Here is a 112,504-nt window from a genome sequence, read left to right as displayed (position 1 = left end):
TGGGCGACGGCCGCCTCAATGCCCCCGAGCCCGTCGGCGAAGTCGGCTGGGGGAGTGTCGGGCAGAACCCGCCAGTGATACAGCAGCGGGAAACCGGCGTACTCGTCCTTCAGTACCCAGCCTGTGGTCATGGTGTGCGCGGCCAGTTCACGCCAGGCACCGAATCCCGCCGACCCCACCCCGTACTGGTAGAAGAGAGGAAGCTCGAAGAGGTTGGCGGTCGACCGTACGCACTCCGGCCGCAACTCGATGTCGGTCAGCGGGACCCGCTTGACGAAGACGCGTATCCCCTCGACTTCCATCTCCGCCGACCTGCCGCCGATACCGGAGCCGAGACCCGGCGCGGCGGCCACCGCCTCCTCGAGCCGACGGTCACTGAACAGGGACAGCCGGGCTCCCACGGTCGCGTATGCGGACACCCGCGCGGCATGCGCTGACTCGGTCCCGTCCATCGGCAGCTCCACCCTCACATCGACACTGACTTCTGTTGATCATGTCAGCTGAGGAACTGCCCCGGGACGGGGCAGTCAGCGGAAGGCCGACGGTGTCCGCGTGAACCACACGCGATCGTCAAGGCAGGGGCCGCCAGGCGAACACCGGTTCCGGGGTTATTGGGGCTGGAGGTCGGGCAGTCCTCGAACGAACCCGATGACCAGCGCAGCCACCGTTTCCGGGGTCTCCACGTGCATGAGGTGGGTGGCGTCGATCCGGTTGACGCTGATCGTCGGCCGGGTGCGGACGAGTGCGGCCAACTCGTCGGAGACCCCTCGTGCGAACCTGGTGCTGAACTCGCCGAACCATTCCATGCCAGGCGCGGGGGGTAGCCGTCGGCCGGCCTGCACCAGGAGCAGCGGGGGATCGACGCCGTCCAGCCATGTGGTGACACCGAGCGCGCCGAGCTTGTGGAGTTCGTCGAGGATTCCCAACGCCTGTGTCCGTTCCGGCATCGTCTGCCACCTCCCGTCGGGCAACGGACGTGCGGCCGCGCGGGTGGCGGCCTCCGCGCGGTCGGCGGGAATCCCGAGCCGGGCGGAGTTGCTGACCTGCGTCTCGATGTACTCGGGTGGCGCGATGGCCCCGGCCGACGACAGCAGCACCTCACTCACCCGTTCAGCGCCGGGGTACTCGCGTCCCCACCAGAAGCCGTCGAGATTCACGGCGGCACGGGCACGGTCCGGGTTCGCCCGGGCGTACTCGACCGCGACCAGTCCGCCGAGGGAATGGCCCACGACAACGGCCTCCGGCACGCCGTGCGCGTCGAGCGTGTCCGCGATGTGCCGCACCACCGTGGGGATGGTCCAGGGTGAGATACCGGGAGAGCGGCCGTGCCCGGGAAGGTCCACGGCGAGGACACGGTGTCCGGCGGTGAGCAGGGCGGCCGAGGCGTCCCAGTCGGTGAGTGACCGTCCGTAACCGTGCAGGAGAACCAGTTGCGGGCCTTCGCCCCCATAGTCATGAACTTGTAGGAGTGTCATTGGGCTTCACAGTAGGTGGCACCCCGGCATTTCGAACACCGGATTAAAGGTCCCCGTCGAACGCCAAGTGCGCACGTGCGTGAAGTGAACCTCGCTCTCTCCCTCGACTACTGCGGCTTGGTCGCGATCTGGATCAGGTTGCCGCAGGTGTCGTCGAAGACGGCGGTGGTGACGGGACCCATCTCCAGGGGCTCCTGGGTGAAGCGGACATCAAGGCCGCGCAGGCGCTGGTACTCCGCCTTCACGTCGTCGACGGCGAACTGGGCGAGCGGGATGCCGTCCTCGACGAGCGTGTCGCGGTAGGTCTTGACGGCGGGGTGGCCGGCGGGCTCGAGGAGGAGTTCGGTGCCGTCGGGCTCGTCGGGCGAGACGACGGTCAGCCAGCGGTCCTTCTCGCCCACCGGGACGTCGTGCTTCTTCATAAAGCCGAGGATCTCGACGTAGAAGTGCTCGGCCTTGGCCTGGTCGTCGACGAAGACGCTGGTCAGATGGATCCTCATGGGGTGCTCTCCTCTGGTCCGGAGGTGTCGCGAACGAGCCATCGCTCGGCGATCTGCCGGAGCGGGGCTGTGTTCAGGTCGTGGAACTTGTAGCGGCCCTCCCGTCTGGTCTCGACGAGCTCGGCGGCCTCCAGCACGGCGAGGTGCTGGGAGACCGCCTGGCGCGAGATGCCGAGCTGGTGCTTCATGCTCAGTCGGGAGCAGATCTCGAACAGTGTCTGTCCGGACTTCTGCGTGAGCTCGTCGAGGATGGTGCGGCGGGTGGGGTCGGCCAAGGCTTTGAAAACGTCGTCGGCCACGACCACAGGATAGGCAACTATTCACTTGCCTATCAAGCCCCGGGTTCGGTGTGCCGGTGCGCTGTACGTCGGACGACAGCGAAGACAGGGCCTCCGGCGCAGCGGTTGGTTTCGCAACCTCGAGCTGCCGGAAGGCCCTGTCTTTGTCAGTGCGGCGGATCAGGTGTTGGGACCGCAGTCAGTGACCCACTTGTGGGACGCGGCGTTGTCGTGGACGCCCGCGTTCCAGCCCGAGTACCTCACGTTCTCGGGCACCTGGTTGCTCACCCAGCTGAAGATCTTCGAACCGTCGCGCAGGTTCCAGGTCTCCCCGCGCGGCAGGCAGGCGTAGGCGCTGCTGTACGACTCGTTGTAGTAGATGTTGACGTCGTCCCGGCCACCCGAGGTGCCGCTGTTCTGGACCTCGTCCACCTTGTTCTGCACGTTGTCCGGCCAGTCGGCGGTGTTGCCCTGGGCGTGCAGCTCGCCCTCGCCGTCGGCCCAGGCGCAGAACTCACCCGTGGTGCAGGGCGCTGCCTGGGCGAAGCCGGGGGCGGCCAGGACCGCGGTGGCGGCGATGACGGTCCCCGCGAGCAGGGTGCGGATCTTGGACATTCTCTCGTTCACCTCTCGGTTGTCGGTAGCTGTACTCACCGCGACGTCAGCCCTCACGGACGATGTCGCGAGCCTTGGGGACGGCGGCCTTCTGGAGGCGCCGCACCATGTCGAAAGCCTTTGAGTGCTCGTCGTAGAGCTCGTCGGCGTACTTCTGGTCCAGCCGTGCCGCGGTGGCCGCGAGGCCGGACGTGTGCGCGCAGCGGGCTTCCGCGGTGGCGACGCGGATGTCCTCGGACAGGGCGTCGGGGTCCTTGTCCGCGAGCCGTTCGCCGCGCAGCGCCGCGGGCGTCCGGGCGCTGATCGCGTGCCCGCCCATGCAGTCGCTCCAGGAACGGACGGCCTTCCTGAACGCGGGGTCCTCGCTCACCCGCCCGATGCGGAAGCCGGGCAGGTTGTCGACCATCCTGGTCGACCGGTACCAGGCGCGGATGTCGCCGTAGAGGGTGCGCCAGGCGTCCGCCACGCATCCCTGGTCACTGCGGCTGAAGGTGCCGCCCATGGGTACCTCGGCCCGCAGCGCCCGGCGGTCCGAGGACGGGCCGTCGAGGGCGACGCCCCAGGCCTGGTAGCGCTCCTTGGCCAGGCCGCGGAGGTAGCGCGCCGAGGGGGAGTCGCGGTCCTGCTCGTCGAGCCGTGCCTGGATGTCCCGCCCGTACCCGTGCCGGGCGGCCCACTTCTCGTCGTCGACCACATAGGGGAAGGTGCGGTAGTCGGGCGCCGGGATCCGTGGAACGGGCCAGTACTCGAAGCCCCGCTGCGCCATGCAGCGTTGCACCAGGAGCTGTTCGGCCCGGTGCAGGACGTCCAGTTCCGCGCCCGTGGCCGCGCGGAGCCGGTCGTGAACCGCCGCCGGCTGGGCGGCTGAGCGGTCGCCACCGCCGGTCAGGACGGCCGCGACCACCAGACCCGTGCACACCGCCGTGGCGCACAGCCACCTCAACACTCTCAGCTTCATCTCGACTCCCCGTGCCCGCCTCGGTCAGGCGCACTGACGGCTGACGCCGCCCGTCTCGTCGCCCTTGAGGAAGATCGCGCTCACATAGCCCACGCCGCCCGAGCGCAGGGACAGTTGCACCCACTTGTCGTTGGAGATGCCCTCGGCGTTCACGAGCTGGCCCGTCACCCAGCAGTTCGCCGGATAGCTCTCGTTCGGGTACACCTTGCTGACCGCGTCGCACGAAGTCGACGCGCAGCTGCGTACGTTGGCCTCCGTCCACGCGGTCACCGTGGTCTGGCCGCCACCGCCCCCCGGAGTGCAGGGCAGGTTCACGCCCCGGTCGCGCAGATACGGGACGGGGTCGATGCCGCGGATGGTCGTGGAGGTGCCGATCCTGACCCGCAGGTGCAGATGCGGGCCGCTGGACTCGCCCTCGCTGCCCATGAGGGCGATGCGCTGGCCGGCTTGCACCTGCTGGCCGACGGAGACGTCCCGCTGGTACATGTGGCCGTACTCCGTCACCGTGCCGTCGGAGTGCAGGATGCGGATCCACTGGCCGTAGCCGCTTGCCGGACCGGAGGCGATGACCTCGCCGGCGCCGACCGCGTAGATGGGTGTGCCGAGGACGTTGGCGATGTCGACGCCGTCGTGGGTGCTGCTGTAGCCCTGGCTGACGGAGCCGGCGGCGGGGCACGAGGCGGCGAAGGCGGCGGCTCCGGTGGACTGGGCGGGTGCTTCGGCCGCGGCGGGTGCCGCCGCCAGGAGCGGCAGGAGCAGGGTTGCTGCCGCCGTGAGACCGGCACGCAGATTGAAGCCGGGCAGACCAAGACGCACGAGTGGTTCCCTCCCAGAGGTTCCCGGACAGTTGCTGTGCGGTTCCTGTGTGTCGCTGAACCGAACGGCTCGGAACGTATCCGGGGGACACCGGGGGAGGGCATCCGGAACGTTACGGAATGACAGCGCACGGCGACCCCCGATAGGGCTCTGGGGGCTCGCTGAATTCCAGCGAGCCGGAGACCAGTTGGGGGAAGAACCCACGTGAAACCGATATCCCGCAGGTTGCTTCGGGGCCTGTGCGCCCTGCTTGTCCTCGCCGGCCTGCCACCGGCCACCGCCGTCGCCGAGACCGCGGCCGACAAGAACCCGAGAAGCAGCTGGCAGGTGGACCTGACCAGTACCACCGCCGACCAGCGCAACATCGGACACCGCCCGGACGACAGCATCACCGTCAAGAGCGCCCGGGTGCGCACGCCGTCCGAGCCCGAGGCGTCCTTCGCCGTCTACACAGCGCCCGCACAGAGCCTCGGCCGCCAGGCCAGCGCCTTCACCCTCCGCCGCCAGGCCGAAGTACCCTCCGGTACGCGGCTGTTGACCGAGGTGCGAGGCAGCGCTCACCCCGGTTCCTGGACGGAGTGGCGCACGCCGGACCGGGCCGGGAAGTTCAGGCTCGCCGAAGCCGTCTCCGTGCTCCAGGTCCGGCTGACGTTCCTCGGCAGCCGGGACGCCGGCCCCTCGGTCTCGGACGTCACCGTCCACGCGGACCGCGAACAGCCCCGGTTCTCGGCCGGTGCGCGCGGCGCGGTGGGCGCCACCGCCACCACGTACCGCCTCTTCGCGACCCGCGAGGGACTGGAGGGCCATACCACCGCGAACGGCCATGTCATCCAGCCCCGCGACCACTTCGTGGCCCTGCCCTCACGCCGGATGCTGGCGAGCAACGGCGGCCACGAGTACCAGGTGCGGCTCTGCTATCCGCGTACCGGCCGCTGCGAGACCGCACCCGTGTGGGACGTCGGCCCCTGGAACACCAGGGACGACTACTGGAACGCGCCCTCCGTCCGTGAGATGTGGGGCGACCTGCCGCAGGGCAGGCCCGAGGCCCAGGCGGCGTACCAGAACGGCTACAACGGCGGCCGGGACGAGTTCGGCCGCACGGTCGCCAACCCCGCCGGGATCGATCTCGCCGACGGCACCTTCTGGGACGGCCTCGGCATGACGGACAACGACTGGGTGGACGTCACCTTCCAGCCCACGGACGGCGGAGGCGGTCCGACCACCGTCACGGCGTGGACGCAGGCCAATGTGCGCGGCTGCGCGTCGACGTCATGCGACGTGGTCAGCACGGTGCAGGCGAACGAGAGCTATCCCGCGAACTGCTGGAAGGTCGGCCAGACCGTCACGGCCGAGGGCTACACCAACGACAAGTGGGTCGAACTGCCGCTGCGTGCCGGCGGCGTGGGCTACGTCAGCGCGATCTTCCTCACGGGCGACGACAAGGGCGGTGTGACCACCCGGTGTTCCAGCTGACTCCGTAACGTGCGGGAGTCCGCTCTCGGCCCTCGTACGGCACTGTCCTGGGAAGGACAGGACATCGAACAGGGGTGAGGTTCCATGCGGCTCCCACGGGGGACACGTTCGGGTTGGGCGGCGGCGGTGCTCGCACTGCTGATGACGTTCGGGCTCTGTGCCACGGCGGCACCCGCGACAGCGGCCGCGGTGCCCGCCGCCCGGCCCGACTTCAAACTGCCGTTCGCCTGCGGCCAGACCTGGCAGTTGCAGACGTACCGGGGGCACACTCCGGAGGACAAGAAACTCGACATGTACCGCGTCGGCGGCGAGACCCTCGGGGCCCCGGTCGCCGCATCCGCCGCCGGCACGGTCACCGAGTTCTTCGAGCCCGGCGGCCTGGAGATCAACCACGGTGGCGGCTGGTTCACGGTCTACCTGCACATGGACCGCATCGACGTGCGCCTCGGTCAGCAGGTCGCCTCCGGGGCGACGCTCGGACGACTCGGGCTGGTCGGGACCAGCTCGGCACATCTGCACTACGAGCAGCTCTACGACACCAACGGGGACAACGACGGCGAGACGGACGAGATGGTCCACCCGGTGCTCCAGGGCACCGAGTACCGGCTCTCGCCCGACGGGCCCTTCCCCCGGGTGACCAGTACCAACGCCTGCGGAGGAAGCGGCGACCCGGACAGGTACTGGGTGGACACCCTCGCCGACGCCACCGGTTACGCCGCCGTGGACTGTGTCGGCGACAGCAGGCCCGAGTGCGCCGCGCAGGGAACCCTGCTCAAGGGCACCAACTACGTCCTGTGCAAGAAGTGGGGCGACGAGGTGCGGGTCGGCGGCTCGTACAACCATTGGTGGCTGCTGACCGACCTCGACACCGTGACTCCCGGGGGCCAGGGGCGCGCCTACGTCTCCGCGTACTACCTGGAGCGCTGGGGGAACGACGAGGCGAAGGACAACGACGGACGCGAGATCCGTCAGTGCTGAGTCACGCGCACTCCGGGACGGTGGGAAGGTCCCGTGTCCGTACGGCGGGAAGCCAGGCGGTCCCGCTCTGGGGAGTCGGGAGACGGACCCGGAACCACTCGGTGGACCGGTTTCCGGCCTCGTCCATGACCGGCAGGCCCTGGGGCATGCGGCAGTCGACGGACAGCACGTCTCCGTGCCACACCCGGGTCGCCACGACGTTGTCGATGGTGTAAGCGGCGAGAGGGTCGACAGCGAGACCGAGACTGCACTGCTGGTCGCGTTCCTCGGCGCGGTCGCGGCACACCTTCTCCACGTTGAACACCTCGACCCGGTTGGCCGGTCCCGCGCCGGCCGAAGTGACGGTGCGGTCCGGTCGGGCTCCCGAGGAGCGGTCGTCACCGCCGGCGGCCACATAGGACCAGGCGGCGGCGGTCGCTCCGCACACGGTGGCCGCCACGGCGGCGGCGAGCAGCGCCCTCCGGCGCATCCGGACGCGGCCACCGGGAACGGCCGCCGCCCCGCCCGCCTCGATACGGGCCAGCAGGCTCGCGGCGGTGTGCTCGGCGCGGGCCGCGTGCGTCGGGGCGAGACAGTCGCCGATCAGCTCGCGCCAGAAGGGCGGTACGGCGTTGTCCATGAGAAGCGGCGTTCGCCCCGTGGCGTACTCCTGCACGGCGGCCCTGCGCGCCATGGGCGTGGCGCCGGGAAAAGGGGAGGCACCTCCCGCGAACACCTGATGGACCACGATGCCCAGAGCCCAGATGTCGGCGCTCGGCCGCACCTGGACACCACGCTCGCCGAGCGGTGCCTTCCAGCGCTCCGGGGGCAGATAGTCGGGGGTGCCGAAGGGCGGAATGTAGCCGTGTGTGCCGTGGGTGCCCTCGAGCTCCGCGGCGAGCCCGAAGTCGGAGAGTTTGACCGAACCGTCCGCCATGAGAAGCACGTTGTCGGGCTTGAGGTCGCCGTGCACCCATCCGAGACCGTGCAGATGGGCCAGCCCTTCGAAGATCCCGGTGAGCAGCCGGCCCTTCTCGCCGTCTGCCAGGTCCTTCTCGGCCTCGATGAGTTGGCGCAGGCTCCGCTCGGCTCGTTCCATGACCAGGACGACGGCCCCGTCGAGGGCGGGATCCCCGGGTTCGCTCAGTACGACGGAGTCCAGCAGCCGGATCAGCCGGGGATGCCGGGCCCGGCGGCCCAGCTCTATCTCGCGCCGCGCGGTTTCCACGAGCCCGCGCACCTGGCGCGGCGCGAGACCTGCGGTGGGCAGGAACTTGAGCGCGACGACCTGCCCTTCGCCGGGCAGGTCCTTCGGACCTTCCACCCCACCGAATCGGTCGGTGTCGTCCGGACCGCCCGTGTCGTCCGCGCCGCCCTCGGCGTCAACAACGCGACCGTCAGCGGCGAACACGCCACCGGGGCTCGCCGCCGCGGCTCCAACAGGCCCGGGGCCGCCAGGTCCTGTGCCGTCGCGGACAGCCCCGGGGTCGCCCTCGGGGCCGTCGGCCGACGCCGAGTCCCGTCCCACGAACCGACCCTCGTAGACCGTCCCCCAGCCCCCGGCCGCTATCACTTCGGTGACTTCGAACGCGCCGACCCGGTAGCCGCGCGGAACCCGCTCCAGGGGTACGCTCACTGACTCGCTCATCTGGACCACACCGGATCTGACGTTCCCGCCGCTCCAGCCGTTCCCACCCGCCCCGCCGAACGGGACGGAAGCAGCGTCAGATGTTCCTCACGGACCAGCCCGAACCGCAGTGCGAGTCCGACGACCGCCTCGCGCTTGCCGTTGCGGCGTGCGCCCTGCCCCGGCTCCGGTGCGGCCGGTGCCTCGATCCGGAGTTTCTCGTCGGCGAGGTAGTCGATGTGGGAGCTGACCGCGCGAGCCGTCAACTGGCCGTACTCCGGGTGGTTCCGCAGTCGTTCGACGAGTTGGGGCGTGGTCGGGACGGCGACCGCCGACTCGTCGCGCAGCCGGGGCTCGCACAGGGCGACCAGCACCAGGAAGTAGGCGGCGGTCTCGTCGAGTGAGTACGCGGTCAGGGTCTGTGTCCCCCACCGGCCGCTCATACTGTCCGGGTCGAGGTAGACGTGGTCCGGCGCGAACACCTGGAAGCCGATCGTCGAGCCCCTGGTCGGCAGGAGAACACGGGCGAACTCGAAGGGGATGGGCGCGCCGACGCGGCGCGGCGGGACCCTCAGGTATTCCCCCGCCCCTTCCGGGTTCTCCACCAGATAGCTGTGTGTGGAGCTGTAGTTGCTCAGCTGCCAGTGGTCATCGGTCACCCGGATCTCCCCTGCCAGCCTGGAGACCGCCGGGTCGCTGAGCCGCAGCTCGACGGGTGTCGAATGGGAGCCACGTCCGAATCGGGCCACGTCCCCCGGACCGAGCCTCAGAGTAACCGGGCCCTCGTCGCCCTCCGGCGGAAGATGGATCAGTACGCCGCTCATCGGCCCCCCCAGCTCTGCCAGTTCCGGATCATCGCCGCCGTACGCGGTGAAGCCGGACTCCCGCGCTCCGGTCAGTGCGACGCCGAAGGGAAGGGGGTTCACACGTCTTCCCGTCTCCTGGACTGCCCGCCATTGACCGTATCGGATCATACGAACGCTCACATGAAATAACTTGCGTTGTCAGCAGTCACAGACATGCGGGATTCCAGTCGATCCATAAGATCATCCTTATGACCGCAGGGGGAGAGACCGTGGACACGGCCCGTGTTGGTGCCGCGCCGGCGGCGGACCCGAGCATTCGCCAGTTACGCCTGTTCCTGGCGCTGAGCGAAGAACTCCACTTCGGGCGCGCCGCCGCACGTCTTTTCATCACTCAGCCCGCTCTGAGTCAGCAGATCCGGGACCTGGAAGTTCGCCTGGGCGTACGGCTGTTCACCCGCTCCAGCAGGGCGGTCGACCTGACCACGGCCGGACGGGCGCTGCTTCCCGATGTCCGGGCGGCGGTCGAAGCCGCCGACCGTATACGGCGGACAGCCGACGCGCAGACCCGCCGGCTCTCGGGCCGGCTCGTCGTGGGGAGCATCGGAGCCGAGGCCGCCATGCCCCACACCCGCGCCGTTCTGCAGGCGCTGCACGACAGCCACCCCGACATCGCGGTGCAGTTGCTCAGTCTCAACTTCGTCGAGCACATCGCCGCCCTGGTCCGTCAGGAAGTCGACGTGGTCTTCCTGCGTCCCCCGGTACCGGACGGCATAGAGCTGCATCACCTCGCCACCGAACCCCGTGTGGCCTGTCTACCGGCAGACGACCCGCTGGCCGACCTGCCCCACGTCACGCTGGCCCAGCTCGCCGACCACCCCGTGGTCGCCATGCCCGAGGAGGTACCGCGGGTCTGGTGGGACTTCTGGGCGGTAGACCCGCGTCCCGACGGCAGCCCCGTGCGCTACGGTCCGGTCGCCACCGACATGGAGTCGTTGTTCCACATCGTGGCTGGCGGAGAAGCCATCTGCTTTCTCCCCGTAGCCGCCCGCGAGTTGTTCCCCCGCCCCAGCGTCCGCTACATCGACGTCACCGACCTCACGCCCTCCACCTCGGCCCTGGCCTGGCTCTCCACGAGACAGTCGGAACCCGCCATCGCCGCCATCAGGCAAGCAGCCGACCGCGGGGTCTTCTGATTGCTCCGCGTCGCCATCACAGACAGCCTGACGAGCGACTGTCTCAGCAGGGTTTGCGCCACACCCCGAGTTCCGGCTCCTTCACCATCGACGACAGGTTCAGCCGTCGGGACTCGGCGCAGAAGCTGCTCCGCGGTTGCGTGTACTCCACGTGGAACACCGCCTTGCCGGCCGCGATGAACGGAGTGAGCTCCGCGCACTCGTCGTACTGGGCGCACTCCTCGTTGACCGCGAAGTCGAAGTGGGCCAGGAGTTGGGGGATCTGCGGAAGGTCGTTCTTCAGCCCCACCGACAGTCCGCGTTCGTGGGCGATGGCCGCGATCATGCGGTTGTACCTGAGCTGGTCGCGCGCGGTGAGCGGGAAGCCGGTGTCGTTGCCGTAGCCCTCCACCAGGTCGGGCTCGACGGCGTCGAAGCCCTTGTCACGGCACATGTCGAAGCGTCGCTCCATGATCGGCCGCAGGACGGAGACCTTCCGGATGTCCAGCCACCGTTCGCCTGACCAGCCGTTGGGCTCGCCGAGCACCGAACGAGGGAAGGCGCCCTGGTCGGACCGGAAGTCCTCCCAGGCGCCGACGTTGATGTAGCAGATGACCTTGCGGCCGTCCCGGTGCAGACGGGCCACGTCCGCCGCCGAGTTCTCGAAGCCGTCGATGTCGTACACGGGCACGTCGGCGGAGGGGTCGGCTTTTCCGTCCAGTTGCCATTGCCAGGCCAGCCCGGGGCGGGGTCTCCACAGAGCCTTGGAGGGGCTTACCGAAGTCTCGCGCCCGGCAGGGGACTTGGAGGGCGGGGAAGCGGACGAAGACGGGGAAGGGGAGGAACTCCGCGGTGCGGGCGGCTCCCCGGTGTCGGGGGTCGCTGCCCCGGTGGTGGCGCGTGGGGGAGCGGACGTCGTGCCGTGCGCGTCGGCAGGCCGCTCCGGGCCGCCGGAGCAGCCCGTCAGTGCCGAAGCCGACAGGACCGCCAGAGCCGTCAGTAGTGTCGCGAAGGCCGGCCGCGTGTTCCTCATCGCTCCGTCCCGGTCAGGGCGGGCGTCAACCCGGCCCAGGGATTGGGGGGTTCTCCGGTCACGGGCCCGCAGACCCCCGCACCGCGTTCGTGTGCCGTGCGCACGGCGAGCGGTACGAGCGCCTCGGGCACGCCGTAGACGAGGTGGCACAGTTCCTCGGGTGGATGCCGCGCGGTCCACGCGGGTCTGCTGAACGCCGACACGTACGTCGACCAGTGGCCCTCGAAGGTGACGGTCAGGTCGGCGAGGCGGGCGTACCCGGGCGCCGGATGGACCCCGGGGTTGATGACGACCGTCCCGGCACCGAGTCGGCGTACGGTCCGCACCATCCGGCGACACGCCGACAGTCCCTCCGGCGTCGCCGTCACCTGGTCGAGGAAGCAGCCGTCGGCCGCGTACCACTCCTGGTGTCGGCGCACGTCGGCGGCGATCTCGGCGCTGTCGCGCATCCCGTAGTCGGTGTCGACGTAACCGAGCAGCCGGGCTCCGGCCGCGCGCAGCGCCTCGGCCGCCGCGGTGAACGCGGGATCGGGGCCGTCACCGGGACCGTTCGCGGGGTTGAGGACGACGCCGTACGTGCGGGTCGCGGCCGTGATCAGACGGTGCCAGGCGCCCGGGTCCTCGGCGGGGTGGACATACAGCGGAATCAGCAGGTTCACGGAGTCGGGTCGCCTTCCCACAGCGCCGCCAGCGCGTCGTCGAGGGTGTGGGCCGGGCGCCAGCCCAGGGCCTTGTCGGCGGCGGTGATGTCGGAACACTGCCACGACACGTCGGCCGAGCGGGCCGAGCCGGTGGTGGTCTCCTCGATCCGCCCCCGGAAGCCGGCCTTGTCGGCCAGCCCCCGCACCAGGTCGCGCACCGGAACGGCCCGGCCGCCACTGATGTTGAGCACGGGCGGCAGCGGAGCGGGCGCCGTGACCGCGTACGCCGCCGCCCGCGCCACATCGCGTACGTCGATGAAGTCGCGGTACGCGGACAGGTCACCGAGCCGCAGCACCGCGTCCGGATCGAGGCCGGCCGCGCGCAGCAGTCCGGCGATCCGGCCGGGCAGCCCGGTGGGCGGCGCCCCGGGTCCCACCGGGTTGCCGACCCGCAGCACCACCGCGTCCAGGCCCGAGGCGGTCACGGCGGCGGTGCCCGCCAGCTTGGTCGCTCCGTAGGGGCCGACCGGGTGGGTGGCCGCCGTCTCCGTCACCCGGACGTCGGGGACTCCGGGGCCGTACTCGGCGGCCGAGCCCAGATGGACCAGACGCGCCGTCGGGGCCGCGGCCCGCAGCGCGGCGCACAGCACCGCGGGGCCGCGGGCGTTGACCTCCGCGAGGGTCACGGCGTCGCCGCCGGTCGCGCCCGCACAGTTGATCACGGTGTCGGGTGCGGCCGCCTCGACGATCGTCGCCAGCCGCTCCGTGCGGACGGTGGCGAGGTCGACGGGGAACTCGGCGGCGGGCGAGCGCCCGCCGCCGAGGATCAGCGCGCCCGGCAGGGTGCGCAGCCGCTCGACGACATGGCTGCCCAGGTAGCCGGTGTGGCCCAGGACGAGAATGCGCATGCGGTGCTCAGGCTCCCTTGAGCAGAAGCGACTTGCGGGTGGTGAACTCCGCGTTGGCCCGGTCGTAGTCGTCCGGGCGCCCGATGTCCAGCCAGTACCCGTCGAAGTCATAGGCGTGCGGGGGGCTCTGAGCGGCCAGCAGGTCGAGCACCAACTCGTCGAAACCGAGCGGCAGTCCGGGCGTGTAGCCGTCGAGCGTCGAGCGGGACAGGCCGTAGACGCCCATGGAGACGCGGTAGTCGATGCTCGGCTTCTCGGTGAAGGCGACGACCTTGCCCGAGTCGGTGGTCAGCACCCCGAAGTCGATGTGCACCTTGCGGGCGTACGTGGCGATGGTCAGCGGGGCGCCCGACTCCCCGTGCCGCCGCAGGACGTCGGCGTAGTCGAGGTCGGTCAGGATGTCGCCGTTCATCACCAGGAACGTCTCGGGCAGCCGGTCGCGCAGGGTCAGCAGCGGGCCCATGGTGCCCAGAGGGCTTTCCTCGGTGGCGTAGTCGATGTTCATGCCCCACTGGGAGCCGTCGCCGACGTACGCGCGGATGATCTCGCCCAGGTGGCCGATGGCGATGGTGCAGCGGGTGAAGCCGGCCGTGGAGAGCTGTCTCAACACGATCTCCAGGATGGCGTGTTGATCGCCTATGGGCACGAGCGGCTTGGGCAGCGCCGTGGTGTACGGCCGCAGCCGGACGCCCTTGCCTCCCGCCAGGATCACAACGTGCATGGGGGCTCCTCCTTCATAGACGTGCGGGGCGGTACGGGAACGTGCCGGGCAGGTCAGATGTTGTAGATGCCGGTCTTGTAGCGGGCGAGGTTGGCCGGGTCGCGGAAGAACTCCACGGTGTGGGCGAGGCCCTCCTCCAGGGTGTGGGCGGGCTGCCAGCCGGTGGCGGCGGTGAGCCGGGTCGCGTCCGCGACCAGCCGCATCACCTCGGAGTTCGCCGGGCGGATGCGCGCGGTGTCCTCACGGACGTCGAGGGCGGTGTCCATCACCTTGCCGATCAGCGCGACGAGGTCGCCGACGGAGATCTCCCCGCCGGTCCCGGCGTTGAAGGTGCGGCCCACCACCTGTTCGGCGGGCGCGGTGCCCACGGTCAGAAACGCCTGGGCGGTGTCCTTGACGAAGGTGAAGTCGCGGGTGGGACGCAGGTCGCCGAGGGTGATGGTGCGTTCCCCGGCCGCCACCTGGCCGATGACGGTGGGGATGACCGCGCGCATCGACTGGCGCGGCCCGAAGGTGTTGAACGGGCGCAGCGTCACCACCGGGGTGTCGAAGCTCGCGTGGTAGCTGTCGGCCAGCCGGTCCCCGCCCGCCTTCGAAGCGGCGTACGGCGACTGGGTGTTGATGGGGTGGTCCTCGGTGATCGGCACGGTCTGCGCGGTGCCGTACGTCTCACTGGTGGAGGTGTGCACCAGGCGGGGTGTGCCGAGGGCACGCACCGCCTCCAGCACGTTGAGCGTGCCGGTGACGTTGGTGTCCACGTAGCTGTGCGGCGCCTGGTAGGAGTACGGGATCGCGATCAGGGCGGCCAGGTGGTAGGCGGTGTCGGCGCCTTCGAGCAGGCCGCGGACCGAGCCGGGGTCGCGCACGTCGCCGAGGACGATCTCCACCTGGTCGAGGACGTCCGGATGCAGGGTCTCCAGCCAGCCGTAGGAGGAGAAGGAGTTGTACTGGGCCATGGCCCTGACCCGGTGTCCGGAGGCGACCAGCGCCTCGGTGAGGTGGGAGCCGATGAAGCCCTCGGCTCCGGTGACTGCGGCGAGCGGTGCGGAGGTCAACTCAGGGGTCCTTCCGGTTGGTTGGGCAGGCGGGGAGTACGCGGGGTCGCCCGGTGGGGTCAGGCGTGCGGCCCGGGCCGTCCGAGCGACCACAGCGTGCAGGCCGACAGACACACGGCGGCCGCGCCGCACAACAGGGGCAGTGCGGCCGAGCCCGGTGGCAGGTGCAGCAGGGTCACCGCCCCGGCGCCGCCCGCGGCCGCGAGGCAGATCGCGGCCGACGGCCAGGCGGCTCCGAACGCCTGGAGCAGCAGGGCGGTCCACAGGGTGGCCGCGAGCAGTAGCAGGGCGGCCGGATCGGCGCCGGTGAGCAGGGCCGCGGGCAGCAGGGGCGCGAGATAGGCGAGCAGACAGAGGCCGAGGATGCCGGCCGAGCGGAGCAGGAATCCGGCAGGCGTGGCGGTGGCGCGCAGCGCGGCGACCGACAGCCCGCGGTAGCGGTACAGCAGCCACTCCGCGGGCCCCATGCTCACCGTCAGCACGATCACCGCGTACGGCTCCTGCCGTCCCTCCACCAGTACCAGCACGCCCGCGGCCAGCCCGAACAGTCCGTACGGCAGGGACCACAGCAGGCGCGGCCGGGCGGCGCCGGACGCGGCCGGGACCGCTCGCACGGCCCACAGGGTCCGGCCGGTGACGGCGAGCGTTGCGAGCAGTGCCAGCAGGGGCAGCGTGATCCGCAGCTGGGAGCCGGGCTCCCACCACGGCAGGACGGCGGCACCGGCGATCAGTGGGCTGAGCGCGGCCAGCAGCAGCCGTTCCCGGCCCAGCACCAGCAGGATGCCCGCCGCCGCCAGATACGCCGACTGTCCGGCCGCCACCAGGGTCACCGACCCGCCCCCGGCGGGCAGTGCCGCGATCGCCGTGGCCACCGCCGCCCCCATCGGCGCACCGACCAGGAGCGTACGACCCGCCTCGCGCCGCCCGGTCGCCAGTCTCAGGTGGGCGCGGTGGCCGAGCGCCTGCCCCCAGGCCCAGGAGACGAGTCCGGCCACGATCAGGGCCGAGGCGTTGGCTGAGGTGTTCCACAGCGGTGCGGTCAGCAGGTAGGCGAGTCCCGGCAGCGCGAACAGCACGCCCCGCAGGAGACAGCGCACGGTGTCCGGGCGCCAGGGATCGGCCGGCGGTACGGGCTCGGGGAAGGTCCGCGGCACCCGCTCGTACAGCGCGGAGGCGAGCGAGAACAGGTTCGGGTGGCCGTACCGCTCCTTGATCAGGGATGCGGACAGGCCCTCCGCCTCCAGCAGTGCGGCCACCTCGTAGGGGTGGACGGCGGGGCCGACACGGTCGGCGAGTTCGGCGGCGAGCTCGCTGACCGCCTCCTCGTCCGGGCCGCGCCGGGGTAACCGGATGGCGAGGGTGGCGCTGTCGTCGAGCGCCCAGCGCGGGCGGCGGCGCGGCGGGCGCGTCTCGGCCAGCCGGAGTGTCAGCGTTTCCTGTTCGGCGCCGCCGGGTTCGAGTGATATCGGCCCGCTCATCCGGTCAGGCTCCCCGTGGCCAGGGGCGTGAGCGGTTGCGTGGCGGGGGCCGGTGCCGGGGCCGAGCGCCTTCCGAGCGTGGGCAGTTCCCGGTAGATGGACCGGAAAGTGTCGATGGTCTGGCGCAGTGTGAACTGCTCGATCACCCGCAGCCGCGCCGCCTCGCCCATCGCCCTGCGCCGCCCGGGATCCCCCAGCAGCTTTAGCGCGGCCGCGGCCATCGCCGCCGGATCGCGCGGCGGCACCACGAGCCCGGTGTCGCCGACGGCCTCCCTCACCCCTCCCACGTCGGTGGAGACGGTCGCCCGCCCGCACGACATGGCCTCGATCAGGGTGAAGGGGAAGCCCTCGCTGATGCTGGACAGCATCACGACGTTGCCGGCCGCGTACGCGTCCTTGATGTCGTCGACGCGCCCTTCGAAGGTGACGGCGTCGGCGTGCCCGAGCTCGGCGGCCAGCGCCTCGCAGCGTTCCCGGTAGGCTTCCCCGCCGCGTGGGGTGCCGCCGAACATCCGCAGCCGCGTGTCCGGGAGCCGGTCCCTGACGAGGGCGAAGGCCCGTATGAGGGTCTCCAGGTCCTTGATGGGGTCGACACGGCCCGCCCAGCTCAGGGTGAGCTGCTCCGGTTCGGGGCCGGCCGGCGGGAACGCGGCGGGGTCCACGCCGTTGTAGACCGTGCGGATCGATTCCGGGTCGGCACCGCCCTGTTCCTCCCACAGCCGGTTGTAGCGGTTGCCCGGGGTGATGAGGGCGGCCCGGCGGTAGGTCTCCTCCGCCAGCAGCCGGAAGAAGCCGAGGACGACGGCCTTCACCGGCCAGCGGTAGGGCGCGGTGCGGTAGCCGAGGTAGCGCTCGCGCAGATAGACACCGTGCTCCGTCAACAGCAGGGGTACGCCGTGCTGTTCGAGGGCGGCGAGGCCCGGCAGTGCGGCGACGCCGCCGCTGACCGCGTGCGCGACCCCGCTCTCGGGCAGCGGCGCGGCCAGGGGGCGCAGGGCGTGTTCCAGCAGCGCGGTCGCGGTGAGCGCGTCGTGGAGGGTCGGGCCGGCCTCGCGCACGGCCAGACCCGGACGGTTCCACACGGCCGTCAGCAGGGCGATCGCACGGTCGCCGCGCAGGAACGGGCTCAGCGTCCCGTCCGCGGCGGCCCGGGCCATCGCGTACAGGGCGGGTGCGAACCCGTCCTCGGCGCGGGGATCGAGCAGGGCGGTCAGGAACCGCTCGTAGGAGGCGGCGAGTTGGTTGCGGGCGCGGCCCCGGGGCGGGCGGCCCTCGGGCGGGTCGCCCCACATCGGGACGGACAGGACGCGCGAGACATGCGCGGGCAGGTCCCACACGACGGGTTCGCGTCCGGTGCCGGTGACGGCGATGACGTCGAAGTCGAGGTCGGGCATGCCCTGGACGAGCTGGTCGCACCAGACGCTCACGCCGCCGTGACTGTGTGGGTAGGTGCCTTCGGTGAGCAGGGTGACGCGCGTTGCGCTGGGGCGTCGCGCGCCGTGGGGAACGTGCATGGAGGTGCTCCACGGGCCGAGGTGTGGGGTCTTCCTGCCGGTCCCGGCCGCAGAGGGCGGCCGGGACCTCGGTCGGTCCTTGGGTCGGTGCCCCGGTCAGTCGCCCACGGTGTACGGGACCTGCTCGGTCACGCCTTCGGGGACGCGGGTGTCCGGTGCGGGAGCCGTGGCCGTGGCCGGCGGCTCGGAGGACCCGACGGCCGGTGCGGGTGCGGACGTCGGCAGGGTGAGCTCGAGCGGGGTGCCCGCGGAGGACGCCCAGCCGGACACCTGGCCCGCGTACGCCGTACCGAAGGCGGAGCCGGCGAGCGTGGTGCCGGTGGGCAGGGTCGCCGTCACGGCCACTGCGTTCGGCGCCTCGACGCTCACCGTGTCGCCGATGCGGTAGGCGGTCACCTGGCCGGCCTGCAGGGCGGCCTGCCAGGCGGCCCTGCGCCGCAGTTCGGTGCCGATGTCCTTCATCCGCAGGTTCACCACGGGGGTGTTGTCGGCGAACAGGGCGTTGTAGTCGTCGAGGACGCCGTTCAGCACGGGGTAGGCGATGCGCTCCTCGGCCAGGTTCGACTGGTGGATGAAGTGCGGCTTCGGATCGTTGGACAGCACGTGTCCGAGAGCGATGCGCTTCTCCACCGGCACGATCTGGTCGGCGTAGCCGGTGGTGGTGTCCAGCGGCGCCGCGAGGCAGGTGGTGGTGGCCGGGTTGTCCTCGCAGATGCCGCTGCCGCCCTGGGCGCGGCTGGTGTAGATCCAGTTGTACTCGTCGACCTGCTCGGCTGCCTTGCCCGCGTTGTAGAAGACGTTCATCGGGTAGCGGGGGACCGTCGTGGCCGGGCCGACCTGACGCTGGCCGGGCTCACGGGAGTTGTCCGAGCCGAGCCAGGTGATGTCGTTGTCGTCGAGGGCGAGCGCCAGGTTGGGGTTGTCCTCGGTCTGCTGCGGAAGCACCTTCATTCCGGAGTGCTCGCCGGTGACCAACTCGTCGTTCTCCAGCGGGAGTCCGGCGGTCTGACCCCACACGCGGTTGGTGGCGATCTCGTCGGAGATCTCCGTGCGGCTGACCCACCGGGTGCTGCCGTTGGCGTTCGTGGCGCATTTCCAGGGCACCGTCGTGGTGTCCTGCACGCAGCCGAGGAAGGGGTGCGAGTAGGTGTGGTTGATCCAGCGGAACTCGTTCCGGTCCGCGATCAGCTTGTCGGCGAGCGCGTCGACTCCGTTGTTGGCCTCGCGCTGGTCGACGCTGCCGGCGCCGTTGTAGGCGAAGTCGAGGGTGAAGCCGCGGCTGTCCTGCCAGGCGGTGGCGTGGTCGACGTCCGCGGCCCTCATGCGGATCGGGTCGGCCGTGGCGTTGGGGTCGGTGCAGTCGACGTCGCCCGGCGTGCAGTTGAGCGTGGTACTCCAGCGGTCGTCGGCGGCGAACACGTCGTCCACGTGGACGGCGAAGTAGTTGCGGGAGGCGCCGAGGTGGATGCCGCCGGTCATCCACTCCACGATGCCGCGGGCCAGCAGCCGGAACTGCTGCTGGTACTGGTTGTAGACGAAGGTGACGACGAGCTCGCGCCGCCCGTCGTGCCGGTACTCGCCCACCAGCGAGCCCCGACTCGACTGCCCGGGGATCGCCGCGTCGACGTAGGGGGTGAAGTCGGCGCCTGCCGTGGGCGTCGACAGGTAGGCGTAACTCTCGCCCACGGCAGGGTCGTTGTCCTCGAAGGGCACCGTGCCGTCCAGGTAGGCGAAGGGGCCCGACTTTCCGGCGGCGGTCACCTCCGCCTGCACGCCGTCGACGCTCCCGGAGTAGCCGCCGTAGACCGGATACTGCAGACCGGCTTCCGGACGCGCGTAGGTGTAGGCGTCGACCTGGGGAACGTCGTAGGTCTGCTCGTACGCCGCCAGCGCCGCCATCTCCGTGGAACCGGCTGCGAACGGGTTGTCGTTGGGCAGGACGACGGCCTGGAACTTGGCGCGCGGCCGGCCGTCGACGGTGTCCGCGAGGAAGCCGGCGTCGATCACGGGCCGGCCGGACTGCGTGAGGTCGATCTCGGTGTACGGCGTTCCGGCCGCGGTCAGTTCGGCCGCGATCGCGTCGGTGGACGGCCCTCCGTCGCTCACCACCAGCACCCGCAGGTCGACGCGGGGTGTGCTCGTGTCGGCCTGGGCCGCGCCGGCCGGCAGGCCCAGCGCGGTGATCAGCGCACACGCCGTGAGCACGGCGGTGCGTATGGTCCGCTTCATGCGGTGAAGTCCCCTCCCCGGGCAGGGGTGAGCACAACTCCCATGGAGCGGAGCGGACTGACCCCCTTGCGCGACGCCGGCATCCCCCTCAGAAACCAGTCGTCGACGCATCCGTCCCGCCAATAGTGAGGTCTGTGTGTAGCTTTAGTGGTCATGTTGCGAAACCTGACGGAAAAATGCAGGTGACCAACAGGACAGAGGCGAAGGCGTGTTGAGCCGTTCCGAGTCGTTTTGGGGTCGCCCGGACGCCAGGACGCGGCGGTTCCGACGCCCCGGCGTGCTGGTCCGGGCCCTGGACGCCGCACCGGCGGGCCGTCGGGCCCGCCGGTGCGGAATGCCAGTGGTCCAGACCGCTGTGCGTGCCTGGTCGAAGAACGTTTCAGGTCACCCTCGTCGTGGCCGGTGACGTCCTCGTCGGGCCGTCAGGAACACAGCACTCGCGTCTCGGGCGTGTAGACCGGCCCACCGCTGGTGTTCGTGCTGTCGCTGAACTCGGCGTAGAAGTACGAGTAGAAGCCGATGTTGCCGTTGCAGCCGGAGTCGGCGGCGACCTGGAGCGTCAGCGTGACGGTACGGCTCTGGCCGGGCGGGACGGTGGTGCCGTAGTTGCCGCCGAGGTTGGCGGGGCCGGTCCCGGAGCAGGGGGTGGGACTGGCGGCCGTGGCGAGGCTGCACGCGGTGAAGCCGTACTTCAGGTCGGGGCGCTGAGTGGTCAGCCACGTCGGTTCGATCGTCTGGTACATGAACCAGATGTCGTAGGTCTTGCTGTTGGTGATCGTCATCGACAGATTCACCGTGCCGCCGGGCGTGGTGGTCGCGCTGTCGGTGGCGAACGTCAGCTCGGCCGGTGCCGGGTCGGCCGCGCTCGCGCTGGAGGCCAGACCGAACACGGCGAGGGCGAGGGCGAGGACGGCGCCGAGGCCGAGGCGTCTCATCAGGGGTGATCGCATGGCCGGGAGGCTAGGCATGGGGGGAAGGCGCCGTCTGCCCCGGCAGGGGCGCGCTCGGCGTCACCCGGCCGAAAGTGCGTGTTGCGTGAAGATCGCGTGACGAAGACGTGTTGGTCTCGATGTGTCCGCATAAGCCCACGTAGGGCGAGTGCGACAGGGGCGGTTCGACGGGCCGGTGGGGCCGGACGGTTCTTCGGTGCCCGCAGATGATATTGGCGCGTACCGGATTCGTCGGCCGTCTCTACGGCTGCAGCGCAGTGTGGAGATTCTCGGCCATCCGCCACTATTCCGGCCGGTTCCTGCAGGCGAGGCAGCTGCCGGCCGGCCGCCGTGACGTCCGGCGGTGGAAGCACCACGAGCCGAAATCGAGCCAGCCGAGCGGCACTTGACGGCCGAGTCCGCGATGAGACTGTTGTCGCCTCGCCAAGAACGACAGGCACGGGCAGCGAGACCGCGGCGATCCGTGACGATCGGGCATTTGGCCGCTTGAGTGCCTGCGGCCGCGGGTGAGGGGTACACGGTGTGCGTACGCATGAGTGTGGACGGCAAGGACAGGAGCGAGTGGGTGGCGGTCAAGGCGATGGGTTGGGCACATTCGTTTCCCATGTCTGGTGGCGTCCGTGCCGGGCGGCAGTGGACGCGAACGCAGTTGGCCTCCCTGCCGTGGACCGCTGCTGAGCCGGAGACGGTGGATGCTGTCGTCCTGACCGTGTCCGAGCTGATCACCAACGCTCACGTTCACGCGCACAGCGACGCGCATTTGGTCCTTACCTGGGATGGCGACTGCCTTCACGTGAGCGTCCATGACGAGGACCCGACACTGCCGCAGCAGCGTCACCCGCAGGCGGGGGAGGTGTCCGGTCGCGGAGTGGGGATCGTGCGGATGCTCGCTGACGAGTACGAGATGAAGTGCCAGCGGCACGGCAAGACGGTGACGGCGTGCTTCCGCCCGGCGGGCGCCCACCGGCCGGACGGCAGCTGAGCCGGCTCAGGTCTTGCCGCAGGACTGCCGTCCGGCCGCCGCGCGGTGCGCGGCCATGGCGGCGGATGTCAGTCCGCGGGCCCTTCGGCCTGGGACTCCCAAGGCGTCGGACCGACGCCGGCGTTCCATGCCCACAGCGCCTGCCCGTCCCAGCACACGATCCCGCACTGCTCGGCGTACTCGGCCGCCGGAGCGGTGAAGCCGCTCGTGGTGACGACGACGGCGACGTCGGCCTCATGGATGGTGAAGCACGTGCCGCCGAAGCGCTGCAGGTCCTGGGAGCCGACGCGATGCGTGTCGCCGTAGCGCTTGCACTGGATGACGACGCGGCGTCCGTCCGGCGCGACGGCCACGATGTCCGCGCCGAGATCGCCTGCCCCGCCCACGCGTTCGACGTCGGAGCAGCCGTCCCGTTCACACAGGGCGGCTATCGCCTCCTCGAATTCCTCCGGGTCAAGGGCGTCATGGTTGGCCGCGACACCGGGTGGGAGGACGACCGTCTCGTCACCATCGAAGTCGACGGCAGTGGACTGCGCGCCCGTTCCCCTGGACGAGGGTGCCTCCAGCACGGCGACCGCCATGCCTGCCCCCTCGTCGAGCGCTGCGGCGGCCTGCCGAGCCGCCCTTGAGACGGAGAGGCGTCGTCGCCGGCGCCAAAGGGACATGGCGACCGCGATACCCACGACGCCCAACACGAGCGCCCAGGCGGGGCGTCGCTCGACGGCACCTGCCGCCGCACGCGCCGAGAGGCCCACAGCGATCACCACGAGGGCGAGAAGACCGAAGAAGGCTGCTGTCCGACGGAGATCGAACGGGCGGCGGCGGTTCCCGGACCGGAACGGACGTATGGACGTGGCCACGGCAGTGCATCCCCCCACAGAGATCGACATGAAGATCACTCCCGCCGTCTTCCCAAGATCACGCACTTCATCACTCCTCTCGTCGGCTTCGCCCTCGCAGCCAGTGGGGGCAGGCGGTGAGGGCATACGGTCGAGGAGGCTCCGCGCCTGTGTGAGGTCGTGGCGCGGTCCGGCCGGGCGGGTGTGACAGCGCTCGATGAGCCGGCGGCGCCCTTCCGGGGTGACCGCGCCCTGCGGCGAGTCAGGCGGCCCGGACGTCTTCGGCCGGCGCGGCAGGCTCAGGGGCGGACAGATGGATCCGCTTGGGCAGCAGGAGCGGGGTGGCGAGCAGGAGAACGCCGGACATGGTGATCGCGGCGAGCGGGCTGGTGAGGGTGGCGAGCAGGCCCCAGATCACCATCAGGGCAGCCTGGAGGAGTTTGCTCAGGGCACTCCACGTACTGAGGATGCGGGCGGTGTGATCCGCGGGAGTCCGTTGCAGGCGTTCTGTCGCGTAGATCGGATTGAAGACGCCCATGCAGGTGATCAGCAGGCCCTCGACGATGATCACGGTGAGGAGTCCGGGGATGCCGGGACGGACGAACGCGAGACCGAGTGGGAAGAGCGAGCGCAGCCAGCCGGAGACGATCATGACCCGGTGCCGTCCGTGGCGGGTCACGAGGCGTGCGGACAGGCGGGCGCCCACGAAGCCGCCGAGTGCCGGGATGCCGAAGGCAAGACCGTATTGCCAGGCCGGGAAGTGGTACTGGCCCAGCAGGAGGACGGACAGGAGCGGGGCGGTGGCCATGATGAGGCCGCCGACCAGGATCGAGTTGAGGAACAGGCACCTCAGTGCGCGGTCGCGGAGGATGAACCGCCAGCCGTCGAGAAGATCGGCTCCACGCAACCTGGTGGTCGGGTCGCGGGGTGCCGCGGTGTCGCCTCCGCGGATGCGGAGGACTGCGAGCGCGGACAGCAGATAGCTGAGGGCGTCGGCCATGACAGTGATGACCGGGCCGAGCAACCCGGTGAGTGCACCACCAAGGGGCGGGCCCGCCGCGGTCGCCACCCAGCTCGTGCCCTCGAACCTCCCGTTCGCCACCAGGAGGTGATCGCTGGGGACGAGATACTTCAGATACGCGCCGGATGCGGCAGTGAAGGCGATGCTCGCCGTCCCGGAGATGACCGAGACCACCAGTAGTTGGCCGTAGGAAAGCAATCCGAGGACGTACGCGATCGGGACGCTTGCCAACGCGACGAACCGGATCAGGTCCATCGCGATCATCACCGGACGCTTGGCCCGGTGCTCGACCCACGGCCCGAGCGACAACGCGACACTCGCCGCGACGGCAAGCCCGGCCGCCTCCAGGAGCGACACGGCCAATGCCGACGAGTGCAGCACTCGCACCGCGATCAGCGGGAACGCGCCGAAGGCGATCCACGTGCCGTATGTACTCACGGCGTAGGCCGACCACAACCAACCGAAACCGTGCCCCAACTGCACGCGCATGTGACTCCTCAGCGACAACCGATGTTTGGGTCTCCGCATCACATCGGCCGCACTGCCGCAGGAGCAAACAACCACTCTCGGGCGAGTCACAACCATCGGTTGGGCATGCTTATGCTGGATCTATGGATACCGAGGCGGTGCGGTCGTTCGTCCGCGCGGCCGAGCTCGGACAGCTGCAACACGCGGCCGACGAGCTCGGCGTGACGCAACAGGCCGTGTCGAAGCGGATCGCGACCCTTGAGCGCGAACTCGACGTCCGGCTGTTCACCCGCACCGCCCGAGGGGTCGAGCTGACTCTCGACGGCCAAGCCTTCCTCCCGCACGCCCGGAGCATTGTCACGGGTGTCGATCGGGCCGTCACCGCGATCAGACCGGGTTCGCGAGCGCTGCGGATCGACGTTCTTGGCCTGCGATCCGCGCAGGCCGTCGTCCTGCACGACTATTGGCGGTCGCATCCCGAAACCGACCTCGACGTGGTGACCCTCAGGGTCAACGACCCGCGCGTGGCGGTCGCGGCCGTCCAGGCGGGCGACATCGACGCCTCGTTCCGCTCGGTCACCGACCCGTCCTCCCTGCCGCGCGACGTGCACATGATCCACGCGTTCGACTCCCCGCTGGAACTGCTCGTCGGCCCCAGGCACCCGCTCGCCCCCGCACGAACTCTGACACCGTCCCAGCTGCGCCGGCACCGGATCTGGGTGCCGGGTATCGCGCCGCGAAGCGAATGGGCCGAGTTCTACGATCAGCTCGCCACCGACTTCGACCTCCGCATCGACGCCGCGGGCCCGAACTTCGGCAACGAGGTACTCCTCGACATCCTCGCGGACTCCGCAGACGTGGCAACCTTCGTAGGCTCGCGCGACCGGTACATCTGGCCGACGAACCACGACCTGCGTCGCATCCCGATCGTGGATCCGACGCTCGCGTACCCGCTGTCGCTCATCCTCCCCCGAGCGAATCCACACCCAGGGCTCCAGGCAGTCATCAACCACTTCGCAAGCCTGGCACCACTCCCCGAGTCGGTCTGGCTCCCGTCCTGGGCGACGTCACCACGCCGCAGCGACGGAAGCATCAGACACACCTGACGCTCGTGCAGCCGTTGCCAGGACCTGTGGATTGCCAGGCCGTCGAGTCAGCCGTCGGCCCTGCGTTCCAGCAGTGTGACCGTGACACCGGGCGCGATCTCGCGTTCGCCGGTGGGGGTGAATCCGCGGCTTTGGTAGAGGGCGCGTGCGGGTCGGTTGGCGGTTCCGGTGGAGACCAGGGTCACGTCTGTGGGTTCCCAGACGTCCAGCCTGTTGAGCAGCGCGGTGGCGATGCCGCGGCGATGCGCTCGCGGATGGACCACGAGTCGGCAGATGTCCAGGCGGCCGTCGTGCGGTCGGGTCCAGGACACTGCTCCGGCCAGTCCGATCTCGTCGGACACCCCGAGGAAGGACTCGCTGCAGCCGCGCAACTCCTGAAGGGTCTCGTGCAGAGGCGGGATGCCGTCGAATCCGATGAGTTCGGCCTCCACGGCGTAGGCAGCGCGCTGCAGTTCCCACAGCTGCCGCAGGGTGGCTGAATCAGCCAGGTCCAGGCGGTGGGGTTCACCCTGCGGTCGGCGGGGCGTCGCGTTGATATCGGGTCGGCTCGTCACGCTGCGATCGTCTCAGAGCGCTCTGTCAGTCACGCCACGTTCGCAACCCAAGCGGCTCACCCTGCCGGCCCAGGCGCTTGGCCCAGGCCGGCGAGGTGGAGAGCCACTCGGCGAGCTGGGCTCGGCCCACCACCGCCGGACGGTCTGCTAGGGGCGGACGTAGGGCCGGGTCATGATCTCCATGTTGTGGCGGTCCGGGTCCTCGAAGTACGCGCCGCGACCGCCGAAAAGACGGTTGATCCGGCCGGGCTCGGTGTGGCTGGGGTCGGCGTAGTAAGTGACCCCGACCGCCTCCAGACGGGCGATCATGACGTCGAACTGCCCGTCGGGCACGAGGAACGCGTAGTGCTGCGACTGGATCGGCTCGTCCCGCTTCTCGTAGTAGTCGAGCGTCACGCCGTTGCCGAGGTCGACGGGCAGGAACGGCCCGAACGGAGCACCGACCTCCAACCCCAGGATCGTGGCGACGAACTCGGCCGACAGGTGCCGGTCGCTGGCGTAGACGGCGGTGTGGTTCAGCTGGACGGAGGTCGCCGACAGCTCTGATTCGTGCGGGTACTGCTGGTCGTGTGACATCAGTGGTGTGTCTCCGGGTCTTTGGATCTGCTGGGATGGGGCGCCGCACGCGGGCGCCGGAGCAAAGACGCGGAGAAGGGGGCGGGCCTCTTGCCCGCCTCGCGCTCACGCCGAGGCCGGGAACCTCACTGGTGAATGGCCCATGGCCGACCCGGCAGTCACCCGACCGACCCTAGTGGCCGATCACGGGCTACGGCAACGCCATTGTGGTCTCGGCGACTTCACTCAGGCCCGGCGGCAAGCGAGCCGCCGGTGGACGCCGTCGCTTCGGTCATGAACGAAGCCGGATGAGGCTGCCACGGACAAACTGCCTCCGCACGTGTGGTGGGCCGGACTTGTTCGCCGGGCTTGTCTTCCGACAGAGGGCAAGGCACTGCGTCCGGCGCAGCCTCTACGGAGCTGATCCCATGTCGTGGCCTCTACCCCGACGCGCCAGTACGTCGTATCCGACGAACGTGAACATGCGCTTGCCCGGAGTCAGCGGCTGAGGCCGGCCCGTGAAACGGTAAACTCCGACGCCGAACCCGGCGTCCGGCTCGGACAGCCACTCCCTGGAGAAGTCCCGTTCCTCCAGCCAGCGACAGATCTGCGGGAACAGGTCCGGCTGTTTGCGGTGGCGGGTCCACACCAGCACCCCGCCCGTCGCGCACAGTTGGGTACAGAAGCCCACGACGCGCTCGATGTCGTCGTCGGAGATGTTGCCGAACACTCCGCACACCAGCACGAGATTCGCCGGCGCCATCCCTTCATAGTGATCGGTCACCGCGGCGTCCCCGACCACGACCTCGACCTGATCCAGGCCGAGACTCGTGGCGACTCGCCTGCACTCCGCCACGTTGCGCGGATCCAGCTCCACCAGACGCGCAACCACATCCCCACGACGCGGATGGTCGGGCAGCACACCGAGCAGGTCGCGCCCCTGGCCGGCGCAGATGCTCACCACCCGGAGTGGACCCGGAGGGCTCGCCTCCAGTGCCAGGGCGATCCGTTCCCGGACAACATGAAGTCGGCGACCGAGGTAGGAGTCCGGGAGGTCGTAGTCGCCATGCCACACATGCCAGTCCATGCGCGGACCCTAGAGGTCTCAGCCCGACCACGCAGTCGAATTTCTCGGCGCGGCCGAGGGGCGCTCACTCGGCGGACGGGTGTGTCGGCCGTCAGACCTCGTGCGGGGCGAAGAGCTCCAGGTGGCCGCAGGACGGGCATCGGTAGGCGTCGATCTGGAACCGAGGGCGTCCCCAGCGCTTGGCGCCTCCGAAGAGCCCTCGCTCCAGCGGTCCGGGTATCCAGCGTGTGTACCCGTTCGAGTGGTCGCCGCCGTCTTCGACGAAGCCGGCCTGAAGGTCGACACCCTGGCATTGCGTGCACTTGATCTCCATGGCCGCACTGTAGTAGCCGGTGACCTGGTGCTACCCGAGGGGAGTCGTCCGCGCAGTCCGTCCGGTGCTACCTCTGTGGGGCGGCGGAAGCGCCTCCCGCGTAGGTGATGTTCGGCCGGGGCGGCTTGGCCATTCCGGCGCCGAGGAAGTAGTCGAGGTGGTGGGACTGCATGTATCCCTTGAACGTCATGGCGTTTCGGTAGGCGGGGTTGTGCGCCAGTGTGTAAAGCCGGGTGCTCGTCGGCTGGTTCGTGGTGAAGATGATCAACTCGTTGTAGGAGGCGTTGGTGTACACGGCCTCCTCGCGCCAGTCGCCGAGGATGTCGCCGACGTGGGTGGGCCCGCCCTGGGCGGCCGTGACAGCGCTGTAGTTCCAGGTGCTGACCAGCCGGGGCAGGTTGCCGCTCGGCGTCGGGTTCGCCGGGTCCCACTTCTCGATCTTGCCGTCGTTGAGCAGTTCCATGGTGAGGTCGCCGTCCCACCACAAGCCCAGCTGGGGCCATGGGCGCAGTGACGTGTTCGGTTCGGTGAGCCTGTTGCCGGGCGCGTTGTACAGGCCCGAGAAGGACCACACCTCCATGCCGGGATGGCGAGCGTCGACGTCGCCGGCCATGCCGCGTCCGACGTCGGCGGGGCCACCGTTGTGCTTCCAGATGACGGAGCCGGTCGAGGCGTCGTAGTAGTACTCGAGCAGCCCGCTCGGGTTGTCCTGCTGCACGCCGTAACCCTCCAGGCCCGGACGGCTGGGATCCATGTCCGCGAGGTGGTAGCGGTCGCCGTGGACGATGCCCTGCGGCCCCATCGAGTAGCGCAACGAGCCGTCGCCGTTGAGGACGAACCCGATCTCGGCGACCTCGTCCGTCCCGTCGCCGTTGACGTCGATGGCACGGGAGTTGTGCCCGTCGGGTGCGTTCTGGCTGCCGCGCAGCCACGTCCACTCCTGCTTCAGCGCACTGCCGGTGAACCGCCAGGCGGCCATCATCAGGTTGAAGGCGCCGTCGTCGCGCCGGTTCTTCATGTAGGCGACGAGGCTCGGCGTCGTGCCGTTGAGATAGGCCACGCCGAGACGCGCGCCCATCGGGCCGTCGCCCAGGTAAGTGGTCGGCACCGCGGACCAGTTGCGGAGCGCTCCGGTCCTGCCGTCGAGGATGGCCATGAACTGCCGTGCGTCGTTCTCGTGCGTCCAGGTCGTCCCGTCGCCGAACCTGACGCCGTCGGCGATCTTCAGAGCGACCTCCGCGCGGCCGTCGCTGTCGAAGTCGTAGACCGTGACGCCGTCCCAGTGACCCAGGTCGATCGCCGACGATCCCGGTTCGATGTTGTCCTGGTTCTGACTGTTCGGGCCCATGTCGACTTCCCAGAGGAAGTCGCCGTCACTGCTGTACGCCTCAAGCTTCTGGGGGGAGGTCTGCCGGTCCAGTACGTAGTCGTACTCGCCGTCCCCGTCGAGGTCGCCGACCCAGACGAACTTGACCGGACCGCCGGAGCGCAACGGCACGCGGACGACGGGTTCCGTGGCGTGGTTGGCCGTCAGGGTGAAGGCACCGCTGGGCGCCTGCTCCTGCCCGTTCACGACCGGGGTCACGCGGTAGCTGTTGGACCGGGACAGATCGGCCGTGGAATCCACGTAGTTGGTCCCGCCCGTCAGGACGCCGGCGTTGAGCCTGGCGTAGGCGCCGCCGCCGGTGGACCGGTAGACGTTGAAGCCGATGCCCTCCGGGTCGAGTCCCAGCAGCCGCCAGGAGACCAGGACTTGGGCGCTGCCGGAACGCACGGCCACGACCCCACGCCCGAGGTTCTCCATCACGCGCGCGGCCTGAATCGTCGGGGCGCCGGCTGCGGCTGTGGTCGCACCGGGCGAGGCGAGGCTCGCTGAGCCGGTGGTCAGCGCGGCGCAGACGGCCAGGATCGCCGAGATGGTGGCGGGCGCTCGATGGGCAGCCCACCTTCGTAATTGCAGGTGCATGACAACCTCCGGGGGCTCACGGTTGCTGTTTGCGGTGCGTATGGGCCGGGCCTGGGGTTCCGCCCTCGGCCTGGGCGGCCGGAAATCCTGACGAATTGAAGCGCTTACACACCCGTGATGGAAGCATCGTGATGGGCGCGCGTCAAGAAGACTGACACGGCAACGTTCATTGAGGTCAAGGGCGTTGCTGCATCTGATCGCATACGGAACTCCCGATCGGAAACGCTTTCAGTCAATGGCTCGGTACGGCCACCCCGCATGAGGAACCCAGGGTGAGACCTGGTGCCCCGGACACTACGATCGAGGAGTGACGATCACGTACGAGTGGCGGGGCGACTTCGACAATGCCGCCCTCAACGCGCTCCACGCTGACGGCTTCGGCTCCCCGGTCGCTCAGACGGACTGGCGAGAACGACTGCGGCGCCACAGCCTCGGCTGGGTCTGTGCGTGGGAAGGCGACTCTCTGATCGGCTTCGTCAACGTCGCCTGGGACGGGGGCGTCCACGCCTTCATCCTTGACACGGTGGTCGCCCAGCATCGCCAGGGGAAAGGCGTCGGCGCCACGCTTGTCGCGACGGCAGCCCGAGAAGCCCGTGCCGCACAGTGCGAATGGCTTCACGTCGACTTCGAAGAACCCTTGCGTTCCTTCTATTTCGATGCCTGCGGCTTCAGGGAGACGACAGCGGGCCTGATCGCTTTGTGACGCGGGCGGCCGTGGCGCACATGGCCAGGAGCCGTGTCAGTCGATCAACTCGGCACTCTGGCAGTGCCGTTGTGCCAGGTGCCGACCGGTGACCGGTCGGACGACTCGTGAACCGCCGCGGGACGCCGAACCGGCCGGGGCGGAAAACAGGGCTCCGCATACCTGGGATAGCGTCCCCTCTTACTCGGACAGGTGAGAGGGACATGGTGCAGGTTGTCGAGGTGCGTGGACGCGGTGGTGCCCGCCGGTGGATCACGTTCGGGGGGATCGCGTTCGGGGTGCTGTTCTTGATCATCGGGGTGACCCTGGCGGGGGTGTCGGTGTCGTTCCTGGCGGATGCGGAGCATGCCCGGGGCACGGTGGTGGCGCTGGAGTGGCGGAACGACCACGACGGCGTATCGCGCAAAAAGCGGGAGAACGACAAGCCGGTGGCGTACCCGGTGGTCGAGTTCACGTCGGCGGACGGCACGCCGAGGACGTTTCGGAGTTCGACGGGTTCCAATCCACCGTCGTACGAGGAGGGCGAGCCGGTCGAGGTGCTGTACCGCGCGGACTCCCCCGAGGACGCGCGGATCAAGGGATTCGCCTCGCTGTGGCTGCTGCCGTTGATCTTCGGTGGGGTCGGGCTGGTGATCGCGGGGGTCGGGACGGGCGTTGCGATGGCGGGGCGAGGGCGTTCCTAGGGCGTGTGCCCGGTACGGGTGACGTTTCCGGCACAGCAGCGCCGAGGCCCTGCAGGTCTACATCGGCCCGGCGCCGGACGCGCCCGTCGAGATGCCGGTTCCCGTTGGTTGACAGCCGCCGTCGCGCGCGTCGGTGCACGGCCAGGACGATGGGCGGGATGCCGGAGCGTGCGAGCACGTCGCCGGGGTCGGAGAGTTGAAGGGACCTGGGGTGTGGCAGGTTGATGTGATGGGCGGTTGAGCTGCCGATGACGCCTTCCGTGTGGTGTGAGGCCGGTCCCGCAACCGGTCCGGGTGGAGACCGAGTCTTGGCATGCAGATTCGGTACCTCTCACACGAGGAGATCCTCTTGACCGCCACAGTCTTCGAGTCAGGCGCTTTCGAGTCCGCAGCGGCACAGGCCTTCTTCGACCCCTACGCCTGTGACCAGCCCGGTACCCCGTGCTGGGAGACGGCTCTGCAGCCGCGGGAGGATGACTACCTGCTGCCGCCCCCCAATCCCGCCCAGCGTCTGGTTATCGCGGTCGGCCCGCGCGACCGAAGGCGCCTGGACCTGCATGCCGCCCTCACCACGGCCGGTGTCCCGCCCCAGCTTGCGGACCGGGAAGCCATCGACCAGCTCAGCGCCCTGCCCGACAGCATCAACGCCACCATCCAGCGCTGGATCCACCACACCACACAAGCCTGGTCCGCCACCGATTAGGCCAACGGCCGCGCACGGCATGGCACCGTCAGCCCTCGGCCTCGAAGTCGCTTGCACGGCATGGGGGCGGGCGGCACCCGGCGACGATGTTGTCCGATAAGCCCATGGCCCCGTTTGGGGGCGCGGCCTCATGCGATGGGGTCATTGCGCAGTGAGGGCGCATCACCCGCGTGCGCGGGCGCGTTGCAAAGGCATGGATTGCACCGTCACCTTTGGGCGTCTCCTCATGGCGGACATGACGCTCCAGACTCCACACCGCCAAGGCGCCACGGCGTCCCAGGGAGATCCGCCCATCTACGCCGCTCTCGTCAGGGAATGGCGGTCCAGCGGGCGGATGCTTCCCGGTGCGCAGGACGCACAGTGGACCATCCTGGTGTGCGGCAGCCCTGAAGCGACCGGACAGCGACAGCACTCGGCCGCCGCGCCGCGGCCGGGCCGGTGGGAACGCCTTGCCGAAACGCCTGTAGTGCACGAGGCCAGGCTGCTACCCACCCGCTGAGGCCCCCCCGCAGAGGCCCCCCGCACGGGTGGGCTGGGCCGTGCACCGCAACACCCGGTCATGCACGGCAACACCCAGTCAGGCAGGGCAACACCCGGTCATGCACGGCAACACCCAGTCAGGCAGGGCAACACCCGGTCATGCGGGAACATCCGGTCGTGCACGCGAATCTCGGGGCCGGGACGTCTGTGTCAGCCCGGCCGGCCACCACCTCGGACGCGAGATCGCGCAGTCGGTGTTCCACACGTCGGGCACCGTCGCCTCGTGCGGCTTTGCACGGCGAGCCTTCCGAGCGCGATCTGGAGGGCCAGTTCCACGGCGGCGGGCACGAACAGCGCACCGGTTCCGTCGGGTGGGACGAGCCAGCGCAGGCGTCCCGTCGCGCGATGGGGGGCGGGCACCGCGATCCACGCGCCCTTGCCCGCGTACCGGATACCCGAGCCGATCCAGTGGCCCTCGGGGTCGGGCGGCAGGAAGAAGGCCACTCTGGCGGCCGTAGTGTCCATAAGCGCGGGCCCCGGTGCCTGTGGGGTGCACAGCAGGGCGTCCAGAGCCGGAACGCCCAACTCCTCCGGCACGCTCAGCACGTCCCAGAATCGCCCGCAGGCCAGCACCGCTGTCCCCATCTCGCCGTTCCATTGACGTTTGCAGTCCCTCGGGTCGGTCGCGGCGGCGGCAAGCCATTCAGTGGCCGGCAGCGGGACTGTTCGCATGGTGTGCCTCCGGGATCTGTTCGGCCCGCGCAGCCGGGCGCACTGTCCCCTCACTGTCGGGACGTTCCGTCCCGGCGGTGTTCATGCTGGTGGATATTTCCATGACGCGGAAGGGGTGGCGAACCCTGGCGATTACTGCCGGAATGTTCGCTCATGGCTCATGTGTTCTTCGCGCCCGCGGACGCTGTCAGGGTGGGGGCATCCAGGCGGGGTCGTGGCGGGCTTTTGACTGCCTGCGACGGTCGGTGATTGTCAGTGGCGGGTGCGAACCTGAAGGGCATGGATGAGCTGGAGTTCATGCGCGGGCGCGTCTACGGCGCCGACCATGACGACGCCGGGCCCCGGCCCGGCCACGTGTACGTGGAACTGATCGGCGGGCCACTGGACGGTCTGCTCCTGGACGTCACTGACAGGCCCGACAGTGAGTTGCGCGAGGGCGTGGCTTTGGCGACGGAGATAGGTGCCTGCGGGCCGGGCGGCCGTGCTCTGTACGCCCCTCGTGCTGCGGATGACAGGCGCTTCGACTGGCGCGGCGACACGCCCTGACCCTGCCCGGCGGGCCTGACCCTGCGGGTTCAGCACGTTGCGGTGACCATCCCTCCTCGATCAGGAGGCGGCCGAAGCGTGCGCACCGAGCCAGGGCGGGCCCGCTCCGGCGCTCCGGGACTTCGGGAGCGGCTCGGCTGCGGCAGGCGGTGTCGCCCCGCTGCGGACCGTCCCGCCGTTCGTGTGGATCGGCTGATTCCGGGTAGTCGCCACAGTGGACCAGCCCTCCGGACGAGAGATCGGCCGGGGCAATGGATCACTCCGCGACACTCTCCGGTAGCGTCAAGGTATGAGTCATCCACACCCAGAGCTAACCGCCGCCCCACCCCTGCCCAAGGGAGGGCTGCGGGTCGTCGCGCTGGGCGGCCTTGGTGAGATCGGCCGCAACATGACGGTCTTCGAGTACGCCGGCAAGCTGCTCGTCGTCGACTGTGGCGTGCTGTTCCCCGAGGAGAACCAGCCCGGCGTTGACGTGATCCTGCCGGACTTCACCTCGATCCGGGAGCGCCTTGACGACGTCGTCGCCGTGGTGCTCACGCACGGGCACGAGGATCACATCGGGGGAGTGCCGTATCTGCTGCGCGAGCGGTCCGACATTCCCGTCGTCGGTTCCAAGCTGACGCTGGCGTTCCTGGAGGCCAAGCTCAAGGAGCACGGCATCCGACCGCGCACGGTACGCGTACGTGAGGGCGAGCGGCGCGGGTTCGGGCCCTTCGACTGCGAGTTCGTCGCGGTCAACCACTCGATCCCGGACGGCCTCGCGGTGGCGATCCGCACGGGTGCCGGCATGGTGTTGCACACCGGCGATTTCAAGATGGACCAGTTCCCGCTGGACGACCGCATCACCGATCTGCGCGCCTTCGCCCGCCTCGGCGAGGAGGGGGTCGACCTCTTCCTCACCGATTCCACCAACGCCGAGGTCCCCGGCTTCACCACCTCCGAACGCGAACTGAACCCCGCGATCGAGCAGGTGATGCGGACCGCCCCGCGCCGGGTGATCGTCTCCAGCTTCGCCAGCCATGTGCACCGCATCCAGCAGGTCCTGGACGCCGCGCACCAGCACGGCCGCAAGGTCGCCTTTGTCGGCCGCTCCATGGTCCGCAACATGGGCATCGCCCGCGACCTCGGCTACCTGAAGGTGCCCTCGGGCCTGGTCGTGAGCACCAAGGAGATGGAGAAGCTCCCGGACCACAAGATCACTCTGGTGTGCACCGGATCCCAGGGCGAGCCGATGGCGGCTCTCTCCCGGATGGCCAACCGCGACCACGTGATCCGCATCGGCAAGGGCGACACCGTCCTGCTCGCCAGCTCCCTCATCCCGGGCAACGAGAACGCCATCTACCGGGTGATCAACGGGCTGACCCGCTGGGGCGCCAACGTCGTCCACAAGGGCAACGCCAAGGTCCACGTGTCCGGACACGCCAGCGCCGGGGAACTCGTCTACTGCTACAACATCGTCAAGCCCCGCAACGTCATGCCGGTACACGGCGAGTGGCGCCACCTGAGGGCCAACGGTGACCTCGCCATCCGTACCGGCGTCGACCCCGAGCGGGTCGTCATCGCCGAGGACGGAGTCGTCGTCGACCTCGTCGACGGCCGCGCCTCGATCACCGGCAAGGTGCCCGCAGGCAACGTCTACGTGGACGGCATGGAAGTCGGTGGCGCCACCGAGGCCTCCCTCAAGGACCGTCTCACCCTCGCGGAGGAAGGCGTGGTCACCGTGGTGGCGATCGTCGACGCCGACACCGGTGCCCTGGCCGAGACGCCCGACTTCCTGGCCCGCGGGTTCGTCCACGACGACACCACCTTCGAGCCGGTCATCCCGGTCATCGAGAAGACGCTGGCGACCGCCGCCCAGGAAGGCGTGGGAGACGCGCACCAGCTCGAACAGCTCATCGCCCGCGCCGTGGCGAACTGGGCGTTCCGCACCTACCGTCGCAAGCCCCTCATCATCCCCGTCATCATCGACGCTTGACCGGGCCCCCTTCCGGGCCCCCTTCCCTCCCCTGCCCGGCCGGCGGCAGGGGAGGGTTTCGTGCCTGCGTCCGCACCCGCGCAGAGCGACGTTCCAGGCACCGACGGTGCTCAGAAAGGCAGACGGATGAGCGCGCGTTTCGAGGAGATCGACTGGCGCCCGACGGCGATGGGCGACATCAGTCTGCGGCGCCGACGCGACCCGGCGTCGGGCGAAGACGTGTACGAGGTCAAGCTCGGTGACGAGTTCTTGATGTCCAGTCTCTTCACCGCCGGCGAGGTCGCGCTCGCGGAGCTCGGACTGGCGGAACTGCCGGACGCCGAGCTGGACGTCGCCGTCGGCGGACTCGGACTCGGGTACACCGCCGAAGCGGTGTTGGACGACCGCCGGGTGCGCTCACTGACCGTAATCGACACTCTCGCCGAAGTCATCGACTGGCATCAGCGGGGCCTGGTGCCCCTCGGCTCCCGGCTGACTTCGGACGTCCGCTGCCGCCTGGTCCAAGGCGACTTCTTCGCGATGGCGGCTGATGCGGGCGGTCTGGACCCCACGGAGCCGGGCCGCCGTTTCCACGCCATCCTGCTGGATGTCGATCACTCGCCGCGCCACGTCCTCCACCCACGCCACGCGGCGCTCTACCAGCCTGCCGGGCTCCGTGCTCTCAGCGAACACCTCCGCCCCGACGGGGTCTTCGCCCTGTGGTCGAACGACCCGCCGGACGAACAGTTCACCTCCGCGCTGACGCAGGTCTTCGCGCGTTCCGCGGCCCATGTCGTCGACTTCGACAACCCCCTGCAAGGCGGCACATCGAGCAACACCGTCTACGTCGCAAGGACGGCACCGGGACTGCCGTAGCGAGACGGTTCGCCTGATCCGGGTCGGTCCTGGTTCACCCGGCACGCGCCGTCCGGGATGAAGGCGTGGCGGATCCGTATGGGGATCCTCCCGCCCGGTCAGGCAGGCAGGCACGCGGCAGCTCAGCAGCCGCGTGCCTTCAGGTGCGTGTTGAACGCCGCTGTGCCGTGCGATCAGCGGATCACTCTGCGGCGTCAGGCTGCTGCCGTCTGCGCCCGGCCGGCCGCTCGTGCTCCGCGGAACCGGTCACCGCAGTGGGCCCTCCGGACATGACCACGCCTCTCCTGGGCGCGGCGCTGACGCCTGCGGGACCGTCTGCGGCGGGGCCCGCGCGGCGGGCCGGGCCACGTGCGTCCGTGGTGGGAGACCGAGAACGGCGAAGTCGCCAGCGCATCGACAGGACCCCGCACGCAACAGCGCTCCCAAGGGAGAGTAGAGCGGGGAAACCCGCTCTGACCTCAGCGAACGGATCGTATTCCGCGCACAAAGATGCGTGAGTACGTCGTTGACCGGCGGTCCGCGACAGGGCCAGGGTGAGGGAGCCACATCGGATCCCGACCACCCGTTTTCCGGTCACCGAACTGCGTGCAGGAGGCCGTGATGCTCCAGACGGACACCCGCGAACACACCGACTTCACAGACGACCACGAGGTCAGCGCCATGACCATGACCATGACCACGGCCGCGGCCGCCACGCCGGACGCACCGGCGGTCTGCCGCGAACTCCTCTTCCAGCGCTGCCTCTGGTGCGGTACCCCGGACTACCGCCGTTCGTTCTGCCGTGCCTGCGGGTCCACGGCCTTCAAGCGGGAGCGCAGCGAAGGCTCCGGCGTCGTCGTGCGCCGGTACGGCCATGTCCCGCACAACACCTGGTTCGTCGCGATGGACGAGGGCTTCAACCTGCTCTGCCAGGTCACCGGGACGGCACCGATCGCGGTCGCCGTGGGGGTACGGGTGAGCGTCGTACGGTCCGGCGCCCCTCTCGGCCAAGGCCTGCCCCTCGTCGAACTCCCGCACCCGGAACCGACTCTGGAGCGCTGGTGATCACGGGAGACGGCCGAGACGCATGTACCTCGCACACAGAGGACGATCAGAGAGGAGGGTGCGTGGACACCCAGCACAACGCACCGGACGGGCGAGCCGGGGATCTCGACGGAACGGGGCGCGGCGCGCTGGACGGTCTGCGCATCGCCGACTTCTCCAGGGTCCTCGCAGGGCCCTACGCCACGATGCTCCTCGCCGACCTCGGCGCCGACGTGGTGAAGGTGGAACGGCCGGGCATCGGGGACGACACCCGGGCCTGGCACCCTCCTGCGGACCACGACGGCACCTCGACCTATTTCCTCGGCGTCAACCGGAACAAGAGGTCCGTCGTCCTGGACCTCACGACCGACGCCGGCGTAGAACAGGCCCGCGCCCTGGTCGCCGAGTCCGACGTGCTGGTGGAGAACTTCCGTCCCGGCACGATGGAACGGCTGGGGCTCGGCCCTAGCGAACTCCGGTCCCGGCACCCCGAGTTGATCTACTGCTCGATCAGCGGTTTCGGCAGCGGAGAGGGCGCGGAGATCCCCGGCTACGACCTGCTCGTGCAGGCCGTCGGCGGGCTGATGAGCGTGACCGGCGACGCGGCCGGAGAGCCGATGAAAGCAGGCGTGGCCCTGGTCGACGTGATCACCGGCCTGCACGCCTCGCTCGGCATCCTCGCCGCCCTCCGGCACCGGGACGCCACCGGGGAGGGCCAGTGTGTGGAGGTGAACCTGCTCGGCTCGCTGCTGTCGGCCATGGTCAACCAGGCGTCGGCGTTCGCCGTCGCCGATGTGGTTCCGGGGCGCATGGGCAACGCGCACCCGAGTATCGCCCCGTACGAAACCTTCCCGACAGCCGATCGCCCCATCGCGATCGCGGTGGGCAACGACCGGCAGTTCGCGGCACTCGCCGAGGTTCTCGGTGATCCCGGTCTCGCTGCCGACGACCGCTTCCGCACCAATGCCGACCGGGTTGCCCACCGCACCCCACTGCGGGACATCCTCACCGAACGGCTGGCCGGTGCCGGAGCGGACCACTGGTCGGCCGTCCTGCTGGCCGCGGGGGTGCCCGCCGGACCGGTCAACGGGCTCGACGAGGCATTCGCCTTCGCCCGAAAGCTCGGCCTTCCCGGCATCGTCGACATCCCCGCCGCACCCGTAGACGGAGCAGCCGGAGCAGAGGGAGCAGCCGGTACTCAGGGCACGCCCTCCCGCCAGGTCGCGAGCCCGATCACGCTGAGCGGCACGCCGGCGCGGTACCGCCTGCCGCCGCCGCGCCTGGGCCAGCACACCGCGGAGATTCTCCACCGCCTTTCCGACCACGTCTCCGCGCCGAACGACGCGGTCACCTGACCTCTCCCGGCGCGGACACCACGACCGACCCGATCACCACTACCTCTACCTCAACCTCTACCTCCAGGAGCTCACGATGAGCGGCACCAAGCCGATGAAGGACCCTCTCGACCTGCTCGACATCTCCTCCACACTTAGCGACGAGGAGCGCGAGATCCAGGCCACGGTCGCCAAGTTCCTCGCCGACCGGGTGCGCCCGCACATCGGCGAGTGGTTCGAGAACGCCCACTTCGCCCGCGAACTCGCCCCGGAACTCGGCAAGTTGGGCGTGCTCGGCATGCACCTCGAAGGATACGGCTGTGCCGGCACCAACGCCGTCAGCTACGGACTGGCCTGCCTGGAGCTGGAGGCGGCGGACTCCGGCTTCCGCAGCTTCGTCTCCGTGCAGGGCTCGCTGTCGATGTTCTCCATCTGGAAGTGGGGTTCGGAGGAGCAGAAGCAGGAGTGGCTGCCCCGGCTCGCCGCCGGTGAGGCCATCGGCTGCTTCGGCCTGACGGAGCCCGACTTCGGCAGCAACCCCTCCGGGATGCGCACCAAGGCCGTCCGCGAGGGCGACGACTGGATCCTCAACGGCTCCAAGATGTGGATCACCAACGGTGGCATCGCCGATGTGGCCACCGTCTGGGCCCAGACCGAGGACGGCATCCGCGGCTTCCTCGTGCCCCGTGGGACGCCCGGCTTCACCACACAGGACATCAAGCAGAAGATGTCACTGCGCGCCTCCATCACCTCGGAGCTCTACTTCGACCAGGTACGGCTGCCCGACTCGGCGCGGCTGCCCCTCGCGGAGGGCCTGCGCGGACCGCTGTCCTGCCTGAACGAGGCCCGCTTCGGCATCCTGTTCGGCGCGGTCGGTGCGGCCCGCGACTCGATCCAGGCAGCCATCCAATACGCCGACTCCCGAGTCCAGTTCGACAAGCCGATCAGCGCTTTCCAGCTCACCCAGAAGAAGCTCGCCGACATGAGCGTGTCGGTGGGCAACGCAGCGCTTCTCGCCGTGCACCTGGGCCGGCTCAAGGACCAGCACCGCATCAGGCCCGAGCAGATCAGTGTCGGCAAGCTCAACAACGTGCGGGAAGCGATCGCCATCGCGCGCGAGTGCCGCACCATCCTGGGGGCCAACGGCATCTCCCTGGAGTACTCGCCGCTGCGCCACGCCAACAACCTGGAGTCCGTCCTCACCTACGAAGGTACGAGTGAGATGCACACCCTGGTCGTCGGCCAGGCGCTCACCGGCCAGGCGGCGTTCCGCTGACCACGACGCCGACCACGACGCCTGAGAGAAGACCACCCGTGAACATCGTCGTACTGGTCAAGCAGGTCCCGGACTCCGGTGCCGAACGCATCCTGTCCCAGGCCGACCACACCCTCGACCGCGAGGACGCCGAACTCGTCCTGGACGAGATCAACGAGCGTGCCGCCGAAGAGGCTCTGACGCTGAAGGAGACGACGGACGCCCACGTCATCGTCGTCTCCATGGGACCCGACTCCGCGCTCGACGCCATCCGCAGGGTCCTGGCGATGGGCGGTGACCGTGGGATCCACATCTGCGACGACAGACTGCGCGGCGCCGACGTACTGACGACCGCGAAGGTTCTGGCGGCCGCCGTGCGGACCGTGGAGGCCGTCGACCTGGTGCTCGCCGGCGACGCCACCACCGACGGCCAGGCGAGCGCGGTCCCCGCCGTGGTCGCGGACCTGCTCGGTCTGCCGCAGGTGACCCATGTGCGGAAGCTGGAGGTGGACGCGGGACGGGTGCGCGCCGAGCGCGAGACCGAGGACGGCGAGGCGACGCTCGACGCTCCGCTGCCCGCGTTGGTCAGCGTCACCGAAAAGATCAACGAGCCGCGTTATCCCTCCTTCAAGGGGATCATGGCCGCCAAGAAGAAGCCGGTGGACACGGTCGGCCTCGACGACCTGTTCCCCGACGCGGCCGGATTCCTCGTGACCCGCACGCGGGTGGTGGAGGCCGTCGCGCGTCCCCCGCGGACCGCGGGAACCCGCGTCACGGACGACGGTTCGGCCGGCCGGCAGCTCGCCGCGTACCTGATCGCCCAGAAGCTCGTCTGAACCGCCGACCAGGAGACAGACCCCCATGCCCGAAGTCCTCGTACTCGTCGACCACGACGAGGAGCGTGTCAACAAATCAACATATGAACTCCTGGCCGCCGCACGGCGACTGGGGGACCCGGCCGCCGTCGTCGTGGGAACTCCCGGTACGGCGAAGCGCTTCACGGAATCCCTCGCCCGCCACGGCGCGACGAGCGTCCACGCGGCGGAATCCACCGACGCGGCGGACTTTCTCGTCACGCCCGCCGTCGACGCACTGGAACTCGCGGTCCGGGAAACCGCCGCCGTCGCCGTTCTGGTCTCCGCCACGACGGACGGCAGGGAAGTGGCCGGGCGTCTCGCCGCGCGGCTGGACGCGGGGCTGCTGATCGACGCGGTCGACCTGGACCCGTCCGGGGTGGTCACCCAGATCGTCTTCGGCGGGTCCTACACCGTGCGCTCGCAGGTCACCCACGGCATTCCGGTGATCGCCGTGCGCCCGGGCGCCTTCGAGCCGGAGGAGCATCCCGTGGAGGCGGTGGAGCGGGAGTTGGCCCTGCCGCCCATCCACCCTGCGGCGTCCGCACGCGTCACCGCCCGGCGCGCCGCCCTCGCGGGCGATCGACCCGGACTCACCGAAGCGACCGTCGTGGTCTCCGGAGGCCGGGGTGTCGCGGGAGCGGACGGCTTCAAGGTCGTGGAGGAGCTGGCCGACGCCCTGGGGGGTGCCGTGGGCGCCTCGCGCGCCGCTGTCGACGCCGGCTACTACCCGCACCAGTACCAGGTCGGCCAGACCGGCAAGACCGTCTCCCCGCAGCTGTACATCGCCCTGGGCATCTCCGGGGCCATCCAGCACCTCGCCGGGATGCAGACCTCCAAGACGATCCTCGCGGTCAACAAGGACCCGGAGGCACCGATCCTCGGCCTCGCCGACTACGGCGTGGTGGGCGACCTGTTCGCGGTGGCTCCCCAGCTCACGCAGGAAATGGTCGCCCGCCGCGCGGTCGACTGACGTGGACGCCTGAAACGGACGCCGTTCTCGAGGCCCGGACCGCGCCCGGCCGGACCAAGAGGGAAACACCATGCGGGACGCCGAAGGGCCGAGGGTCCGCTGCTGAGTCACCTGGCAGCGGACCCGTCCCAGGGGTGGGACCTGGTGTCGGACGGCGGTCCGCCGGCCCGCCCCGAGACCTGAATCGCCGGTCGCGGAATGACTCGCTGAGGAGCATCGCGGCGCCGTTCGTCGCGTCCGGTGCCAGGGGTGTGGCCGTGCGGACCCGCCTCAAGCACCTGACCCCCAGTGATGAGAAGGTGCTGCGCCTGGTGGGGGCGCATCTGGGGTCGCTGGCGGCGAAGGACCTCAAGGCGCGTTGCCGGGACGGTCTGGATCACTCCGCCGAGACGTGGGCGGGTCGTAAGCGGAGCTGACGCCTCTGTCGTCATCGCGGTGGGCGGGCAGTATCACCAAAGCCACGCACGACCAGTGGGCGCTGGCCCGCCGCTGCCAGCTCGCACACATCCACAACCTGGAAGCCGGCATCCGCACCATCGAGCACCGGCTGTCCCAGCCGGTCGCGCAGAAGGGGACGAAGAAGGCGGCCGGGGGTTACCGGTCCCAGCGGGAGTGGCCTGCGAAGTCACGTCGTCTGCGGGTGCTTCAGGACCGGCTGGCTGCCGCGCGGGCCGATCACGAGGTGGGCATCGTCCGTGTCGTGCGCGGCGGAAAACGTCTGGCCCGCACCCGCCACCACCTGGAGGCGGCCCAGCTCACCGAGTCCGCGTGGCGTGGGCGCTGGGAGGCGGAGCGCTGGTTCTGCCAGGCGGACGGGGAGTCCGGCAAGCGCTACGGCAACGAGACCATCCGCATCAGCCCGGACGGCGAGGTGAGCATCAAGCTCCCCGGACCGCTCGCGCATCTGGCCAACGCCCCGCACGGCCGCTACGTCCTGGCCTGCCGGATCGTGTTCGCGCACCGGGGCGGCGAGTGGGCGGATCGTGTCGCGGCCGACCGGGCGGTCGCCTACCGCATCCACCTCGATACCGGCCGGAACCGCTGGTATGTGACGGCTTCCTGGCAGTCCCGCCCATCCCCACCCTGCCCATCGAGGCTGCGCTCGCGCACGGTGTGATCGGTGTCGACATGAACGCCGACCACCTGGCCACCTGGCGCCTCGACGCCCACGGCAACCCCACCGGCAGCCCGCGCCGCTTCTCCTACGATCTGTCCGGCACCGCCCAGCACCGCGACGCCCAGGTCCGCCACGCCCTCACCCGCCTCCTGCACTGGGCCCGCGCCTGCGGCGTGAAGGCGATCGCGGTCGAGGACCTCGACTTCGCACTCGACTTCGCCGCCGAGAAGACCCGCGAGATGCACGGACGCAGGAAGCGGTTCCGGCAGCTGATTTCCGGTATGCCCACCGGGAAGCTCCGCGCCCGGCTGGCGTCGATGGCGGATCAGACGGGTGTCGCGGTCATCGCCGTCGATCCGGCCTACACGAGCCGCTGGGGCGGCCAGCACTGGCAGAAGCCTCTCACCAGCACAACTCGTAGGATCACTCGCCATGACGCAGCCGCCGTGGCGATCGGAAGGCGCGCCCAGGGATACCCGATCCTGCGACGGACGACACCGCCCCCACAACACCGGAGTGATGCGATGGGGCATCGGACCGTCCAGGCCGATCGGCGTTTTCCTGGGTGTGAGGAAACCCGCCCCCGCATTCCCGGACCACGGACACGATCCGTGCCGCCCGGACGCGGAGCGAACGCGGGCAACCAGAAACGCCCAACACCGTCCGGGGCGTTCGACTGAGCATGATTTCTGGCAACAGGAGTCACTCCCGCTCAGTCTTTGGGAACGGTACGACCGCCACCGGACGGTCGGCGCGTGGTGGACCGTCTCGTACGTCGTCCGATGGGAGGAGCGGCGGGTGTTCGGCCGGCCGGTCCTTGAGCCGGTGGCCGGTACCCGCGAGCCGGCCCGGGGCCCGCGAAGCCCCGGGCCACCTGGTGCTACGACCTCGACCAGGAGGGGGACCGGGAACCGTGGTCTTCCGGCTCGCCAAGCTCCGCACGAACGTGGAAGCCACCTTGTACGGCAGCAGGACGCCCGCCGAAGAAGCCGACCAGGGGCTGTCCGGCTGCTCAGGTCGCAGGTGATCGTCGGTGTCTGATCAGCGCGGGTGAGGGGGCGTTGGGACCCCCACGATGTTGACAGGGAGGCCGGACCGCGCCAAGTGACCGGTCTCCTGCCCCTGGAGGACCTGCCGCGCGAGTGAGCCGACTCCCGCGCCTCACTGCGCGCCGCGCAGCCCGGCCCGGTACAGACGACAGCCGTCGTTGCCGAACCGCACAGCCTTGCGCGCCCCCGCCGGCACATCGGCTCAGACGACTTCCTGCACCGGGTTGGTGTGGCAGGTGGAGTACCTGACCTCCCGTGGCACGCTGCGGCTCGCCGACAACGTAGTCGACCTCATGGGCACTTCGCTCGCGGAGCGGGCCGGATTCCGTGGCGACGGTGAACGTACGGTGCCCCGGGCAGGCGGGACACGACGGACACCGCGTCGCCGTAGGTCCTCAGGCCGCCTGGTAGCTGAAGAACCCCTGCCCTGACTTACGGCCCAGCTGTCCCGACTCGACCATGCGGCGCAGCAGCGGGGGAGGGGCGTACAGCGGTTCCCGGTACTCCTCGTACAGTGCCTCGCCTATCGCCGCCACGGTGTCCAGGCCGATGAGGTCGGCGAGGCGCAGCGGGCCCATGGGGTGAGCGCAGCCGGCGGTCATCCCCGTGTCGATGTCCTCGGCCGTCGCGGTGCCGGAGCTGACCATCCGCACAGCTGCCAACAGGTAGGGGACCAGCAGGGAGTTCACGACGAAGCCCGCGCGGTCCTGCGTGACGATCGTCTTCTTGCCCAGGATCTCGCCCGCGAAGGCACGGACGCGCAGTTCCGTGGACTTCGACGTCTGCAGCGAGGGGATGACCTCGACCAGTGGCATGAGGGGGACCGGGTTGAAGAAGTGCAGGCCGATCACCGCTTCCGGCCGTCCGGTCGCCGCCGCGAGACGGGCGATGGGGATCGAGGAGGTGTTGCTGGCCAGGATGGCGGACGGGTCGGTGACGATCTCGTCCAGCTGCCGGAACAGCGCCGTCTTGGCCTGCTCGTCCTCGACGGCCGCCTCGATGACCAGGTCGGCTCCGGCCAGGCGGGAGAAGTCGGCGGAGACCGAGACCCGGGCCAGGGCATGCGCGCGGTCTCCGGGTGCGAGGGTGCCGCGCTTCTCCGCCTTGAGCAGGGAATCGGCCACGCCTGTGAGTCCGGCACGAGCTCTGTCCTGGGTCAGATCGCACAACGTGACGTGCAGCCCGGCCCGGGCGCAGACCTCGGTGATGCCCCGGCCCATCTGCCCGGCGCCGACGACCCCCACGTGTTTGATCGATGTCATGTGTTCCTCCGCCTTTTCCTCTGCCCGGCGACGGTCGACCGACGTCGCCACGGTCTGTGGTGCCGTGTTGAGCGTAGGCCGGGAGCACCCCCTCTGACCTGCATCGACGGTGCGTATTCCACGCACAAACGTGCGTCGGTACGTCGCCGACCGGCCGCGCCGCGCAGTGCACGCCGATCACGGCCACGGCGAGCCGGACGGCCGGAGAGGCGAGCGCGAGGAGACGGTCGCGGGAGTCGGGGACAGCATCCCCGGACGGGCCCGACGGTGACGCTGGCAGGGGACGGGCCTGCCGGTGCCGCTGGCAGGGGTCGTAGCCCCTGAACGGACCGCAGAGGGCGCGGCTTCGGCCCGCTGCAGTGCCGCCCGCCAGCACAGCGGCGTCAGCCGGAGGCGGCGACCGTGGCGGCGGCACTCTCTCGCAGCCGGCGGATCAGGCCGCGCACCGCGGGCGAGGTCTCGCCCCTGCGGTAGGCACCCACCAGACGGGTGGTCAGCGCCACGTCCGCCAGCGGACGGTAGGCCACCCCGGGGATGTGCACGCGGCGCAGGGAATCAGGGACCAGAGCCACCGCGAGACCACCGCCCACCAGAGTCAGAGCCGCGATGAAGTCCCGCACCGGGGGAGCACACCGCGGGCTGAACCCGCCTTGCCGTGCCACCTCGAGGATCTGGTCGCGGCAGCCGTACTCCTCGTCGAAGTGCGGGGCCACGAACCGTTCGTCGCGCAGCTGAGCCGCCGGTATCGCCTCGTACGCCGCCAGCGGCGCGCCCGCCGGCAGCGCCAGGACGACGTCCTCGGTGAGCAGACAGGTGGCCGTGACTTCGGGCGGGTACTCCGGCCTCCAGCGCAGGAAGCCGACGTCGATGTCACCGCAGGCCAGCGCTTCCAGTTGGGCCGGTGTCTCCAGCTCGCGCACCTGCACGGTCAGTTCGGTGCCGGGTGCCGCGCAGCGGGTGAGGACGTCGGTCAGCACTCCGGAGAACGTGGCCGAGGCGACGTACGCGATCTGGGCGTGCCCCAACTCCCCACGACCGGCTCGCCGGCCCACCGTCTCGGCCCGGGAGACCTGGGCGAGGGTCAGCCGCGCCTCTTCGAGGAAAAGCCGCCCGGCGCTGGTGAGCGCCGGGCGGCTGCGCCGTCCGCGGTCGATCAGCCGCACGCCCAGGTGCGACTCCAGCGCCCTGACCTGGGCGCTGAGCGCCGACGGAGCAAGATGCAGACGGTCCGCGGCCCGCGCGAAGTGCAGTTCCTCCGCGACGATGACGAACGATTCCAGCCAGCGCAGTTCCACCGGCTCCTCCATCCTGCCGGGCCTGTGCCGACGAGAGCACCGGCCGTGTGCACGGCTTGTGTGAAGCACCCCGCGGCGGCGTCGGGGCAGAACAGGTCCGCCGCGGGGTGATTACGGGGCGTCAGGAGCAAGGCCGGTCAAGGGGCGTCCGGCCGCTCGCCGAGGCCTGCGGTTCAGGGGATGACCACGTAGTTGCTGAAGCCGCCGTCGCGGTCCTGGAGGCCCGAGATCGCCTCGTTGACCTTGGACAGCGGGAACGGCTTGGCGTGCAGGTAGGACAGGTCCAGGGCGCCGGTGCCCACCATGTCGGCGAGTTCCTGTCCCTGCGCGGTGCTGAACCAGTTGGAGCCGATCAGCTGGACCTGCTCGTCCATGAGCCACTTCACGTCCACGGGCAGCCGGTCGGCCACACCGCCGACGTTGACGACCCGGCCGCCCCTGCGCACGCCCTGCATGGAGTCGAGCATCGTCTCCACCGGTGCCTTGGCACCCAGGGCGCTGATCACGTAGTCCGCGCCCTCGCCGCCGGTGCGGGACTTCGCCCACTCGCCGGTGGAACCGTCACCCAGCCGGAAGACCTCGACCCGGTCGGGGGCCAGTTCCTTGACGCGCTTGAGGAGTTCCTCGTTGCGGCCGGTACCGAGGATCCGGGAGGCCCCGGAGGCCAGCGCGAGCACGGTCGCCGCGACTCCGAGGGTTCCGGTGACCCCGTCGATCAGCGCCACCTGGCCGGGCCCCGCGGCGGCGTTCTTGAGGGCGCCGTAGGACGTGCCGATGTAGCCGAGCTTGCCGGCCTGCTCGAACGTCATGGTGTCCGGGATGTTGACGATCGAGGACTGCGGGGCGGTCATGTACTGCGCGAAGCCGCCGTAGGGGTAGAGGTCGAAGATCCGCTGGCCGTCACGGGAGGTGCTGAAGTAGCCGTTCAGTGTGAAGTAGCGGCAGCGGCTCAGCTCACCGCCCCGGCAGACCTGGCAACTTCCGCACCCGCGAAGGGGGTTGACGTAGACCCGGTCACCCGGCTTGGTGTTCAGTACCGCCTCGCCGACGGCTTCGACCACGCCGGCGGCGTCCAGGCCGAAGATGGCGGGGAACTTGGGCAACGGCTGGTGCGGGAACCAGGTGGGCCAGTTGTTGATCACGTTGGCCATGTTCGGCACGATCCCGCACGCCTTGACCCGCACCAGCACGTCGGTCGGCCGCGGGGTGGGCACGTCGATGGTGTCCACCGACATCGGCTCACCGAGCGCGTGCAGTCGTGCAGCGAGCATTTTCGCCATTGAAATACTCCTCGGAAATGCTCCGTCCCAGGCGGCCGGAGGCGGAGACATAAGGAATTGTCTATGAATTCGGGAAAGGGTTCGGGTAATTGTCTTCGAGGTCGATGCCCAGGAGCCCCATGATGCGGACGCCGGAGTTGTACCAGGCGATGGACAAGGACAGTTCGACCATCTGCTTGTCCGTCAGGTGCTCGGCGGCGGCACTCCAGGTCTCCTTCGAGACCTCGACCTGGAGGGTGGACTCCTTGGCGAGGCGCATCACCGCCTTCTCCACCCCGTCGAACAGGTCGGAGGACTCGAAGTCGGCCACCGCCGCGAGCTGCTGTGCGGTGAGCCCGGCTCCCAGTCCGTGCGACTGGTGGTGCGCGACCTCGTACGCGGACCGGGTCGCGTGGCCCACGGTCAGGATCGCCAGTTCCCGCAGCTTGGGGCTGAGGTCGGCGGCGCGCAGCGAGTTGGCGTAGGTCAGGAAGGCGTCCAGCTGGGTCGGCGCATGGGTGAGGGCGAGGAAGATGTTCGCCGTCGGTACCTTGCGTTCGGTCTCCAGCCGGTCGTACAGAGGCTTCTGCGCCGGGTCCGCGTCCTCGCGACGCAGGTAGGGGACTCGTGCCATGGTGTCTCCTCGGGGGGACGTGATCGTACGAAGGGTCAGCGGGCGGACTGTTCGAGCAGGAACCGCTCCATGGACATCGGCTTCGGCAGCTCGGCCGGCGGGATCTGCTTCACGCCGACGAAGGGCGACGCCTCGAAGTACCACTTCTCCAACGCCGGCAGGCCCCAACGGGCGTTGGTGCTCAGTGCCGCCGCGTCCCAGCGCACGGGCTCGATCTCGGTGTCGATCGTCTGGTAGTGGCTGTTGAAGACCTCCACCCGGTGGCCGTCGGGGTCGCGGAGGTAGGCGAAGAGCATCCCGCCCGGACCGTGACGCCCCGGGCCGCGCTCCACGCCGTCGCCGTAGCCGAGGATGCCCGCCCAGTCGCAGGCGGTGAAGATGTCGTGGCTCTCGGAGACGGTGTACGCGAAGTGGTGCAGGGCGGGCCCGGTGTTCTCGATGATCGCCAGGTCCAGGCAGGTGCCCTTGCGGTACATGAAGGCACCCAGCAGCTTGTCGCCGTGCTCCAGGTACTCCGAGTTGCGGAAGCCGAGCTCGCTGTAGAACGCGCACAGCTCATACGCGTCGGGCGCGAAGATCTGGTAGTGGTCCAGCCGCTGCGCGTGGGCACCCTTGTAGGACGCGAAGTCGATGTGCAGCCGCGGCCGCGTCTCCATGGTCGCGCACAGTTCGAGCGGCGTGCCGATGGGGTCGCTGACGTGCAGGGTGCGGCCCTGGTAGGGGGCGTCGACCCACTCGGCGGGCAGTCCCCGCTCCCGGAACCAGGCGTATGCCAGGTCGAGGTCCTCGTCGAAGAACACCCGGTAGCCGACCCTCTTGCAGGTGCCGCCTTCTTCGTCCAGCTCCAGGACGAGACTGTGGTGGCAGGCCTCGGCGAGGCCGCGGAGGTAGCAGGTGCGCTCGTCCTCGTCACTGACGACGAGGCCCAGGGCGTTCACGTAGAAGTTCCGGCTCTCGGCCAGATCGGCCACGGTGAGACGCACATGACTGGAGCGGGTGATGTTGAAACTGGGGCGCAGATTGACGGGAGGCAGCATGGTGGTCTCCGGGCTCCGATCGGCTCTGGATTTCGATGACTGTAATACTTCGACGCCGTTTTACGACTGGTTCTGGAAGGCCGAGGAATCCGCGAATGTGAAGGCGGACCATCCGCTGAATTCCGCGGATGTGCCGAGAGCCTCCTCGATCCGCAGGACCTCGTTCCACTTGGCCATTCGCTCGGAGCGGGTGAACGAGCCCACCTTCAGCTGACCGGCGTCCCAGCCGACGCTCAGATGGGCGATGGTGACGTCCTCGGTTTCGCCGGAACGGGCCGAGACGATCGTGCCGAATCCGGCGTCCTTTCCGGCGCGCAGGGCCTGGAAGGACTCCGTGACGGTGCCGGCCTGGTTCGGTTTGACGAGGACGGCGTTCGCCGCCCCGCTGGTGGCCGCCGCCTCCACCCGCTTGGCGTTCGTGACCAGGTAGTCATCGCCGATCACCTGGCAGCGCCGGCCGTAGCGCCGGGTGAACTCCAGCATGCCCTCGTGGTCGTCCTCGCCCACCGGGTCCTCGACGGAGAGAATCGGATACTGCTCGATCCAGCCGCCCAGCATGTCGATCAGTGCTTCGGTGTCCAGTGTGCGGTCGTCCAGGGCCAGTGTGTACCGACCGCCGCTGCCGAACTGCGAGGCCGCGACGTCCAGCGAGATGCCCACCTGGGAGGTGGGCGCGAAGCCCGCGCTCTCGATGGCCAGGGTCAGCGTCTCCAGCGCCTCCTCGTTGGAGTCGAAGGCGGGCCAGAACCCGCCCTCGTCGGCCACTCCCTGCGCCTTGCCGGCCTTGCGCATCAGGGTTCCGGCCGCCCGGTAGATCTCCGCCGTCCAGTCCAGGGCCTCGGAGAAGCTCCCTGCCGCCGGGCAGACCACCATGAAGTCCTGGACGTCCACGCGGCGGTCCGCGTGGGCTCCACCGCCGAAGATCTGGATCTCCGGGAGCGGGATGCGGACCGGGCGTCCGCCCGCCAGGTGCTGCCACAGGGGTACGCCCGCCGACGCGGCGGTGGCGTGCAGGACCGCCATGGACGTGGCCACGAGCGCGTTGCCGCCCAGACGGCTGCGGTCGGGGGTGCCGTCGAGGTCCACCAGGAGCCGGTCGACGGCCTCCTGGTCACCCGCGTCACGGCCGGAGAGGGCGGGAGCGATCTCACGGTTCACCGACCCCACCGCGCGCTGGACGTCGAGCCCGCCGAAGCGGCTGCCCCCGTCGCGCAGGTCGAGCGCCTCGCCCTGGCCCGTCGAGGCCCCCGCCGGGGCGATGGCCCGGCCGGTCGCGCCGTCCGCGAGATGTACCTCGACCTCGACGGTCGGCCGGCCGCGGGAGTCCCACACCCTGCGGCCGTGCAGCTTGGCGATCCGCGCGTCTGTCATTGCGGTGCGACCTTTCGGAGTTCGGACGATCGGCCGGGGAGAGTCGCCCGTGCCGGTCATCGGTGCGTCCCCGCAGCCGGAGGCGGCGGAGGCGGTGGAGGCGTACGGAGAAAGTCCTCGCCGACGAAACGGGTGTGGTCGGTCCGGCGGTGCGGCGCCTGAATCGGTGCGGCGCCGGGCGCCGGCGAGAAGGTGACGGCGAGGTTGCTCGTTCACTGCGGCTCTTGTCGTGCTAACGATAGCGCAATCGTGCAAAGCGGCGGCCAGTCTGTCAAGAGGTGGGCTCCAGTCGATGCAGCGGCCTCGCTGTATTGCGTCCTCTTGGCGCGCCCGCTCGCCAATGCTATCGTTCGCACAGCCTTCCTTCGGCAGGAACTCCGGCGGACCCGCGCTCTCCTGAACAGACGGACAGCACAGGCGGCGTGGGTCCGCCGGGCCGGATGGCCGGCCGAAAGGAAAAAGGAGCCCGACATGACACCCCAGCCCTCCATGGCGCCCATGAACCTCACCACCGTGGTGGCCAGCACCCGCCCCGGACGTGTGGGCAGGTCTGTCGCGGACTGGTTCGCTCTGCGAGCCACGGAGTGCGACCAGTTCGAGTCGCACACCGTCGACCTGTACGAACTCGGGCTCCCCTTCTTCGACGAACCGCATCCGCCCGCCCTGCGGCAGTACACGAAGAGCCACACCCGCGAATGGAGCCGGATCGTCGACGCGTCGGACGCGTTCGTCTTCGTCACCCCGGAGTACAACGGCGGCTTTCCCGCACCGTTGAAGAACGCCTGGGACTACCTCGTCGTGGAGTGGCAGCACAAGCCGGCCGCCTTCGTCAGCTACGGGGGCGTCTCGGCGGGCACCCGGGCGGTGCAGATGGGCAAGCAGGTCGTGGCGAACCTCAGGATGCTGCCGATCGGCCCGACCGTGAGCATCCCGTTCGTCAACGAACTCGTCGAGGGCGGCGATTTCAGGCCGGGGAAGATACACGAGGCCGCCGCCGAGCAGGTGCTTGACGAACTCGCGCGCACCGCCCGCGTCATGGGGCGGCTGCGCAGCGGAACGTACTGACCCACGCCGCACCTGCGAAGGCGCCCGGAGCACATCGCTCCGGGCGCCTTCGGCATTCGTGGGTGAGGCCGGCCCCGACTCAGACGGACCTGGACGGAGCCTTTCCGCCAGGCGGCGCCGTGCTGCCGCGCAGGACCAACGATCCGGGGGAGACGGACGTGTACGGGCCGTCGTTGTCCGGCTTGGTCTTGAGCCGGCGCATCAGCCACAGCGCACAGCCGGTGGCCATCTCCTGGATCGGCAGCCCGATCGTGGTCAGCCCGGGCCCCCACCAGGAGAACCCCGGCTCGTCCCCGAACCCGACCACGGACAGCTCCCCGGGCACCTTCACGCCCTGCGCCGACAACTCCTCCAGGACCCCGATGGTGAGTTGAACCGATCCCAGTACGAGCGCGGTGGGCACCTGTCGCCCCTTCAGCAGCCGGAGCACTGCCTGGCGGCCGTGCTCCACGGACGACGGCGGCCCCAGCTCCGCACGCCCCGCGTCGTCCGGCAGACCACCTTCGCTCAGGGCGCTCTGAAAGCCGCGCAGACGCTCGGCGCCCGTGGGCAGCTCCGTGGGACCGCCCACGTACGCGATGCGGGTGTGGCCCTGGGCCACCAGGTGGGCCGTGGCCTCCCGCAGGGACTCGTGGTCGTCCACACCGAACCACTGGGAACCGAGCGAGGGGTGGCGGCGCAGCAACTGAAGGTGCGGCAGGCCCCGCAGGAGCTTGACCGAGTCGCCGTGCGGGCGTGCGGTGGGCACGATGATGACGCCGGCCACGCGGTTGGCGGACAACTCGCGCAGGTGGCGCAGCTCCACCATCCGGTCGTCGTCGGTCTCCGAGAGCATCAGCTGGAAGTCCTCGGCCTCCATGTTCTTGGAGAGCTCGTGCGCGATCGTCGAGTAGAAGCTGTTGCGGATGTCCGGGATGACCAGCGCGACCACGTTGCTGGACGCTCCGCGCATCATCCGTGCTGCCCGGTTGCCGACGTATCCCATCTCGGAAGCGGCCTGGCGGACCCGGAACTTGGTCTCCTCGCTGATGCGGGAATCGTCGGAAAGTGCCCGGCCGACCGTCGAGACGGAGATTCCGAGGCGTTCGGCGATGTCCTTGGTCGTGATCACGTGAGGGCCCCCTTGAGCTGACTGATCCCGGTGTCGTCACTTTCCGTATGCCAACGATAGCATTGCCGTCGCACTCCGTGGTCGAAGAGGCGGGATGCCGGGTTGATCATCCTCTTCGTGCTAACGTTAGCATTGCTATGTGGGCCGTGCAGCCGCCCGCGGCTGCCTAGTTGCGGAGGTTTCCGTGCGGATCGTCAGGTATGCCGTCGACGGCGTGCGTCACTACGGAGAGCTGGAATCCGGTGACGAAAGAATCGCGCGATTCGAAGGTGATCCCTTCACCGGACTGTCCCCAGCGGGGCATGTCGACGAAGTCGGCGACGTGGTCGTTCTCCCGCCGCTGGAGCGACCCCGAATCTTCGGGTTCGCCTACAACTACGCCTCGCACGTCGACGAGACCGACCGCGAGGTTCCGGAAGTTCCCGTGTGTTTCATGAAGCCGAGCACCGCCGCGATTGGACCGGATGACGCGATCGTCTATCCGGCGGATGGCGAACTGATCCATTTCGAAGGCGAGTTGGTTGTCATCATCGGAAAGGAAGCCCGTCATGTGAAGCCCTCCGAGGCCCATGAGTACATCCTCGGCTATACGTGCGGCAATGACGTCAGTGACCGCATCGTCCAGCGCAAGGAAAGCGCATTCGGAACGCTGCTGATCGGCAAGGGGCAGGACACGTTCGCCCCCCTCGGTCCGGTCATCGCCACCGAACTCGACCCGTCGGCACTGTCGCTGACGACCCGTGTGAACGGCGTCGTCGCGCAGTCGGCGAGCACTGCCGACCTCCTGCTCGCCGTTCCCGACATCGTCAGCTACCTCAGCCGCTATCTGACCCTGCTTCCGGGAGACGCGATCATGACCGGTACGCCGTCCGGCGTCGGGCCGATCCGCCCCGGAGACGAGATCGAGGTGGAGATCGAGGGCATCGGCGTCCTGCGCAATCCGGTCGTGGCCGAGAGCCTCTGACGCCGCACGTCCGCCGGGCGATCTCGCCAAGGGGCCTGCCCACCGCCGAGCGGTGGGCAGGCCCCTTGGCGTGTCGGCGGTGGCTCCCGTGTCCTGCCAGAACACCGCCGCCGTGTCGCACCGGGCGACGGGCCCGGTGCGACACGGCGGCGGATGTCCGGCGGACCGACTCGCTAGTGGACCGCGTTGTTGAACTTCGAGGGGCGGACGAAGGCCAGGGCCAGGGCGCCCACCAGCGGCAGCACCGTGACCAGCAGCAGGCCGGCCCGGCTCCAGTCGAAGGTGTCCACCAGTGCGGCGAAGAGCAGNGCCCCCCCCGGCGGCGGATGTCCGGCGGACCGACTCGCTAGTGGACCGCGTTGTTGAACTTCGAGGGGCGGACGAAGGCCAGGGCCAGGGCGCCCACCAGCGGCAGCACCGTGACCAGCAGCAGGCCGGCCCGGCTCCAGTCGAAGGTGTCCACCAGTGCGGCGAAGAGCAGGCCCGAGAACGCCGCCGTCCCGTAGTAGCTGGTGACGAAGAGACCGGAGGCGCGCCCGATCTGCTCGGGGCGGACGGACCGCTGCATCGCGCTGTTGGTGTTGGGATAGATGAAGCCCAGACCGAAGGCGCCCATGAGGAAGGCGAGCGTGTACTGCATGCCGACTCCGGGGTGCGTCTCGTAGATGCACACGCTGATGAGGGAGACGGCGACCATGCTCAGGATCAGCAGGTTGCGCTGGTTCACGCGGTCCCCGAGCCAGCCCCCGAGAACGCCCAGCATGCCGCCGAAGCCGAGGAAGCTCATCGCCAGTGCGGCCTGCCCGGACGTGTAGTGCAGCGAGGTGATGAGGTAGGTCGGGTAGAGGCCGAGGAACCCGTAGATGGCCACACCGCTGACGACCGAGTGGACGGCGAGCGCGATGGAGTTGCGGTTGTAGGGGGAGGCCGGCATGTACTCGTACGTCTTGGTCGAGACGACCTTCACGGCGGAGTGCTCGGTCAGGCCCGCTTTGACGAGGAAGAGGGCGGCGGTGGCGATCAGCAGCCCGGCCAGACCGAACAGGTAGAAGGGCGCGTGCCAGGTGCCGTGCATGCTCATGAGCCGGACGCCGATGAGCGGGGCGATGAACACGCCGATGGAGTAGCCCATGCCGATGAAGCCGAAGGCGAGGCCCCGCCGGTGGGCGAAGAAGGCGCCGATCGCCGCGAAGATGGCGGCGGACTGCATGCCCTCCCCGAAGCCGGACACCACCCGGTACAGGGTCATGTCGGCGAAACCGGTGGCCAGAGGCGTGGCCATGGTGCCCAGGGAGTAGATCACGATGCTGACCAGCAGTACGGTCTTGCGGCGGAAGCGGTCCAGGAGGTAGCCCGCGGGCAGGCCGGCCAGGGCCATGCCGAGGGTGAAGTTCGTCGCCAGCAACCCGCCCTGCTCCAGGGAGAACCCGTACTCCGCGCGGATGTTGGGCAGCAGGGGAGGAAAGACCTGGCGGTCCATCGCGTTGACCATGTAGGAGAGGACCACCAGCAGGAAGCCCAGCCCGATCATCGGGCGGGAAATGGGGGCCGGGCTCTTTTCCTGCGTGGTGCTCGCGGGCACCGCACTGGTGTCGACTTGCGCTGCGTGAGTCATAGCTGCTCCTGAGGAGGAATGGGCCACGGCAGGCCGCGGCGGATCCATCGCCGGTACGGGGCCGTACGGGCGATGACGAGAAGCGGTGAGCTGAACACGGACTCGAGGCGGCGACGGCGGTGATGTCGTCGGCCGGCGGAATGAGGGCGACGGGCTGCCGCGCGGTCGGACACCGCATGCGGAATTCAGCCGTATATCGCCCGTCGGGGACGTCCGTGGCTATGGCGTCTTCGACAGCCGGACCCCGTGCGGACACTTACCGGTCACACGGTCGGCGCTGGCAGAACCATGAGGGGGAACTCTCATGCGCGTCAAGATGTGAACGCCGCATTTCTTCGGCGTTTCTCGATTTCCCCTGATGGCCGGGGTCCTCGGCGCCGAAGGGGCCCTGCCGCAGGGCTGTCGGCGATCGGGTGCGCATCGCACTCTTGACGTGTGGAACACCCGGAATGCTATCGTTAGCACCACGTGGCTGTGACAAAGTGATTCGACGTGCCCCGACATCTCGTGATCCGTTCCAGGGGCATCCCGCGGCGCCCGCACCGACCACAAGTCGGCGCGCGCTGACGACACCGACCCGAGCTCAGCGACCCCCTCCACCCCACCCCTGGCGGCCGACGGCCCAACCGGACATGCCGACGGCCGCCTCTCCGGGTGGCGATCAGACCCGCTCATCGGATGCGACCGGGCATGACACCCCGGCCGTCCGCTGCGGCCGCACGATTCTGCGAGGACGACCTGTCATGAAACCACCGAGCCGCCCAGGCACCGTGCTGCTCACCGACTACGCCTGGCCCGACGACTCCGTCGAGCGATCGGTCATCGAGGAGGCGGGCCACACCCTGGTGACCGGCCCCGCCGATCCGGCCTCCGCCGAGGCGATCGAGGACCTCGTGGCCGAGCACCGGCCCGCCGGGATCCTGACCTGCTGGGCCCCGGTCTCCGCCACCGCGATCGGCACCTCGCCGGATCTGCGGATCGTGGCCAGGCTCGGAGTCGGGCTCGACAACATCGCCGTGGACGCCGCCACCGAGCGCGGCGTGTGGGTCACCAACGTGCCGGACTACTGCGTCGAGGAGGTCTCCGACCACGCCGTGGGCATGGTGCTGGCCTGGACGCGGGGCCTTGCCGTGTCCGACCGGGAGGTCCGCGCGGGCCGCTGGGACCCGGCCGGCGCCCGGCTGCGCCGACTGTCGACGCTGACCTGCGGCGTCGTCGGATACGGGCGGATCGGACGCGCCACCGTGCGCAAGCTCGGCGCGTTCGGCTGCCGGATCCTGGCCCACGACCCGCATCCGCCGAAGGACGCCTCCGGAGTGGAGATGGTGGGCCTGGAGGAGCTGCTGCGCCGCAGCGACGTGGTCATCCTCCACGTGCCGCTCACGCCGGACACGCACCACATCATCGGCGCCGGGCAGCTGGAGCTCATGTCACCGGGCGGTCTGCTGGTCAACGTCAGCCGAGGCGGCCTGGTGGACACCGACGCGGTCGTCAAGGCGCTGGACAGCGGACACCTCGACGGAGCCGCCTTCGACGTACTGGAGACCGAGCCGCACGTCCCCGCCGGGCTGCTGGACCAGCCGGGAGCTCTCCTCACCCCGCACATCGCCTTCTCCTCCGACGCCTCGGTCACCGAACTGCGCCGCCGCGCCGCCGAGGAGGTCGTACGGATCCTCGCGGGCGAGGCACCGGCCCACGCCTGCAACAGCCCCCTCGGTCCGACCACCGGGTCGGGAGACCGACGATGAGCCCGGTCTCCGCGCAGGTGACCCCGGGCCCGGTGCCCGACACCGCGCTTGCCGACTTCCTGACCGCCCACGAGCTCGCCGGACCCGGCGAAGCCGCACGTTGGACACCACTGACCGGCGGTGTCTCGTCCGACCTGTGGCGAGTGGACCTGCCGGGACGCTCTCTCTGCGTCAAACGCGCCCTTGCCAAGCTGAAGGTCGCCGCCGACTGGCAGGCACCGGTGTCGCGCAACGCCTTCGAATGGGCGTGGATGCGGTTCGCCTCCCGGCACCGCCCGGACAGCGTTCCCGAACTGCTGGCCCACGACCCCGCGGCCGGCCTCTTCGCGATGGCGTTCCTGCCGCCCGAGAACCACCCCGTGTGGAAGGCACAGCTGCTGCGCGGCGACGTACACGTGGCGACCGCGGCCGCCGTCGGAGAGCTGCTCGGCACCCTGCACGCGGCGAGCGCCGGCGACACCGCCCTCGCCGCGGAGTTCGCCACCGACGACAACTTCCACGCGCTGCGCATCGAGCCGTACCTGCTGGCCACCGCTGCCGCGCACCCCGGTCTGAGCGACATCCTCCAGGGCCTCGCCGACCGCACGGCCACGACGCACCGGGCCCTGGTGCACGGTGACGTCAGTCCCAAGAACATCCTCGTCGGACCGTCCGGGCCCGTGCTGCTGGACGCCGAGTGCGCCTGGTACGGAGACCCGGCCTTCGACCTCGCGTTCTGCGTCAACCATCTGCTCCTCAAGAGCCTGGTGGTACCCGTGCGCCGCGCCGATCTCCTGCGGTCCGCCCGCGTGCTCGTGGAGGAGTATCTCCGGTGCGTCGACTGGGAGCCTGTGCCGGCTCTTGAGGCGCGGGCCGCTTCCCTGCTGTCGGCGCTGCTGCTCGCGCGGGTGGACGGCAAGTCCCCGGCGGAGTACCTCACGGACGACCGGCACCGGTCGTTCATACGCACGGTGGCATCGGCCCTGCTCAGGGCACCCGCCCCGACCGTGGCGGACGTCCTGGACGCCTGGGCGGCCGAGCTCGGGACCTCGACCGGCCTGGGCAGCGGCCTAACCGACTGACCCGACTGACCCGACTGATTCGCCTGACCGACCGACTCGGGTGACCCGACCGATGGGACCGACCCGACCGGTTCGAGGGCTCGGTGGTCCCGGTGGATCCTTCGGACATGACTGACGCGATTGAGGAGAGACACATGCGCAGAGTCGTCACCGGCCATGACGCGAACGGCAGGTCGGTCGTCGTCAGCGACGGTCCCGTCCCGCGCAGCCGGGAGTTCACCAGCCTGCCGGGTTGGGTGTCCCGCCTGCCGTGGGCCACCGAACCCGGCGAACCGGTCGGCCGGACCGGGGAGGACCCCACGCCGAAGGTCACCAGCCTGCTGCCGGTGCCCGGCGGCACGCGGTTCATCGTGCTGACCTTCCCGCCGGACACCGCGATGGCCGACCCGGCGTTCGACCCGGTCGCCTTCGACCAGGAGCAGCGGGCCGATTCGCCCGGCATCGCGGACCTGATGGAGCCCGACGGCATGCACACCACGCCGACCGTGGACTACGGCATCGTGCTGCAGGGCGAGATAGTCCTCGAACTGGATGACGGCCGGTGCACCCATCTCTCGGCAGGGGACATCGTGGTCCAGAACGGCACCCGCCACGGCTGGCGCAACCGCAGCGACCAACCGGTCACGATGGCCTTCGTCCTCGTCGGCGCCGAACGCGACGGCTGACGCGGCGGTCGGTTCGGGCGGTAGCCCGGGCCACGTGATTCCGCCGCCGTCGGGAAACAGGGCCTGCCGTCATGCGGAGCCGGTGGCTCTTCACGAGGTCAGGACGGCCTCGACGCGCAGAGCTGCTCGTACGCGCCCGGCTCCGTGCACCTCAACGGCCAAAGTGCCGGTGCCGGTCTCCGTAGGTGGAGGGCATGGCGTCGGGCTGGCGCACGTTGCCTGCAACGAACGATAGGGCGTTCACCGTCCAACGCCCCCAATACCCGGCGGTGGTCAGCCGGTTGTCCCCCGAGTCTCCGGACCGGCGAGCGTGTCCTTGGCGTACTGCAGGAAGGCACGCGCACGGTGGGTGGGGGTGACGTGTGCCGCATGGGCGATCACGAGCTCGACGTCGTCCAACGGGTCGCTCAGGGGCACGGATGCCAGGGGAAGTCCCTCGACACTGGTGTCGGTCGGCCAGGACTGGATCAACGTGGCGAAACCGAGGCCACGGGCGACCATGCTGCGGACCGCCTCGATGCTCGAGGTCCGGTACCGGATGTTCGGCTGTGCTCCCGCGAGGGAGAACCAGTGGTCCGCGTTCTGCTGGGCCGGCGGCTCGGAGTAGATGATCAGTGGTTCGTCCGCCAGTTCGGCGAGTGAGACGGACTCGCGCTCCGCCACCGCGTGACCGGCGGACACGATGACATACGGACGGCTGGAGCGCAGTGTCGTGCAGGACAGACCGGGCTGGGGGCCGAACGCGTACAACAGGGCCAGGTCGCATGCGCCTTGGAGGAGGGCATGTCGCATCTCGTCCTGCTGACCCTCGATCAGTTCGAGGTTGACGGCCGGGTGGATCTGCCTGAACCCGTCCACCAGGGGCGGGACGAGGAACGGGGTCAGGGCCGCGTAGCAGCCGATCGTCAGGCGGCCGGCCAGCCGGCCCTCCTCCGCCTGGGCGCTCGCCCTGAGTTCGTCGGCCTGCGCCAGCATGGCTTGGGCACGCCCCAGGATCCGGCTGCCGGCCTCCGTGAGGAAGACTCCCTTCGCCCGGCGTCTTACCAACAGCTGGACGCCGAGGTGGCGCTCCAGATCGGCGATCGCCGTGGAGATGCCCGCCTGCGAAGCATGGCACCGCACCGCCGCCGCGCTCATGGAGCCCGTGTCCGCCACCGCGACGAAGTATTCCAATTGGCGTAGGGAAAAATTGGCGGCCATTTCGCTCCTGCTGTCATGGGAACCCTGATAAGCCTTATCGGAAAGTTCTGGTTTTCCTGGCCGTAACGCGGATGTCATCCTAAGCCGAAGTCACCTTGTGAAAAAGGCTCGGTCGACGACCAGTGCCCGCGCATTCAGTTAGGAGCACCTTCATGGCCACGCTTCTTGATCCCGCTCGATCCCAGGACCGACGAACCGGCGACAGTGTGCTCGGTCGAGTCCGCGCACTTCTTCCCGAGATCGCGGCACGTTCTGCCGAAGGTGAGAACGCACGGGCTGTCCCGGCGGATCTCGTCGCCGCCCTTCGCGAGGCGGGCGTGTTCCGGATGGCCCTGCCCAGGGTGTGGGGCGGAGAGCAGCTCGGGCTGCTGGAGGCCGCCCGGGTGGTGCGGGAGATCGCACGAGCCGACGGCTCGACGGGCTGGACTGTTCAGGCCGCCTCGATGGCCTGGTTCTTCGTCCGGTCACTGCCCCGCAAGACGCTGGAGACCGAGGTTTTCGCGGGCGGCGCCGACCTGATGCTCCGGGGTGCCGTGGCTCCGAAAGGGCTGGCGACACCGGTGAAGGGCGGCTACCGGCTCAGTGGTCGCTGGCCGCTCGCGAGCGGCCCGTTCACCCCGGACTGGATGCTCGGAGGGTTCCTCGTCGAAGGGGCGCCTCCACTGCCGGACGGCCGCCCGGACATGCGGGTCGCGCTGCTGCGGCCCGAGCAGGTCACGTTCCTCGACACGTGGGACGCGGTCGGCCTGCGTGCCACGCAGAGCACCGACTTCACGATGGACGACGTCTTCGTGCCGGAACATCACACGGGGCCGATGTTCGGCGACAACAACATCCCCGCTCCCCTCTACGACCTGCCGTACTCCCCGACGGGGGCCTCGCACGACGCCGTCATCCTCGGCGCCCTGGAGGGTGCGCTCGCCGACCTCTCCGAACTCGCCGCCACCAAGCGGCCCGCGTTCAACCCCAAGGCTCTGCTCGGTGAAGACCCGGTGTTCCAGGAGAAGTTCGCGGAACTGCACATGCGTACGGTCGCCCTGACGGCCCTGTCGGAACACACCGGACGCCTCGTCATGGACCGTGTCCTCGCCGGAGAGGCGCCCACCCCGGCCGAGTGGTTCACCTACACCGGCGGCACCCAGCATATCCATCACGACGGCATCAGGATCCTCAACGAGATCATGACGCTCTCGGGCAGCGCGGGCCTCTACAGCACCAGTTCACTTCAGCGCCGCTGGCGCGATGTCCGCTGTGTTTCCCAGCACGTGGTCGGCAACAACGGCGCGATACGGAAGCTGGGCGCGGTTTTGTCGGGGCAGAACTGAAACCTGTCGCCGGCGGTGCGCTCGAAGTACCGCTCTCCATGATCTGAGCCGGCGCCGGGAACCATTTCACCTTCTTTGGAGAAAGCAATGAATACGTCATTCACGCCCGATCCGCGAACCAGTAGGAGTCCCGCATCAGAGCGGCCGCACTTCGCCCCCCGTCACCTGACGGGTGGTCTGCGGTGAGCCCTCTCCACGCGACTCCGGCCAATCCCGCTCTCCTGCGTCAGGCTTTCGGCTGCTTTCCGTCCGGGGTGACAGCCGTGTGCGCACTCGACTCCGGCAATCCGGTGGGCATGGTGGCGAGCACGTTCACCCCGGTATCGCTGTCACCCGCCCTGATATCGCTCTGCGTGCAGGACACCTCGATGACATGGCCCAGACTGCGTCGGCGAACCCGAGTGGGTGTGAGCGTGCTGGCCGAGGGGCAGGACGCGATCTGCCGGTCACTGGCCGACAAGGCCGGCGACCGGTTCGCGAGCGTCGACTGGGATGCCGACGAGGACGGCGGCGTCTACATCCACGGCGCAAGTCTCCGGCTGAACTGCTCACTGCACGCCGAACTTCCCGGAGGCGACCACACGATCGTGCTCCTTGAAATCCACGGTCTGAAGGCCGAACCAGAGCGAGAACCCCTGGTGTTCCACAACAGCCGGTTCCGGCGCCTGGCCATCTCGTAGACGGGCACTGCCCGCTCGGACTCACGATGCCGGCCCCTTCCCCGGTGCTCTGAGAACCACCCGCGGCGATCCCCTGCGCCGCGGGTGAGCGAGCTCGTAACGGGGAAGGGGCCGACGGTATCCGGACAGCCGTACCGTGCGCCGTGTCGCTCCGGCCCACCCGGCAGGGGGCGAGAGGACGGCACCGAACCGGTGAAGCGCCCGTGAAAACCCCGTGGAAGTGGTGTCGGTGGGGCCGTTTATGCTGCCCCAGACGATCACGCGGGACCAGGGGAGGGCGCGGCATGTTCGGCAAGCTGTTCGGCAGGGGTGCGGAGAGACCGGTGGCGGATCCGCACGCCTTTCCCGCCCCGCACAGGCAGAAGAACGGGATGTACACGCTGCGCGCACTCGGGGACGCGCGGGTGCTCGCGCTGGTGGAGGCCGCCGACGCGGGTGACTGGGAGGCGGTCAAGACGGCCCTGGCGCCCTTCAATCTCGGCCGCGAACACCAGGTCCTGGGCGAACTCGCCGACCTGGACGGTGTGCAGGACTGGATCGGCCGTGCCGTCGAGGAGGACAAGGAGCACCGGGCGACCGCCCTGCTGATATCCGGGGCGCGCCACATCATCTGGGGATGGGAGGCCCGCACCGCCGAGCGTGCCGTGAACGTCACGCAGGAGCAGTGGCGTGTCTTCCACGAGCGGCTCCACATCGCCGAGGAACAGCTGCTCGAGGCAGCCGAGTTGCGGCCGGACTGGGTCACGCCGTGGCGCCGCCTCCTCACCTCCGGTCGCGGTATGTCGCTGGGACGCGACATCAACGAGACCCGGCTCGACGCCGCCCTGCGCCGCGACCCGCTGGACCTGGAGAGCCACCTCGAGTGGGTGTCGCAACTGCAGCCCCGATGGGGCGGCGAGCCGGGCCAGGCCCTGGCGTTCGCCCAGCAGGCGGTTGCCCGCGCCCCGCACGGGCACCGCCTCGGCTGCCTGATCGCGATGGCGTACATCGAGGAGTGGGTCGAGTCGGAGCGTGGGGACTACCTCGAAACCGCCGAGATCCAGGCGCAGTTGCGGGAGGCGGCGGACTACAGCATCCTCCACCCCGCCTACGTGTGGCGCCCGGGCTGGCAGGAGGACTTCAACATGTTCGCCATGGCCCTGTCGCTGGCCGGTGAACAGCACACGGTCAAACGCGTCTTCCGAACGCTGGACGGTGCCTACACCCCGTGGCCGTGGAAGTACTTCGCGGATCCCGAGAAGCAGTTCGCCCGCCGCCACCGCCGTGCCTGAGCACCCCCCGGCCCCGGTGCCTCCCGCCCGCCACCCGTCGCTCCCCCCCACTTGGGACTGCCCGATGACTCTGCCCGACACCGCCGCGACCGCGGCCGGCGCCGACCGCACCTTCCAGGTGGATCTGCGCGGCCTCGTCGACCTCCTCTCCCACCACCTCTACTCCAGCCCCCGTGTCTACCTGCGCGAACTGATGCAGAACGCGGTGGACGCGCTGACCGCCCGGCACCGCCTCGAACCGGCCGCCCCCTCAGACGCCTTCGGTGTCCGCCTGTACGCCAACGGTTCGGTGGTACGCGTCGAGGACGACGGCGTCGGTCTCACCGAGGCCGACGTGCACAGCTTCCTCGCCACCATCGGCCGCAGCAGCAAGCGCGCCGAGGGCATCGCCGAGCAACGCGGCGACTTCATCGGCCAGTTCGGCATCGGCCTGCTCTCCTGCTTCCTGGTCGCGGACGAGATCCACGTCCTGAGCCGCTCCGCCCGCACCCCCGACGCACCCGCCGTCGAGTGGCGGGGACGCGGCGACGGCAGCTACACCGTCCGCACCCTGCCCGCCGCCGCCCGCCCCCGGCCCGGCACCACCGTCACGCTGACGCCGCGCGCCGACGCGGGCGAGTGGACCCGCCCGGCCCAGGTGCACGCGCTGGCCCGGCACTTCGGCTCCATCCTGCGCCACCCGGTGACCTTCGACGACGGCACAGGCGGTCCGGACGGCCCGGGTGCGTCCGTCAACCCCGAGCCCGCGCCCTGGGCACGTACGTACCCCACGCCGGGAGCCCGCTCCCGCGCGCTGGCCGCGTACGGCGAGGAGGTCTTCGGGTTCACGCCGCTGGACACCATCGAGCTGGACCTGCCCGCCGTGGGCCTGAAGGGCATCGCGTGCGTACTGCCCGAGACCGTGCCGGCCGGGCGCCGCCACGGCCACCGCGTGCACGTCAAGGGCATGCTGCTGTCCGAGCAGGCCGAGGAGATCCTGCCCGAGTGGGCGTTCTTCGTCCGCTGTGTCGTCGACGCCGAGAGCCTGCGCCCGACGGCGTCCCGCGAGTCCCTGTACGAGGACGACACCCTGGCCGCCGTCCGTGACGCCCTCGCCGAGCGGTTGCGCGCCTGGATCGCCCGGGCCGCGGCCAGCGACCCGGACCTGCTCGCCCGCTTCCTCCAGGCCCACCACCTGGCCGTGAAGTCGCTGGCGGTGCACGACGACGAGATCCTGCGGATGCTGCTGCCCTGGCTGCCGTTCGAGACCACCGACGGGCACACCACGCTCGACGAGTTCGCGCGCACCCACCGCACCGTGCTCGTGACGTCGACCGTGGAAGAGTTCCGGCAGGTCGCCGCGATCGCCTCGGCCGCCGGGCTCGGCGTCGTCAACGGCGGCTACACCTACGACCGTGAACTGGTCCACCGGCTGCCCGAGATCAGGCCCGGGGCCACCGTCGCCGACCTCGACCCGGCGACCCTCACCGCCCACCTCGACCCCGTCGACCGGGAAACGGAGCTCGCCGCCGCGGCGTACCTCGCCCAGGCCCGCGACGCCCTCGCCGTCTTCGACTGCGACGTCGCACTGCGCACCTTCCAGCCCGCCTCCGCCCCCGCCCTCCTCGTCGACAGCCGCGAGGCCCGGCACGAGCGCACCCGCTCCCAACTGGCCCGCGAGCAGGAGGGCGGCCTGTGGGGCGACATCCTCGGCGCCCTGCGCCAGGAGGCCCCGCGGGCCCAGCTGATCCTCAACCAGCTCAACCCGCTGGTGCGCACCGCCGTCACCATCGACGAGCCCGAGCTGGCCCGCACCAGCGCCGAGGCCCTCTACGGGCAGGCCGCGATGCTGTCCCGGCGCCCGCTCAGGCCGTCCGAGTCGAGCCTCATCAACCGCTCCTTCCTCGACCTTCTCGCCCACGCCCTCCGCAAGGACAGCTGACGATGCCGACCGCACCCCACCCCCAGAGCACAGACGAGCTGTACGAGGCGCTCAAGGAGAACGACCGGCGCCCCTACGGCCGCACCCGCACCGTCATCGCCGAGGAACTCGTCGACGCCGCCGAGCAGTTCGCGGAGCCCGTCGCGCTCATCCACGCCCTGTTCGAACTCCAGGAGGCGTACACGTACGGCGCCGAACCCCGGAAGTCACCCGTCGTCTTCGCCCGCGTGCTCACGCTCTTCGACGAGCAGCCCGACGTCTTCGACGAGCGCCTGCGCCACACGCTGTTCTGGCGGTTCAAGTGGGTGTCCAACGCCCTGCGCGCGCTGCCCGAGATACCGCTGGCCAGCCTTCGCCAGTGGCTGACGGAGATGCGCGACCGCTACGAGAAGGCCGGCCTCGGACTTCAGCCCTACTACGGGCAGGCGTACCAGCTCGCCGCCCACGTAGGCGAGGAGACCACTCTCGCCTACGAGCTGTGGGCGGGCCGCACCCGCACCCGGCTCAGCGACTGCGAGGCCTGCGAGATCTGCGAGCGGGCCCTGTACCACCTCACCGCGGGCGACGACGAGCGGGCGCTGCGCGCCTGGGAGCCCGTCCTCGCCGGTAAGGAGTCCTGCCAGGAGGAGCCGGCCCGCTCCCTGTCGTACGCGCTGCTGCCCCTGCTGCGCACCGGCAGCGCCGACCGGGCGCGCGAACTGCATCTCGCGGGCTACCGGGGCTGCCGCCGCAACCCCTCGATGGCCGGGGAGGTCGGCCGGCACCTGGAGTTCTGCGCGCTGACCGGCAACGAGGCACGCGGCCTGGAACTGCTCGCGGAGAACCGAAACCTGTTCGAGGAGGTCGAGTCGCCGCTGGACCAGCTCCACTTCCTCACCGGCGTGGACGTCCTCCTCCGGCGCGTCGAACTCCTCGGCCACGGCGAACTGCCCGCCGCCGGGTACGCGGGCCGCACCTGGACGGTGGCCGGCCTGCGCGCCGAGGTGCGGGGCCGTGCCGACGACCTCGCCGCCCGCTTCGACGCCCGCAACGGAACCACGGCCCACTCCGACCGTCGCAGGGCCCGCCTCGACCAGGCTCCGCTGCTGGACGCGCTGGAACTGACCCTGCGCCCCCGCAGCCTCGACGACGTGGCCCCGGCCGCACCGCTCGCCGCGCCCGCCGCCCGCACGGCCGCCGCCGTCCCCGAGGCGCTGCCCGAACTCATCCGCCGGGCAAGAGAGTTGGAGGTCCAGGGGCACCCGGACGCACACCCTTGCTGGGCGCGACTGCGTACGCTCGTCGCCGGCCGCGGTTACACCCACCCCGACGACCCGGCCGTGGGCCCGCTCGTACTGCTGCGCGCGGACCTGCTGGCCGACGAGGCGAGCCGCGCGGGCCAGAAGGACGAGTTCGCCGACGCCGCCGACCTCCACGAGGAGGCCGCGGCCCTCTACGACGACGCCGGAGCGCCGGGTCACGCGGCGCTCGCCCGCGCCTGTGCCCTGCTTGCCACCGCCGAGATCCCCGTACCGGGCGCAGACGCGGCCGAGGCGAAGGCCGCCGCGCTGACCGCCGCCCATGCGTCCATGGTCCGCCTTTACGAGGAGACGCCCGGCCTCGCCCCGTACCAGGAGGCCCGCCTGCTGCGGCTGCGGGCGACGGCGCTCGGCCTGCGTCTGCAGACATCGGGGAGCGAGGAGCACGCCGCACCGGTCCTGGCCGAGGTGGACCTGCTGCACGCGTTCGCCACCCGGCACGACATCGCCGCGCAGATCTCCGGCGCCCTGCTGCTGCGCGCCAGCACGTACGCCATCCGCGGCGACCTGCCCGCCGCGGTCACCCAGATCGACGCCATCGTCGACCGGTTGAAGACACACGGCCCCGCCTGGCACCTGCCCCGCACGCTCGGCCTGCGTGGCCGGCTCCAGCTCGGCCTCCGGGACGCCGAGGCCGCCCACGCGGACCTCACCGAGGGCCTGCGACTGGCCGCCGACTGGCCTGCCGACTCGGTCGACACCAGCCGCCTCCTCGCTGATCTGGCCGAGGCGTGCATGCACCTGGGCCGCCCGGACGAGGCACTGCGGCACCTGACGCGCTCGGCGGAGGTGGACCTGCGCGGCGGCAGCCGGACGGACGCGTTCTGCGCCTACAGCAACGCGGCCCAGCTCAGCCTCGACCTGGGCCGCGTCGAGGACTGCATCGCTCTGCTCGACTCCCTCCTGGCCGAACCGGACGTCGCCGCCGGAGAGCTGGACGACCGCATCGTGGCTCAGCTGCGCCTGACCCGCGCCCGCGCGTTGCACGCGGGGGAGGACCTCAAGGCCGCCACGGCGGAGTTCGTCGCCCTCGCGGCGGAGTCGGCCGGCTGGGACGACGACCCGGGCAGCCACGCCATGATCGCCGCGGAGACGGCCGTACTCCTGGGCGAGTCCGGCGAGTTCGGCCCGGCCCGCGAGGCGGCGGACCAGGCGATCGCCGCCCACGCCCGGGCCCCGCGGTACGAGCAGCTCAGCAACTGCCTGCGCGAACTCGCCCGCCTCCAGGCCCAGCGGCAGGGCCCCGACGGCCTGGCCGACGCCCGCGCTTTCCTCGCCGACGCCGCCCGGATCGCCGACGAGGCCCGCGCCGCCGGGTACGAGGCCCAGGGCCGCCCCCTGGACCCGGCCCTGGCCTACGAGCACGGGCGGGTCAACGCCTACGCCGGCGCGTACGAGGACGCCCTCGTCGCACTGGAGAAGGCCCTCGTCCTGCTCGGCGAGCCGGGCCGGGAGGACGACGGCGCGGGAGAGTGGGCCGAATGCGTCCGCCTCGCGAGCGCCGTGGAGGGCATCTACCTGGAACGTCCCGCCCCCGCCCTCACCCGCCTCGAAGCGGCGGTCTCCCGCCTGACCGCCTTGGGCCACACCGAGGAGACCGAGCCGCTGACCTCCCTGGCGGCCCGGCTGCGCGACGAGGCGTGACGCGGCGGTGCCGGGGCGGTGCCGGGGCGACAGCCCGCCCCGGCACTGCGGCCCCTCCGCGGGGCATCGACCTGTCCCTCGGTCGACACGGTGCGAGCGAAAGTTTCAGCGCTCCTGGCAGGTGGTGACCGGGTGCCACCGTCTGTACGGTCATGCAGGCAGGTCGTGGCACTGGGAGACACACAAAGGACGGCCCTCGCCGTAGGCCGTCGACAAAGGAGTCTGAACAGCACATGCGCTATCGGGAACTCGGCCGCACCGGGCTGAGCGTGTCGGAGATCGGGTACGGGGCCTGGGGGCTGGGCCAGGGAGCATGGGTCGGGACCGACGACGACTCGGGGGTGCGCGCCCTGCACCGTGCCCTGGATCTGGGCGTCAACTTCATCGACACCGCCAGGGCGTACGACCGCAGCGAGCGCGTCGTCGGCCGTGCACTGAGGGAACTGCCGGGCGGCGGTGACGACGTGTACGTGGCGACGAAGGCCGGGCCGAAGGTCCCGGTCTCGCTGACGGCCAGCGGACTCGACCCCATGGAGGCGTTCCCCGGCTCACACCTCCGTGAAAGTCTGGAGACCAGCCTGCGTGAACTGGGCCGCGACCACGTCGACCTCCTTCAGTTGCACACCTGGGAGGACGAGTGGACCGGGCGGGGCGACTGGCTGGAGACGGTCGACGCCCTCAAACAGGAGGGCAAGATCAGGTTCTTCGGGATCTCCGTCAAGGACCACCAGCCCGAGAACGTGCTCACGGTGCTTCGCACCGGGGTGCTGGACGCGGTCCAGGTCATCTACAACATCTTCGAGCAGGCCCCGTCGGACGCGTTGCTGCCGGCCTGCGAGGAGTACGGCGTGGGGGTGATCGGGCGGGTCGTACTCGACGAGGGAGCTCTGACGGGCTCGATCCGCGCGGGTGTCACGTTCCCCGAGGGCGACTGGCGCAACTGGTACTTCAGGGACGACCGGCCCGCCCAGGTGGACAAGCGCGTGGACGCGCTCCTCGCCGACCTGGGGATCGGCGTCGACGAGCTCGCGTCCACCGCGCTGCGGTTCGCGCTCGCCGGACGGGCGGTCTCCACGGTCATCGTCGGGATGCGGTCACTGACGAACGTGGAACGCAACGCGGCGGTCGCCGAGACATCACCGCTGACCTCCGAGGAGCTCGCACTGCTGGCCCGACACCGCTGGCCGAAGAACTTCTACAGCTGAGCCGGTCCACGGCTCGTACCTTGCCCTGTTCTCGGCACGAGCCTGGTACCGAACTCTCACCGGATGCCGTGGAGATGGCCTTCAGGATCAGGAGACCGAGGATCACGACGGACTCCGGCCTCATTCACCACAGCGACAGGGGTGGCGGGGGAGGAGGAGTATCTGTTCAGCGATGGCGGGGCTGCTGACGTGTCATGGCGTCGGCCAGCTGCCGACGGGCTATGTACAGCGCCGTGTCCAGTTGGCGGGTGCCGGTGACTACGCACAGCGTGTACGTCGCGTCGTCAAGTTGGCGCGCGGTCTCCGAGCCGCCGCCGGACGTCAGGCGCCGTTTGAGTGTCTCGCACCGCTCGACCAGCTCCCGCAGGAGCGAAGGATGCGCCATCACCATGGTGACCGCCTCCGTCCTAGCCTGTCCGGACCACCGTCCTTCACCCATACGGTCGCAGCCATCCGCGTCCGCCGCACCTCGAGGATGTATGAGCGGTTCGGACTGAGCGAGCAGGTCGCGGCCCCTCCATCGGGATCGGGGAATCACAAGCAGGGCTCGGCGCGGCCGGCATCCCCTCGGACGGCGCAATGGCCACCGCCGCCGCTCGCTGCCTACCGCACTCGGATCTAGGGTCGCTCACATCCGTCTTCGCACGCGAAACGAGGAACCGAGATGGCGATTCTGGTACGCAACCAGGCCGCGGGGTGGAGCCAGGAGCTTTACCAGGCGACGTTCGACCGGGCGATCCCGGACCGGACCCATCCGCCCGCCGGGCTCATCGCCCACTTCGGGGCACCCGACGAGACGGGCGGCTGGCAGGTCATCGACGTATGGGAGTCGGAGGACGCGTTCCGGCGTTTCGTGGAAGAGCAGGTCAAGCCAGCCGCACAGGAACTCGGAGCGCCACCGTTCGAGTCGAAGGTGGTCGAGGTCTACAACTCTCTGATCCCGTAACGACCGTGGGCGGTGCCTCCCGTGCGGGAAGGCACCGCCCGCGGTCCAGGGGGGCTCCGCAACCGGTTCCGTGCCGCCGTCGCCACCAGTGACTTGATGCCGGTCGTGTGGCTCCAGCGCGCGCTTGCCCTTCACTGCGGAGAACCGCGTCTCCGGATGGATCAGCATGTCTGGGATGCTCGTGGCACAAGCGCCGCTGATGCTGACCCTCAGGTGGCAGGAGTTCCTGGGAACGGATGACACATTGCTGCCTGGAGAAGAACACGGGAACGCCGTTCTGGCCGACATCCTGCTGAGCGGGAAAGTCGGAGTAGCCCATGTCCAGTCGGTGGGAGACCTGATCTCGGTCACCGCCCGGCTGGACATGGCCGCTCAGCGCCGCCAGATCACTCCTGGCCTGGACGCGATCATCGAACTTCACGAGACCATGGAGCCGTTGGAGGACGCGTACCGCGCCGCCTGGCGGGCTGTGGAGACGGCGCCGGACAGGGAACGGCGGATTGCCGAGCTGGACAGGCTGAGGGTCGCGCTGACGGACGCCGTGCGAGGCACCGTGGAACTGGCTCGACGGCACGGCCTGCAAGTCGAACTCCAGCGCTTGGATTCGCCTCAACGCTGAGGCGCTGCCTTCGGTCAGGCGTTCCGGTTCGACGGCTGGATGCAAAGCCGGATCCACCTGGTGATTCCCCGTGCTGGAGGACGACAGCGGAGTCGTAAAATGTAATGGTTGAATGTATTTGACCCGTGACCGCACTCTGGCGGACATGGAACGAATTTCAGATGTGCGGCCTGGATCGTGGTGGTGCCCCTCCTGTGGGCTCTCCTCCGCGGCCTGTCGACCGGTATCAGAACACTTCACGTCCGAGGGAATGGTGCGGTACCTGTGGTGCACCAGCAGTGGATGGCTCGTCACTCGCTCCGACTTCCAGCTGATCCAGGTCAGTGAACCGGGCGGGGAAAGTCAGTCCGCGGCGCGTGCAGTTTCGTAACGCCCGGAGAAGGTCACGTGCAGCAAAATCATTACGGCCGCCTGGGGGCGGTACTGTCCGCCGACTTGATCAATCTCCCCGTGATGAGCGCGGCGAGCATCCAAGCCCTGCTCGAGGCACATGAGATCCGCCGGCCGGAGATCGAGGATGGCGATGTCGATGACTTTCGGCAGTGGCGGGATCACCTGGCGAGGGTGTTTGACGAAATGGATTCCGCTGCGCAGTGCTCAGCCGTGAACGACCTGCTGGTGGAGGCGACCATCCGTCCCTGGGTGAGCACCCACGACGGTCTCCAGCCTCATCTTCACTTCGTACCCGACTCGGCCGACGTGCTCTCGCGGGTCAAAGCGGTCACCGCCGGGGGTCTCGCCTTCGTTCTGTGCTGGGAAGGAGGAGCACGGCTGGGGCGGTGTATGCGCTCCCAGTGTTCCCAGGCGTATGTGGACACCTCCAGGAACGGACGACGGCGTTATTGCACAGCACGCTGCGGAAACACCGAAGCAGTGATGCGGCATCGTTCCCGGCGAAAGTCACCTCAGCGGCCCCTGCGGTAGGTGAAGACGATGTCCTTCTCCCAGGCGGCCGACTCGTCCTTCGACCGGTCCCAGACACCATGGATGGTGTCGCCGTCGTCGCTGAACCGTCCGGTGAACCTTTGCCTGAACGGAAGGGGCGAGAAGTCGGACGTCTCGCGCAGCAGCTGCCACGTTTCGTCGGCGAAGGTCATGGAGTACAGCCGTACGACGCCCCGCGCGTCGTAGTAGTGATACGTGTACTCGCCCGTCTCCGGGTCCACCGCGATGATCGCCACACTGTCCGGCGCGGGTTCCGGGGCCTGTGTGCGCTGGAGCAGGAACTGCCCGCCCAGGGTCCATTCGAACACGCAGCGCCCGACGGACGACGGCAGACCGGTGAACTCGGCCTCCACCACCCAGTCGCCCACCAGAACGTCCAGCTTCTTCAGCGCTTCCCGCCGTGCCGTTGCGTCCACCGCAAACACCTCCTTGCAAGGGGACCGCGGTGGCGAGCGAAATTCATCGGTCCCGCACTCGGACCACATCACTCTCCGCCGTCCGATCCAACGCGGCTGGACGGGCCGACGCACAGCCACCGGCAGGCGCTCCAGCGGTCACCATGAGGAACGACCTCTCAGCCCGTGACGTTGAACTCGTTTCCGCCGGCGTCGAGGAACTCGCCGGCTTCCCCGTCCTGACGGGTGACTTCCAGCCGCACCCTGTTCCGCGCCGCCTTCGGCGCAGCAGGCGGCCCCATCACCATCGAGACCGTGCTGGCGGGCCTCCGGCGCAGCCGGACGCCCCAGTCGTGGGAATCGACCACCTGCCAGTCGGCCTGGGCCTGCCAGAAGGCACACTGCTCGGAGCGGTCCTCCTCGGCGACGTCAAGGCAGATCGCGACGAGGCCGGAGTCGGCGAGCACGCCGGGGTGTCCGGGACGCAGCACGCAGAACTCGTTGCCCTCCGGGTCGGCCAGCACGTCCCACGGGACGTCCCCCTGCCCGATGTCGACCCGCGTCGCACCGAGGGTGAGCAGGCGAGCCACCTCGGCCTTCCAGTCCGGCCCCCCGGCCAGGTCGAGGTGGAGCCGGTTCTTGACGGCCGCCTTCGGCTCCGCGGTCGGCACGAACCGCAAACGCAGGCCGCCCGTCAGGCCCCGCGTCGCGCCCAGCCAGAAGCGGTCCATGCGCGTGACATCCAGCGCGTCGATCACAATCCCGGTCAGCATCTCGTTCCCCCAAGCCCTCAAACCGGTCGCCTGCTCATCGCTCTCCTCATTCTGATAGACCAGTCATGGGCCGGGGGGTCCACTGGCCGGGCCGTCGTCGCCCACGGCCGGTGGCGTTCATCCACCGTCTTCTGCGGCCGCCCTTCCGCCCCGCTCCTGGCCGATCGCGCGGTCCGACGCCGACTGACCGTGCTCACCGTGGGGGCGGACGAGTCCGGCGTCGTACGCGAGGATGACGGCCTGGATCCGGTCGCGGGCGCCGATCTTGGCGAGCACGCGGCCGACGTGCTTCTTGACGGTGGATTCGGTCAGGACGAGGCGTTCGGCGATTTCGGTGTTGGTCCAGCCCTTGCCGATGGCGACCAGCACTTCGTACTCGCGTTCGCTGAGGGTCCGGAGCCTGGGGTCGTCGGTGTCGGGGATGTCGACGGCGGAGAGCACCTGGTGGGCGTGCGCGTCGAGCAGGCGCCGGGTCAGGCTGGGAGCGACCACCGCGTCGCCACTGGCGACCGCGCGGATTCCGGCGACGACTTCCTCGGGGCGGGCGTCCTTGAGCAGGAAGCCGCTGGCGCCGGCTCGCAGGCCTTCGTACGCGTACTCGTCGAGGTCGAAGGTGGTCACGATGAGCACGCGGCTGCGACCGCCGGCGGCGACGATGCGACGGGTCGCCTCGATGCCGTCCATGCCGGGCATGCGGACGTCCATCAGGACGACGTCGGGTCGTAGTTCAGCGGCCAGGCGTACGGCTTCGGCCCCGTGCTCGGCCTCGCCGACCGGAGTCATGCCGGGGGTGCCCTGCAGCAGCATGCGGAAGCCGAGGCGTTGCAGGGGCTGGTCGTCGGCGATCAGCACGGTGGTCATGGCAGAGGTTCTCCTGATGCCGACGGGGCGGGTGCGGCGGGTACGTCGAGGACCACGTCGACGATCCAGCCGGTGCCGGCACCGGTGTCGCGTGGGCCGATGGTGACGGCACCGCCGTACATGGCGGCCCGCTGGCGGATGCCGACGAGGCCGTGCCCGGGTTCGCCGGTGCCGACTCCCGGCTCCGTTCGCACGCCCGCGCCGGGCGGTGCTCCCGTGTCGGCGACCCGGATCCGCACTTCCCGGACGTCGGCGGCCACGGTGACCTCGGCGGCGGAGCCCGTCCCGGCATGCTTGATCGTGTTGGTGAGCGCTTCCTGGATGACGCGGTACACCGTGAGCTGGACGCCGCTGCCCAGCTCGTCGAGATCCCCCATCGTCCGGTAGGTCACCGTCAGTCCCGCCGCGCGGACCCGGGCCAGCAGTGCGTCGAGATCGCGGATCCCCGGCTGCGGGCTGAGCGGCCGTACGTCGTCGTGCTGCTCCTCACGGAGAACGCCCAGGACGCGGCGCAGTTCGCCCATGGCCTGTCGCCCGGTGTCGCCGATGATCCGCAGGGCTTCGGCGGAGTTCTCGTTCCTGCTGGCGGCGAGGGTCGAGGCGCCGTCGGCGAGGCCGACCATGACGGAGAGGTTGTGGCCGACGATGTCGTGCATCTCGCGTGCGACCCGGGAGCGTTCGGCGGCGGCGGTGAGCTGGACGCGCTGGTCGCGCTGGATCTCCAGTCGCGCGGCCCGGTCCTCCAGCGCCGCCAGATACATCCGGCGGATACGGAGCGAGAGGCCGATGGCGACGGCCGCGGTCGCCGTCGCCACCAGGAAGAAGAGTCCGGGCAGCGGATGCTCGACCGGCACCAGGAAACAGACGGCCGGTACGAGTTCGACGAGCGTCAGTACCGCGGCCCAGCCCAACGCCCGCAGTGAACCGCGCAGGGCAAGGCTGTACAGGGCGACGAGCAGACTGATGCCGGCCTGCTGCCAGATCCCCAGTGACCACTGCGCGAGAGACACCGCCGAGATGACGAAGAACGTGGGAACCGGAGCCCTGCGACGCCACCACAGCGGCACGATGAGCGCGACGGCGAATCCGAGCACGACGGCGGTCGGCAGATCGCCGCGGTTGCCGGTGTCGCCGAAGGGACCGTCGTCGCGGCCGCCGGAGAACACGTCGGGCAGGCTGACCAGAGCGACGGCCAGCACCACCGCGGTGTCGAGCAGCCACGGATGCCGCCGGTCCAGCCGCTGCTGGCGGCTCTGCCCGCGCAGCAGTCGCCCCAGGAGCGGGTGCGCCCAGGCCGCGTCGAGCCCAGGGGGCGCCGGGAGCGTCGTCCCCTGGGCAGTGTCCGCGGCGGCTGCCGGCGGTTCCGGAGTCATGGCACCCATTGTCATCGGTCCGCTGATCAGGCGTCGGTTCGGGCCAGCCGGTACGCCGCTCCGGCGAGCGTCAGCGCCACCCAGCCGGCGAACACCGCGAGCCCGGCCCCGGGCGAGAGGAGATCCGAGGACTCGTGCAGGGAGTACATCGCCGATCCCGCGTTGCCGGGGAGGTAGGGGCTGATCGTGTCCTCCCACGAGTTGGGCAGCAGACTGGTCAGGCCGGACAGGATGAGCAGGACGCCGACCAGGATGGCGATGCCGCCCGCGGTGGAGCGGACCAGTGCCCCCAGGGCCACGCCGAACACGCCGACCAGGCCGAGGTAGAGGCCGGCGCCGGCCAGGCTGCGCAGTACTCCGCCGTCGCCCAGGGACAGCGCGATCTTCTCGCCGTCCAGGCCCAGACTGCCCAGCTGGAATGCGGCCAGCGCGCCGATCGTGGAGAGGACCAGCGCGATTCCGCCGAACGTGGCGCTCTTCGACCACAGGACCGGCAGTCGTCGTGGCACCGCGGCCAGGGTGGAGCGGATCATGCCGGTGCTGTACTCCCCGGCGGAGATCAGCACCCCGAGCACCCCGATGGCCAGCGACGCGAAGGTCAAGCCGGTCAGGGCCACACTGATCGCGTCGCTCGCGCCGCCGGAGCCCGGGCCGGGCGGCCCGTCGTTCGCGACGGCATCGGGGCTGTAGGTGGCGGAGGCGATCGCCCCGATGGCGATCAGCAGGAGCAGGGCGACGCCCAGGGTGATCCAACTGGAGCGCAGCGACCAGAACTTGGCCCACTCCGAGCGCAGCACCCGGCGGCCGGTCACCTTGTGAACCGTCTGGTGGCCCGGCGCCGGAGCAAGGGTCGTGGCGGTCATCAGGCGGCCTCTCGGGCAGTGGTGGCGGGGGCGCTGTGGTACTCCACGGAGTCGCTGGTGAGTTCCATGAACGCCTCCTCCAAGGAGACGGACTGCGGGGTGAGTTCGTACAGCGGCACCCCGTGCTGGGCGGCGATCGCCCCGATCTCACGGGCGTCGCGCCCGGAGACCAGCAGTTCCTCCGCGGAGGAGGAGCTGATGGTGATGTCGGGGCCGGCCAGCAGCGAGCGCAGTTTCCGGGCCTCGCTGGTGGAGACCTTCACGCCACCGCCGCCGGCCTGCTGGACGAAGTCGTCGACCGTGGTGTCGGCGAGCAGCCGGCCGCGGCCGATGATCACCAGATGGTCGGCGATCTGCGCGGTCTCGCTCATCAGGTGCGAGGAGAGCATCACGGCCCGGCCTTCGTCGGCCAGCCCGGTCAGCAGGTTGCGCACCCACAGCACGCCCTCCGGGTCGAGGCCGTTGACCGGTTCGTCGAGCATGACGACCGCCGGGTCACCGAGGAGGGCCGCGGCGATGCCCAGCCGCTGGCCCATGCCGAGCGAGAAGGCGCCCACCCGCTTGCCCGCCACACTGCCCAGCCCGGCCAGCTCGATGACCTCGTCCACCCGGCGGCGCGAGATGCCGTGGGTGTGCGCGAGCGCCATCAGGTGGCCGAACGCGGTGCGCCCGGGGTGGACGGACCTGGCCTCCAGCAGCGCGCCGAGCTCGTTCAGCGGCGAGGCATGTTCTGCGTAGGGGCGTCCGTTGACGGTGACCGAGCCACCGGTGGGGGAGTCGAGGCCGATGATCATGCGCATGGTCGTGGACTTGCCCGCCCCGTTGGGGCCCAGGAAGCCGGTCACCTCACCGGGTTTGACGGTGAAGCTCAGCCGGTCGACCACCGTCCTGTCCCCGTACCGCTTCGTCAGCTCACGAGCTTCGATCATGGATGTGGGCCTTCCTCGAACTCGGCCGCGATCACACCGCGACGTCTGTGTTCGAACGCTATGAGGCCATCCGGTTCCGGCTCTGGGACCACGGGGGACTCTTCGGCGGTCCACTGGTACCGCGGTACCACTCGCACGCCCTTGTGCGGCGACTCGCACCCGGTCGACTGGGTGGAGGGCGTGGACACGAGGGCCGATGTCGTCGGCACGCTCTGACGACGTGATCAAGCCTGACTTCGGAGCCGCTCCGGAATCTCCTGAAACCGCGCTCTCCCGCCGGCCGGGACCAGACCGGCAGGAGAGCTGTGTCAGTGGCAGTAGCCGCTGATGCGGCTGCGACTACGGTTCAGCATTCACGAGCAAGGCGGACGGTGTCACAGGCCCTTTTCGACGCGGCCGATGAGCGCCTGCACCGCCGCTCCCTGGGACGCTGTCAGCGTTCCCTTGTCAATCTGCGGAGCGGCCCACCTGTCGATGTCCCGCAGACGTGCCAGGGCCCGGTCCACGTGCTCGTCGGTCCTCCGCGCATCACCCGCCGCGTAAGTGGTCCAAGCGGCTTCGACGGAGGTCCGGACCTGCCGCGCCCGCTCGCTTGCCGTCGGCGCGCCCGGAGCGTCCAGGCTCGCGACCAGATCACGCAGTTCTCCTGCTGCCACCTTGGCCTCGCCGAGGCCGCCGAGGACAGTGTCGACGCCGAAGCTGTACGACCCCGAACCGACCTCGAACACGGCAGCCTCGTTCTCCATCCGAAGGAATCGGACACCCTTGGCTGCGTCAGCCGGTCGGCCGCCCTCGGTGACCGCCCAACGCGTCGTCGACGGGACGTGGACCTCCGCGAGGGTGTTGACCGGGACCTTCACCTTCAGGTCGAGAGCGCCGTTGGTGGTGCTCCACCGTGAGGACAGCAGCCCGTACACGGTCTTGAGGCTGCCCGAGCCCTCCGTCAGGTTTCCGCCGGGCGTCGGCGCGATCCGGGAGCGCTTGTAGCCGGGGTCGATCGCGGAGAGGCCGCCGATGTTCTGGAACATCCAGTCGCCCACGGCGCCGTAGGCGTAGTGGTTGAAGGAGTTCATGTCGACGGGGCCGAAACTGCCGTCAGGCATGATCGAGTTCCAGCGCTCCCACACGGTGGTGGCACCGTTGACGACCTCGTAGCCCCAGGACGGGTAGTCCTTGTGCAGCAGCATCTTGTAGGCCAGGTCGTCCCGGCCGATCTTGCTCAGGGCGGGCAGCAGCAGCGGTGTGCCGATGAAGCCGGTCCGCAGGTGGTAGTCGGTGAGCGCCAGTTTGGCCACGAACTTCTCGCCGACCTTCTCGACCAGTGCCGGATCGGAGACGAGGTCCATGCCGAGGGCCATCGCGTATCCGGTCTGAGAGTTGCGCTTGACGGTGCCGTCAGCCGCGACGTAGGCCTGGGTGAAGGCGGTGCGGATGTCGGCGGAGAGCTTGCTGTAGTCGGACGCCGCCGTGTCGTCGCCGAGGGCCTTGGCCATCTCCGCCATCATGCGGGCGTTCTCGGCGTAGTAAGCCGTGCCCAGGATGCCCTGCTCGGTCGGGTCGTCCAGGTGCAGCCAGTCGTCGGTGAAGAAGGTGGTGCGGCCGGGCTCGAGCAGGTCCGGTCCGGCGCTGTCGCGCACGAACTGGAAGAACTTCCGCATGGCGGGGTAGTTCTCCCGCAGGATGCGGGTGTCGTCGTAGGAGCGCCACACGGAGTACGGCACGGTGATCATCACGTCCGACCACCCGACGCCGCTGTCACCGAACTGCCCCTGCGGGGTCGGTACGACCGCCGGCAGGTCACCGTTGGCGTACTGGGAGTTGCGCACGTCCGCCATCCAGTGGGACAGGAAGGCGCGGGTGTCGACGAGGTAGTTGGCCGTCGGGGCGAACAGGCTGATGTCGCCCGTCCAGCCCAGGCGCTCGTCGCGGGCGGGGGTGTCGGTGGGAATGGAGAGGAAGTTGCCCCGCTGGCTCCAGGAGACGTTGCTCACCAGTTGGTTGAGCATGCTGTCCGAGGTCTTCAGCGTGCCGGTGGACGGGAGGTCGGATCCCCACACGACGCCGTTGACGGCGGAGAGCGCGGGAGGCTCGTTCATTCCGGTGATCTCGATGTAGCGGAATCCGTGCTGGGTGAAGGTGGGTTCGTAGGTCACCGTTCCGGACTCGGCGAAGACATAGCGGTCGGTGACCTTGGCGCTGCGGAAGTTGTCGGTGTAGAGGGTGCCGTTCTTGTTGAGCACCTCCGCGTAGCGGATCTTGGCTGTCTGGCCGGCGGAGCCGGTCAGTGTCAGCCGGGGCACGCCGACCATGTTCTGACCGAGGTCGTAGACGTAGGTCCCGGTGGTGGGCTCGGTCATTTTCCGGGCCTCGAGGACCTGGGTCCGGCGCACGGGCTCGTCGCTCTGCGGGACCAGGAGGGCGGTTTGGGACTCCACGCTCGCGGCGGGTTCCCACGTCGTGTCGTCGAATCCCGGCCGGCTCCAGCCCGACGGCTTCAGACGGGCGTCGTAGGTCTCGCCGTCCTGCAGGTCGGCCTTCACGTAGGGCCCGTCCGCCGCCTTCCAGGAACCGTCCGTGGCGATCCAGTCGACGGACCCGTCGGTGTAGGTGATGCGCATCCTGGCCACGAGTGCGGGGGCGTCCCCGTACTGACGGGTCCAGCCGATTCCGACCTTGCCGGCCCACCAGCCGTCCGCGAGGGATGCGCCGATCACGTTGTCGCCGCCTGCGAGCAGTTTCGTCACGTCGTAGGTCTGGGACTGGATGCGCTTGTGGTAGTTCGTCCAGCCCGGGGCAAGCACCTGGTCGCCGACCGGCTCTCCGTTGATCTCCAACTGGTAGACGCCGAGTGCCGATGCGTAGACCCGCGCAGAGGCGACCTTCTTGCCTGCCTTGGTCGCGAAGTCCTTGCGCAGCAACGGCATCGGCCGGGTCGCGGGTGCGTACAGGGCGTCCGTGGTGCCGGACACCACGAGGGCGGAGCCGGTGATCTCACCGCCGGTGAACGGGTTTCGTCCGGACGCGAAGTCGGTGTTGAGCAGTGTGTCGCCATCGGTGTTCGTCACGACGACGTCGTAGACCGTTCCCCGTTCGCCGCAGCAAGCGTGCGTGCGGAAACCGACGTAGCCCTTCGTGAACGTGGAGTCGGTGAACGTGTTGACCAGCTTGCCGTCGAGGGTCGTCCTGATGGTGGTGCCCGCCACGTCGTAGCGGACGGTGTGCCGGTCGGCGAGGAGACTTGCGTTGGTGAAGCCGTAGGGCGCGAGATCCACCCGCTGCACCACGGTGTAGTTGCCGTTGACCTGCTTGTGCAGGTTCAGCATCGGGGTTGAGTCCGTGACGCTGAACTGCCACATGTACCCGTTGCTCGCGTCGGAGGCACGCAGGAACATGCCGAAGGCAGCGCTGTCGAGCCTGAACTCGACCGTGGCGGTGTAGTCGGTCCACCTGTCCAGCTCACTCGCGCTCTCAGGACGAGCGATCCACTGGGCGCCGTCCCAGTCGCCGGGCTCCAGCAGGCCTGTCTCGAAGTACGCGTTCGCGCTCCACGGACTCGCGACTCCCTTGTCGTCCCACGCTCGAACGCGCCAGGAATAGCGGGTGGCTGACTTGAGGTCAGGGCCGCCGTACTTCACGTCGACCTGTCGGTCGGAGCGCACCTTCCCGGACGACCACACGTCGGCAGACCCTGGCGTGCGCCCGACCTGGATCTCGTAGGCCTTCTGGGATGTCGCCCGGCGGTCCGACTCCAACTGCCAGCCGAAGACCGGGACTTCGCCGCCGATGCCCAGCGGGTTCACCCGGCCATTGGTGGTCAGAGCCTTCACGGTGAACGGCGCGTCGGACACCGATGCCACGGGAGACGGGGGCGCCGGCAGGACCGACAGTCTTCCGAGTACGGCAAACATGACAAAGCCCCTGAGAAGCGGGGACAAAAGCGTGCGTTTGCGGAGCACGAACATCTCCATGTATTGAATCGTTTCAAAACGCGGGGTTAACCGGACGCTCCCATGGGCCGAGGGACACGTCAAGAAGTGGAACGCAGGCTCTTGACAGCGGGCCGCCAACGTCTCAGGCCCGGTGCTTCAAGGCACCGGGCCAAGGCACCGGGCCAACGTAACGGGCCCGGTGCTTGATAGCACCGGGCCCGTTGCCCGTACCCTCCCCGTCCCCACAGGTGGGCGCGGGCCGCCACACGCCGCTTACATGTGGACTATGGGAGCCGCGTCGGCGTCGACCGCGGGGACGCCGCGCCGGTAGAGCAGCACCGTGATCAGCGCGCCGGCCGCGAAGAAGCCGGCCGACCACCAGTAGGCGGTGGAGTAGGACTCCAGGGCCGCCTGGGCCTGGTTGAGCTTGTTCGTGGGGTCGTTGCCGACCAGATAGGAGGTGGCGGCGCTGGCGGCGAGGGTGTTGAGCAGCGCCGTGCCGATGGAACCGCCGATCTGCTGCATGGTGTTGACGGAGGCCGAGGCGACGCCGGCGTCCTCGGCGGACACGCCACTGGTGGCGAGGCTCATGCCTGGAGCCATGATCAGACCGATGCCGAGGCCGACCATCAGCAGGGGCGGCAGGATGTGGGCCGCGTACGTGCTGTCCATGTCGAGAGCGGTGAGCCAGACCAGGCCGACGGCGCCGAGGGCCATGCCGAGCGGGACGACGATCTTCGGGCCGAAACGAGGGATCAGGAAACTCGTGGACGTGGTGGCGCTCACCATGAGGGCGCCGACCATCGGGAGGAAGGCCAGGCCCGTCTGGACGGCGGAGAAGCCGAGGCTGAGCTGCAGGTAGTAGGTGAGGAAGAGGAACACGCCGAACATTCCGGCACTGGAGATCAGCATGGCGATGAAGGACGCGCCACGGTTGCGGTCAAGGAGTACGCGCAGCGGCAGCAGGGGGTGCGAGGCCTTGGTCTGCCACCAGGTGAAGGCCGTCAGCAGCGCGGCACCGGCGGCGAGGAAGCCCCAGGACAGTGGCGAACTCCAGTCGTGCGACTCGGCGTTGGAGAACCCGTAGACGATGCTGAAGAGGCCGGTGCTGACCAGGACGGTGCCGGGTATGTCGAGCTTGGAGGTCCGGTCGCGGGATGTGCGCTTGAGCAGCATCGAGCCGCCGACGAGGGCGAAGGCCGCGATGAAGAGGTTGACGTAGAGGGTCCAGCGCCAGTCCATGTACTCGGTGAGGACGCCGCCGAGCAGCAGGCCGACGGCCGCGCCGGAGCCGGCGATGGCGCCGTAGACGCCGAACGCCTTGGCCCGTTCCTTGGGGTTGGTGAAGGTGGTGGTCAGCAGGGAGAGCGCGGCGGGGGCGAGCAGTGCGCCGAACAGGCCCTGGAGGGCGCGTCCCGCCACGAGCATCTCGAAGTTGACCGCTGCACCGGCCACGGCCGAAGCGGCCGCGAAGCCGCTCACGCCGATCAGGAAGGCGGGCTTGCGGCCGAAGAGGTCGGCTATCCGGCCGCCGAGCAGCAGCAGGCTGCCGAAGGCGAGCGAGTAGGCGGTGACGATCCAGGTCCGGTTGCCGTCGGAGAAGCCGAGGTCGGCCTGGGCGGACGGAAGGGCGATGTTCACGATGGTCGCGTCAAGCACGACCATCAGCTGGGCGAGCCCGATGACGGCGAGGATCCACCATCGATGACGGGGTCCGTTTTCTTCGGTCTGGGGACCGCTTCTGGCGGGCGGCGCTGTGTCCGGCGCTGGGGCTGTCTGAGCCATGGGGACGTACTCCAGTCGTAGATCAGGTCACGAATGTTGGAAACGAAACCGTTTCGTACGGCTACCTTAGGAGGGGCGTGAGCGAAACGCAAGCGTTTCGTTGGCACCCTCCTTCGTGTCGGCCGGGGAAGCTGTGTCGAAGGTCGAAGGTCGGCGGTCGTCCTGCGGCCGGTCTTCGGCCGGGCAGTTCGGCCTGGGCGGTGCCGCGGGGCTCGGCCGGGCCGCCACGTCGCGGTCGGAGGGCGTCACGCGTCGAGGTGGGCGGCCACGTCGCGCCCAGGCCGGTCGGAGTCTCAGCGGCACATCGCTTGCGGGTGTACGAGCTCGGCTGGCGGAGCTCGTGCAACCAAGCGAACGGTGTAGTAACCGTATTCCACGCCAGGGGTCTCGAAGGTTGTCGGTCAACGATCCTTTGGAGGGTCACCGGGGGGCGTGGCGATCCGGGCCCGACGCGGACCGGCCAACCCCATCACAGTGCTCAGGGGCACAGAGCGCGTAACCCATGCGCATGCCTGGCGAGACAATTGATGGTCTTCCTCTTGTGGTGCGTCCTCCGAGGTCTTACGTTCCACGGAAAACGGTTTCTTCAGTTGACGCTTCTGCTCACTCCCTGTCCACCCTCCTGTTCTCACTCTGAGTCCTGATCGGACGTCACCTACCAGGAGAGGCACACGTGATCGACCTCGGACGCATCCGTCTGTTCTGTACGAGCCTGGGGCCTGTCGACGCTCCCGCCCTGCTGCTGGCGCACGGCTGGGGCGGCGACGGCCGGGAATGGTCGGTTCATGCCGAGACCCTGGCGGACCGGTTCCGCGTGGTCGTCCCCGACCTGCGCGGTCACGGCCGCTCCGAGGTGCCGGAGCAGGGCAACACGCCGGTGAACATGGCGTACGACCTGGCCGCCCTGGTCGAGAACCTCGGCTGCGGCCCGGTGGTGGCCGTCGGTCACTCCATGGGCGGGCAGGTCGTCAACCTGCTCGCCGTACGGCACCCGGAGCTGGTCCGCTCGGTCATCGCCCTCGACCCCGCCCACGGCGCGCGGGGAGCCGAAGTGGACGGGATTCCGCGCCGGTTGGCCGAGTACCGCGAGCGGGGGGCTCGGGCGGCGGCGGCCTTCGTGGCGGGCGCGTTCTCCCCGCACGCCCCGTCGGGGCTGCGCACCGCGCACGTCCGCACCATGCTCGGCACCTCCGACCAAGTCATCGCCCAGGCGTACGCGGGCATGTACACCGACCCGGACGCGGTCGGCGTCCGTCCGCGCAGCGAGGCGTACCTGCGCCGACGTACGCAGCCGGCCCTGACGGTCTGGACGTCGGCCGAGGCCGCCGACTGGGAGAGAAGCACGCTGCACGTGCCCGGTTCGCGCGTGGACCACTGGCCCGGCGTCGGACACTACCTGCACGAGGAACACCCCGAGCGGACCGTGCGGCTCATTGAGGACTGGGTGAGTGGAACCGTTCCACGGTGAACGAGGCGCCGGCGAACGGCGAAGTCCGAGCCTGGGGCGACGCTCACGCCGCCAGCTGTGGCCATGACCCTTTCTGCCGACTCGTGCACGACGGCTGGCGCACTCCCGTCGGGGCGGGTACGGCCGTCGCCCCCTGCCGGGTGAGCGGTCGTGAGGTGCGGCCGCGGCGGCCGGGGAAGACGTAGAGGCGCAGGATGGCGAAGCGGCCTGCGCCGGCGAGGCCGGAGGCGCTGAGGTAGACGATCTGCTCGGTCGGCATGCCGGGGGAGGGCTGCACCGCGTGCAGGACGTACACGGCGATGCTGGTCGCGAGGTAGGCGGCGGTCGCCGAGCCCGCGGACTGCCAGTGCTCTCGCCATCCGGCGCTGCGCCCTTTGGCGAAGGTGAAACGCGCGTGGAGTTCGGTGCACAGCAAGGTGGACGCGACGGTGATGAGCGCGTTCGCGACCGCCCAGGGCGCGGTCATGGCCAACAGCGGTACCGCGAAGCTGCAGAGGACCCCAACGCCACCTCCTAAGATCACGAACCGTATGAAGGAGGCGATGGGGCCAGGGGCGGCCGAAGTCGCCATCTCGGGCTTCTGTGCGAGTGGCGACTTCATGGCGGGTGCTCCTTCAGAGGCTGCGGGCGGTGATGTCGCCGTGGGCGGTGGTCGCGTGGATGTCGAGCTGGGCGGCGGCGCCGTCGATGTTCAGCAGCGCGTTGTGGATCCGGCCGTAGGTGGTGCCGGCGTCCAGACGGGCGGAGACTCCACGGGCGGCGCCGATGGATACCTGGCCGGACTCGGTGCGCAGGACGACCGTGCCGCGCACGGCCTCGTGGATCTGAAGGTCGCCCTTTTGGGTGCTGATCTCGCCGGGGCCGCCCAGGCGGCCGACCGAGATGTCACCGGCGAGGAGGGTGAGGCGGGCGCTCGCGGTCTCGTCGAGTTTGACCGAGCCCTGCGCGCCCTCGAAGGTGACGTCGCCGAGTCGTCCGACGCCGCGGAACTCGGCGCTGGCCGCCTTGGCCTCGACGCGGGAGCCCGCGGGCAGCTGGATGGTCACCTCGATGGATCCGGAGGGGCCGAGGATCCGGTTCTTCGCCGGTGCGGCCTCGATCCGCAGGACTCCGTCGCCGTACTCGACCCTGGTCTGCTCCGCCGCCTTCACGTCACGGTCCTTCGAGGCGTCCGCGGGCAGGACCTCGACCGTGGTGTCGGCCCGGTCGGCGGCGATGAACCGGATGCGTCCCGCGGGGACGTCGAGGACGGCGGAGACAGGGGCGGGGGTGTCGAACTTCTGCATTGTGCTCTCCCTCTTCTGCAGCGTGCGCTCCTTCGGCCCGCTGCTTTCCGATGAGGGAAAAGCTACGTTGCGTTCATGAAACTGACAACTGAGTCGTTGCGTAGAAGTGGCATCTGAGCAGGTCGATGGCATGAAATCGTTGCAATGATTGGGAATTTAATGCAACGTCAGGTGATTGTTCATTGCAATGGAGTGCCCGTGAACGCTATGCTGGCCACGCCAATGTGCACGATGAAGGAGACCGTGATGCCGGGAGGCAGGCTCACCCAGGCCGAACGCCAGGAGATCGCGCTGGGGCTGGCCGACGGCCTCGCCTACGCGGAGATCGCCAGACGTCTCGAGCGTCCGACCTCGACGGTCACGCGAGAGGTGATGCGCAACGGCGGCCCCACCGCCTACCGTGCCGACCTGGCGCACCGCGCCACCGAACGCCGCGCCCACCGGCGCCGACAGCCGGTGTCCCGGGGGGCGGAGGCGCCCCCGCAGGCCCACGGACGCGACGCCGAGGCCGTGCGCGAGTACGAGGAGGTGTTCACCACCGTCCTCATGGCTTCGGGCATGCCCATGATGATGTCCCGGGTGATGGCCTGTCTCACCCTCACCGACACCGGCAGCCTCACCGCGTCCGAACTCGTCCAGCGCCTGAAGGTCAGCCCGGCGTCCATCTCCAAAGCCATCGCGTTCCTCGAGAGCCAGGGCCTCGTCCGCCGGGAGCGCGACGAAGGCCGCCGCGAGCGCTACGTCGTCGACGACGACATCTGGTACCAATCGATGATGGCCAGCGCCCGGTCCACGGCCCAACTCGTCGAGATCGCACGCCAGGGCGTTGGCGTCCTCGGCCCGGACACCCCGGCCGCCGCCCGCCTGGAGAACATCGCCCGCTTCCTCGACTTCGTCTCCGAGAGCATCGCCCGCGCCGCGGAGCAGGCCCGCGAAATTCTCCACACGAAACCCGAGACGACCTCAGGCGGCACTGTCACGCCGGGTACAGGTCTCGGATAGTCAGCCGTCTTGGTCGCGGTCCGTGGCGTCACGGGCGGCCTTCTGCGCGGCAACAGGGGCAACTGGCTTTGCGTTCAGGCGTCCGAGGGGGACGGAGTCTCGGAGCCTGCGCGGTCGGCGGGGTGTGAGGGGTTCCGGACGGTGCCGGACGTCCCTCACGCCCCGCGCCGCATCGTCTAGCTGCAGGTCCGGTAGTTGTAGCCCGCTATACGCCCACTGCCGTCGCCGTCGGGGAAGTGGTAGTAGCCGTCGCTGTCACGCGAGAGGGTGAGGCGGTGGCTGGTGCCGATGTAGTAGGCCACGGTGTTGCCGCTCGTCGTGCCGTCGGCGTTGCGCAGCCAGTTGCCGGCCGCGGTCCAGGTGTTCTGTCCGGCCGAACCGTCGCTGCCCACTTGGAACTTGGTCTGCCACCTCGCGGTCGCGGCCGCGGTGGTGCTCCCGAAGTCACCGTCGACGCCGGAGGCGGCGAGTTCGCCGTCGGCCCACAGGATCTTCTGCCACAGGCAGGTCGCGTTGGACTGCTTGTTGTGACCGGTGTCCACGATGCCTTCGTTGTCCCAGTCGTCGGCGAAGACCCCGCCGCCGTAGACGTAGGCCAGACCGCTGTAGGTACCGCTCGCGGACGCCGGGGTGGCGCTCAGCGCGACGGCGGCCGCGGTCAGAGCGCCGATCGTGCAGGCGGCAAGCCTGGATCTCTTCGAGGTCATGGGGGTTCCTCCTGTTTGGGACGACGGTGGACCGTCGGATTCGCGCCACCGTGGCTACTTGGCCTGGCGGAACCTTGGCAGGGACTCGTCACGAACGACACACTCTTGCGGCTGAGTGCAAATATGGAGATCCTCGGGAGGAATCGCGTGCTCCGTATTCACTTCACCGAGGTCGATCTCGCTCGTGTCCGGGTCGCCCCGGAGCCGGACCCGATGTGGGAAGTGCTCGCCACCCTGCACCGCCTCCAGTCACGCGTCGGCCGCTGGCAGTTCGCCGCCTGGCACCGCACGGTCCGCGCGGACCTGAGCGCGGCCGGACTGGCCCGGCCCGTGAGGGAGGTGCTGTTCGCCCTGTATCCGCTCGGGCCCTACCTGCCCGACTTCCTGACGCCCCTGGAGTCCGAGGGCGGCCTGCGGACGGGCCTCGACGGCATCCTGCGCCTGCCCCGGCAGGACGTACTCGACGAGATACGGCTCCTCGACCACGTGTGCGGTGTGCCGTCCTGGGCCCTGCTGCTGGGGCACCAAGCCGAGCGGCGGGAACTCACCGAGCTGATACGCCGCTTCCACGCGGTCGCGGTCGCGCCCTTCGCGGAGCGCATGGACAGCGGGATCATCGCGCACCGGAGCCTTCTCGCCCGTGCCCTGCTGACCGGCGGGACCCAGGGGCTGCTGTCGAGCCTCGGGCCTCGGATGCGCTGGCGCGATCCGGTCCTCGAAGTGGACTACAGAACGGATCGCGACCTCCATCTGCGCGGGCGGGGCCTCAGGATCGTGCCGACGTACTTCTCGTGGGGCACTCCCGTCGCGCTGGCGAACGCCGAGCTGCCGCCCGTTCTCTCGTATCCGCTGAACCATCCGACGGTGCCGGAGGATCCGCAGCACGGTGAAGGAGCGTCCCTGGGAGCCCTTCTCGGGGCCACGCGAGCGCGCGTCCTGAGGAGTGTCGCGGACGGCCTGACCACGGGAGAGCTCGCCCACACCGTAGGGGTCTCGCTCTCCGCCGCCAGCCGGCACGCCTCGGTGCTCCGGGACGCCGGGCTGACGACCAGCCGGCAGATCGGCCCGGCGGTCCTCCACACGCTGACCCCGCTCGGGGCCGCCCTGCTGCGCCAGGCCTTCGGCGGGGTGAAGGCGGCCCGTTCCGAACCGTAGGCGCGCGTCCGGTAGGAGTGCGCCGCAGTACTCGGCACGACCACGGTTCCAGCAAGGACGGACCCGTCGTCTCCGGGACGCGCCTCGTGGTCGTCTCCGTCCCACCGGGTACCCCGGAACGCCGGTGAGGGTTACCTGGGGACCGGTAACCCGGCGCCGTTCCGGCCGCCCGGGCCGCAGTCTCGTTCGTACGCGACGCGTAACGCGTGTCGCCTCGGTCTCGTACGACGGGAGCCTTCATGTCCGCCATGCCTGCCACGTCCGCCGCGTCTGGCGCGTCGCCCTTGCTGGAGAACCTGGTCGCCGAACTCGCCGCGCTGCGGCCCCGGATGGAGGAGGTGAGCCTGTCCGTCCACGGGCGGCCGGAGCTGAAGTTCGCCGAGTTCCACGCCCGGGACGTGCTGACCGGCTGGCTCGCGGAGGCGGGCTTCTCGGTGACGACTCCGGTGGGCGGGCTCGACACCGCCTTCGTGGCCGTGCACGCCGGCGGGAGGCCCGGGCCGTACGTCGCCGTCCTCGCGGAGTACGACGCGCTGCCCGGGGTCGGGCACGGCTGCGGGCACAATCTCATCGCGGCCGGCGGGGTGGCGGCAGCGATCGGAGTCGTACGCGCCTTGCCCCGGCATCCTGGCACGGTCGCCGTGATCGGCACGCCCGGAGAGGAGATGGGCGGCGCGGGCAAGGTGCGGCTGGCCGAGGCCGGGGTGTTCGACGGCGTCGACGCGGCGGTGATGTTCCACCCGGGTGACCGTTCGCTGACCGCCGCGCACGCGCTGGCGGCGGCGCATCTGCGGGTCGCCTTCACCGGTGTGAGCGCGCACGCCGCGAAGTCGCCCTGGGAGGGGCGCAGCGCGCTGGCCGCCGCCCAGCTGTTCCTCAACGCACTCGACACGATGCGGCAGTTCGTGCCGCCGAGCGCCCGGATCCACGGGATTGTCTCGGACGGCGGGCAGGCACCGAACGTCGTCCCGGCCCGCGCCGCCGTGGATCTGTACGTACGGGACCGTACGGCGGCCTTGGCGCGGGCCCTGGTGGAACGGGTGCGCGCGGCCGCGGTGGGCGTGGCGCTCGCCACCGAGACGCAGGCGGAGCTTTCCGAGACCGGTCCGCTGTATGCGGAGCGCCGCGACAACACCGTGCTCGCGGAGCGGTTCGGGGAGGTGGTACGTGTGCTCGGCGTGGACATCGAGCCCGGCGACCGGGACAGCCCGGCCGGCTCCTCCGACATCGGCAACCTCTCGAAGCTGCTGCCCGTCATCCATCCGTACCTCCAGGTCGCCCCCGCCGGGACGCCGAGTCACTCGGAGGCGATGTGCGCGGCGGCCGCGACGTCCTTCGCCCATGACCGTACGCAGGTAGCGGCGGCGGGACTTGGTGCGGTCGTCGCCGAACTGCTCACGGTGCCTTCGCTGTTGGAGGCGGCGTGCGCGGAGTTCGCGGCCGGAGCCGAGGTGCTGACGTGAGCGGGCCGCGGACCTACACTCCAGCTCATGTCGGTCGTGATCATCCTGGAAGGGGCCGCCCCCGACCGCTTCGTCGTCGCCGTGTCGCCGCTCGCGGAGCTCGCGGCGAGCCTGCACGTACTGACCGGGCACGCGCATCACACCGAACACGCGCCGTGGGCCGAAGAGGTCACCCGCTCGGCCCCGCCCGCCTTCCGGGCCGGCCTGCGACGGTTCGCACCGCTGTGGACGGCGCTGCGGTGGCGGGGCTTCTATCCGGGACTCGACGACTCCCTGGACCGGGTCCGGCTCGACCGCTTCGCCCAGCTCACCGCCTACACCTGCGCCAGCGGTTACCGCGGCTTCGACTTCGACCGTGTCTGCCAGGACCCGGCGCAGGCCGCCGCACTGCGCCATGCCGCCTCCGGGCTGCCGGAGCCGCATCTCGCCCTCGCCGAGGACCTGTTGCGCGACCCCGAGGCACTGCGCGCGGACGTCCTCGGCTTCCTGGAGCTGTGCCGTCGTGTCTTCTTCGGATCTCTGTGGCAGGAGACCGAGCCCACGCTCACCCGCGCCGCACACCGCCTACGGCAACGGCTCGCGGACGAGGGGCCCGCGGCGGCCCTTCTCTCCCTCAGCACGTCCAGCGCCCGGCTGTCCGGACCCGCACGCGTTGTCTTCGACAAGGTGCACCACGCGGTGATCACCCCGGTCCGTACACCCGTCCTGCTGATACCCACCAGGTACGGAGCACCGCACCTGCTGGTGAAGGACGAGCCGGGTCTTCCGCCGGTCGTGCACTTCCCGGTCGACACGCCGGAGGTGGGCGTCACCCTGGCCCGCAGCCGCATGCTCGCGCTCACCGATCCGCGCCGGGTACGGCTGTGCCGGCTGATCGCCCGGCAGGCCATGACCACCGCCGACCTCGCGGACCGGCTGCAGATGACCCGCCCTCAGGTCTCCCGTCACCTGCGCACCCTGCGCGACCTGGGCCTCGTACGCGTGGAACGCAACGGCCGCTACGTCCATTACGGCCTCGACCTCACCGCCGTCGAGCGCATCGGCCGGGACGTGGCGACGGCGCTGCAGTACTGACTGCGCCGACGCCACCCGGAAGGTCCCTCCCTGACCTTGGAGTTCGGCCATGACCGGCTACATGACACGCCGTTACCCGATCGTCCGGCATCGCGCTCTGTGGCCGTCCCTCCCGTGGAGCGTGCCGCGCCGGCGGCCCCTGGTCGTCCAGCCGGACGAGATCCTCGTGTACCGGAAGGGCCGGGACGTGTACACGGCCGGCGCGTCCGACGCCTTTCCGGCGGCGCGGTCCACGGCCGTGAGCGTCGTCGACCTGAGCCGTGACGTGGAGCTGCTCTTCGGGTGGTCGCAGGCGGCGCGCGACTCGGAGTTGGACTTCCCGGTCACGGTGACCTATCGCTGTACGGTCGTCGACCCGGTCGCGGTTGTCCGGGCCCGCGGTACGGACGCCGTCCGGAACACCCGCCGCTTCCTCACCCAGGACCGCAAAGCGGCCGAGCTCGACCGTGCCTACTCTCCCGGCGACGAGCAGAGCCTGCACGAAGCCCTGACCACGCTGCTCACGGGGCGGCTGGCCCGAAGGACCGTCCCCGGAGTGCGCGTGATCGCTGATGTGCAGGTGGGGCCCGCAGACCTGCACGCCATGGAGGCCTGACCACGGCCCGGGGCGGAACGCCCGCGCGAAAAGGCCAGACCGGACGGTGATCGGCATCCGCATCAAAGGGCTCGGTGGCCCGGGAAACACGGCGGCGGACCGTAAGGCCGGGTCTTCGACTCCACAACGCTTACCGCTCGTTGTCCTGCGCTCTCGCCTGCCGGCGCCGCCCGAAGAAAGTCACTCGGCACGGGCGTTGGAATCCGTCCTCGCGGCTCGGGTGCCGCCCGGCGATGTCGGTCTCGTGGACCGAACCGAGTCTGCTCGTCGACGAGCAGGCATGTCAGAGAACGCTTCAGCCGGTGACCCGAGCCGATCGCTATCCACTCGGCAGGCTTGCCCGATGCTGTCCGGCCGGGCGGGCCAGCGCGTCGACGGTCGCGGAGAACAGCCACGGCAACCGCTGTGCCAGAGGCACCAGCGCCGCGCGAGCCGGGGGCATCCGCGTCGCACCGAGCAGCGCGCGGGTCAGCCAGCGATAGCGCCGGGTCAGCTGCCGCCACTCCCGCTCGTAGCCCGGCACGTCACCACTGGTGACGGCACGGACGGCCGCCGGCGCCAGCGCGAGCGCCAGCGCGATGCCCTCACCGGTCAGCGCGTCGACGTAGCCGGCGGCATCGCCGACGAGCAGCACTCGCCCGGCGGTGCGCGCACTGGTGTCCTGGCGGAGCGGGCCGGCCCCGCGCACCGGTCCGGCGTGCCCGGCCCCGGCCAGCCGCTCCCGCAGCTCGGGGAAGGCGGCGAGGTGGTCGTCGTACGATCCGCGGGCGGTGGTGAGTACCGCGACACCCACGAGGCCGGCGGCCACCGGGGTCACGTAGGCCTCCGCGCGTCGGGCCCAGTGCACCTCGACATGGTCGCTCCAGGGGGCGAGCTCGTAGTGGCGCCGCAGCCCGTGTCGCGGGCGGGCCGGGCGTGGCCGTTCGAGCCCCAGGGCCCGGCGGATCGGCGAGTGCAGGCCGTCGGCCGCGACAAGGTGGCCGGCGCGGGTGCCGTCGACCAGCACACCGTCCTCGTCCTGCTCGACACGGTGTGCGGTGCGCTGCTCGATCCGTACGCCCGCGGCCAGCACCATCTCACGCAGCGCCGCGTGCAGCGTCGTGCGACGTACCCCCCGGCCCGGACCCGCTCCGAAGTCGGCGTCGACCCGGCGCGGCCCGGCGACGTAGCGGATGCCGCGCAGTTCGTGCCCCGGCGGGCGCACACCGAGGGCCGCCAAGGCGGTGACCGCGCCCGGCATCAGTCCCTCGCCGCACGCCTTGTCGACGGTTCCGGCGCGTCGTTCCCACACCGCGACCTCGAGTCCCGCCCGCGCCGCGTGCAGGGCCGTGGCCAGGCCCGCGGGCCCCCCGCCGACGACGAGCAGGTCCATGTGCGTCTCCTTCAGGCCAGTTGTGCCAGGGCGGCGTCCTCGGTGCGGATGCGGGTGGCGAGCAGGAAACCGTTCAGCACCGTGAAGGCGACCGCCGTGACCCAGGCCGAGTCCACCAGGGGGAGTGCGAGCCCTTCCACGACGACGGCCACGTAGTTGGGGTGCGGGATCCAGCGGTAAGGGCCGCCCGTCACGCGCGCGGCGCCCGGCACGACGATCACCCGGGTGTTCCACTGCCGTCCCAGGGTGGCGATGCACCACCACCGCAGCGCCTGCGAGGCCGCGACGAGGGTGAGCATGGACCAGGCGAGGATTGCCGGCGTGTCGGGCCGGCGCGTCCACACCTCCACGAGCGCGCCGACGAGCAGACCCGTGTGCAGCACCACCATGAACGGGTAGTGCCCCCGCCCGGCCTCCACGCCGCCCCGCGCGAGGCTGAGGGCGGCGTTGCGCTGGGACACGACCAGCTCGGCGACCCGCTCCAGGCCGACGGCCAGGACCAGGACGGTGAACAGGATCTCGCTGCTCACTGCTCACCACCCGGAGCCCGCAGGAGCACGAACTCGGAACAGAAGCCCGGGCCCATGGCGACCATGAGCCCGTAGGAACCGGGCGAGGGCGGGCGGTCGGCGAGCGTGTCCGCCAGGACGTGCAGCACCGAGGAGGAGGACAGGTTGCCGATCCGGCGCAGCGAGTCCCAGGTCACGCCCAGGGAGTTCCGGTCGACCCCGAGGGCGTCCTGCAGTGCTTCGAGGACCTTGGGGCCGCCGGGGTGCGCGACGTACCAGCCGAGGTCGTCGCCGGTCAGGTGGTGGTCGGCGAGGAAGCCGCGGACGTCGTCGCCGATGTGACGGCGCACCAGGTCGGGGACCGAGGGGTCGAGCACGATCTTCAGCCCGCCCGAGCCCACGTCCCAGCCCATCATGCGCTCCGAGTCGGGGTAGAGACGGCTGCGCGACGCGAGGACCTCGGGACGAGCCGGGTCGTCGGACTGCGCGAGCGGGTGCTCGGACCCGACCGCGACCACCGCCGCGGCGCCGTCCCCGAACAGCCCGCTGGCCACGAGGTTGGCGACCGATGTGTCGTCGCGCTGCAGTGTCAGCGAGCACAGCTCGACCGACATCAGCACCGCCACCCCGTCCGGGCGACCGCGCAGCAGGTCGTGCAGTCGGGCGACACCGGCCACGCCCGCCACACAGCCGAGACCGACGAGGGGCAGGCGCACGACGTCGGGCCGCAGACCGATCTCCGCCGCGACACGGGCCTCCAGCGAGGGGACGGCCAGACCGGTCACCGTGCACGACACGATGTAGTCGACGTCGGCCGGTGTGAGGCCGACGCTCTTCAGCGTGTCGACGACCGCGCGAGCGCCGAGCTCGACGCCGGCCCGGATGAAGACGTCGTTCGACTGGCCGAAGTTCTCGAGCCGGGCGTACTCGTCCAGCGGGAGCACGGTATGCCGGGTCTCGACGCACACGTTGCGGTGGAACCGTTCCACGACGCCGCGCTTGGCGGTGTCCTCGACCAGCATGGTGGTGAGGGACGCGGTGATGTCCTCCTGCCGGTGGCGGTGCTCGGGCAGGGCGCCGCGAACGCTGAGGACGCGCATGGTCATGCTGGCTCCTGTGGTCGGCTGGTCGGGCGTGGTGGGCGCGACGGTCGGGGTGAGTCGCCCCCGGGCGAGTCGGAGCCCGACGAAGCCGTCGAGGACACGCTGGTGGGCCGAGGCGCGCAGCCCGGCCCCGAGGACCCGGGTGGCGCGGCGGGGCATGGCGGGGCGGCGAAGTCCACCCGGTCCGGGAGGGCGACGCGCCGGCCCGGATCGGCGTGCGGCCAGCCCTGGGCCGGCGGCGACTGCCACCGGGAGGTCGACGTGCTCGGGTGAGGGCGACATCAGCCCGCCGCCACGAGCAGGACGACGTCGAGGAGGGCGATGGCCACCGCGGCGCGGAAGGGAGTACGACCGCGGGCGACCAGCGTGAGCAGTGCCAGCACGGTCACCAGTGCGAGGACCGCCCACGCCCACGCCGGGGGCGTTCCTGCGGGACCGAGCACGGCGAGCAGCGAGGCGGCCGGCAGCAACACGGCGGCAAGGAGGCGCGAGCGACGTTCGCCGATCCGGTGCGGGAGCCCGCGGATGCCGGTCAGTTCGTCGTCGGCGAGGTCGGGCAGCGTGTTGAGCAGGTGCGCCCCGACACCGAGCGTGGCTCCGGCGCCCGTCATCCACAGTGGCGCCCAGCCCTGGGTGGGGTCGGCGAGGGTGACGACCGACGGCAGCGTCCCGAACGCGCAGGCGTACGGTGCCCAGGACCACGCGGTCGCCTTGAGCCCAAGGTTGTAGGCGTGGCCCGCACCGGTGGCGAGGGTGGCGTTGACCAGCGCGCTGCGCCAGCCGGCCAGCGCGGACAGCGCGAGACAGGCGAGTGCCGCCACGACCAGGGCCGTCACCACCTGGCTGACCGCGAGGGCGCCGGTGGCCAACGGCTTGTCGGTGCGGCCGACGGCGCGGTCACGACGGAGGTCCAGCAGGTCGTTGCCCCAGCCGATCGTGAGCTGGCCGGTGAACACCGCCGCGGTGACGGCGAAGGCGTTGAGCGGGCGCAGGTCGGCGCGGAGCGCGAGCAGGCCCGCGACGGCGGTCACCGCGAGGGCGGGCCCGCCATGGGCGGCGGCGAGCAGCGCGGACAGGGGAGAGGGTCCGGGGCGCACCGGGATCGCGCGAGTGGTCACGGGCATCGCCACCCCTCGACCGGCCTGGGGCGGATCGTGGCGCAGTGTGCGCAGTGCGCGCCGAGCACCGTTCGCGGGCGCAGCACGGGCGTTCCGTCGGACCAGGCGTCCTTGAGGTGCAGGCACCCGGTGTCGACCTGCTGAAGCCATGGCAGGCGCCGGTCCAGGTCGAGGAGGTCATGCGTGCCCTCGGCACCTGGGCGTCGTACAACCACGGAGCCACTGCTTCCCGTTGCACGTCTGACCATGAGGGGCATACAGGATCGCTGCCACATAGTCCGCCCGCTCACACGAGGCACTCCGGCATTTGGTGGACGTCCGGACCTCCGCGGCATCACAGCCCCCGCTGTCCCGCGCGGGCACGCTGTTCATGCCTGGGCGGCTCGTCCGTCGGTGGGTGCGGGACTGCGGCCCGGTGTACGAACAGGCCGTGGTCCTGCAGGCGGTCATCCCACCGTTTCGGGGCCGGAACCACGCGCGGCCGCGGCTGCGGACAGCATCCACCGCGGGTCGAGGTAAGCGCGGCCGCGGTCGGAATGGTCATGACAGTCAGATAGTAGTGGCGAGAGGCTTCGGCTACGCCGCCATCTGTTCCGTCGCGGACGACGACGTCGCAGAATGGGACCATGGACAGGGACGTCCTCACGGTCTTCGGCGTGCGGGACAGGCTCGGCAAGGCACTCTTCAGCCGCGTCGCGGGGCCGGACGGACCTGCGAACCGGGCTCGCATCCACAACACCCCGGGGCCGCGGTGGTTCGGACCGGAACGGCCCATCCGCGTCGTGCACGGCGACGCCTCGATGTTCATCGGCGGACTGCGCGCGCTGCTACTGCAGTCCCTGCATCCGCTGGCCATGGCCGCCGTGGCCGCTCATTCGGGGTACCGCGGCGACCCCTGGGGGCGTCTGCAGCGCACCAGCACGTTCCTCGCCGTGACGACCTTCGGAACCGCCGAAGACGCCGGCAGCGCCGTCGAACGGGTCCGCGCGATCCATGAGCGGGTCACAGGGGTGACAGCGGAGGGCGAGCGCTACCAGGCCTCCGATCCCCACTTGCTCGAGTGGGTGCACGTCACCGAAACGGACAGCTTCCTGCGCGCCCACGAGCGCTTCGGGGCACGGCCCCTCGAACCCACCGACTACGACGCCTACGTGGCGGACACGGCGAAAGTGGCGACGGCCCTCGGGGTGCCGGACCCGCCACGGACGCGGGCGGACCTCGAAGCACGCCTGGCCGCGTACCGTCCGGAACTCCGTGCCACCCCCGAGTGCCGGGCGACCGCGCGCTTCCTGCTGGTACACCCACCGCTGCCGCTCGCCGTCCGGCCCGCCTATGCCCTGCTCGCGGCCAACGCGGTGACCTCCCTCCCGGAGTGGGCCCGCAGACTGCTGTGGCTTCCGCGCGTCCCCGTGCTCGAGGACGTCGCCATACCGCTCACCGGCCATGTCCTGACCAGGGCGATCAGGTGGAGCATGAATCCCCCGCCCTCCACCACGCGGTGATCAGACCGAGGTCCCGCCACGGCTCAGGGCGATTTCGCAGCGGACCGCTTCGCGCTTTTGCTCCTGCTGGTGGCTGTACTGCTGCGCCCTGGCTTGCCGGGCACGCTCTTTCGCGTGGTCGCTTCCTTTGTGCCCGCGTCCGACCGTGAGGGCGCTGTCCGGGCCTTTGCGGTCGGCCACTTGAACTCGATCTCCAGTTGGATCTCCCCATCACCGATCTCGACCTCCATCTCGCTGCGAAGGTCGTCGGGGATCCGCAGGCTCAAAGTGCCCGGGCTGAGCTCAAGGTCGGCCTCTCCGCCTTCTCGCAGCGCGGCTGCGAGTGCCGTGAGCTGCTCAGCCGCTTCGAGCCGTGACAGCGAGCGCTTCTGCTCGAACTTGAGATCCTTCATGGGTGTCTCCGATCCGGAGACGGCCGTTGTCTCGGGCCGCGACCCGGGGCCATCCCCTGCTTCATCGCTCCGACGGACTGGGAGCGGCGCACAGCGCCCAGATCACGAAGCCGTTGATCGCGATCAGGACGGTGGCCCACAACGGCGCGTAGGGGATCCAAAGGAAGTTCGCGAGCATGGCGAGTCCGGCCAGTGCCACGCCGACGACCCTGGCCCAGGTGGCGCCCTGGAGCAGGGCTGCGCCGGCGAGAGTGATGACCACGCCCATGATCAGGTGGAGCCGGCCCCATCCGGTCGGATCGAACTCGAACACGTAGGTGCGGGCGGCGACGAGCACCTCGTCATCGGCGATGGCGGCGATGCCCGCGAAGAGGGCCATCAGGCCACCGAAGATCATCAGAACGCCCGCGAAGACCAGCCAGCCGCTGCCGATGCCGGTACCGGTCCTGGTTGAACTTCGCAACGCGGCACGCGAGTGAGCCCCACTCGCATGACTGCTCATCGCCGGCTCCTCTTGTGTCGTACGGCCCCGCACAACCGCGCGTTCGCGTTCGGCCTGCCGGGCTACTTCCAATCTCTTCCTGTGGGCTGCGTCGCGCACCTCGGGCGCGAAAAACGGCGCACTCGGTCGTCGTACAGGTCGGTCCCGGCACCGACGCGCAGAAAGCGCACGGCTCCTCGGCCGGTTCCGTCGCCCGACGCCGATGGCGGAGATGCCGGTCCGTACGGGATGTGGAACGGTGGGAGTGGGCCGGGGACCTGGCCAGGGTCGGCCAGGTACTTCCCAGGGCCGCTCCGCCCAGGAGGTGGCGTCATGGCTGACCTGGTCAGCGGGAGGCTTCCGGAGACGCGGGCGGCATGGGGCCGGGCCAACCGGGCGGATACGTCGCGCTCGGCCCACGCGCAGTACCAGCCCTCGGTGAAGCGACCGCCCCCGGTGGACAGCATCCAGGCGCAGTCGGCCGCCCGGCCGCCGGTACTCGTACCCATCCGTCACGGGTGGATGCTGCAGTCATCCGCCCGCTTCTCCCGTGCTGCCGTGAACCTCCGGCTGCTCGCCTCGCCCGAGCGACATCGGGTGTTCGACATCAACGACTTCGACGAGCCTCAGCCCGGCCCGTCGGGAAAGCGAGCCCGCGAGGGTGCTCGGCGGGCCACGGTACCGGGGGCCGGAGATGACACTGCCGTGCCGCGAGGCACGACAAAGGCAGGAGGACGACTATGAGCGACAACCTGTATCTGGCATACGACTATCCGCTCCTGGGCGCGTTCTGGACGATGATGTGGGTCTTTCTGTGGATCCTGTGGATCACTCTGCTGTTCCGCATCATCGGCGACATCTTCCTCGACGACTCGCTGAGCGGCTGGGGGAAGACGGCGTGGACCTTCTTCGTGATCATCCTGCCGTTCCTCGGCATCTTCGTGTACCTGATCGCCCGGGGTCGTGACATGGGTGAGCGTCAACAGCGGGCCGCCAGGGCGCGGCAGGAGTCGCTCGACGCGTACATCCGGGACACCGCCGCGAGCGGGGGCACGGGCGGCCATGCGGACGAGCTGACCAAGCTCTCCGAGCTCAAGAGCAAGGGTGAGCTCACCGAGGCGGAGTTCCAGAACGCCAAGCAGAAGGTCCTGACGTCCTGACCGGACCGCAGGACTGCCAGCCGGGCTCCTCCGACAGTGCGGCCGGCCAACTGGAGCGATGCGCGCGCCGGTGACCGGCCACACCGGCATCGGCGCCGCTTACGCCCGCCTCCTCGCAGACGACTCGGACGTCGTCCTGGTGGCCAGCCGTGCCGACCGCCTGCAGGACCTGGCGGAGGAGCTCCGTAAGGTCGCCGCTGCCGTCAAGGCCCTTCCAGCCGACCTCGCCACCCGCCAAGGCAGCGCTGAGGACGTCCACGTCCTGAGCGAGGCGCACGTCCAGCTCGTCCGCGCCGCGCTGCCCGGCATGCTCGCCGCCGACGGCACCATCGTCGGCATCGCCTCGCTGCTCGCCTTCAGCGCCGGACCGCCCATGCCGGCTGCGCCGCACCCTGTGCACCGCGGCCAAGGCCGCCGCCGTGGCCTACCTGTCCACGAGCGACATGTGGTGCTCGTTGTAGCGGTCTCCCCGCACCCCGACCCGACCGGCGAGGTCGTTGAGGTCCGACAACTCGTCTGCGGAAAGCGGCAGTTGCGTGGCGCCGATGTTCTCCTCGATGCGCGCGGTGCGACGAGTTCCGGGAATCGGGACGATTGAGGGATGCTGCGCGAGCAGCCAGGCGAGCGCGACCTGTCCCGGCGTGGCGTCCTTGGCCTGCGCGAGGTTTGCGATGTGCTCGACGAGCGCCTGGTTCGCCGCCCGATCTCGGCCGTGAAAAGCCGATACGACGGCGTACGCGGCGGTCCACGCCGTCAAGGCCGGGCGTGGCGAACCGGTCGTCGCCTCGGGGCCGCCCGGCGGAGTGGGCTCTCGTCGCACAACTCGCGCGGCACGCCGGGCCACCGTCACCGGTCTGGCGAGTTGCGCGAAGCGAAGGAGGAGATTTTGGGGCCGGTCGTGACCTACTGCTCCTACTTCTTCAGGCCGGCCGCCGCGCAGTCGGCCGCCAGTTCGGGCGTGCAGATGTCGGACAGTTTGTACATGCCGTCCCTGATGACCGTGTCCTTGATGTTGTCCTTCGTCAGGGCGAGGACGGGCACGAGCTGGGTGGGTATGCCCTTGAGGGTGGGGCTGTCGACTCTGTCGCCCGTGAGGGCGTCGAAAAGGAGGTCCTTGCCCTGGGCCTTTGTCACGGCCATCTCCGCGCCGTTCTCGGCCTCCTCCGGGTACGGCTTGTACACACTCATGTACTGCTCGCCGGTGACGATCCGCCGCACCGCCGAAAGTTCCGCGTCCTGCCCGGTGATCGGCGGCAGGTCGGTCACGCCTGCGGCCTCCAGCGCCTTGACGATGCTGGCCGCCAGACCGTCGTTGGCGGCGTAGACGGCCTTGATGTTTCTCTTGCCGATCTCGCTGATCGCCTCGGTCATGTTCTTCTCGGCGTTCTGCGGCTTCCAGTCCTTCGTGTCGAACGACTTGGCGATCGTCACCCTGCCCTCGAGCACGGCCAACGCACCCGCTTTGAACTGCATGGCGTTCGGGTCGGTGGCCGAGCCGTTCATCATGACGATCTTGTCCGAGAGGCCGGCGTGCTCGCCGAGGGCCTCCAGCAGGGAGCGGCCCTGCACCTCGCCGACGAGTTCGTTGTCGAAGGTGATGTACGCGTCGATCGGGCCCTCGGCCAGCCGGTCGTAGGCGATGACCGGGATGCCGGCCTCCTTGGCCTTCCTCACCCCGCCGGCGATGGTGTGCGCGTCGACGGGGTCCAGCAGGATCACATCGACCCGCTCGTCGATCATCTTCTGCAGCTGTCGGGCTTGCTTGCCCGCGTCTGCCTCGGCGTTGGCGTACTCGACCCGGCCTTGGCCGTGGGTGAGGGACTCGACCTTCGCCTTGATGATGGGGAAGTGGAATTGCTCGTACTGGGGGTTCGACCTTTCAGGCAGCAACAGTCCCACGGTGATGTCGTTGCCCTTGGTCGGGCTCGCGTCGATGTTGCTCCCCGTCGCGTTGAGCGCGCCGCAGCCGGCGAGCGAGACGGAGATCGTGGTGGCGGCCACGGACATGGCGATACGGCGCATCAGGAGAGCTCACTTCAGGTGCGATCCGGACGTGGGCACTGCTGGGCAGCCCACCTGACTGAAAGGCCAACGCGGAGGCGACCCTCGGCGTCGCGCGAAACTACCTTACGATACGAGAGACGGCATCTCGCATTCTGGCCTCACCTCGGGTCGACACCCCTGGACCCGGCGTCCTCGCCTGCGCTGATACGCGTGTGGAATCGTCGACGCTTGCGGATGTCGTCCCTTGCTCGGCTGCATGATGTGCGCCCTTGGCGACGACACCGTCTGGTTGACCGAGGCGGGCGCCCCTTTCGCGGCCCGCCGCGCGTCAGAACGTGCACCGTCTTGCGGGCCAGGGAGTCCGATGGCCAGGTGGGCCTCCTCGAACGCCTCGGGGATCATCGTGTCGGAGATCATGGCGAGGATCGCCCCGGCGGCCACCGCGGTCACCGCCGCGATCACGGCGGGGGAGAAGGAACCGACCACCGTGTAACCGAGGACCGCCGATGCCGTGCCGGCGGCGGCGATCGCCGCCCAGACCCCGAAGACATAGCCCCGACTGCGGCTGGCCTTTTTCATCCCCGCCGAACTGGACAGTCCCTCGGGCACGTTGCTGATGAACACCGCCGCCACAGTCACCAGACTGACCGCACCGCCATCCAGCAGACTCACCCCGATGACCGCGGACTCCGGCACCCCGTCCAGCAGCGCACCCAGCGCAAGCGCCATCCCGGACCCACCCTGCTCGGCCTCGGACGGCTGCGCCTGCACCCGCTGGTGACCGGAGCGCTTGCGGTGCCGGGCTCCCCGGCGGGCCAGCCACACGTTGCCCGCGGTGTAGGCCAGTGCTCCAACGAGGGTGCCCAGGGCCGCGGGAGCGAGCCCCGCCTGCTCGTATGCCTCCCCGATCAGTTCGAAGGAGACTGCTGAGATCAGTACCCCGGCACCGAAGGCCATCACGGTCGCGATGACCTTCGGCGGCACCCGCAGCCCGTACCCCAGCGCAGCACCGAGCAACAGCGCCGAGCCCGCCACCAGACCCCACAGTCCAGCCTGTACGACTTCAATCATGCCGACCCGTCTACCCGCTACGGATTGGATCAACGGGCGGTCAGAGCAGCCAGGTCCTGCTGACCGGCAACGAGACCCCGCTGCCCTGCGGCGGATCAGGAAGGCCCGTCTGGCCGGCCGGCACGCCAGCCGCAGCCTGCGCAAGGCCGCGGCGGCCGCGGTGAGGGCCGCTCATGTCCAGCACGCCCGGGTGCCCGGCGAGGAGACCGCAGCCGCCACGACGCACAGACCGGCCCGCGCGGTCACGGACCTGGACGCCGAGCGAAGCGTGTCCACGCGCTCATCAGCAGGGCCCTCACAAGGCCCGGTCCCGGGCACCTGCTCAGCTTCCCGCAACTGGTCTTCGCAAGTCGGTCGCCCATCGCTCGTTTTGACCGGCTGCACTGTTGCTGTGTCAGACAGCGTCCCCGGCCGTTCGGGGGATACCTGGCCGCCGCCGGCGCCTTCCCCGCCTCGTGGGGGCATCCCTAGATGGAACGAAGGGAAGCATGATGCCGCTCTACCTATCGAGGTTCAGCTACACCCCGGAGACCTGGGCCAGACTGATCGGCCATCCGGAGGACCGCGCAAAAGCCGCTCAGTCGTACATCGAGTCCGTCGGCGGGAAGCTCCACGGCTTTTGGTACGCCTTCGGCACGCACGACGGCTACAACCTCTGGGAAGCCCCGGACAACGTGTCCATGGCCGCGGTCGGGCTGGCGATCAGCGGAGGCGGCGCGCTCAGCTCCTTTGAGACGACTGTGCTCCTGAGCGTCGATGAAACAATCGAGGCCCTACGCACAGCCGGGCAAGTCCAGTACCGGGCTCCCGGCGCATAGCAGTCCAGGCTACGGATCAGAAGGTTGCCGAGCCTGCAGCGCGCGATGCGTCGTGGGACCGCCTCGCGCACAGGTTCACAACGCGGCGGACGGACCGGAGCGCTGCGGTGTTACGCCTCCGACATGACGAGGGCGGAATGCCAGGTCATCCGGCCGCTGCTGCCCACTCCGGCATCCGTCAAGCGGATGGCGTCTGAGCCAGGACTCTGGGCCTTGAACCGGCGGGAGAGGGCGTTGATGTGGTTCCGGTGACCAGGACCCGGGTGCGGAGAGCTGATGTGACGGGCGGATGAGCTGCCGATGCGGCCTTCCGCGTGATGTGAGGCCCGTACTGCAACCGGCTTGTGCACGGACCGACTCCTGGGATGCAGAACCGAATACCCCTCAGGCGAGGAGATCCCCTTGACCGCCACAGTTTTCGAGTCCGCCGCGACGCAGGCCTACGTCGATCCCTACGCCCGCAACCAGTCTGCTACCCCGGGGGAGCCGGCCTCGCAGTCCACGGAAGACGACTACCTGCTGACGCCCCCGAATCCCGCCCAGCGTCTCGACATCGCGGTCGGCCCGCGTGACCTGAGGCGGCTTGACCTGCATGCCGCCCTCACCACGGCCGGCGTCCCGCCCCACCTCGAGGACCGGGAAGCCATCGACCAGCTCAGCGCCCTGCCCGACAGCATCAACGCCACCATCCAGCGCTGGATCCACCACACCACACAAGCCTGGTCCACTGCCTATTAGATCAGCGGCCGCATCTGGCCTCGCAGAAGGATCCGCGTCCTGTGATCAGTCTTGCCCGTGCCGGCCGGATCCAGACTGCGCCCGCATGACCCACATGTATCCGGTCAGACCGAGTGATACGCGCAGTGTGGCATCAGCCCAGGCGGGCACGATGCCACCCCGGTCGTTCCACCCAAGACCCCACAGCAGGAGCCAGCTCAGCGCGCTTGCCACTGCGACCGCGCTGCCGTACTTGGCCAGAGTCGTGCGGCTTCTGCCCAGCCGGGTTCCCAAGAGCCCAGCCGGAACTTGTACCGACACGTGGATGGTCGCGCATGCCAGCGGTACAACGAAGAGGAGGAAGAAGGGGCCATCCGCGAGAGGACTGCCTGGTGGCGTTGCGTAGCCGGCGTCCAGCATCCAGAAGGGTGGCACCAAGAAGGTGAGCAGGAGTATGGCTCCGCTCAGATGCATGGCGCCGAGGTGCCGCAGTGCGGGATGCGACGACCCGACGCTTCGCCCCCTGGCCGTCGGACCGTTGGTTCTCTCGCCCATGTTTCCCCTCCCTCAGCTGTGCGCAGCGCAGGTCTTGGTAGTCAGGCGGTAAGCAGCAAGACAGCCGTGGACCCAGCCGACGGTCAGCAGAAGCCTGCTCCGCAGGGGCACGCACAGCCGAAGGGGGCCTCGGCCTCCACGTCCGGACGTCGTCCACGAGGATGAGAGGAAAACGTCGGCACGTGACGTGACGTCTGGGCCGGTGGTGGTCCCGGCAGAGGCATAGAGACTGACGGCCTGGGAGGCGTGACCGGCGGCAGGGGTGGCAGGAGTCGAACCTGCGGCATCCGGTTTTGGAGACCGGCGCTCTGGCCTCTGAGCTACACCCCTTGGGTGGTGACAGGTTGACACGCTCGACCTACCGTTCTCCACGGGTTTTCCAGCGTCAGCTGAGAGCCCGTCTCGCGGACCCACAGGACGGCCCCGGCCCGGTCCACGCGTCGAGAACGGCCGCATCCCCCGTGGAGGTGTGGCGTCGGCTACTCTCCGCCGCGCGGCGCCCGGGCTTTCACGTTTCAGGCGCTGAGTGCGGTGCGCAGGGTGGAGGCCATCAGCTCTATGGCCTCCTTGCCGGCCGGCACCGGGCCGGTGTGGGTGAAGTAGTGGTCGACGCCCTCGAAGACGCGGTGGGTGACATCGACGCCTGCGGCGTCCAGCGCCTTGGCGTAGGCGTCGCCCTCGTCGCGCAGACGGTCGTGCTCCGCGGTGATGACCAGGGCGGGCGGCAGCCCGGCGAGGTCTTCGGCCAGCCCGGGCGAGACAAGGGGATCAGCACGGTCGGCCGGATCCGGGACGTAGGCGGCGGTGAAGACCCGCATGAGACGAGGGGTGAGCAGTGGCTTGGCGATGGGGGACAGCTTGGTGGCGGGGTCGGCGAGCTGGTTCAGCGGAGCGGAGTCGATGATCTGGAGCTTGGGGGAGAAGGCTCCGCGGTCTCGTGCCATGCGGCAGACCGCGGCGGTCAGGTTGGCCCCCGCACTGTGTCCGCCGACGGCAAGTCGCGAGCCGTCCCAGTTGTTGGCGGGGCCGCTCGCCGCGACCCACGCGACGACGTCGTATGCCTGGGTGACGGGCGCGGGGAACGGTTGTTGTGGGGCGACGGCGTAGTCCACGTTGATCACGACGCAGCCGGCTGCGTCGGCTATGTAGCGGCAGATGTGGTCGTCCTGCTCGGGGCGGCTGACGACGAAGCCTCCACCGTGGAAGTTGACATACACGGGGGCGAGGGCCCCGGCCGTGTCCGACGGGCGATAGACGGTGCAGGTCACGACTCCGGCGCCGGTCTCCACCCGGAGGGATTCCACACGCTTCGGGATGTCGGTGAAGCGCAGGTCCTTGTGCACGCGGGCCATCATGCCGCCGAGCAGCAACTGGATCCCTCTGGCCTGGATGCGGGGACTGAATGGCATGGCGTGTCCGTTCATCGCTGCAACTTTAAAATGACAGGAATCCTGATAATGGAGGCTCGGCTTGCGGAGCGCAACAGCGGCGCGGAATCCTGCTGAAGGGGACAGCCCCGGGCTGAGACGCTGAAGGGCGTCGCGTCATGGCAGACGCGCAGAAACCTCGGGCTCGGACGTCGCCTTGCTGACCCCAAGGTGGTCCCCCACGTCATCCACTGCGAGGACCGGGGAAGACACCGTCGCCGCGATGATCGACCGCGTCGTCCACCACGCCGAGCTCTACTCGCTCAATGGCGACAGCTGCCGCCGGCCCGCTCGGCAACCTCCAGGACCCACGACTCGTCGATGTGCAGGATCACGCGCACGAGTTCAGTCGTCCATCCGACCCCGCGGATGATCATGCGCTGGCAGTACGTGGCGCTGGCCCCGCTCCTGTGTCGCTCCCGTGCGATGAGGCGCCGTTTCCTGTGCGGTGCCGGGACCGTCGAGGAAGCGCAGCAGCACGGCGGCCTCCGCGCGAAGCCGCGCGGCTCGCTCAGCGTGTGCGGGCGCGGTCAACTGCGCTGCGACGTCCAGGCGTTCGGCGGCCTCCGCCCGCACGACATCCACCACACTGCGCTCGCTCAGCTCATGCCGCGCTGCTTCCGTGGTGCCGACACCAACCGGCGAATACTCAAGGGCCACGCCGCGGAGATCAGCTTCGCCCACGGGCACCGCCTCGGCGTTGTCCAGCGCAGCAAGTGTCGCGCGCAGGGCGCTCACCGCGGCTTTGTCACGGGCGCGCATGGCTTCGGGCAGTGCTTGACGCATACGAAGACGTAAAGACATGCAAGTGACCTTATGGCGGCGTCCGTGGACCTACAACGCGATGTAGATGCAGCGCAACTGCTTCACCACCCGCCGGCCGCTCTCGTCAAGGCCGACCGCCTCCGCCACCACTGGTCGTCCTGGACTCGCTTCGCTGTGCCCGGGATCAGCCGAGTGGCACGCGCACGGTAGCCGGGCCGACCACGTCCGTCCGTACGACCGCCTGCTTTCAGGCGGCGTGGTGCGCCGGGTCGGGCGTGAAGGGGTGTGCACGGGCGATCAGGAGGGCGACGTCGTCGCGCTCCCCGGGTTCCCTGAGGCCGTCGAGGAGCCGGTTGCACGTCTCCTCCAAGGTGGCGGCCGGTGCGTCGAGCAGGCGCAGGAGGGTGTCGAGGCGTTCGTCGATGGGGTGGTGGCGGGTTTCGACCAGTCCGTCGGTGTAGAGGACCAGTTGGTCGCCGGGTGCGACGCCGACGGTGGTGGTGTCGAAGCGAACGCCACCGACGCCGAGTGGGGTGCCGGTGGGCAGGTCGAGGAGTCGCGGCTGCCGCCCGCCCCGTACGAGAACCGGTGGCAGGTGGCCGGCGTTGGCGATGGCGCACTCGGCGCGGTGGGGGTCGTAGACGGCGTAGACACAGGTGGCGATGTACTGCTCCAGCCGTGACGTGGTCGTGTCGAGGTGCTGGAGAACCTGGGAGGGGTCGAGATCCAGGTCGGCGAAGGCGGTGGTGGCGGTGCGCAGGCGGCCCATGGTGGCGGCCGCCTCGATGCCGCTGCCCATGACGTCGCCCACGACGAGTGCTGTTCTGTCGCCGGCCAGGGAGAGGACGTCGTACCAGTCGCCGCCGATCTCGTAGGCGGCCTGGGCGGGCAGGTAGCGGGAGGCGACCTGCAGGCCGGGAGCGTCGGGTGGGTGGTCCGGCAGCAGGCTGCGCTGCAACGTCTCGGCGGCGTTGCGCATGGTCTGGTGCGCTCGGGCGTTGTCGATGCACACGGCGGCACGGGAGGCCAGCTCCGTCGCGATGGCGAGGTCGTCCTCGTCGAAGGGGCGTGGATCGCGGGCACGGGTGAGCCCTAGGAAGCCGAGGATGGTGCCCCGGGCGGTGAGCGGCACGGCCATGTAGGAGTGCACTCCGGCGCGCGCCAAGAGCATCGCCGAGCGGTCGTCACGGGCGATGCGCGTCAGGTCGTTCCCGTTGGCGTGGCGCACCAGGACGGGCCGGCCAGTGCGGATGCAGCGAGTCGCCAGGCGGTCGGCTGCGTATGTGGCGAGGTGACCGGGCGGATCCACGGCGCGGACAGCGTCGGTGGAGTAGGCGCCCTTCACCGCGAGGGCGCGGAAGACCGCGGGGCCGCCGGTACGGGAGGCGCGGCGGTGCTCGTCGAGGGCGGAGTCGAGCACGTCGACCGCGACCACGTCGGCGAAGGCGGGAACGGTGACCTCGGCCAGCTCCCGGGCGGTCTGCTCGACGTTCAGGGTGGTGCCGATGCGTGCGGAGCCGTCGGCGATCAGGGCCAGCCGCCGCCGCGTCTCGCTTGCCTCCAGGGCCGACTCGTACCGCTCGGTGACGTCCACCACCAGCTCGGCCACCCCGAGTACCCGGCCCTGGGGGTCCTCCAGTCGGTACACCGAGATCGACCAGGCGTGCTTGTGCTCCGGGTCGGCCGGTGTACGGCCGACGATGGGCGATCGGTCGACCAGCGGAACCCCGGTCTCGAGGACCTGCCGCATCGCGGCCTCGGCCGCCTCGAACTCGGCGGCGATCCAGATCTCGCGGTAGCGGCGGCCGACGTGCTCCGTGGCCGGGATGCCGTGGATACGCTCCAGGGCGGGGTTGACGGTCAGGTACCGCAGATCGGTGTCGAGGATCGCCACCCCGAGGGGGGACTGGGAGATCAACCGGGTGGACAGGGCGACTTCCCGCTCCAGCTCGTGCAGCATGGGAGAGTCCGTGCCCAGCCCGAGGGCGTAGAAGTCGCCGCGATCGTCCATCAGCCGCATGTTGCGCAGCTCCACGGGATGCGTGCTGCCGTCCTTGCGCCGGATGGGGAACGTGCCGCCCCAGCTCTGGCCGGTCTCCATGACCGCGGCGAACTTCTTGATCACCCAGTCCCAGTGCTCCGGGTGAACCATCAGCCGTGCGGCGTACTGCCCGAGCGCCTCCTCGGCGCTGTAGCCGAACAGCTCCTCTGCCTGCGGGCTCCACAGGACGATTCGCCCCTCGGCGTCGAGTAGCACCGCAGTCACGCCGAGGAGATCCATCAGCCCGCTCGGCTGCGTCGGTTCATCCTCCGGCAGGCCGGTGTCCGCGGGAGGCCGTTCGGATTCGCTCATCGCGGGCGCTCCTTCCGCAGGCCCGCGCCGAGGAGCCGCCGTCGGCCCGGAGCGCGTCCCGACGACGCCTGCACACGACGTCGGCTTCCATGGTCCCCCCGTAGCACCAGATCACAAAGTGCCCGGAGGCGTGGCCTGTAAGGACGCGATGGCAACGGGTTCCGTCCTGCCGGTCAAGGCCTTCGACGCATCCCCCGGCCGGTTACCGGCGCCACATTGCGTCGTCCGGCAGACACGCCCGTCAGCCGCAGGCCCGCCTCGCCTTGGTCTCGGACGTGCGTTTGATCGTGGGTGGTAGGGGCTACTCGCACCCAAAGCCTGCGTCGCAGCGAGGGGCAGCGTCGACGGGACCACACGGAGACAGATGGCAGGGGCTGGTCGGGATGACGGTGGCGACACAGCAAGGTGGCGGAGGAGGTTCCAGTGGCCTTTACGACGTTCTGGAACTCATTCTCGACCGCGGGCTGGTGATTGACGCGTTCGTGCGGGTGTCCCTCGTCGGTATCGAGATACTCAAGATCGACATTCGGATCGTGGTCGCCAGCGTCGACACGTACCTGCGTTTCGCCGAGGCATGCAACCGTCTCGATCTGGAAGCGGGGCCACGCAAGCCGGCCGGGCTCACGGAGCTCACAGGAAAACTCACGGAGTCAGGCGCCCGCGGCAAGACCAAGGGAGCCCTGTCCGGTGCCGCGGAGACAATCTCCGAGGCCTTCCAGCAAGCCCGTGACGAGGGCAGGGAACGTCAGGGCACACGGCCCGCCGCGCGCAGGAGCGATCAAGGGGGATGAGCCCCATCGTCTACGGGATCATCCGCGATCACGCGGTCTGCCCACCTGTCCGGTAGGCCGTGAGGACGCGTCGTCCGTCGTCTCCTGCTGCGACGACGTTGACCAGGAACGCGCTTCTGTCGTCGAAGCGCAGGGTGAACATCGGATCGAGTTCCATCAGGAAGTCGAAGCCTTCCCGGTCCTCCGCTGACAGGGGAGGGTCGAGGACCGCGTCGCACGTCCAGTCGCTTACGGTGACGGGGACTGTGAATCGCACACCGATCCTGCCCAAGCAGGGTCGATCGGTTGGCCCACCATTCGAGTGTCGCAGTGCCCTCGTGACCGTCATCGCCCAAGTATCGCGGGCACTCAGGCGGCCCAGTGTGAGCGGTCCAGCGCTGGGACCACGAAGTCGTGTCACTGGTTCTCAGACGAAGTCCTTCCGAATTCGGTGTGCACTGATGGCTGTTGCTCTCTGGTGAGGGCCGGTTTCCCCGTGTAGCGTCATCAGCAGCTGTCGTGGTTCGCAGTACCTGCCCGCGCTTAGGCGCGGGCGCTTTGCTGTGCAGTGCCGGACCAGGGCGATCACCTCCAGGGCCGCGGAGTGCGGTTCCTGACATCGACTGAGAGGCACCAGCATGGCCAGCGGAACCGTGAAGTGGTTCAACGCCGAAAAGGGTTTTGGTTTCATCGCCCAGGACGGTGGCGGACCGGACGTCTTCGCGCACTACTCCAACATCAACGCCTCCGGCTTCCGCGAGCTGCAGGAAGGCCAGGCTGTCACCTTTGACATCACCCAGGGCCAGAAGGGCCCGCAGGCGGAGAACATCACCCCCGCCTGACCTGGGGCCGGCCTCGGGCCCGTCTTGGGCATGAGGCCGGCACGAAATCCTGCAGGTCGCCGCGGCGTCGAGTGCGGCGCGGCGACGGCAGGTCGCCGGGACGTCGGCGAACGTTCACCGCCCCGGCGGCATGACCGGGCCAGAGCCAGGGCCTGCGGTGTTGCCTGGTCATGGATGATGACCGGCTCGACCCGGATGCGACCGACGAAGGCCAGGAGACAGCAGGTCACCGGCGGTTACGAGCGCGAGCAGTGTGGCGCACCCTGCGAGTGCCTGGTGCCTTCCCATCGCCGTCGCCGTCGCCATGGCTATGGCTATGGCCATGGGGCCTGTCAGAAGTAGGCCGAGCGGACATAGGCAAGCGAGCCGAACCAGTCGTAGGGCCCTGACACGCAGAAGCCGGGCCTCGGGGCGTTACCCCCGTCCGAACCAGGTAGGCCGTCACTCAGCGTGGCCGCGCCAGGATGACGGGACTCACTTCTCGCTCCTGGGACTGCCCCTCATCCAGATCGGAAACGGTGGCAGCGGCGCGGGGGCGTGTCAGGTGTCCCAGCGGATCGCCGGCCCCTCGACTCGGATCGCCCCAGGCGCGTTCGGCTCTGACCATACGGCCTGCTCCGAGGAGCTCGTCGGGCCGTGACCGATCGGCGCTCGACGGCGCGTGCGCTGGAGGTGCCGGGGCGCTGTGCGCGGCTCGGCACCTCCAGTCCTGCGTTGCCGGGCCCGGCCCTTCGCGGGCTCCCCCGGCTTTAGTTACGCACCCCGCTGCTTCAGTCTTCGCAATCATCCCTGTGCGCGGGTGTTGGTGTAGCGGACGGTCGGCCCCCATTTCTCGCGGACGGGGCCCATGCACCACTGACACAGAGGGCTACCGCCGCTGCCGTATTTGTGGGTGGGCCGCTGGCATCCGGAGCAGGGGCCGACCAGGCTGCCGGAGCAGGCGAAGGTGGACGGGTCCGGCTCGGTGATCGGTGGCGGGGGAGTGCTGGTCATGGGCGGGTCCGGTTTCAAGTGATGTGGGTGGATCACCGCGAACGCAACATAACGATGAGCTTGTGCAGATGTTCGATCGGCGCGCCGCTGGCAAGGGAGACCGGGCGGGCGGATAAGTCGAGGATTTGCAGCGCGGTGTCGGGCTGGCAGTGGGTGCAGGCCCGCAAGCCCGCCGCGAGCAGCCGACGGGCTTCGTCGCGCTGGACGGGGCGGCAGCGTACGCCTGTCATGTGACAGTCGCCGACATGGATCTGGACGGGCGGGCGTTCGATGCCGATGCCGAGTTCGACGACCCACTCCGGTGGCTGGGGCCGACCGTTGCGGCCGTGCTCCGCTTCGGCCTGCCGCTTCCGCACGGCTGCGATCTTGCTGTC

General features: G+C 69.9%; 105 protein-coding genes, 1 tRNA gene and 2 pseudogenes (2 of these 108 running past the window's edge). 44 read left to right on the top strand and 64 right to left on the bottom strand.

Features of this window, described 5'->3' with window-relative positions; translation table 11 throughout:
• The 7 genes from ACWBNA_RS05450 to ACWBNA_RS05420 form a co-directional block, all read right to left on the bottom strand.
• On the bottom strand, positions 1–452 hold the start of the coding sequence (locus ACWBNA_RS05450; RefSeq protein WP_482702844.1) for a protein kinase family protein. 631 nt of this gene lie to the left of the window's left edge; only the first 452 of its 1,083 coding nucleotides appear in the window; the start codon lies at positions 450–452; the stop codon falls past the left edge of the window.
• A 156-nt stretch (positions 453–608) separates the two neighbouring features.
• A complete protein-coding gene (locus ACWBNA_RS05445) occupies positions 609–1,475 on the bottom strand; it encodes an alpha/beta fold hydrolase (protein WP_482702842.1) in 867 nt (288 codons plus the stop codon).
• Positions 1,476–1,582: 107 nt separating this feature from the next.
• A complete protein-coding gene (locus tag ACWBNA_RS05440) occupies positions 1,583–1,975 on the bottom strand; it encodes a VOC family protein (protein WP_482702840.1) in 393 nt (130 codons plus the stop codon).
• The gene (locus ACWBNA_RS05435) at positions 1,972–2,274 is read right to left on the bottom strand and encodes an ArsR/SmtB family transcription factor (RefSeq protein ID WP_482702838.1); all 303 of its coding nucleotides are present in this window, start codon (positions 2,272–2,274) and stop codon (positions 1,972–1,974) included. Before ACWBNA_RS05435 ends, ACWBNA_RS05440 begins: the two co-directional genes overlap by 4 nt.
• 159 nt (positions 2,275–2,433) lie before the next feature.
• Positions 2,434–2,868, bottom strand: coding sequence for a hypothetical protein (locus ACWBNA_RS05430; protein WP_482702836.1), 435 nt, complete (start codon positions 2,866–2,868; stop codon positions 2,434–2,436).
• A gap of 46 nt (positions 2,869–2,914) precedes the next feature.
• On the bottom strand, positions 2,915–3,826 hold the full coding sequence (locus ACWBNA_RS05425; protein ID WP_482702834.1) for a hypothetical protein: 912 nt from the start codon (positions 3,824–3,826) through the stop codon (positions 2,915–2,917).
• 24 nt (positions 3,827–3,850) lie between these two features.
• On the bottom strand, positions 3,851–4,642 hold the full coding sequence (locus tag ACWBNA_RS05420) for a peptidoglycan DD-metalloendopeptidase family protein (protein WP_482702833.1): 792 nt from the start codon (positions 4,640–4,642) through the stop codon (positions 3,851–3,853).
• A 204-nt stretch (positions 4,643–4,846) separates the two neighbouring features.
• On the opposite strand from ACWBNA_RS05420, the gene ACWBNA_RS05415 reads away from it, so the two are divergent.
• On the top strand, positions 4,847–6,115 hold the full coding sequence (locus ACWBNA_RS05415; protein ID WP_482702830.1) for an SH3 domain-containing protein: 1,269 nt from the start codon (positions 4,847–4,849) through the stop codon (positions 6,113–6,115).
• An 84-nt stretch (positions 6,116–6,199) separates the two neighbouring features.
• Positions 6,200–7,093 carry a M23 family metallopeptidase gene (locus ACWBNA_RS05410; RefSeq protein WP_482702829.1) on the top strand — a complete coding sequence of 298 codons (894 nt, stop codon included), beginning with the start codon at positions 6,200–6,202 and terminating at the stop codon, positions 7,091–7,093.
• Between the two features lies 1 nt (position 7,094).
• Here ACWBNA_RS05410 and ACWBNA_RS05405 read toward each other — a convergent pair whose 3' ends face one another.
• Both ACWBNA_RS05405 and ACWBNA_RS05400 read right to left on the bottom strand, forming a co-directional pair.
• The gene (locus ACWBNA_RS05405) at positions 7,095–8,720 is read right to left on the bottom strand and encodes a serine/threonine-protein kinase (protein WP_482702827.1); all 1,626 of its coding nucleotides are present in this window, start codon (positions 8,718–8,720) and stop codon (positions 7,095–7,097) included.
• Entirely contained in the window at positions 8,717–9,523 is an 807-nt protein-coding gene (locus tag ACWBNA_RS05400; RefSeq protein ID WP_482702984.1) for an FHA domain-containing protein, read from the bottom strand. Before ACWBNA_RS05400 ends, ACWBNA_RS05405 begins: the two co-directional genes overlap by 4 nt.
• 230 nt (positions 9,524–9,753) lie before the next feature.
• Here ACWBNA_RS05400 and ACWBNA_RS05395 point away from each other — a divergent pair, with 230 nt between their 5' ends.
• Positions 9,754–10,698, top strand: coding sequence for a LysR family transcriptional regulator (locus tag ACWBNA_RS05395; RefSeq protein ID WP_482702825.1), 945 nt, complete (start codon positions 9,754–9,756; stop codon positions 10,696–10,698).
• A gap of 43 nt (positions 10,699–10,741) precedes the next feature.
• On the opposite strand, the gene ACWBNA_RS05390 is transcribed toward ACWBNA_RS05395, so the two are convergent.
• The 9 genes from ACWBNA_RS05390 to ACWBNA_RS05350 form a co-directional block, all read right to left on the bottom strand.
• Positions 10,742–11,710: an endo alpha-1,4 polygalactosaminidase gene (locus ACWBNA_RS05390; protein WP_482702823.1), complete on the bottom strand. Its 969-nt coding sequence runs from the start codon at positions 11,708–11,710 to the stop codon at positions 10,742–10,744.
• Complete coding sequence (locus tag ACWBNA_RS05385) at positions 11,707–12,369, bottom strand: spherulation-specific family 4 protein (protein WP_482702821.1); 663 nt, start codon at positions 12,367–12,369, stop codon at positions 11,707–11,709. Before ACWBNA_RS05385 ends, ACWBNA_RS05390 begins: the two co-directional genes overlap by 4 nt.
• Positions 12,366–13,259 (bottom strand): NAD-dependent epimerase/dehydratase family protein, encoded by an 894-nt coding sequence (locus ACWBNA_RS05380; RefSeq protein WP_482702820.1) that lies wholly within the window; start codon positions 13,257–13,259, stop codon positions 12,366–12,368. The genes ACWBNA_RS05385 and ACWBNA_RS05380 overlap by 4 nt, the downstream gene beginning before the upstream one ends.
• Before the next feature lie 7 nt (positions 13,260–13,266).
• Positions 13,267–13,980, bottom strand: a complete 714-nt coding sequence (locus ACWBNA_RS05375; RefSeq protein WP_482702818.1) for a nucleotidyltransferase family protein — start codon at positions 13,978–13,980, stop codon at positions 13,267–13,269.
• Between the two features lie 53 nt (positions 13,981–14,033).
• The gene (locus tag ACWBNA_RS05370) at positions 14,034–15,035 is read right to left on the bottom strand and encodes a GDP-mannose 4,6-dehydratase (RefSeq protein ID WP_482702816.1); all 1,002 of its coding nucleotides are present in this window, start codon (positions 15,033–15,035) and stop codon (positions 14,034–14,036) included.
• 59 nt (positions 15,036–15,094) lie between these two features.
• The gene (locus ACWBNA_RS05365) at positions 15,095–16,513 is read right to left on the bottom strand and encodes a hypothetical protein (RefSeq protein ID WP_482702814.1); all 1,419 of its coding nucleotides are present in this window, start codon (positions 16,511–16,513) and stop codon (positions 15,095–15,097) included.
• Positions 16,510–18,027 (bottom strand): GT4 family glycosyltransferase PelF, encoded by a 1,518-nt coding sequence (pelF, locus tag ACWBNA_RS05360; protein WP_482702812.1) that lies wholly within the window; start codon positions 18,025–18,027, stop codon positions 16,510–16,512. The genes ACWBNA_RS05365 and pelF overlap by 4 nt, the downstream gene beginning before the upstream one ends.
• 96 nt (positions 18,028–18,123) lie before the next feature.
• Positions 18,124–20,256 carry a hypothetical protein gene (locus ACWBNA_RS05355; protein ID WP_482702810.1) on the bottom strand — a complete coding sequence of 711 codons (2,133 nt, stop codon included), beginning with the start codon at positions 20,254–20,256 and terminating at the stop codon, positions 18,124–18,126.
• A 422-nt stretch (positions 20,257–20,678) separates the two neighbouring features.
• Positions 20,679–21,206 carry a hypothetical protein gene (locus tag ACWBNA_RS05350; RefSeq protein ID WP_482702808.1) on the bottom strand — a complete coding sequence of 176 codons (528 nt, stop codon included), beginning with the start codon at positions 21,204–21,206 and terminating at the stop codon, positions 20,679–20,681.
• A 565-nt stretch (positions 21,207–21,771) separates the two neighbouring features.
• On the opposite strand from ACWBNA_RS05350, the gene ACWBNA_RS05345 reads away from it, so the two are divergent.
• Entirely contained in the window at positions 21,772–22,188 is a 417-nt protein-coding gene (locus tag ACWBNA_RS05345; protein WP_482702806.1) for an ATP-binding protein, read from the top strand.
• Positions 22,189–22,256: 68 nt separating this feature from the next.
• Here ACWBNA_RS05345 and ACWBNA_RS05340 read toward each other — a convergent pair whose 3' ends face one another.
• Both ACWBNA_RS05340 and ACWBNA_RS05335 read right to left on the bottom strand, forming a co-directional pair.
• Positions 22,257–23,048 (bottom strand): restriction endonuclease, encoded by a 792-nt coding sequence (locus ACWBNA_RS05340; RefSeq protein ID WP_482702805.1) that lies wholly within the window; start codon positions 23,046–23,048, stop codon positions 22,257–22,259.
• A gap of 241 nt (positions 23,049–23,289) precedes the next feature.
• Positions 23,290–24,537, bottom strand: a complete 1,248-nt coding sequence (locus ACWBNA_RS05335; protein WP_482702803.1) for an MFS transporter — start codon at positions 24,535–24,537, stop codon at positions 23,290–23,292.
• Positions 24,538–24,659: 122 nt separating this feature from the next.
• On the opposite strand from ACWBNA_RS05335, the gene ACWBNA_RS05330 reads away from it, so the two are divergent.
• Complete coding sequence (locus ACWBNA_RS05330; RefSeq protein WP_482702801.1) at positions 24,660–25,622, top strand: LysR family transcriptional regulator; 963 nt, start codon at positions 24,660–24,662, stop codon at positions 25,620–25,622.
• A gap of 47 nt (positions 25,623–25,669) precedes the next feature.
• Here the strand turns inward: ACWBNA_RS05330 and ACWBNA_RS05325 are convergent, their stop codons facing one another.
• The 5 genes from ACWBNA_RS05325 to ACWBNA_RS05305 all read right to left on the bottom strand — a co-directional run bounded on the left by ACWBNA_RS05325 (position 25,670) and on the right by ACWBNA_RS05305 (position 30,097).
• Entirely contained in the window at positions 25,670–26,176 is a 507-nt protein-coding gene (locus tag ACWBNA_RS05325) for a GNAT family N-acetyltransferase (RefSeq protein ID WP_482702800.1), read from the bottom strand.
• A 147-nt stretch (positions 26,177–26,323) separates the two neighbouring features.
• Positions 26,324–26,752, bottom strand: a complete 429-nt coding sequence (locus ACWBNA_RS05320) for a VOC family protein (protein ID WP_482702798.1) — start codon at positions 26,750–26,752, stop codon at positions 26,324–26,326.
• Positions 26,753–27,143: 391 nt separating this feature from the next.
• Positions 27,144–27,818: a class I SAM-dependent methyltransferase gene (locus tag ACWBNA_RS05315; protein ID WP_482702796.1), complete on the bottom strand. Its 675-nt coding sequence runs from the start codon at positions 27,816–27,818 to the stop codon at positions 27,144–27,146.
• A 91-nt stretch (positions 27,819–27,909) separates the two neighbouring features.
• A complete protein-coding gene (locus ACWBNA_RS05310) occupies positions 27,910–28,131 on the bottom strand; it encodes a hypothetical protein (RefSeq protein WP_482702794.1) in 222 nt (73 codons plus the stop codon).
• A 67-nt stretch (positions 28,132–28,198) separates the two neighbouring features.
• On the bottom strand, positions 28,199–30,097 hold the full coding sequence (locus ACWBNA_RS05305) for a rhamnogalacturonan lyase family protein (RefSeq protein WP_482702792.1): 1,899 nt from the start codon (positions 30,095–30,097) through the stop codon (positions 28,199–28,201).
• 307 nt (positions 30,098–30,404) lie between these two features.
• On the opposite strand from ACWBNA_RS05305, the gene ACWBNA_RS05300 reads away from it, so the two are divergent.
• From ACWBNA_RS05300 to ACWBNA_RS05290, 3 genes are all read left to right on the top strand, one after another.
• Positions 30,405–30,800, top strand: a complete 396-nt coding sequence (locus ACWBNA_RS05300) for a GNAT family N-acetyltransferase (RefSeq protein ID WP_482702791.1) — start codon at positions 30,405–30,407, stop codon at positions 30,798–30,800.
• 203 nt (positions 30,801–31,003) lie between these two features.
• Positions 31,004–31,483: a DUF3592 domain-containing protein gene (locus ACWBNA_RS05295; protein ID WP_482702789.1), complete on the top strand. Its 480-nt coding sequence runs from the start codon at positions 31,004–31,006 to the stop codon at positions 31,481–31,483.
• Positions 31,484–31,832: 349 nt separating this feature from the next.
• A complete protein-coding gene (locus ACWBNA_RS05290) occupies positions 31,833–32,186 on the top strand; it encodes a hypothetical protein (protein WP_482702787.1) in 354 nt (117 codons plus the stop codon).
• 690 nt (positions 32,187–32,876) lie between these two features.
• On the opposite strand, the gene ACWBNA_RS05285 is transcribed toward ACWBNA_RS05290, so the two are convergent.
• On the bottom strand, positions 32,877–33,398 hold the full coding sequence (locus ACWBNA_RS05285; protein ID WP_482702785.1) for a hypothetical protein: 522 nt from the start codon (positions 33,396–33,398) through the stop codon (positions 32,877–32,879).
• Between the two features lie 279 nt (positions 33,399–33,677).
• Here ACWBNA_RS05285 and ACWBNA_RS05280 point away from each other — a divergent pair, with 279 nt between their 5' ends.
• From ACWBNA_RS05280 to ACWBNA_RS05240, 9 genes and pseudogenes are all read left to right on the top strand, one after another.
• Positions 33,678–33,944, top strand: coding sequence for a hypothetical protein (locus tag ACWBNA_RS05280; RefSeq protein WP_482702783.1), 267 nt, complete (start codon positions 33,678–33,680; stop codon positions 33,942–33,944).
• Positions 33,945–34,233: 289 nt separating this feature from the next.
• Positions 34,234–35,919, top strand: a complete 1,686-nt coding sequence (locus tag ACWBNA_RS05275; RefSeq protein WP_482702781.1) for a ribonuclease J — start codon at positions 34,234–34,236, stop codon at positions 35,917–35,919.
• Between the two features lie 126 nt (positions 35,920–36,045).
• Positions 36,046–36,774, top strand: a complete 729-nt coding sequence (locus ACWBNA_RS05270) for a polyamine aminopropyltransferase (RefSeq protein WP_482702779.1) — start codon at positions 36,046–36,048, stop codon at positions 36,772–36,774.
• Positions 36,775–37,374: 600 nt separating this feature from the next.
• Positions 37,375–37,818, top strand: a complete 444-nt coding sequence (locus tag ACWBNA_RS05265) for a zinc ribbon domain-containing protein (RefSeq protein WP_482702777.1) — start codon at positions 37,375–37,377, stop codon at positions 37,816–37,818.
• A gap of 62 nt (positions 37,819–37,880) precedes the next feature.
• Positions 37,881–39,152, top strand: a complete 1,272-nt coding sequence (locus ACWBNA_RS05260) for a CaiB/BaiF CoA transferase family protein (protein ID WP_482702775.1) — start codon at positions 37,881–37,883, stop codon at positions 39,150–39,152.
• 76 nt (positions 39,153–39,228) lie between these two features.
• Complete coding sequence (locus tag ACWBNA_RS05255) at positions 39,229–40,407, top strand: acyl-CoA dehydrogenase family protein (RefSeq protein ID WP_482702773.1); 1,179 nt, start codon at positions 39,229–39,231, stop codon at positions 40,405–40,407.
• Positions 40,408–40,445: 38 nt separating this feature from the next.
• Positions 40,446–41,222, top strand: a complete 777-nt coding sequence (locus ACWBNA_RS05250; RefSeq protein WP_482702771.1) for an electron transfer flavoprotein subunit beta/FixA family protein — start codon at positions 40,446–40,448, stop codon at positions 41,220–41,222.
• Positions 41,223–41,247: 25 nt separating this feature from the next.
• Positions 41,248–42,213: an electron transfer flavoprotein subunit alpha/FixB family protein gene (locus tag ACWBNA_RS05245; RefSeq protein ID WP_482702769.1), complete on the top strand. Its 966-nt coding sequence runs from the start codon at positions 41,248–41,250 to the stop codon at positions 42,211–42,213.
• 206 nt (positions 42,214–42,419) lie between these two features.
• Positions 42,420–44,006 (top strand): annotated as a pseudogene (locus ACWBNA_RS05240) (nuclease/transposase family protein); the annotation flags it as partial.
• A gap of 768 nt (positions 44,007–44,774) precedes the next feature.
• Here the strand turns inward: ACWBNA_RS05240 and ACWBNA_RS05235 are convergent.
• The 6 genes from ACWBNA_RS05235 to eno all read right to left on the bottom strand — a co-directional run bounded on the left by ACWBNA_RS05235 (position 44,775) and on the right by eno (position 51,237).
• Positions 44,775–45,641 carry a 3-hydroxybutyryl-CoA dehydrogenase gene (locus ACWBNA_RS05235; RefSeq protein ID WP_482702767.1) on the bottom strand — a complete coding sequence of 289 codons (867 nt, stop codon included), beginning with the start codon at positions 45,639–45,641 and terminating at the stop codon, positions 44,775–44,777.
• Between the two features lie 383 nt (positions 45,642–46,024).
• Positions 46,025–46,948, bottom strand: a complete 924-nt coding sequence (locus tag ACWBNA_RS05230; protein ID WP_482702765.1) for a LysR substrate-binding domain-containing protein — start codon at positions 46,946–46,948, stop codon at positions 46,025–46,027.
• 161 nt (positions 46,949–47,109) lie between these two features.
• Entirely contained in the window at positions 47,110–48,207 is a 1,098-nt protein-coding gene (locus ACWBNA_RS05225; protein WP_482702763.1) for an alcohol dehydrogenase catalytic domain-containing protein, read from the bottom strand.
• A 70-nt stretch (positions 48,208–48,277) separates the two neighbouring features.
• Complete coding sequence (locus ACWBNA_RS05220; RefSeq protein ID WP_482702761.1) at positions 48,278–48,829, bottom strand: carboxymuconolactone decarboxylase family protein; 552 nt, start codon at positions 48,827–48,829, stop codon at positions 48,278–48,280.
• 35 nt (positions 48,830–48,864) lie between these two features.
• Positions 48,865–49,866 (bottom strand): VOC family protein, encoded by a 1,002-nt coding sequence (locus tag ACWBNA_RS05215; protein WP_482702759.1) that lies wholly within the window; start codon positions 49,864–49,866, stop codon positions 48,865–48,867.
• Between the two features lie 60 nt (positions 49,867–49,926).
• Complete coding sequence (gene eno, locus ACWBNA_RS05210; protein WP_482702757.1) at positions 49,927–51,237, bottom strand: phosphopyruvate hydratase; 1,311 nt, start codon at positions 51,235–51,237, stop codon at positions 49,927–49,929.
• A 471-nt stretch (positions 51,238–51,708) separates the two neighbouring features.
• Here eno and ACWBNA_RS05205 point away from each other — a divergent pair, with 471 nt between their 5' ends.
• Positions 51,709–52,302, top strand: a complete 594-nt coding sequence (locus ACWBNA_RS05205; RefSeq protein ID WP_482702755.1) for an NADPH-dependent FMN reductase — start codon at positions 51,709–51,711, stop codon at positions 52,300–52,302.
• A gap of 79 nt (positions 52,303–52,381) precedes the next feature.
• On the opposite strand, the gene ACWBNA_RS05200 is transcribed toward ACWBNA_RS05205, so the two are convergent.
• The gene (locus ACWBNA_RS05200; protein WP_482702753.1) at positions 52,382–53,413 is read right to left on the bottom strand and encodes a LacI family DNA-binding transcriptional regulator; all 1,032 of its coding nucleotides are present in this window, start codon (positions 53,411–53,413) and stop codon (positions 52,382–52,384) included.
• 184 nt (positions 53,414–53,597) lie between these two features.
• Here ACWBNA_RS05200 and ACWBNA_RS05195 point away from each other — a divergent pair, with 184 nt between their 5' ends.
• Positions 53,598–54,377: a fumarylacetoacetate hydrolase family protein gene (locus ACWBNA_RS05195; RefSeq protein ID WP_482702751.1), complete on the top strand. Its 780-nt coding sequence runs from the start codon at positions 53,598–53,600 to the stop codon at positions 54,375–54,377.
• Positions 54,378–54,723: 346 nt separating this feature from the next.
• Here ACWBNA_RS05195 and ACWBNA_RS05190 read toward each other — a convergent pair whose 3' ends face one another.
• The gene (locus ACWBNA_RS05190) at positions 54,724–55,992 is read right to left on the bottom strand and encodes an MFS transporter (RefSeq protein WP_482702749.1); all 1,269 of its coding nucleotides are present in this window, start codon (positions 55,990–55,992) and stop codon (positions 54,724–54,726) included.
• Between the two features lie 743 nt (positions 55,993–56,735).
• On the opposite strand from ACWBNA_RS05190, the gene ACWBNA_RS05185 reads away from it, so the two are divergent.
• From ACWBNA_RS05185 to ACWBNA_RS05175, 3 genes are all read left to right on the top strand, one after another.
• Positions 56,736–57,740: a C-terminal binding protein gene (locus tag ACWBNA_RS05185; RefSeq protein WP_482702747.1), complete on the top strand. Its 1,005-nt coding sequence runs from the start codon at positions 56,736–56,738 to the stop codon at positions 57,738–57,740.
• Positions 57,737–58,801 (top strand): phosphotransferase family protein, encoded by a 1,065-nt coding sequence (locus ACWBNA_RS05180; RefSeq protein ID WP_482702745.1) that lies wholly within the window; start codon positions 57,737–57,739, stop codon positions 58,799–58,801. Before ACWBNA_RS05185 ends, ACWBNA_RS05180 begins: the two co-directional genes overlap by 4 nt.
• 134 nt (positions 58,802–58,935) lie before the next feature.
• Positions 58,936–59,466, top strand: coding sequence for a cupin domain-containing protein (locus ACWBNA_RS05175; protein ID WP_482702743.1), 531 nt, complete (start codon positions 58,936–58,938; stop codon positions 59,464–59,466).
• 273 nt (positions 59,467–59,739) lie between these two features.
• Here ACWBNA_RS05175 and ACWBNA_RS05170 read toward each other — a convergent pair whose 3' ends face one another.
• Positions 59,740–60,639, bottom strand: a complete 900-nt coding sequence (locus ACWBNA_RS05170) for a LysR family transcriptional regulator (RefSeq protein ID WP_482702741.1) — start codon at positions 60,637–60,639, stop codon at positions 59,740–59,742.
• 179 nt (positions 60,640–60,818) lie between these two features.
• Between ACWBNA_RS05170 and ACWBNA_RS05165 the strand changes: the two genes are divergently transcribed.
• From ACWBNA_RS05165 to ACWBNA_RS05140, 6 genes are all read left to right on the top strand, one after another.
• Positions 60,819–61,991 carry an acyl-CoA dehydrogenase family protein gene (locus ACWBNA_RS05165; protein WP_482702739.1) on the top strand — a complete coding sequence of 391 codons (1,173 nt, stop codon included), beginning with the start codon at positions 60,819–60,821 and terminating at the stop codon, positions 61,989–61,991.
• Between the two features lie 182 nt (positions 61,992–62,173).
• The gene (locus ACWBNA_RS05160; RefSeq protein WP_482702737.1) at positions 62,174–62,671 is read left to right on the top strand and encodes a flavin reductase family protein; all 498 of its coding nucleotides are present in this window, start codon (positions 62,174–62,176) and stop codon (positions 62,669–62,671) included.
• Positions 62,672–62,955: 284 nt separating this feature from the next.
• On the top strand, positions 62,956–63,942 hold the full coding sequence (locus ACWBNA_RS05155; protein WP_482702735.1) for a hypothetical protein: 987 nt from the start codon (positions 62,956–62,958) through the stop codon (positions 63,940–63,942).
• Between the two features lie 64 nt (positions 63,943–64,006).
• Entirely contained in the window at positions 64,007–65,863 is a 1,857-nt protein-coding gene (locus ACWBNA_RS05150) for an HSP90 family protein (RefSeq protein ID WP_482702733.1), read from the top strand.
• Between the two features lie 2 nt (positions 65,864–65,865).
• Positions 65,866–68,805 carry a hypothetical protein gene (locus tag ACWBNA_RS05145; protein ID WP_482702731.1) on the top strand — a complete coding sequence of 980 codons (2,940 nt, stop codon included), beginning with the start codon at positions 65,866–65,868 and terminating at the stop codon, positions 68,803–68,805.
• A 233-nt stretch (positions 68,806–69,038) separates the two neighbouring features.
• Positions 69,039–70,010, top strand: coding sequence for an aldo/keto reductase (locus tag ACWBNA_RS05140; protein WP_482702730.1), 972 nt, complete (start codon positions 69,039–69,041; stop codon positions 70,008–70,010).
• Between the two features lie 166 nt (positions 70,011–70,176).
• Here ACWBNA_RS05140 and ACWBNA_RS05135 read toward each other — a convergent pair whose 3' ends face one another.
• Positions 70,177–70,401 carry a DUF5133 domain-containing protein gene (locus ACWBNA_RS05135; protein WP_482702728.1) on the bottom strand — a complete coding sequence of 75 codons (225 nt, stop codon included), beginning with the start codon at positions 70,399–70,401 and terminating at the stop codon, positions 70,177–70,179.
• Positions 70,402–70,674: 273 nt separating this feature from the next.
• Between ACWBNA_RS05135 and ACWBNA_RS05130 the strand changes: the two genes are divergently transcribed.
• Complete coding sequence (locus ACWBNA_RS05130; RefSeq protein ID WP_482702726.1) at positions 70,675–70,956, top strand: hypothetical protein; 282 nt, start codon at positions 70,675–70,677, stop codon at positions 70,954–70,956.
• A gap of 175 nt (positions 70,957–71,131) precedes the next feature.
• A complete protein-coding gene (locus tag ACWBNA_RS05125) occupies positions 71,132–71,575 on the top strand; it encodes a hypothetical protein (RefSeq protein WP_482702724.1) in 444 nt (147 codons plus the stop codon).
• Between the two features lie 342 nt (positions 71,576–71,917).
• Here the strand turns inward: ACWBNA_RS05125 and ACWBNA_RS05120 are convergent, their stop codons facing one another.
• Positions 71,918–72,130, bottom strand: coding sequence for a hypothetical protein (locus ACWBNA_RS05120; protein ID WP_482702993.1), 213 nt, complete (start codon positions 72,128–72,130; stop codon positions 71,918–71,920).
• Between ACWBNA_RS05120 and ACWBNA_RS05115 the strand changes: the two genes are divergently transcribed.
• Complete coding sequence (locus tag ACWBNA_RS05115; protein ID WP_482702982.1) at positions 72,029–72,499, top strand: CGNR zinc finger domain-containing protein; 471 nt, start codon at positions 72,029–72,031, stop codon at positions 72,497–72,499. The two genes, ACWBNA_RS05120 and ACWBNA_RS05115, sit on opposite strands and share 102 nt — an antisense overlap.
• Here ACWBNA_RS05115 and ACWBNA_RS05110 read toward each other — a convergent pair.
• The 8 genes from ACWBNA_RS05110 to ACWBNA_RS05075 all read right to left on the bottom strand — a co-directional run bounded on the left by ACWBNA_RS05110 (position 72,481) and on the right by ACWBNA_RS05075 (position 83,428).
• Complete coding sequence (locus tag ACWBNA_RS05110) at positions 72,481–72,936, bottom strand: hypothetical protein (RefSeq protein ID WP_482702722.1); 456 nt, start codon at positions 72,934–72,936, stop codon at positions 72,481–72,483. The genes ACWBNA_RS05115 and ACWBNA_RS05110 overlap by 19 nt on opposite strands.
• 158 nt (positions 72,937–73,094) lie before the next feature.
• Positions 73,095–73,688, bottom strand: coding sequence for a VOC family protein (locus ACWBNA_RS05105; RefSeq protein ID WP_482702720.1), 594 nt, complete (start codon positions 73,686–73,688; stop codon positions 73,095–73,097).
• A gap of 117 nt (positions 73,689–73,805) precedes the next feature.
• Positions 73,806–74,549 carry a response regulator gene (locus ACWBNA_RS05100; protein WP_482702718.1) on the bottom strand — a complete coding sequence of 248 codons (744 nt, stop codon included), beginning with the start codon at positions 74,547–74,549 and terminating at the stop codon, positions 73,806–73,808.
• Positions 74,546–75,922 carry a sensor histidine kinase gene (locus tag ACWBNA_RS05095; RefSeq protein WP_482702716.1) on the bottom strand — a complete coding sequence of 459 codons (1,377 nt, stop codon included), beginning with the start codon at positions 75,920–75,922 and terminating at the stop codon, positions 74,546–74,548. Before ACWBNA_RS05095 ends, ACWBNA_RS05100 begins: the two co-directional genes overlap by 4 nt.
• A gap of 26 nt (positions 75,923–75,948) precedes the next feature.
• The gene (locus ACWBNA_RS05090) at positions 75,949–76,785 is read right to left on the bottom strand and encodes an ABC transporter permease (RefSeq protein ID WP_482702713.1); all 837 of its coding nucleotides are present in this window, start codon (positions 76,783–76,785) and stop codon (positions 75,949–75,951) included.
• Entirely contained in the window at positions 76,785–77,714 is a 930-nt protein-coding gene (locus tag ACWBNA_RS05085) for an ABC transporter ATP-binding protein (protein WP_482702711.1), read from the bottom strand. The genes ACWBNA_RS05090 and ACWBNA_RS05085 overlap by 1 nt, the downstream gene beginning before the upstream one ends.
• Positions 77,715–78,088: 374 nt before the next feature.
• Positions 78,089–81,562, bottom strand: a complete 3,474-nt coding sequence (locus ACWBNA_RS05080) for a family 78 glycoside hydrolase catalytic domain (protein ID WP_482702709.1) — start codon at positions 81,560–81,562, stop codon at positions 78,089–78,091.
• Between the two features lie 354 nt (positions 81,563–81,916).
• Entirely contained in the window at positions 81,917–83,428 is a 1,512-nt protein-coding gene (locus tag ACWBNA_RS05075) for an MFS transporter (RefSeq protein ID WP_482702707.1), read from the bottom strand.
• Between the two features lie 673 nt (positions 83,429–84,101).
• Here ACWBNA_RS05075 and ACWBNA_RS05070 point away from each other — a divergent pair.
• Positions 84,102–84,896 (top strand): alpha/beta fold hydrolase, encoded by a 795-nt coding sequence (locus ACWBNA_RS05070; protein WP_482702705.1) that lies wholly within the window; start codon positions 84,102–84,104, stop codon positions 84,894–84,896.
• 43 nt (positions 84,897–84,939) lie between these two features.
• Here the strand turns inward: ACWBNA_RS05070 and ACWBNA_RS05065 are convergent, their stop codons facing one another.
• Together ACWBNA_RS05065 and ACWBNA_RS05060 are read right to left on the bottom strand one after the other, a co-directional pair.
• Positions 84,940–85,497, bottom strand: coding sequence for a GtrA family protein (locus tag ACWBNA_RS05065; protein ID WP_482702703.1), 558 nt, complete (start codon positions 85,495–85,497; stop codon positions 84,940–84,942).
• 13 nt (positions 85,498–85,510) lie between these two features.
• Positions 85,511–86,182 carry a DUF4097 family beta strand repeat-containing protein gene (locus ACWBNA_RS05060; protein ID WP_482702701.1) on the bottom strand — a complete coding sequence of 224 codons (672 nt, stop codon included), beginning with the start codon at positions 86,180–86,182 and terminating at the stop codon, positions 85,511–85,513.
• A 246-nt stretch (positions 86,183–86,428) separates the two neighbouring features.
• Here ACWBNA_RS05060 and ACWBNA_RS05055 point away from each other — a divergent pair, with 246 nt between their 5' ends.
• Positions 86,429–87,184, top strand: coding sequence for a GbsR/MarR family transcriptional regulator (locus tag ACWBNA_RS05055; protein ID WP_482702980.1), 756 nt, complete (start codon positions 86,429–86,431; stop codon positions 87,182–87,184).
• A gap of 176 nt (positions 87,185–87,360) precedes the next feature.
• On the opposite strand, the gene ACWBNA_RS05050 is transcribed toward ACWBNA_RS05055, so the two are convergent.
• Positions 87,361–87,891: a peptidoglycan-binding domain-containing protein gene (locus ACWBNA_RS05050; protein WP_482702699.1), complete on the bottom strand. Its 531-nt coding sequence runs from the start codon at positions 87,889–87,891 to the stop codon at positions 87,361–87,363.
• A gap of 147 nt (positions 87,892–88,038) precedes the next feature.
• Here ACWBNA_RS05050 and ACWBNA_RS05045 point away from each other — a divergent pair, with 147 nt between their 5' ends.
• The 4 genes from ACWBNA_RS05045 (at position 88,039) to ACWBNA_RS05030 (ending at position 92,178) form a co-directional block, all read left to right on the top strand.
• Positions 88,039–89,046, top strand: a complete 1,008-nt coding sequence (locus ACWBNA_RS05045) for an ArsR/SmtB family transcription factor (RefSeq protein WP_482702697.1) — start codon at positions 88,039–88,041, stop codon at positions 89,044–89,046.
• 239 nt (positions 89,047–89,285) lie between these two features.
• Positions 89,286–90,509: an amidohydrolase gene (locus ACWBNA_RS05040; RefSeq protein ID WP_482702695.1), complete on the top strand. Its 1,224-nt coding sequence runs from the start codon at positions 89,286–89,288 to the stop codon at positions 90,507–90,509.
• Between the two features lie 27 nt (positions 90,510–90,536).
• A complete protein-coding gene (locus ACWBNA_RS05035; protein WP_482702693.1) occupies positions 90,537–91,583 on the top strand; it encodes an ArsR/SmtB family transcription factor in 1,047 nt (348 codons plus the stop codon).
• Between the two features lie 49 nt (positions 91,584–91,632).
• Entirely contained in the window at positions 91,633–92,178 is a 546-nt protein-coding gene (locus tag ACWBNA_RS05030) for a hypothetical protein (protein ID WP_482702691.1), read from the top strand.
• Between the two features lie 319 nt (positions 92,179–92,497).
• On the opposite strand, the gene ACWBNA_RS05025 is transcribed toward ACWBNA_RS05030, so the two are convergent.
• From ACWBNA_RS05025 to ACWBNA_RS05010, 4 genes are all read right to left on the bottom strand, one after another.
• Positions 92,498–93,550, bottom strand: a complete 1,053-nt coding sequence (locus tag ACWBNA_RS05025; RefSeq protein WP_482702689.1) for an NAD(P)/FAD-dependent oxidoreductase — start codon at positions 93,548–93,550, stop codon at positions 92,498–92,500.
• Between the two features lie 11 nt (positions 93,551–93,561).
• Entirely contained in the window at positions 93,562–94,080 is a 519-nt protein-coding gene (locus ACWBNA_RS05020; RefSeq protein WP_482702687.1) for an isoprenylcysteine carboxyl methyltransferase family protein, read from the bottom strand.
• A complete protein-coding gene (locus ACWBNA_RS05015; RefSeq protein WP_482702978.1) occupies positions 94,077–95,165 on the bottom strand; it encodes a type III polyketide synthase in 1,089 nt (362 codons plus the stop codon). Before ACWBNA_RS05015 ends, ACWBNA_RS05020 begins: the two co-directional genes overlap by 4 nt.
• Before the next feature lie 278 nt (positions 95,166–95,443).
• Entirely contained in the window at positions 95,444–96,286 is an 843-nt protein-coding gene (locus tag ACWBNA_RS05010; protein ID WP_482702685.1) for a UbiA family prenyltransferase, read from the bottom strand.
• A gap of 620 nt (positions 96,287–96,906) precedes the next feature.
• On the opposite strand from ACWBNA_RS05010, the gene ACWBNA_RS05005 reads away from it, so the two are divergent.
• On the top strand, positions 96,907–97,782 hold the full coding sequence (locus ACWBNA_RS05005) for an oxygenase MpaB family protein (RefSeq protein WP_482702683.1): 876 nt from the start codon (positions 96,907–96,909) through the stop codon (positions 97,780–97,782).
• A gap of 23 nt (positions 97,783–97,805) precedes the next feature.
• On the opposite strand, the gene ACWBNA_RS05000 is transcribed toward ACWBNA_RS05005, so the two are convergent.
• Positions 97,806–98,174: an amphi-Trp domain-containing protein gene (locus ACWBNA_RS05000; RefSeq protein ID WP_482702681.1), complete on the bottom strand. Its 369-nt coding sequence runs from the start codon at positions 98,172–98,174 to the stop codon at positions 97,806–97,808.
• 61 nt (positions 98,175–98,235) lie between these two features.
• A complete protein-coding gene (locus ACWBNA_RS04995) occupies positions 98,236–98,676 on the bottom strand; it encodes a DUF7144 family membrane protein (protein ID WP_482702679.1) in 441 nt (146 codons plus the stop codon).
• Here ACWBNA_RS04995 and ACWBNA_RS04990 point away from each other — a divergent pair.
• Both ACWBNA_RS04990 and ACWBNA_RS04985 read left to right on the top strand, forming a co-directional pair.
• Positions 98,665–99,399 (top strand): DUF2252 family protein, encoded by a 735-nt coding sequence (locus tag ACWBNA_RS04990; protein ID WP_482702677.1) that lies wholly within the window; start codon positions 98,665–98,667, stop codon positions 99,397–99,399. The two genes, ACWBNA_RS04995 and ACWBNA_RS04990, sit on opposite strands and share 12 nt — an antisense overlap.
• Entirely contained in the window at positions 99,396–99,815 is a 420-nt protein-coding gene (locus ACWBNA_RS04985; protein WP_482702675.1) for an SHOCT domain-containing protein, read from the top strand. Before ACWBNA_RS04990 ends, ACWBNA_RS04985 begins: the two co-directional genes overlap by 4 nt.
• A gap of 424 nt (positions 99,816–100,239) precedes the next feature.
• Here ACWBNA_RS04985 and ACWBNA_RS04980 read toward each other — a convergent pair whose 3' ends face one another.
• The 3 genes and pseudogenes from ACWBNA_RS04980 to ACWBNA_RS04970 form a co-directional block, all read right to left on the bottom strand.
• Positions 100,240–100,635, bottom strand: coding sequence for an aldo/keto reductase (locus ACWBNA_RS04980; RefSeq protein ID WP_482702673.1), 396 nt, complete (start codon positions 100,633–100,635; stop codon positions 100,240–100,242).
• 92 nt (positions 100,636–100,727) lie between these two features.
• Positions 100,728–101,837 (bottom strand): sugar ABC transporter substrate-binding protein, encoded by a 1,110-nt coding sequence (locus ACWBNA_RS04975; RefSeq protein WP_482702671.1) that lies wholly within the window; start codon positions 101,835–101,837, stop codon positions 100,728–100,730.
• Between the two features lie 339 nt (positions 101,838–102,176).
• Positions 102,177–102,890, bottom strand: a pseudogene (locus ACWBNA_RS04970) (ZIP family metal transporter); the annotation flags it as partial.
• Positions 102,891–103,381: 491 nt separating this feature from the next.
• Between ACWBNA_RS04970 and ACWBNA_RS04965 the strand changes: the two are divergent.
• Both ACWBNA_RS04965 and ACWBNA_RS04960 read left to right on the top strand, forming a co-directional pair.
• Positions 103,382–103,708 (top strand): GYD domain-containing protein, encoded by a 327-nt coding sequence (locus tag ACWBNA_RS04965; RefSeq protein ID WP_482702976.1) that lies wholly within the window; start codon positions 103,382–103,384, stop codon positions 103,706–103,708.
• A 402-nt stretch (positions 103,709–104,110) separates the two neighbouring features.
• Entirely contained in the window at positions 104,111–104,446 is a 336-nt protein-coding gene (locus ACWBNA_RS04960; RefSeq protein WP_482702670.1) for a hypothetical protein, read from the top strand.
• Between the two features lie 791 nt (positions 104,447–105,237).
• Here ACWBNA_RS04960 and ACWBNA_RS04955 read toward each other — a convergent pair.
• The 4 genes from ACWBNA_RS04955 to ACWBNA_RS04940 form a co-directional block, all read right to left on the bottom strand.
• A tRNA-Trp gene (locus tag ACWBNA_RS04955) sits at positions 105,238–105,310 on the bottom strand.
• Positions 105,311–105,495: 185 nt separating this feature from the next.
• Positions 105,496–106,389, bottom strand: a complete 894-nt coding sequence (locus ACWBNA_RS04950) for an alpha/beta hydrolase (protein ID WP_482702668.1) — start codon at positions 106,387–106,389, stop codon at positions 105,496–105,498.
• A 363-nt stretch (positions 106,390–106,752) separates the two neighbouring features.
• Entirely contained in the window at positions 106,753–107,169 is a 417-nt protein-coding gene (locus ACWBNA_RS04945) for a GatB/YqeY domain-containing protein (RefSeq protein WP_482702974.1), read from the bottom strand.
• Between the two features lie 250 nt (positions 107,170–107,419).
• Positions 107,420–109,525, bottom strand: a complete 2,106-nt coding sequence (locus tag ACWBNA_RS04940) for a SpoIIE family protein phosphatase (protein ID WP_482702666.1) — start codon at positions 109,523–109,525, stop codon at positions 107,420–107,422.
• A 383-nt stretch (positions 109,526–109,908) separates the two neighbouring features.
• Here ACWBNA_RS04940 and ACWBNA_RS04935 point away from each other — a divergent pair, with 383 nt between their 5' ends.
• Positions 109,909–110,316: a gas vesicle structural protein GvpA gene (locus tag ACWBNA_RS04935; protein WP_482702664.1), complete on the top strand. Its 408-nt coding sequence runs from the start codon at positions 109,909–109,911 to the stop codon at positions 110,314–110,316.
• A 28-nt stretch (positions 110,317–110,344) separates the two neighbouring features.
• On the opposite strand, the gene ACWBNA_RS04930 is transcribed toward ACWBNA_RS04935, so the two are convergent.
• On the bottom strand, positions 110,345–110,572 hold the full coding sequence (locus tag ACWBNA_RS04930; RefSeq protein WP_482702662.1) for a hypothetical protein: 228 nt from the start codon (positions 110,570–110,572) through the stop codon (positions 110,345–110,347).
• A 361-nt stretch (positions 110,573–110,933) separates the two neighbouring features.
• Here ACWBNA_RS04930 and ACWBNA_RS04925 point away from each other — a divergent pair, with 361 nt between their 5' ends.
• Positions 110,934–111,137 (top strand): cold-shock protein, encoded by a 204-nt coding sequence (locus ACWBNA_RS04925; protein ID WP_037751662.1) that lies wholly within the window; start codon positions 110,934–110,936, stop codon positions 111,135–111,137.
• Between the two features lie 783 nt (positions 111,138–111,920).
• Here the strand turns inward: ACWBNA_RS04925 and ACWBNA_RS04920 are convergent.
• A complete protein-coding gene (locus ACWBNA_RS04920) occupies positions 111,921–112,130 on the bottom strand; it encodes a hypothetical protein (protein WP_482702660.1) in 210 nt (69 codons plus the stop codon).
• Between the two features lie 32 nt (positions 112,131–112,162).
• Positions 112,163–112,504 carry the 3' portion of a DUF6233 domain-containing protein gene (locus ACWBNA_RS04915; RefSeq protein ID WP_482702658.1) on the bottom strand. Its footprint extends 78 nt past the window's final position, so only the last 342 of its 420 coding nucleotides appear in the window; its start codon lies off the right edge, out of view — the gene reads right to left on this strand; it ends in the stop codon at positions 112,163–112,165.

This window comes from Streptomyces sp. Q2 (genome assembly GCF_056820935.1).
The sequence above is the reverse complement of the archived record's forward strand: the minus strand, read 5'-3'. Positions and strand labels throughout refer to the sequence as shown.

Excerpts from the sequence above, each read along its gene's own strand:
- ACWBNA_RS05445 (WP_482702842.1), bottom strand. The coding sequence starts at position 1,475 with ATGACACTCCTACAAGTTCATGACTATGGGGGCGAAGGCCCGCAACTG.
- ACWBNA_RS05440 (WP_482702840.1), bottom strand. The coding sequence starts at position 1,975 with ATGAGGATCCATCTGACCAGCGTCTTCGTCGACGACCAGGCCAAGGCC.
- ACWBNA_RS05430 (WP_482702836.1), bottom strand. The coding sequence starts at position 2,868 with ATGTCCAAGATCCGCACCCTGCTCGCGGGGACCGTCATCGCCGCCACC.
- ACWBNA_RS05425 (WP_482702834.1), bottom strand. The coding sequence starts at position 3,826 with ATGAAGCTGAGAGTGTTGAGGTGGCTGTGCGCCACGGCGGTGTGCACG.
- ACWBNA_RS05410 (WP_482702829.1), top strand. The coding sequence starts at position 6,200 with ATGCGGCTCCCACGGGGGACACGTTCGGGTTGGGCGGCGGCGGTGCTC.
- ACWBNA_RS05405 (WP_482702827.1), bottom strand. The coding sequence starts at position 8,720 with ATGAGCGAGTCAGTGAGCGTACCCCTGGAGCGGGTTCCGCGCGGCTAC.
- ACWBNA_RS05400 (WP_482702984.1), bottom strand. The coding sequence starts at position 9,523 with ATGAGCGGCGTACTGATCCATCTTCCGCCGGAGGGCGACGAGGGCCCG.
- ACWBNA_RS05395 (WP_482702825.1), top strand. The coding sequence starts at position 9,754 with ATGACCGCAGGGGGAGAGACCGTGGACACGGCCCGTGTTGGTGCCGCG.
- ACWBNA_RS05390 (WP_482702823.1), bottom strand. The coding sequence starts at position 11,710 with ATGAGGAACACGCGGCCGGCCTTCGCGACACTACTGACGGCTCTGGCG.
- ACWBNA_RS05380 (WP_482702820.1), bottom strand. The coding sequence starts at position 13,259 with ATGCGCATTCTCGTCCTGGGCCACACCGGCTACCTGGGCAGCCATGTC.
- ACWBNA_RS05375 (WP_482702818.1), bottom strand. The coding sequence starts at position 13,980 with ATGCACGTTGTGATCCTGGCGGGAGGCAAGGGCGTCCGGCTGCGGCCG.
- ACWBNA_RS05365 (WP_482702814.1), bottom strand. The coding sequence starts at position 16,513 with ATGAGCGGGCCGATATCACTCGAACCCGGCGGCGCCGAACAGGAAACG.
- pelF (WP_482702812.1), bottom strand. The coding sequence starts at position 18,027 with ATGCACGTTCCCCACGGCGCGCGACGCCCCAGCGCAACGCGCGTCACC.
- ACWBNA_RS05355 (WP_482702810.1), bottom strand. The coding sequence starts at position 20,256 with ATGAAGCGGACCATACGCACCGCCGTGCTCACGGCGTGTGCGCTGATC.
- ACWBNA_RS05350 (WP_482702808.1), bottom strand. The coding sequence starts at position 21,206 with ATGCGATCACCCCTGATGAGACGCCTCGGCCTCGGCGCCGTCCTCGCC.
- ACWBNA_RS05335 (WP_482702803.1), bottom strand. The coding sequence starts at position 24,537 with ATGCGCGTGCAGTTGGGGCACGGTTTCGGTTGGTTGTGGTCGGCCTAC.
- ACWBNA_RS05330 (WP_482702801.1), top strand. The coding sequence starts at position 24,660 with ATGGATACCGAGGCGGTGCGGTCGTTCGTCCGCGCGGCCGAGCTCGGA.
- ACWBNA_RS05320 (WP_482702798.1), bottom strand. The coding sequence starts at position 26,752 with ATGTCACACGACCAGCAGTACCCGCACGAATCAGAGCTGTCGGCGACC.
- ACWBNA_RS05315 (WP_482702796.1), bottom strand. The coding sequence starts at position 27,818 with ATGGACTGGCATGTGTGGCATGGCGACTACGACCTCCCGGACTCCTAC.
- ACWBNA_RS05310 (WP_482702794.1), bottom strand. The coding sequence starts at position 28,131 with ATGGAGATCAAGTGCACGCAATGCCAGGGTGTCGACCTTCAGGCCGGC.
- ACWBNA_RS05305 (WP_482702792.1), bottom strand. The coding sequence starts at position 30,097 with ATGCACCTGCAATTACGAAGGTGGGCTGCCCATCGAGCGCCCGCCACC.
- ACWBNA_RS05295 (WP_482702789.1), top strand. The coding sequence starts at position 31,004 with ATGGTGCAGGTTGTCGAGGTGCGTGGACGCGGTGGTGCCCGCCGGTGG.
- ACWBNA_RS05285 (WP_482702785.1), bottom strand. The coding sequence starts at position 33,398 with ATGCGAACAGTCCCGCTGCCGGCCACTGAATGGCTTGCCGCCGCCGCG.
- ACWBNA_RS05280 (WP_482702783.1), top strand. The coding sequence starts at position 33,678 with ATGGATGAGCTGGAGTTCATGCGCGGGCGCGTCTACGGCGCCGACCAT.
- ACWBNA_RS05275 (WP_482702781.1), top strand. The coding sequence starts at position 34,234 with ATGAGTCATCCACACCCAGAGCTAACCGCCGCCCCACCCCTGCCCAAG.
- ACWBNA_RS05270 (WP_482702779.1), top strand. The coding sequence starts at position 36,046 with ATGAGCGCGCGTTTCGAGGAGATCGACTGGCGCCCGACGGCGATGGGC.
- ACWBNA_RS05265 (WP_482702777.1), top strand. The coding sequence starts at position 37,375 with ATGCTCCAGACGGACACCCGCGAACACACCGACTTCACAGACGACCAC.
- ACWBNA_RS05255 (WP_482702773.1), top strand. The coding sequence starts at position 39,229 with ATGAGCGGCACCAAGCCGATGAAGGACCCTCTCGACCTGCTCGACATC.
- ACWBNA_RS05245 (WP_482702769.1), top strand. The coding sequence starts at position 41,248 with ATGCCCGAAGTCCTCGTACTCGTCGACCACGACGAGGAGCGTGTCAAC.
- ACWBNA_RS05235 (WP_482702767.1), bottom strand. The coding sequence starts at position 45,641 with ATGACATCGATCAAACACGTGGGGGTCGTCGGCGCCGGGCAGATGGGC.
- ACWBNA_RS05230 (WP_482702765.1), bottom strand. The coding sequence starts at position 46,948 with ATGGAGGAGCCGGTGGAACTGCGCTGGCTGGAATCGTTCGTCATCGTC.
- ACWBNA_RS05225 (WP_482702763.1), bottom strand. The coding sequence starts at position 48,207 with ATGCTCGCTGCACGACTGCACGCGCTCGGTGAGCCGATGTCGGTGGAC.
- ACWBNA_RS05220 (WP_482702761.1), bottom strand. The coding sequence starts at position 48,829 with ATGGCACGAGTCCCCTACCTGCGTCGCGAGGACGCGGACCCGGCGCAG.
- ACWBNA_RS05215 (WP_482702759.1), bottom strand. The coding sequence starts at position 49,866 with ATGCTGCCTCCCGTCAATCTGCGCCCCAGTTTCAACATCACCCGCTCC.
- eno (WP_482702757.1), bottom strand. The coding sequence starts at position 51,237 with ATGACAGACGCGCGGATCGCCAAGCTGCACGGCCGCAGGGTGTGGGAC.
- ACWBNA_RS05205 (WP_482702755.1), top strand. The coding sequence starts at position 51,709 with ATGACACCCCAGCCCTCCATGGCGCCCATGAACCTCACCACCGTGGTG.
- ACWBNA_RS05190 (WP_482702749.1), bottom strand. The coding sequence starts at position 55,992 with ATGACTCACGCAGCGCAAGTCGACACCAGTGCGGTGCCCGCGAGCACC.
- ACWBNA_RS05185 (WP_482702747.1), top strand. The coding sequence starts at position 56,736 with ATGAAACCACCGAGCCGCCCAGGCACCGTGCTGCTCACCGACTACGCC.
- ACWBNA_RS05180 (WP_482702745.1), top strand. The coding sequence starts at position 57,737 with ATGAGCCCGGTCTCCGCGCAGGTGACCCCGGGCCCGGTGCCCGACACC.
- ACWBNA_RS05175 (WP_482702743.1), top strand. The coding sequence starts at position 58,936 with ATGCGCAGAGTCGTCACCGGCCATGACGCGAACGGCAGGTCGGTCGTC.
- ACWBNA_RS05165 (WP_482702739.1), top strand. The coding sequence starts at position 60,819 with ATGGCCACGCTTCTTGATCCCGCTCGATCCCAGGACCGACGAACCGGC.
- ACWBNA_RS05155 (WP_482702735.1), top strand. The coding sequence starts at position 62,956 with ATGTTCGGCAAGCTGTTCGGCAGGGGTGCGGAGAGACCGGTGGCGGAT.
- ACWBNA_RS05150 (WP_482702733.1), top strand. The coding sequence starts at position 64,007 with ATGACTCTGCCCGACACCGCCGCGACCGCGGCCGGCGCCGACCGCACC.
- ACWBNA_RS05145 (WP_482702731.1), top strand. The coding sequence starts at position 65,866 with ATGCCGACCGCACCCCACCCCCAGAGCACAGACGAGCTGTACGAGGCG.
- ACWBNA_RS05140 (WP_482702730.1), top strand. The coding sequence starts at position 69,039 with ATGCGCTATCGGGAACTCGGCCGCACCGGGCTGAGCGTGTCGGAGATC.
- ACWBNA_RS05135 (WP_482702728.1), bottom strand. The coding sequence starts at position 70,401 with ATGGTGATGGCGCATCCTTCGCTCCTGCGGGAGCTGGTCGAGCGGTGC.
- ACWBNA_RS05130 (WP_482702726.1), top strand. The coding sequence starts at position 70,675 with ATGGCGATTCTGGTACGCAACCAGGCCGCGGGGTGGAGCCAGGAGCTT.
- ACWBNA_RS05125 (WP_482702724.1), top strand. The coding sequence starts at position 71,132 with ATGCTCGTGGCACAAGCGCCGCTGATGCTGACCCTCAGGTGGCAGGAG.
- ACWBNA_RS05115 (WP_482702982.1), top strand. The coding sequence starts at position 72,029 with ATGAGCGCGGCGAGCATCCAAGCCCTGCTCGAGGCACATGAGATCCGC.
- ACWBNA_RS05105 (WP_482702720.1), bottom strand. The coding sequence starts at position 73,688 with ATGCTGACCGGGATTGTGATCGACGCGCTGGATGTCACGCGCATGGAC.
- ACWBNA_RS05100 (WP_482702718.1), bottom strand. The coding sequence starts at position 74,549 with ATGACCACCGTGCTGATCGCCGACGACCAGCCCCTGCAACGCCTCGGC.
- ACWBNA_RS05095 (WP_482702716.1), bottom strand. The coding sequence starts at position 75,922 with ATGACTCCGGAACCGCCGGCAGCCGCCGCGGACACTGCCCAGGGGACG.
- ACWBNA_RS05090 (WP_482702713.1), bottom strand. The coding sequence starts at position 76,785 with ATGACCGCCACGACCCTTGCTCCGGCGCCGGGCCACCAGACGGTTCAC.
- ACWBNA_RS05085 (WP_482702711.1), bottom strand. The coding sequence starts at position 77,714 with ATGATCGAAGCTCGTGAGCTGACGAAGCGGTACGGGGACAGGACGGTG.
- ACWBNA_RS05075 (WP_482702707.1), bottom strand. The coding sequence starts at position 83,428 with ATGGCTCAGACAGCCCCAGCGCCGGACACAGCGCCGCCCGCCAGAAGC.
- ACWBNA_RS05065 (WP_482702703.1), bottom strand. The coding sequence starts at position 85,497 with ATGAAGTCGCCACTCGCACAGAAGCCCGAGATGGCGACTTCGGCCGCC.
- ACWBNA_RS05060 (WP_482702701.1), bottom strand. The coding sequence starts at position 86,182 with ATGCAGAAGTTCGACACCCCCGCCCCTGTCTCCGCCGTCCTCGACGTC.
- ACWBNA_RS05055 (WP_482702980.1), top strand. The coding sequence starts at position 86,429 with ATGCCGGGAGGCAGGCTCACCCAGGCCGAACGCCAGGAGATCGCGCTG.
- ACWBNA_RS05050 (WP_482702699.1), bottom strand. The coding sequence starts at position 87,891 with ATGACCTCGAAGAGATCCAGGCTTGCCGCCTGCACGATCGGCGCTCTG.
- ACWBNA_RS05040 (WP_482702695.1), top strand. The coding sequence starts at position 89,286 with ATGTCCGCCATGCCTGCCACGTCCGCCGCGTCTGGCGCGTCGCCCTTG.
- ACWBNA_RS05035 (WP_482702693.1), top strand. The coding sequence starts at position 90,537 with ATGTCGGTCGTGATCATCCTGGAAGGGGCCGCCCCCGACCGCTTCGTC.
- ACWBNA_RS05030 (WP_482702691.1), top strand. The coding sequence starts at position 91,633 with ATGACCGGCTACATGACACGCCGTTACCCGATCGTCCGGCATCGCGCT.
- ACWBNA_RS05025 (WP_482702689.1), bottom strand. The coding sequence starts at position 93,550 with ATGGACCTGCTCGTCGTCGGCGGGGGGCCCGCGGGCCTGGCCACGGCC.
- ACWBNA_RS05015 (WP_482702978.1), bottom strand. The coding sequence starts at position 95,165 with ATGACCATGCGCGTCCTCAGCGTTCGCGGCGCCCTGCCCGAGCACCGC.
- ACWBNA_RS05010 (WP_482702685.1), bottom strand. The coding sequence starts at position 96,286 with ATGCCCGTGACCACTCGCGCGATCCCGGTGCGCCCCGGACCCTCTCCC.
- ACWBNA_RS05005 (WP_482702683.1), top strand. The coding sequence starts at position 96,907 with ATGGACAGGGACGTCCTCACGGTCTTCGGCGTGCGGGACAGGCTCGGC.
- ACWBNA_RS05000 (WP_482702681.1), bottom strand. The coding sequence starts at position 98,174 with ATGAAGGATCTCAAGTTCGAGCAGAAGCGCTCGCTGTCACGGCTCGAA.
- ACWBNA_RS04990 (WP_482702677.1), top strand. The coding sequence starts at position 98,665 with ATGACTGCTCATCGCCGGCTCCTCTTGTGTCGTACGGCCCCGCACAAC.
- ACWBNA_RS04995 (WP_482702679.1), bottom strand. The coding sequence starts at position 98,676 with ATGAGCAGTCATGCGAGTGGGGCTCACTCGCGTGCCGCGTTGCGAAGT.
- ACWBNA_RS04985 (WP_482702675.1), top strand. The coding sequence starts at position 99,396 with ATGAGCGACAACCTGTATCTGGCATACGACTATCCGCTCCTGGGCGCG.
- ACWBNA_RS04975 (WP_482702671.1), bottom strand. The coding sequence starts at position 101,837 with ATGCGCCGTATCGCCATGTCCGTGGCCGCCACCACGATCTCCGTCTCG.
- ACWBNA_RS04965 (WP_482702976.1), top strand. The coding sequence starts at position 103,382 with ATGCCGCTCTACCTATCGAGGTTCAGCTACACCCCGGAGACCTGGGCC.
- ACWBNA_RS04950 (WP_482702668.1), bottom strand. The coding sequence starts at position 106,389 with ATGCCATTCAGTCCCCGCATCCAGGCCAGAGGGATCCAGTTGCTGCTC.
- ACWBNA_RS04945 (WP_482702974.1), bottom strand. The coding sequence starts at position 107,169 with ATGCGCGCCCGTGACAAAGCCGCGGTGAGCGCCCTGCGCGCGACACTT.
- ACWBNA_RS04940 (WP_482702666.1), bottom strand. The coding sequence starts at position 109,525 with ATGAGCGAATCCGAACGGCCTCCCGCGGACACCGGCCTGCCGGAGGAT.
- ACWBNA_RS04935 (WP_482702664.1), top strand. The coding sequence starts at position 109,909 with ATGACGGTGGCGACACAGCAAGGTGGCGGAGGAGGTTCCAGTGGCCTT.
- ACWBNA_RS04925 (WP_037751662.1), top strand. The coding sequence starts at position 110,934 with ATGGCCAGCGGAACCGTGAAGTGGTTCAACGCCGAAAAGGGTTTTGGT.
- ACWBNA_RS04920 (WP_482702660.1), bottom strand. The coding sequence starts at position 112,130 with ATGACCAGCACTCCCCCGCCACCGATCACCGAGCCGGACCCGTCCACC.